The organism is Sphaerisporangium sp. NPDC088356, from assembly GCF_040685555.1.
Lineage (GTDB): Bacteria > Actinomycetota > Actinomycetes > Streptosporangiales > Streptosporangiaceae > Sphaerisporangium.
The window spans coordinates 1-113,069 of record NZ_JBFBIK010000005.1 but is presented as its reverse complement, the minus strand read 5'-3'; the positions used below and the strand labels follow the sequence as shown (position 1 = coordinate 113,069).

104 protein-coding genes and 6 pseudogenes (1 of these 110 running past the window's edge) are annotated in these 113,069 nt (G+C 70.6%); 47 read left to right on the top strand and 63 right to left on the bottom strand.

The window, feature by feature from the left end; all coding sequences use genetic code 11:
- Positions 1–824, top strand: partial view of a heterodisulfide reductase-related iron-sulfur binding cluster gene (locus AB0O34_RS04080; RefSeq protein WP_363912357.1) — the 3' portion only. Its footprint begins 472 nt before the window's first position; the window shows 824 of its 1,296 coding nt (coding positions 473–1,296); its start codon lies off the left edge, out of view; it ends in the stop codon at positions 822–824.
- Positions 821–1,561: an IclR family transcriptional regulator gene (locus AB0O34_RS04075; RefSeq protein ID WP_363912355.1), complete on the top strand. Its 741-nt coding sequence runs from the start codon at positions 821–823 to the stop codon at positions 1,559–1,561. The genes AB0O34_RS04080 and AB0O34_RS04075 overlap by 4 nt, the downstream gene beginning before the upstream one ends.
- A 160-nt stretch (positions 1,562–1,721) precedes the next feature.
- On the opposite strand, the gene AB0O34_RS04070 is transcribed toward AB0O34_RS04075, so the two are convergent.
- The 4 genes from AB0O34_RS04070 to AB0O34_RS04055 all read right to left on the bottom strand — a co-directional run bounded on the left by AB0O34_RS04070 (position 1,722) and on the right by AB0O34_RS04055 (position 5,811).
- A complete protein-coding gene (locus tag AB0O34_RS04070; RefSeq protein WP_363912353.1) occupies positions 1,722–2,510 on the bottom strand; it encodes a VOC family protein in 789 nt (262 codons plus the stop codon).
- Between the two features lie 133 nt (positions 2,511–2,643).
- The gene (locus tag AB0O34_RS04065) at positions 2,644–3,513 is read right to left on the bottom strand and encodes an SPFH domain-containing protein (RefSeq protein ID WP_363912351.1); all 870 of its coding nucleotides are present in this window, start codon (positions 3,511–3,513) and stop codon (positions 2,644–2,646) included.
- Between the two features lie 145 nt (positions 3,514–3,658).
- On the bottom strand, positions 3,659–4,579 hold the full coding sequence (ribD, locus tag AB0O34_RS04060; RefSeq protein WP_363912349.1) for a bifunctional diaminohydroxyphosphoribosylaminopyrimidine deaminase/5-amino-6-(5-phosphoribosylamino)uracil reductase RibD: 921 nt from the start codon (positions 4,577–4,579) through the stop codon (positions 3,659–3,661).
- A complete protein-coding gene (locus AB0O34_RS04055) occupies positions 4,579–5,811 on the bottom strand; it encodes a hypothetical protein (RefSeq protein ID WP_363912347.1) in 1,233 nt (410 codons plus the stop codon). The genes ribD and AB0O34_RS04055 overlap by 1 nt, the downstream gene beginning before the upstream one ends.
- 177 nt (positions 5,812–5,988) lie before the next feature.
- Here AB0O34_RS04055 and AB0O34_RS04050 point away from each other — a divergent pair, with 177 nt between their 5' ends.
- From AB0O34_RS04050 to AB0O34_RS04040, 3 genes are all read left to right on the top strand, one after another.
- Entirely contained in the window at positions 5,989–6,333 is a 345-nt protein-coding gene (locus AB0O34_RS04050; protein WP_363912346.1) for a hypothetical protein, read from the top strand.
- Positions 6,330–6,827, top strand: a complete 498-nt coding sequence (locus AB0O34_RS04045; protein ID WP_363912344.1) for a hypothetical protein — start codon at positions 6,330–6,332, stop codon at positions 6,825–6,827. Before AB0O34_RS04050 ends, AB0O34_RS04045 begins: the two co-directional genes overlap by 4 nt.
- Positions 6,828–7,105: 278 nt before the next feature.
- Positions 7,106–7,237, top strand: a complete 132-nt coding sequence (locus AB0O34_RS04040; protein ID WP_363912342.1) for a hypothetical protein — start codon at positions 7,106–7,108, stop codon at positions 7,235–7,237.
- A gap of 281 nt (positions 7,238–7,518) precedes the next feature.
- On the opposite strand, the gene AB0O34_RS04035 is transcribed toward AB0O34_RS04040, so the two are convergent.
- The gene (locus tag AB0O34_RS04035; RefSeq protein WP_363912341.1) at positions 7,519–8,157 is read right to left on the bottom strand and encodes a hypothetical protein; all 639 of its coding nucleotides are present in this window, start codon (positions 8,155–8,157) and stop codon (positions 7,519–7,521) included.
- Positions 8,158–8,486: 329 nt separating this feature from the next.
- Positions 8,487–9,056, bottom strand: coding sequence for a hypothetical protein (locus AB0O34_RS04030; RefSeq protein WP_363912340.1), 570 nt, complete (start codon positions 9,054–9,056; stop codon positions 8,487–8,489).
- Positions 9,057–9,150: 94 nt separating this feature from the next.
- Here AB0O34_RS04030 and AB0O34_RS04025 point away from each other — a divergent pair, with 94 nt between their 5' ends.
- From AB0O34_RS04025 to AB0O34_RS04015, 3 genes are read left to right on the top strand one after another with little or no spacing between them, the layout of a single operon-like run.
- A complete protein-coding gene (locus tag AB0O34_RS04025; protein ID WP_363912338.1) occupies positions 9,151–9,831 on the top strand; it encodes a response regulator transcription factor in 681 nt (226 codons plus the stop codon).
- Between the two features lie 58 nt (positions 9,832–9,889).
- On the top strand, positions 9,890–11,227 hold the full coding sequence (locus AB0O34_RS04020; RefSeq protein WP_363912336.1) for a HAMP domain-containing sensor histidine kinase: 1,338 nt from the start codon (positions 9,890–9,892) through the stop codon (positions 11,225–11,227).
- 46 nt (positions 11,228–11,273) lie between these two features.
- Complete coding sequence (locus tag AB0O34_RS04015) at positions 11,274–11,660, top strand: PepSY domain-containing protein (protein ID WP_363912334.1); 387 nt, start codon at positions 11,274–11,276, stop codon at positions 11,658–11,660.
- 162 nt (positions 11,661–11,822) lie between these two features.
- Here AB0O34_RS04015 and AB0O34_RS04010 read toward each other — a convergent pair whose 3' ends face one another.
- From AB0O34_RS04010 to AB0O34_RS03970, 9 genes are all read right to left on the bottom strand, one after another.
- Positions 11,823–12,569, bottom strand: a complete 747-nt coding sequence (locus AB0O34_RS04010; protein WP_363912332.1) for an HNH endonuclease family protein — start codon at positions 12,567–12,569, stop codon at positions 11,823–11,825.
- 266 nt (positions 12,570–12,835) lie between these two features.
- Entirely contained in the window at positions 12,836–13,198 is a 363-nt protein-coding gene (locus AB0O34_RS04005; RefSeq protein ID WP_363912330.1) for a phosphomannose isomerase type II C-terminal cupin domain, read from the bottom strand.
- Between the two features lie 136 nt (positions 13,199–13,334).
- Positions 13,335–14,111, bottom strand: a complete 777-nt coding sequence (locus AB0O34_RS04000; RefSeq protein ID WP_363912328.1) for an SDR family oxidoreductase — start codon at positions 14,109–14,111, stop codon at positions 13,335–13,337.
- Positions 14,112–14,117: 6 nt separating this feature from the next.
- Complete coding sequence (locus AB0O34_RS03995; protein WP_363912326.1) at positions 14,118–16,436, bottom strand: tetratricopeptide repeat protein; 2,319 nt, start codon at positions 16,434–16,436, stop codon at positions 14,118–14,120.
- 52 nt (positions 16,437–16,488) lie between these two features.
- Positions 16,489–17,334: a diaminopimelate epimerase gene (dapF, locus tag AB0O34_RS03990; protein WP_363912324.1), complete on the bottom strand. Its 846-nt coding sequence runs from the start codon at positions 17,332–17,334 to the stop codon at positions 16,489–16,491.
- 1 nt (position 17,335) lies between these two features.
- On the bottom strand, positions 17,336–18,262 hold the full coding sequence (gene miaA, locus AB0O34_RS03985; protein ID WP_363912322.1) for a tRNA (adenosine(37)-N6)-dimethylallyltransferase MiaA: 927 nt from the start codon (positions 18,260–18,262) through the stop codon (positions 17,336–17,338).
- Complete coding sequence (locus AB0O34_RS03980; RefSeq protein ID WP_363912320.1) at positions 18,262–18,789, bottom strand: methylated-DNA--[protein]-cysteine S-methyltransferase; 528 nt, start codon at positions 18,787–18,789, stop codon at positions 18,262–18,264. Before AB0O34_RS03980 ends, miaA begins: the two co-directional genes overlap by 1 nt.
- A gap of 111 nt (positions 18,790–18,900) precedes the next feature.
- Positions 18,901–19,623 carry a class III extradiol dioxygenase subunit B-like domain-containing protein gene (locus tag AB0O34_RS03975; RefSeq protein ID WP_363912318.1) on the bottom strand — a complete coding sequence of 241 codons (723 nt, stop codon included), beginning with the start codon at positions 19,621–19,623 and terminating at the stop codon, positions 18,901–18,903.
- An 86-nt stretch (positions 19,624–19,709) separates the two neighbouring features.
- The gene (locus tag AB0O34_RS03970) at positions 19,710–20,921 is read right to left on the bottom strand and encodes a CAP domain-containing protein (RefSeq protein WP_363912316.1); all 1,212 of its coding nucleotides are present in this window, start codon (positions 20,919–20,921) and stop codon (positions 19,710–19,712) included.
- Between the two features lie 146 nt (positions 20,922–21,067).
- Here AB0O34_RS03970 and AB0O34_RS03965 point away from each other — a divergent pair, with 146 nt between their 5' ends.
- Positions 21,068–21,793 carry a hypothetical protein gene (locus tag AB0O34_RS03965; protein WP_363912314.1) on the top strand — a complete coding sequence of 242 codons (726 nt, stop codon included), beginning with the start codon at positions 21,068–21,070 and terminating at the stop codon, positions 21,791–21,793.
- Between the two features lie 87 nt (positions 21,794–21,880).
- Here the strand turns inward: AB0O34_RS03965 and miaB are convergent, their stop codons facing one another.
- A complete protein-coding gene (gene miaB, locus AB0O34_RS03960) occupies positions 21,881–23,383 on the bottom strand; it encodes a tRNA (N6-isopentenyl adenosine(37)-C2)-methylthiotransferase MiaB (protein WP_363912312.1) in 1,503 nt (500 codons plus the stop codon).
- Positions 23,384–23,584: 201 nt separating this feature from the next.
- On the opposite strand from miaB, the gene AB0O34_RS03955 reads away from it, so the two are divergent.
- The 6 genes from AB0O34_RS03955 to AB0O34_RS03930 all read left to right on the top strand — a co-directional run bounded on the left by AB0O34_RS03955 (position 23,585) and on the right by AB0O34_RS03930 (position 29,861).
- Positions 23,585–24,340 carry an amino acid ABC transporter ATP-binding protein gene (locus AB0O34_RS03955; RefSeq protein WP_363912310.1) on the top strand — a complete coding sequence of 252 codons (756 nt, stop codon included), beginning with the start codon at positions 23,585–23,587 and terminating at the stop codon, positions 24,338–24,340.
- A gap of 136 nt (positions 24,341–24,476) precedes the next feature.
- Positions 24,477–25,334, top strand: a complete 858-nt coding sequence (locus AB0O34_RS03950) for a glutamate ABC transporter substrate-binding protein (protein WP_363912308.1) — start codon at positions 24,477–24,479, stop codon at positions 25,332–25,334.
- Between the two features lie 62 nt (positions 25,335–25,396).
- The gene (locus AB0O34_RS03945) at positions 25,397–26,080 is read left to right on the top strand and encodes an amino acid ABC transporter permease (RefSeq protein WP_363912306.1); all 684 of its coding nucleotides are present in this window, start codon (positions 25,397–25,399) and stop codon (positions 26,078–26,080) included.
- Between the two features lie 70 nt (positions 26,081–26,150).
- Positions 26,151–27,029, top strand: a complete 879-nt coding sequence (locus AB0O34_RS03940) for an amino acid ABC transporter permease (protein ID WP_363912304.1) — start codon at positions 26,151–26,153, stop codon at positions 27,027–27,029.
- A 52-nt stretch (positions 27,030–27,081) separates the two neighbouring features.
- A complete protein-coding gene (locus AB0O34_RS03935; protein WP_363912302.1) occupies positions 27,082–27,909 on the top strand; it encodes a transporter substrate-binding domain-containing protein in 828 nt (275 codons plus the stop codon).
- Positions 27,910–27,947: 38 nt separating this feature from the next.
- On the top strand, positions 27,948–29,861 hold the full coding sequence (locus AB0O34_RS03930; protein WP_363912300.1) for a prolyl oligopeptidase family serine peptidase: 1,914 nt from the start codon (positions 27,948–27,950) through the stop codon (positions 29,859–29,861).
- 16 nt (positions 29,862–29,877) lie between these two features.
- Here the strand turns inward: AB0O34_RS03930 and rny are convergent, their stop codons facing one another.
- Positions 29,878–31,497 carry a ribonuclease Y gene (rny, locus tag AB0O34_RS03925; protein WP_363912298.1) on the bottom strand — a complete coding sequence of 540 codons (1,620 nt, stop codon included), beginning with the start codon at positions 31,495–31,497 and terminating at the stop codon, positions 29,878–29,880.
- A gap of 466 nt (positions 31,498–31,963) precedes the next feature.
- On the opposite strand from rny, the gene AB0O34_RS03920 reads away from it, so the two are divergent.
- Positions 31,964–32,929, top strand: a complete 966-nt coding sequence (locus AB0O34_RS03920; RefSeq protein WP_363912296.1) for an LLM class F420-dependent oxidoreductase — start codon at positions 31,964–31,966, stop codon at positions 32,927–32,929.
- Between the two features lie 106 nt (positions 32,930–33,035).
- On the opposite strand, the gene AB0O34_RS03915 is transcribed toward AB0O34_RS03920, so the two are convergent.
- The 7 genes and pseudogenes from AB0O34_RS03915 to AB0O34_RS03885 all read right to left on the bottom strand — a co-directional run bounded on the left by AB0O34_RS03915 (position 33,036) and on the right by AB0O34_RS03885 (position 38,137).
- The gene (locus tag AB0O34_RS03915) at positions 33,036–33,653 is read right to left on the bottom strand and encodes a Uma2 family endonuclease (RefSeq protein ID WP_363912294.1); all 618 of its coding nucleotides are present in this window, start codon (positions 33,651–33,653) and stop codon (positions 33,036–33,038) included.
- Positions 33,654–33,828: 175 nt separating this feature from the next.
- Positions 33,829–34,830, bottom strand: coding sequence for a recombination regulator RecX (recX, locus tag AB0O34_RS03910; RefSeq protein WP_363912292.1), 1,002 nt, complete (start codon positions 34,828–34,830; stop codon positions 33,829–33,831).
- A gap of 16 nt (positions 34,831–34,846) precedes the next feature.
- Positions 34,847–35,329 (bottom strand): annotated as a pseudogene (locus AB0O34_RS03905) (DNA recombination/repair protein RecA); the annotation flags it as partial.
- Positions 35,330–36,430 (bottom strand): annotated as a pseudogene (locus tag AB0O34_RS03900) (recombinase RecA); the annotation flags it as partial. It lies immediately after the preceding pseudogene.
- A pseudogene (gene recA / locus AB0O34_RS03895) lies at positions 36,422–37,033 on the bottom strand (recombinase RecA); the annotation flags it as partial. The pseudogenes recA and AB0O34_RS03900, both read right to left, overlap by 9 nt.
- A 280-nt stretch (positions 37,034–37,313) precedes the next feature.
- Positions 37,314–37,508, bottom strand: a complete 195-nt coding sequence (locus AB0O34_RS03890) for a DUF3046 domain-containing protein (protein ID WP_363912290.1) — start codon at positions 37,506–37,508, stop codon at positions 37,314–37,316.
- A 140-nt stretch (positions 37,509–37,648) separates the two neighbouring features.
- On the bottom strand, positions 37,649–38,137 hold the full coding sequence (locus AB0O34_RS03885) for a VOC family protein (protein ID WP_363912288.1): 489 nt from the start codon (positions 38,135–38,137) through the stop codon (positions 37,649–37,651).
- A 146-nt stretch (positions 38,138–38,283) separates the two neighbouring features.
- Between AB0O34_RS03885 and AB0O34_RS03880 the strand changes: the two genes are divergently transcribed.
- Positions 38,284–43,053 carry an ATP-dependent helicase gene (locus AB0O34_RS03880; RefSeq protein WP_363912286.1) on the top strand — a complete coding sequence of 1,590 codons (4,770 nt, stop codon included), beginning with the start codon at positions 38,284–38,286 and terminating at the stop codon, positions 43,051–43,053.
- A 111-nt stretch (positions 43,054–43,164) separates the two neighbouring features.
- Here the strand turns inward: AB0O34_RS03880 and AB0O34_RS03875 are convergent, their stop codons facing one another.
- Complete coding sequence (locus tag AB0O34_RS03875; protein ID WP_363912284.1) at positions 43,165–43,839, bottom strand: M15 family metallopeptidase; 675 nt, start codon at positions 43,837–43,839, stop codon at positions 43,165–43,167.
- 26 nt (positions 43,840–43,865) lie between these two features.
- Positions 43,866–45,131, bottom strand: coding sequence for an ROK family transcriptional regulator (locus AB0O34_RS03870; protein WP_363912282.1), 1,266 nt, complete (start codon positions 45,129–45,131; stop codon positions 43,866–43,868).
- A gap of 214 nt (positions 45,132–45,345) precedes the next feature.
- Here AB0O34_RS03870 and AB0O34_RS03865 point away from each other — a divergent pair, with 214 nt between their 5' ends.
- From AB0O34_RS03865 to AB0O34_RS03850, 4 genes are read left to right on the top strand one after another with little or no spacing between them, the layout of a single operon-like run.
- On the top strand, positions 45,346–46,680 hold the full coding sequence (locus AB0O34_RS03865; RefSeq protein ID WP_363912280.1) for a sugar ABC transporter substrate-binding protein: 1,335 nt from the start codon (positions 45,346–45,348) through the stop codon (positions 46,678–46,680).
- A gap of 2 nt (positions 46,681–46,682) precedes the next feature.
- A complete protein-coding gene (locus AB0O34_RS03860; RefSeq protein WP_363912278.1) occupies positions 46,683–47,699 on the top strand; it encodes a sugar ABC transporter permease in 1,017 nt (338 codons plus the stop codon).
- The gene (locus tag AB0O34_RS03855; RefSeq protein WP_363912276.1) at positions 47,696–48,547 is read left to right on the top strand and encodes a carbohydrate ABC transporter permease; all 852 of its coding nucleotides are present in this window, start codon (positions 47,696–47,698) and stop codon (positions 48,545–48,547) included. Before AB0O34_RS03860 ends, AB0O34_RS03855 begins: the two co-directional genes overlap by 4 nt.
- A 45-nt stretch (positions 48,548–48,592) precedes the next feature.
- Positions 48,593–50,047 (top strand): glycoside hydrolase family 3 protein, encoded by a 1,455-nt coding sequence (locus tag AB0O34_RS03850; RefSeq protein ID WP_363912274.1) that lies wholly within the window; start codon positions 48,593–48,595, stop codon positions 50,045–50,047.
- A gap of 22 nt (positions 50,048–50,069) precedes the next feature.
- Here the strand turns inward: AB0O34_RS03850 and AB0O34_RS03845 are convergent, their stop codons facing one another.
- Positions 50,070–51,248, bottom strand: a complete 1,179-nt coding sequence (locus AB0O34_RS03845) for an ROK family transcriptional regulator (protein ID WP_363912272.1) — start codon at positions 51,246–51,248, stop codon at positions 50,070–50,072.
- Positions 51,249–51,459: 211 nt separating this feature from the next.
- Here AB0O34_RS03845 and AB0O34_RS03840 point away from each other — a divergent pair, with 211 nt between their 5' ends.
- The 3 genes from AB0O34_RS03840 to AB0O34_RS03830 are packed head-to-tail and all read left to right on the top strand — an operon-like array spanning position 51,460 to position 54,627.
- Positions 51,460–53,358: an endonuclease/exonuclease/phosphatase family protein gene (locus tag AB0O34_RS03840; RefSeq protein ID WP_363912270.1), complete on the top strand. Its 1,899-nt coding sequence runs from the start codon at positions 51,460–51,462 to the stop codon at positions 53,356–53,358.
- A gap of 20 nt (positions 53,359–53,378) precedes the next feature.
- Entirely contained in the window at positions 53,379–53,828 is a 450-nt protein-coding gene (locus AB0O34_RS03835) for an Rrf2 family transcriptional regulator (RefSeq protein ID WP_363912268.1), read from the top strand.
- Positions 53,829–53,835: 7 nt separating this feature from the next.
- Positions 53,836–54,627, top strand: coding sequence for a DNA-formamidopyrimidine glycosylase family protein (locus AB0O34_RS03830; RefSeq protein ID WP_363912266.1), 792 nt, complete (start codon positions 53,836–53,838; stop codon positions 54,625–54,627).
- A 98-nt stretch (positions 54,628–54,725) separates the two neighbouring features.
- Here AB0O34_RS03830 and AB0O34_RS03825 read toward each other — a convergent pair whose 3' ends face one another.
- From AB0O34_RS03825 to AB0O34_RS03800, 6 genes are all read right to left on the bottom strand, one after another.
- Positions 54,726–55,091, bottom strand: coding sequence for a helix-turn-helix transcriptional regulator (locus AB0O34_RS03825; protein WP_363912264.1), 366 nt, complete (start codon positions 55,089–55,091; stop codon positions 54,726–54,728).
- Between the two features lie 253 nt (positions 55,092–55,344).
- The gene (locus AB0O34_RS03820; protein WP_363912262.1) at positions 55,345–55,842 is read right to left on the bottom strand and encodes a nicotinamide-nucleotide amidohydrolase family protein; all 498 of its coding nucleotides are present in this window, start codon (positions 55,840–55,842) and stop codon (positions 55,345–55,347) included.
- A complete protein-coding gene (gene pgsA / locus AB0O34_RS03815) occupies positions 55,839–56,444 on the bottom strand; it encodes a CDP-diacylglycerol--glycerol-3-phosphate 3-phosphatidyltransferase (RefSeq protein WP_363912260.1) in 606 nt (201 codons plus the stop codon). The genes AB0O34_RS03820 and pgsA overlap by 4 nt, the downstream gene beginning before the upstream one ends.
- Complete coding sequence (gene rimO, locus AB0O34_RS03810; RefSeq protein WP_363912258.1) at positions 56,441–57,853, bottom strand: 30S ribosomal protein S12 methylthiotransferase RimO; 1,413 nt, start codon at positions 57,851–57,853, stop codon at positions 56,441–56,443. The genes pgsA and rimO overlap by 4 nt, the downstream gene beginning before the upstream one ends.
- A gap of 144 nt (positions 57,854–57,997) precedes the next feature.
- Entirely contained in the window at positions 57,998–58,741 is a 744-nt protein-coding gene (locus AB0O34_RS03805) for a helix-turn-helix domain-containing protein (protein ID WP_363912256.1), read from the bottom strand.
- A 97-nt stretch (positions 58,742–58,838) separates the two neighbouring features.
- The gene (locus AB0O34_RS03800) at positions 58,839–61,388 is read right to left on the bottom strand and encodes a DNA translocase FtsK 4TM domain-containing protein (RefSeq protein WP_363912399.1); all 2,550 of its coding nucleotides are present in this window, start codon (positions 61,386–61,388) and stop codon (positions 58,839–58,841) included.
- 387 nt (positions 61,389–61,775) lie between these two features.
- Here AB0O34_RS03800 and AB0O34_RS03795 point away from each other — a divergent pair, with 387 nt between their 5' ends.
- Entirely contained in the window at positions 61,776–62,726 is a 951-nt protein-coding gene (locus AB0O34_RS03795; RefSeq protein WP_363912397.1) for a sugar kinase, read from the top strand.
- 24 nt (positions 62,727–62,750) lie between these two features.
- On the opposite strand, the gene AB0O34_RS03790 is transcribed toward AB0O34_RS03795, so the two are convergent.
- The 7 genes and pseudogenes from AB0O34_RS03790 to dapA all read right to left on the bottom strand — a co-directional run bounded on the left by AB0O34_RS03790 (position 62,751) and on the right by dapA (position 68,282).
- A complete protein-coding gene (locus tag AB0O34_RS03790; protein ID WP_363912254.1) occupies positions 62,751–63,515 on the bottom strand; it encodes an IclR family transcriptional regulator in 765 nt (254 codons plus the stop codon).
- Positions 63,516–63,565: 50 nt separating this feature from the next.
- Positions 63,566–63,658 (bottom strand): annotated as a pseudogene (locus AB0O34_RS03785) (2-deoxy-D-gluconate 3-dehydrogenase); the annotation flags it as partial.
- Positions 63,659–63,860: 202 nt separating this feature from the next.
- Positions 63,861–63,941: pseudogene (locus AB0O34_RS03780) on the bottom strand (helix-turn-helix domain-containing protein); the annotation flags it as partial.
- The gene (locus AB0O34_RS03775; protein ID WP_363912252.1) at positions 63,938–64,705 is read right to left on the bottom strand and encodes an NAD(P)-dependent oxidoreductase; all 768 of its coding nucleotides are present in this window, start codon (positions 64,703–64,705) and stop codon (positions 63,938–63,940) included. The pseudogene AB0O34_RS03780 and the gene AB0O34_RS03775, both read right to left, overlap by 4 nt.
- A 143-nt stretch (positions 64,706–64,848) precedes the next feature.
- Positions 64,849–65,379 (bottom strand): DUF402 domain-containing protein, encoded by a 531-nt coding sequence (locus tag AB0O34_RS03770; protein WP_363912250.1) that lies wholly within the window; start codon positions 65,377–65,379, stop codon positions 64,849–64,851.
- Positions 65,380–65,457: 78 nt separating this feature from the next.
- On the bottom strand, positions 65,458–67,143 hold the full coding sequence (locus AB0O34_RS03765; protein ID WP_363912248.1) for a ribonuclease J: 1,686 nt from the start codon (positions 67,141–67,143) through the stop codon (positions 65,458–65,460).
- A gap of 224 nt (positions 67,144–67,367) precedes the next feature.
- Positions 67,368–68,282, bottom strand: coding sequence for a 4-hydroxy-tetrahydrodipicolinate synthase (gene dapA / locus AB0O34_RS03760; protein WP_363912246.1), 915 nt, complete (start codon positions 68,280–68,282; stop codon positions 67,368–67,370).
- Positions 68,283–68,762: 480 nt separating this feature from the next.
- Between dapA and AB0O34_RS03755 the strand changes: the two genes are divergently transcribed.
- The 5 genes from AB0O34_RS03755 to AB0O34_RS03735 all read left to right on the top strand — a co-directional run bounded on the left by AB0O34_RS03755 (position 68,763) and on the right by AB0O34_RS03735 (position 72,284).
- Positions 68,763–69,503, top strand: coding sequence for a GntR family transcriptional regulator (locus AB0O34_RS03755; protein ID WP_363912244.1), 741 nt, complete (start codon positions 68,763–68,765; stop codon positions 69,501–69,503).
- 111 nt (positions 69,504–69,614) lie between these two features.
- Complete coding sequence (locus tag AB0O34_RS03750) at positions 69,615–69,941, top strand: aminotransferase class I/II-fold pyridoxal phosphate-dependent enzyme (RefSeq protein WP_363912242.1); 327 nt, start codon at positions 69,615–69,617, stop codon at positions 69,939–69,941.
- A 69-nt stretch (positions 69,942–70,010) separates the two neighbouring features.
- Positions 70,011–70,559 carry a CGNR zinc finger domain-containing protein gene (locus AB0O34_RS03745; RefSeq protein WP_363912240.1) on the top strand — a complete coding sequence of 183 codons (549 nt, stop codon included), beginning with the start codon at positions 70,011–70,013 and terminating at the stop codon, positions 70,557–70,559.
- A gap of 104 nt (positions 70,560–70,663) precedes the next feature.
- Positions 70,664–71,248 (top strand): GNAT family N-acetyltransferase, encoded by a 585-nt coding sequence (locus tag AB0O34_RS03740; RefSeq protein WP_363912238.1) that lies wholly within the window; start codon positions 70,664–70,666, stop codon positions 71,246–71,248.
- Positions 71,249–71,414: 166 nt separating this feature from the next.
- Positions 71,415–72,284, top strand: a complete 870-nt coding sequence (locus tag AB0O34_RS03735) for a 1,4-dihydroxy-2-naphthoate polyprenyltransferase (RefSeq protein ID WP_363912236.1) — start codon at positions 71,415–71,417, stop codon at positions 72,282–72,284.
- An 85-nt stretch (positions 72,285–72,369) separates the two neighbouring features.
- Here the strand turns inward: AB0O34_RS03735 and dapB are convergent, their stop codons facing one another.
- The 14 genes from dapB to rimP form a co-directional block, all read right to left on the bottom strand.
- Positions 72,370–73,107 carry a 4-hydroxy-tetrahydrodipicolinate reductase gene (gene dapB / locus AB0O34_RS03730; protein ID WP_363912234.1) on the bottom strand — a complete coding sequence of 246 codons (738 nt, stop codon included), beginning with the start codon at positions 73,105–73,107 and terminating at the stop codon, positions 72,370–72,372.
- A 71-nt stretch (positions 73,108–73,178) separates the two neighbouring features.
- Positions 73,179–74,489: a pitrilysin family protein gene (locus AB0O34_RS03725; RefSeq protein ID WP_363912232.1), complete on the bottom strand. Its 1,311-nt coding sequence runs from the start codon at positions 74,487–74,489 to the stop codon at positions 73,179–73,181.
- Positions 74,486–76,813 (bottom strand): polyribonucleotide nucleotidyltransferase, encoded by a 2,328-nt coding sequence (locus AB0O34_RS03720; RefSeq protein WP_363912230.1) that lies wholly within the window; start codon positions 76,811–76,813, stop codon positions 74,486–74,488. Before AB0O34_RS03720 ends, AB0O34_RS03725 begins: the two co-directional genes overlap by 4 nt.
- A 413-nt stretch (positions 76,814–77,226) precedes the next feature.
- Positions 77,227–77,496, bottom strand: a complete 270-nt coding sequence (gene rpsO / locus AB0O34_RS03715; RefSeq protein WP_363912228.1) for a 30S ribosomal protein S15 — start codon at positions 77,494–77,496, stop codon at positions 77,227–77,229.
- A 197-nt stretch (positions 77,497–77,693) separates the two neighbouring features.
- Positions 77,694–78,644, bottom strand: coding sequence for a bifunctional riboflavin kinase/FAD synthetase (locus tag AB0O34_RS03710; protein WP_363912395.1), 951 nt, complete (start codon positions 78,642–78,644; stop codon positions 77,694–77,696).
- 118 nt (positions 78,645–78,762) lie between these two features.
- Complete coding sequence (locus tag AB0O34_RS03705) at positions 78,763–79,377, bottom strand: Chromate resistance protein ChrB (protein ID WP_363912226.1); 615 nt, start codon at positions 79,375–79,377, stop codon at positions 78,763–78,765.
- 211 nt (positions 79,378–79,588) lie between these two features.
- Positions 79,589–80,512 (bottom strand): tRNA pseudouridine(55) synthase TruB, encoded by a 924-nt coding sequence (gene truB, locus AB0O34_RS03700; protein WP_363912224.1) that lies wholly within the window; start codon positions 80,510–80,512, stop codon positions 79,589–79,591.
- A 32-nt stretch (positions 80,513–80,544) separates the two neighbouring features.
- Entirely contained in the window at positions 80,545–81,576 is a 1,032-nt protein-coding gene (locus tag AB0O34_RS03695) for a bifunctional oligoribonuclease/PAP phosphatase NrnA (protein ID WP_363912222.1), read from the bottom strand.
- Between the two features lie 8 nt (positions 81,577–81,584).
- The gene (rbfA, locus tag AB0O34_RS03690) at positions 81,585–82,085 is read right to left on the bottom strand and encodes a 30S ribosome-binding factor RbfA (protein ID WP_363912393.1); all 501 of its coding nucleotides are present in this window, start codon (positions 82,083–82,085) and stop codon (positions 81,585–81,587) included.
- Positions 82,086–82,152: 67 nt separating this feature from the next.
- Positions 82,153–82,452, bottom strand: coding sequence for a DUF503 domain-containing protein (locus tag AB0O34_RS03685; protein ID WP_363912220.1), 300 nt, complete (start codon positions 82,450–82,452; stop codon positions 82,153–82,155).
- An 87-nt stretch (positions 82,453–82,539) separates the two neighbouring features.
- Positions 82,540–85,833, bottom strand: coding sequence for a translation initiation factor IF-2 (infB, locus tag AB0O34_RS03680; protein WP_363912218.1), 3,294 nt, complete (start codon positions 85,831–85,833; stop codon positions 82,540–82,542).
- Positions 85,834–85,984: 151 nt separating this feature from the next.
- Positions 85,985–86,278, bottom strand: a complete 294-nt coding sequence (locus AB0O34_RS03675; protein ID WP_363912216.1) for a YlxR family protein — start codon at positions 86,276–86,278, stop codon at positions 85,985–85,987.
- Positions 86,262–87,263, bottom strand: a complete 1,002-nt coding sequence (gene nusA / locus AB0O34_RS03670) for a transcription termination factor NusA (protein WP_363912214.1) — start codon at positions 87,261–87,263, stop codon at positions 86,262–86,264. Before nusA ends, AB0O34_RS03675 begins: the two co-directional genes overlap by 17 nt.
- A gap of 23 nt (positions 87,264–87,286) precedes the next feature.
- A complete protein-coding gene (gene rimP / locus AB0O34_RS03665) occupies positions 87,287–87,811 on the bottom strand; it encodes a ribosome maturation factor RimP (RefSeq protein WP_363912212.1) in 525 nt (174 codons plus the stop codon).
- A gap of 185 nt (positions 87,812–87,996) precedes the next feature.
- Between rimP and AB0O34_RS03660 the strand changes: the two genes are divergently transcribed.
- The 3 genes from AB0O34_RS03660 (at position 87,997) to AB0O34_RS03650 (ending at position 89,250) form a co-directional block, all read left to right on the top strand.
- Positions 87,997–88,503, top strand: a complete 507-nt coding sequence (locus AB0O34_RS03660) for a hypothetical protein (protein WP_363912210.1) — start codon at positions 87,997–87,999, stop codon at positions 88,501–88,503.
- Entirely contained in the window at positions 88,500–88,976 is a 477-nt protein-coding gene (locus tag AB0O34_RS03655; RefSeq protein WP_363912208.1) for a ferritin-like domain-containing protein, read from the top strand. The genes AB0O34_RS03660 and AB0O34_RS03655 overlap by 4 nt, the downstream gene beginning before the upstream one ends.
- A 79-nt stretch (positions 88,977–89,055) precedes the next feature.
- A complete protein-coding gene (locus tag AB0O34_RS03650) occupies positions 89,056–89,250 on the top strand; it encodes a DUF4236 domain-containing protein (protein WP_363912206.1) in 195 nt (64 codons plus the stop codon).
- Between the two features lie 136 nt (positions 89,251–89,386).
- On the opposite strand, the gene AB0O34_RS03645 is transcribed toward AB0O34_RS03650, so the two are convergent.
- A complete protein-coding gene (locus AB0O34_RS03645; RefSeq protein ID WP_363912204.1) occupies positions 89,387–91,150 on the bottom strand; it encodes a proline--tRNA ligase in 1,764 nt (587 codons plus the stop codon).
- 128 nt (positions 91,151–91,278) lie between these two features.
- Here AB0O34_RS03645 and AB0O34_RS03640 point away from each other — a divergent pair, with 128 nt between their 5' ends.
- The 6 genes from AB0O34_RS03640 (at position 91,279) to AB0O34_RS03615 (ending at position 99,694) form a co-directional block, all read left to right on the top strand.
- The gene (locus AB0O34_RS03640; protein ID WP_363912202.1) at positions 91,279–92,352 is read left to right on the top strand and encodes an acyl-CoA dehydrogenase family protein; all 1,074 of its coding nucleotides are present in this window, start codon (positions 91,279–91,281) and stop codon (positions 92,350–92,352) included.
- A gap of 121 nt (positions 92,353–92,473) precedes the next feature.
- Positions 92,474–93,541, top strand: a complete 1,068-nt coding sequence (locus tag AB0O34_RS03635) for an LLM class flavin-dependent oxidoreductase (protein WP_363912200.1) — start codon at positions 92,474–92,476, stop codon at positions 93,539–93,541.
- Positions 93,538–94,608 (top strand): hypothetical protein, encoded by a 1,071-nt coding sequence (locus AB0O34_RS03630; RefSeq protein WP_363912198.1) that lies wholly within the window; start codon positions 93,538–93,540, stop codon positions 94,606–94,608. Before AB0O34_RS03635 ends, AB0O34_RS03630 begins: the two co-directional genes overlap by 4 nt.
- 43 nt (positions 94,609–94,651) lie before the next feature.
- On the top strand, positions 94,652–96,316 hold the full coding sequence (locus AB0O34_RS03625) for an AMP-binding protein (protein WP_363912196.1): 1,665 nt from the start codon (positions 94,652–94,654) through the stop codon (positions 96,314–96,316).
- 115 nt (positions 96,317–96,431) lie between these two features.
- Positions 96,432–97,751, top strand: a complete 1,320-nt coding sequence (locus tag AB0O34_RS03620) for an FAD-dependent oxidoreductase (RefSeq protein ID WP_363912194.1) — start codon at positions 96,432–96,434, stop codon at positions 97,749–97,751.
- A 206-nt stretch (positions 97,752–97,957) separates the two neighbouring features.
- Entirely contained in the window at positions 97,958–99,694 is a 1,737-nt protein-coding gene (locus AB0O34_RS03615; protein ID WP_363912192.1) for a pyruvate dehydrogenase, read from the top strand.
- Here the strand turns inward: AB0O34_RS03615 and AB0O34_RS03610 are convergent.
- From AB0O34_RS03610 to AB0O34_RS03595, 4 genes are all read right to left on the bottom strand, one after another.
- Positions 99,691–100,869, bottom strand: coding sequence for an aldolase (locus tag AB0O34_RS03610; protein ID WP_363912190.1), 1,179 nt, complete (start codon positions 100,867–100,869; stop codon positions 99,691–99,693). The two genes, AB0O34_RS03615 and AB0O34_RS03610, sit on opposite strands and share 4 nt — an antisense overlap.
- A gap of 1 nt (position 100,870) precedes the next feature.
- The gene (locus AB0O34_RS03605) at positions 100,871–101,551 is read right to left on the bottom strand and encodes a copper homeostasis protein CutC (RefSeq protein WP_363912188.1); all 681 of its coding nucleotides are present in this window, start codon (positions 101,549–101,551) and stop codon (positions 100,871–100,873) included.
- 141 nt (positions 101,552–101,692) lie between these two features.
- Positions 101,693–102,313 (bottom strand): GNAT family N-acetyltransferase, encoded by a 621-nt coding sequence (locus AB0O34_RS03600; RefSeq protein ID WP_363912186.1) that lies wholly within the window; start codon positions 102,311–102,313, stop codon positions 101,693–101,695.
- Between the two features lie 200 nt (positions 102,314–102,513).
- Positions 102,514–103,263 (bottom strand): GntR family transcriptional regulator, encoded by a 750-nt coding sequence (locus AB0O34_RS03595; protein ID WP_363912184.1) that lies wholly within the window; start codon positions 103,261–103,263, stop codon positions 102,514–102,516.
- A 149-nt stretch (positions 103,264–103,412) separates the two neighbouring features.
- Between AB0O34_RS03595 and AB0O34_RS03590 the strand changes: the two genes are divergently transcribed.
- The gene (locus tag AB0O34_RS03590; RefSeq protein ID WP_363912182.1) at positions 103,413–103,754 is read left to right on the top strand and encodes a hypothetical protein; all 342 of its coding nucleotides are present in this window, start codon (positions 103,413–103,415) and stop codon (positions 103,752–103,754) included.
- Between the two features lie 117 nt (positions 103,755–103,871).
- Here AB0O34_RS03590 and AB0O34_RS03585 read toward each other — a convergent pair whose 3' ends face one another.
- Together AB0O34_RS03585 and AB0O34_RS03580 are read right to left on the bottom strand one after the other, a co-directional pair.
- Positions 103,872–104,258, bottom strand: a complete 387-nt coding sequence (locus AB0O34_RS03585) for a zinc ribbon domain-containing protein (RefSeq protein ID WP_363912180.1) — start codon at positions 104,256–104,258, stop codon at positions 103,872–103,874.
- 1 nt (position 104,259) lies between these two features.
- Positions 104,260–105,423: an acetyl-CoA acetyltransferase gene (locus AB0O34_RS03580; RefSeq protein WP_363912178.1), complete on the bottom strand. Its 1,164-nt coding sequence runs from the start codon at positions 105,421–105,423 to the stop codon at positions 104,260–104,262.
- A 432-nt stretch (positions 105,424–105,855) separates the two neighbouring features.
- Between AB0O34_RS03580 and AB0O34_RS03575 the strand changes: the two genes are divergently transcribed.
- From AB0O34_RS03575 to AB0O34_RS03560, 4 genes are all read left to right on the top strand, one after another.
- The gene (locus AB0O34_RS03575; RefSeq protein WP_363912176.1) at positions 105,856–106,545 is read left to right on the top strand and encodes a flavin reductase family protein; all 690 of its coding nucleotides are present in this window, start codon (positions 105,856–105,858) and stop codon (positions 106,543–106,545) included.
- Complete coding sequence (locus tag AB0O34_RS03570; RefSeq protein ID WP_363912174.1) at positions 106,542–107,696, top strand: acyl-CoA dehydrogenase family protein; 1,155 nt, start codon at positions 106,542–106,544, stop codon at positions 107,694–107,696. The genes AB0O34_RS03575 and AB0O34_RS03570 overlap by 4 nt, the downstream gene beginning before the upstream one ends.
- Positions 107,697–107,729: 33 nt before the next feature.
- Positions 107,730–108,503 (top strand): SDR family oxidoreductase, encoded by a 774-nt coding sequence (locus tag AB0O34_RS03565; protein WP_363912172.1) that lies wholly within the window; start codon positions 107,730–107,732, stop codon positions 108,501–108,503.
- A gap of 71 nt (positions 108,504–108,574) precedes the next feature.
- Positions 108,575–109,333 (top strand): SDR family oxidoreductase, encoded by a 759-nt coding sequence (locus tag AB0O34_RS03560; protein WP_363912170.1) that lies wholly within the window; start codon positions 108,575–108,577, stop codon positions 109,331–109,333.
- A 182-nt stretch (positions 109,334–109,515) separates the two neighbouring features.
- Here AB0O34_RS03560 and AB0O34_RS03555 read toward each other — a convergent pair whose 3' ends face one another.
- Positions 109,516–110,346: a hypothetical protein gene (locus tag AB0O34_RS03555; RefSeq protein WP_363912168.1), complete on the bottom strand. Its 831-nt coding sequence runs from the start codon at positions 110,344–110,346 to the stop codon at positions 109,516–109,518.
- Positions 110,347–110,656: 310 nt separating this feature from the next.
- Between AB0O34_RS03555 and AB0O34_RS03550 the strand changes: the two genes are divergently transcribed.
- Positions 110,657–110,935, top strand: coding sequence for a hypothetical protein (locus AB0O34_RS03550; RefSeq protein ID WP_363912166.1), 279 nt, complete (start codon positions 110,657–110,659; stop codon positions 110,933–110,935).
- Positions 110,936–111,208: 273 nt separating this feature from the next.
- Here AB0O34_RS03550 and AB0O34_RS03545 read toward each other — a convergent pair whose 3' ends face one another.
- On the bottom strand, positions 111,209–111,532 hold the full coding sequence (locus tag AB0O34_RS03545) for a hypothetical protein (RefSeq protein WP_363912164.1): 324 nt from the start codon (positions 111,530–111,532) through the stop codon (positions 111,209–111,211).
- 141 nt (positions 111,533–111,673) lie between these two features.
- On the opposite strand from AB0O34_RS03545, the pseudogene AB0O34_RS03540 reads away from it, so the two are divergent.
- Together AB0O34_RS03540 and AB0O34_RS03535 are read left to right on the top strand one after the other, a co-directional pair.
- Positions 111,674–112,360 (top strand): annotated as a pseudogene (locus AB0O34_RS03540) (DUF222 domain-containing protein); the annotation flags it as partial.
- Between the two features lie 453 nt (positions 112,361–112,813).
- Positions 112,814–113,069 (top strand): DUF222 domain-containing protein (locus AB0O34_RS03535; protein WP_363912391.1); only part of this gene is annotated, 256 nt, incomplete at its 3' end.

Below are 113,069 nucleotides of genomic sequence, written 5' to 3'. Positions count from 1 at the left end.
CGCGCCGCGTGGAGGCCCGGGGCGAGCGGCGGGCGGTCGTCGGGATGCTGACCGGATGCGTGCAGGGCGAGTTCTTCCCCAAGGTCAACGCGGCCACGGCCCGCGTGCTTGCCATGGAGGGATGCGACGTGGTCATCCCTCCGGGCCAGGGCTGCTGCGGGGCGCTTTCGGTGCACTCGGGGCGGAAGGACGAGGCCGCGCGGTTCGCCCGCCGCACGATCGAGACGTTCGAGCGGGCGGGCGTCGACACGGTGGTCGTCAACGCGGCCGGATGCGGGTCGAGCACCAAGGAGTACGCCGAGCTGCTCGCCGGCGATCCCGCCTGGGCGGCCAGGGCGCGGGCGCTGCGCTTCGTCGATTTCGCCGAGTTCCTGGCCGAGCTGGGGCCCGCGGCCGAACGCCATCCCCTGCCGATCACGGTCGCCTACCACGACGCGTGCCACCTGGCCCACGCGCAGGGCATCCGTTCCCAGCCCAGGGCGCTGCTGGCGAGCGTCCCCGGCCTGCGGCTCAGGGAGGTGCCGGACGCGTCGATGTGCTGCGGCTCGGCGGGCACCTACAACCTGTTCCAGCCCGAGGCCGCCCGCGACCTCGGCGACCGCAAGGCCGGGCAGGTGCTGAGCGTCGGAGCCGACCTGCTGGTCTCCGCCAACCCCGGGTGCACGATGCAGATCGCCTCGGCCGCGCGGAGGCGGGGGGAGGACATCCGCGTCGCCCACACCGCCGAGGTGCTGGACGCCTCCCTGCGCGGCCTCTCCCCCGACGCCCTTGGCCGCCCACCTCGCCGTGCCGGCGCCGTGGTCGCCGGGGAGCGGGCTCGATGAGCACGGTCCAGAGCGTCGACCGGGCGCTGGACGTGCTGGAGGCGCTGGCCGACCAGGGCGGGGAGGCGGGCCTTTCCGAGATCGCCGCCCGCACCGGCCTGCCGTACGGCACGATTCACCGGCTCCTGAGATCCCTGCTGGCCCGGGGGTACGTCCGGCAGGAGTCCGACCGCCGCTACGCCCTGGGCAGCGCCCTGGTGCGGCTCGGCGGAGCCGCGGAGCGCATGGTGGGCGTGTGGGCGCAGCCGTACCTCGAGAAGATGGTCGCGCTGTCGGGAGAGACGGCGAACCTCGCCGTGCTGGAGGGCGACTTCGTGGTCTACGTCGCCCAGGCGGCGTCGCCGCGGCGGCTGCGGATGTTCGCCGAGGTGGGCCGCCGGGTGCTGCCGCACAGCACGGCGGTGGGCAAGGTCCTGCTCGCCGAGCGCGCCGACGCGGCGGCCATCCTGACGCGTACGGGGCTGCCGCGCCGCACCGAGCACACGATCACCTCGATCGAGGCGATGCTGGCCGAGCTGGACAGGGTGCGGGGACAGGGCTACGCGATGGACCTCGGCGAGGAGGAGCTGGGAGTCCACTGCCTGGCCGTGCCCGTGCGCGACGGCGGCAAGGTCATCGCCGGCATGTCGATCTCGGGCCCCGTGGACCGCATCGAGGCCCTCGACCGTGACGAGCTGGCCCAGGGCATGCGCGCGATCGCCGCCGACTTCGGCACCGACGTGGCACCACCCCGATGATCAGGATGCCCGTGGCCCCCTTCGGCGTGGCCGTGGCTCCGGTGATCGGGTCCCCTTGGCCGCCTTCGGCACGGACATGGCTCCGTCCGGTGATCGCAGTGCCCGTGGCCACCTTCGGCACCGACTGCGGTGACCCATATCGCCCGCGACCTTCCAAGGGCTAACAGATGAAGGACTCGTGGGTGTGCTCGCAGATCGCGAAAGCGGCGCCCGTGGGGTCGGCCAGGACCGCCACCCGGCCGTACGGCGTCTCATACGCACCGATCAGGACCGCGCCACCCTCAGGAACGACCGATGCCACGGTGGCGTCGATGTCGACCACGGTGAAATAGGTCTTCCAGTGGGGCTGGACGCGCTCGGCCTCATACGGCATCCGCAGCCGCCCGCAGACGGGCTCACCCGCGATCTTCCACAGGACGTAGTCGTAGTCGACGCCGTCGCCGATCTGCTCCTGCTCGTAGCCGAACAGCGCCTGGTAGAACGGGTCCTCCAGCTTGACGTTCCTGGCGTAGAGCTCGTTCCAGCACATCGCCCCCGGCTCGCCGTACAGGCGCGAGCCGAGGTGGGGACCGGCCTGCCAGAGCCCGAAGGTCGCCCCTTCGGGATCGACGGCCAGGGCGAAGCTCCCGTAGTCGGCCAGCGTCATCGGCAGAATGGCGAGCTTGCCGTTGTTGGCCTCGACCTGCACGGCGGAGGCCTTGGCGTCGGAGGTGGCGAGGTAGATGCGCCAGGCCGGCTCGGTGGACTCCAGGCCGACCGCCGGGGGCGTGATCGCGGCGACCGGCTGATCGTCCACCAGGCACATCGTGTAGTGCCAGAGTTTCGGGCCTAGATCCTTGCACGTCCAGCCGAAGATCTTCTCGTAGAACCGGACGGCGGTGGGGAGATCACTGGTGGTGAGCTCCGGCCAGGATGGGGCGCCGTCGAGGTAGTACGTACGCTCCGCCATCACTGATCTCCCCAGAAATTATGCGGTTCCCTCATAACTGCATACTTCCACCATCAAGTACTCGGGACTTCGGAAGTTCGCAAGCTTGCCGATATCTGGACTTAGCGCCTCATATCGCCCTCAAAGTTGAGGGTCAGCGTGACTGCGGGGTGATGTTGAGGGAACCGTTCTGCGGCACCGGGACAACCTGAACCCTGCCGTCCTGGATGGCCTTCCACAGGATGGCGCCCTGCGGCCCGAGCACCCCCACCAGGTCCTTGATGGACTCCAGCTCGGTCTTGACCTTTGTGTTGATCTGCTGCTGGGCGAGGTTCTGCTGCTTGGCGGCCTGCTCGGCGGCGAGCGCGTCGATCAGGCTGCGCGGCGGCTCGGGCTTCTGGATCGTGAGCGCGACATCACCGCACTCGCCGGTGCCCGCGTAGTTGGGCTGGCAGAAGTAGTCGGCGCCGGCGGTCTCCTTGATGAACTGCCGGGCCAGCTGGCCGACCCGCTGCTCCCACTGCTGCTTGGCGTTCGGGTCGTTGAATAGCTTCTTCCACTCGAACTCCTGCGAGGCCGCGTCCATGGCCCGGTCGAGCGGCTGCTTGAAGTAGAAGTTGAGCATGCGGCGCCAGCCCTCGGACTCCCTGGCGTCGAAGTAGGACCCGTACTTCAGCCCGATCTTCTCGTGGAACTGGCGAAGGGTCTCGCACGAGGTGTTGAGGGTGAACGTCGCGGAGCCCGCGACCTGCATCTCGACGTTGTCCTTGGAGACGATGCTGATGGGCTTGGACTCGGAGTCCTCGGTGCCGGAGAAGTCGAAGGTGCGCTGGCCGAAGGGATAGGCGTAGGAGGTGTCGCCCGGGCCGAGGTAGGTGGCCCCGCTGGAGGGGTTGATGCACTTCACGAACTTGATCGCCTCGAACGGGCCGCCCGCGTAGTGCAGCCTGACCTCGTCGGGCGCGGTGCTGACCTTGCTGCAGCCCGTGGCGAGGAACCCGAGGCCCACGATGGCGATGACCACCAGCAGCGCCCCCCTGAGCAGAAGCCGCCTCCCACGCCCCCCACCCGATGCCGGAGTGTCCGTGCTCTTACGTGCGCTCATCATCTACGGGCCGCCCTTTACTAACTCTTTATGGTCGGCCGATCCTAGAACACCCCACCCAAGATCATCCGTCCGTGACCGAGCCCCTGTGGATAACGGCGGTGGCGGCCTCCCGCCGGGCGTGCACGCAGACATGATCCGCCGCCCGGCTGATCTGCGTGATACGGAATCCGGCAGGGACGATCTTGTAGCCCAGTCCTGTGAACGAAGACGGACTCATGTGCGGGAGATAGGCGACGACGTAGTCGATCAGTCCCTCGGATAAGAAGGGCTCGGTAAGACCCGCGCCTCCATCGATGAGAAGCGATCGCACCCCGCCCGCGTACAGCGACCGAAGCGCCGTGTCGCCGTCGCCATGGATTCGGGAAGGAATATTGATCATGCCGGCCCCATGACCGCCGAGGACGCCCTCTTCAAGGCGACCGTCGGCGTGCAGCACGGCGTCGACGCCCTCTCGGAGCTCCATGACACCGGGCATCCGATCAAGCGCGGGCGTGGGTCCGGCGACATCTGCGATATATGACCAGGTGACGGTCGGCCTGCCCGTCCTGAGGGCGGAAAGCCACGGGCCGAGCACAAGCTCGGCCTCATCTGCCAGCACACCGACCTCGACCTCGACCCCGGCATTTCGCAGGGCCGCCACGCCACCCTCGCCGCGCGAGGTCGGATCGACAAGTGCGACGACGACACGGACGATTCCCGCGTCGATGAGCAACTGCCTGCATGCCGGGGCGCGGCCCACATGGTTGCAGGGCTCCAACGTGACGATCGCCGTAGCCCCGATGGCAGTGCCACCGGCCGCGCCAAGTGCGTTGCCTTCCGCGTGGGCCTCGCCTTTCCGGTGATGGTAGCCCTCTCCGAGGATGCGGCCCTGCCCGTCCAGGACGACGCAGCCCACCGGCGGATTGGGGCTGGTCGTACCGAGGCCGTGAGCTGACAGGGCGATAGCATGCCGCATCGCCTGAATCTCGACTTGGGAGGCCATCAGACGGCGGGAACGCCGGCCAGGGCCGTACGAAGGGCGGCGACGGCGGGAAGTGTCTCATGCGCATCCAGCGACGAGCCGACCGACTTGATCATGTTGAGGATCCTGGACGAACCCGCACCCAGAGCGATCTCCAAGGCCTCCCCGGCCACGGTCGCCGCCTGCACCGGCTCCCGCTCGGCGGCGTACGCGGCGGCCATTCCGGCCAGGGCCATGGCCCGGTCGCGGCGGTACACAGGCGACAGCACGGGCAGCGCGGCCTCGTAGGCGGAGAGTGAACGGGACGACTGATCAAGCATCAGCCAGCAGCGAGCGCGCTGGATCTCGACGTACGCGGTCGAACAGAAGGAGCCATGCCCGCCTCGCGCGTCGCCATCGTCGCGGACCGACGCCGCCCACATCTGCGCTTCATCCAGCAACGCGTGACACCGCCTCTCATCACGGTCCAGCGCATGGCCTTGGGCTTCCTGCTGAAGGATGGCCGCTCTCATCGGAGCGGGAAGGACGTCGGCTTTCCGACGTGCGGCGTTGGCCAGGCCGATCACCTCTCCTACGGCGCGTTCCGCCGTCGCCTGCTGGCTTCGGCGGAACATCGTCCATGCGAGCATCAACTGATCATCGCTTTCGTGCGCCCATGCCATCGCGCGGTCGGTCCAATATCTCGCCTGGGGCAGGTCCCCCGCGTCTTCATGAAGCCACGCCGCCGACTCTGCGTACTGAGCCGCCAGCCTGAGCACGTCTAGCCGACTGCCTTCACGAGCCGACCCCAAAAGCGCCTCCAGGAGCGCTATCTGCTCGCGCACAGCGGTCAGGGTGTGGCGTGGACCGAGGAGATTGTCCCTCTTCACCAAAAGGTGCCATTGGTCGCGTAGGTGCTCTAGAAGCTCCGCGACCTGCCCGCGAGAAAGCGTCTCCAGACGCTCGATGGCCGGGCTCGGTTGTTCCGCCTGAATCGGAGTGGCTTCCCGTGATGGATCACCACCGAACAGGTCGGTTTCCGAGGTAGCGAAGACCCGGGAGTAGAGCACGCGGTAGGGATCGCGGAGGAGGTGATCACCTCTTTCCCATCCCCGGATCATCCGTATCAGCGATTCCGGTGAGGCGAGATGAGCGCGAGTGCGGGGATCAGCCGCTTCACGCAACCGCCTGGCCATCTCCTTCTGGCTCCAGCACCTCTCGCGCCGCTCCGCTCTCAGCCGCGCGGCCCACGCGGGTGGTTCATCGGCGACCATCAGCGCACCTTTCGACCGGACAAGGGGACACCCTCGGATTGTTTCCCAGTGTCCTCCCGAACCCTCTGTCCGCACATGGTTTCGGAGCGTTGTGATGGGACCCGACGCCGCGAAAGGCGGGACCCGCAGGCGCTGACACGCCGTACGGGTCCCTTGATCAGGAAGCAGGTCCTGACCATGAGCAAGGGTAGAACCGTTGGCATCCGCTCGGAGGCTGATGTGGCCCATCCGTCCCTCGCCGGGAACCGTCCGGGGCGGCACAGGATCGGCGTGCGGCCCGGACGGGTCGACCCCCGGCGCTGGGACCTGGCGAAGCGGGCCGCCGCCGCCCAGCTCGACCAGATGGAGCCCGCCTGGCACGTCATGTACGGCCTTGGCAGCCGCAGGTTCGTCGCCATGGCGATCTGGCACGCTCCCCGGCCGCTCAGGGTCGACGCCACCACCCTGGACGAGCTGCGCGAGCTGATGCGCGAGGCCGAGCTTGAGGCCATGGCGTCGCCGGCCGGTCTGGGCGCCTCATGACCGGTCCGGGCAGGCACGCCCGCGAGCCCGGCCCACCCGATGCCGAGCTGCCCGACACCAAGCTGCCCCACGCGAAACTGCCCCACGCCGAGCCGGCCGACGCTGAGCCGGCCGATCCGTACGGCTTTCCGGCAACCGCAGGGATCGGCTGTGGACGATACATTCCGGCCAGTGGTCGCCCGGCGCCGCCGCCGCTGGTCCCCGAGGAGGTCACCACGCTGGTCGAACGGCAGGTCGCCGCGCTCAACCAGACCTACCCCGCGTGGCGGATCACGCGGGTGAAGCGTGCGGACGGCACCCCCGGCGGTTGGTGGGCCACCCGGCACGCCACCCTGACGGACGACCAGCGCGCGTCGGGCCTCGTGCCGAGCATCGCTAGAGGCGACGTCGTGGCGCTGGTGATGGAACTCGCCGTGCAAGACGAGATCGCCCACCAGAACGGCTACGCGACAGGTGGAACCCGGCGGGTCACCATCGTGGAGAGCCCCTCCTAGACGCGCGGCGGGCCTGAGCCAGGGGTGGCGGGGCCCGCCGCGTCCCCCCCCCAAGCAGGACAATCCGAACGACCAAGGAACCTCCGGGAGCCGCGATCTCGTTCATCCCACGCGGTCCCCCCATGACGGGTGAGGCGCTTGACGCCCATGCAGCACCATGACCTCTCAAGGCGGCACGTGGGGGCACAAACCTTCGAGGCACCACCTGACTTACGACCGCAAGCCACGCGTCATGTCGTCTCCCGCGAACCGGATCACGACCGGTAGGGTTCCTGCGCATGACGGAGATCGCACCCTGTGCCACCAGAGCCGGACGGGCCGCCTTCGTCGTGAACGTCGAGGTCTTCCTGCATCGAGACGGCCGCTGGTTGCTCATCAGGCGCGGCGACGGGAGGACGCGATACCTGTAGCCGTCTCGTCCGACGAGGTGGCCGCTGTCGCCTGGCTCACGGTCGCTGAGGCCGAAGCCGACCCGAACTGCCCACCCTGGACCCTACGAGGCCTCCGCCACGCCGCGTCAATATAGCCCTGAAGAACCTCCCCAGGGGCTTCGCTGTTTCTGCACGGCCCTGAGCTGCGCACCCGTAGTCCAAGGCCCGGGTGGGAAGCAACCCCTTGCCCCGTCACGTGGGTGCCGGGAGGGTCCCTCATGTACTTCCGGCCCCGGGCACGATGGCAACGACGCCGAGGGTCAGGGGCGCCGGCCGAGGACTTCGCCGACTCTGCTGTGCCGCTCGACCATGACGGCGAGCCCTGTGTCGATGTAGCGGAGGCTTTCCAGAATCGCTTCATGGTCTGCCACCAGATGACGATGGTGGATCGGGCAATGATGTGCGATCTTGTTGCGGAAGACGCGGAGGAAGTCGAACCTGCGATGGAGGTCACGGCGGCGACCGCGGTAGCCAGGGAAGGCCCGGTACAGCGCTGGACGCCATAGTCGCTGGTCGTAGTTGTTGCCGGGACCGAGCAGGGACACGTAGAAGCCGAAGGGCAGTTCGTCGGTGATCTGCTGCGGGTCTGCGGGAAGCCCTGAGCGCCGGAGTTGATCCGTCGCCTCCGCGATCTTCCGGCGGGCACCGTAGTGCAGATCCGCCTGCGGGCTGGCCCACCAGTCCCGCTGCCCGAACAGCGTGACGAGTTCCTTGGTCATGACGCTGCGCATCGAGACCTCCAGGTACTGCAACGGCCCGTAGAAGGCTTCGGAGATCTCGGTGTTCCAGCAATGCAGACGCAGCGCCGCGACCGGGTCGCCGGCGCATCGAAGCTCGTACTCGGCCAGGCGTGACGGTGAGAGGAAGTCGCGCAGCCGCCTGGCTTCGGCTTCCCGCATCCTGACCGCCTTCCGATGTGCCGTGGTACGCTCGCGTCATAAGCCCCGGTGATGCCTCTGCTCAGCACGCAGCCGGGGCACAGCCTTTTCTTGGCGTTGTCCGATCTCACCATGCGCTTGACCGGTCGCGTGGGCCGATCCAGATATGCGCCTGCTCAGGTTGATGCCGGTCGCCGCGGGCGGGGCCATGCCTTCACATCCACGGGCGCGCCGACGCCGTCTGGCCCCTGCGGCCTCGGCAGGTCGGATCGAGTCCGGACCACCATCGTCACGACCCTGGACAACAGGTCCCATCGTGTCGAGCGTTATTGATCGTACTGAGAGGACGCTCAGTCGTTCTTGATCGTGGCTGCGGGGTGGTCGGCCGAGCAGTGGATCTCGATTTCGGTCCGGGCGTCGCCGTTCTCGAACCTCACGCGTACCTTGTCGCGGGGGCCCCGCTCCGCGTCCTTCACCTCGTACCCCTGGGCCGGGGTCCAGGACCGCAGTGTCACCAGGCCGCCCGCGCACCGGGCCACCACGGCCCCGCCTCGCGCCGAGAACACCCTGGTCTGGCCAGCGGCGCTGGCGGGCGGGGTCGCGACCGGTGGGGCCGAAGGGGATGCGGAAGGGCTCGCGGCGGCCGATCCCGTACCTGAGGGCGACGCCGTCCGTGCTCCAGAGCCGTCCCCAGAGTCATCCACTGGGCCGTCCCCCGAGGCGGACGGCGCGCCGTTGCCCGCGGCGAGTGGCGACGGTGAGGCGTCGAGGGAGCGGCGGATCTCGGCGGGGGAGAGGGCGCGGGAGGCGGAGCCGGTGATCGACTCGCCGAGGAAGGCGGTCACCACGATGCCGGCGCCGGTGGCCACTAGCCCGACGACCAGCCATCCGGTCAGGACGAGTAGCAGGCTCCGGTTCATGCCCCCGATCCTCCCTGGCCGTCTCCTAAGACCGGGTTAAGCGCACCATAACGGACTTATGCCAATGGCCCCGGAGCCGTTAGCGTAACCGCCCATGGCCAATGTCCTGCTCGTCGAGGATGACGCGACGATCCGTACCGCCCTCATGCGAGGGCTGCGTGAGCGCGGTCACGCCGTGTCCTCCGCCCCGACCGCGCTCGACGGCCTGCGGCAGGCCGTCTCGGAACGTCCCGACCTCGTCGTGCTGGACCTCGGCCTGCCCGACCTGGACGGTACCGAGATGCTGCGGATGCTCAGGGCCGTCAGCCGCGTACCGGTGATCGTGGCGACCGCGCGGGACGGCGACACCGAGATGGTCCGCCTGCTGGACGCGGGGGCCGACGACTACGTGGTCAAGCCCTTCAGCGCCGCCCAGCTGGACGCCCGCGTCCGCGCCGTGCTGCGCCGCACCGCCGACAGCCGTACGGACACCTCGGTGACCGTGGGAGGCCTGCGGCTGGACCCCCGCAGCCGCGAGGCGGTCCTGGACGGCACCCCGCTGGACCTCACGCCACGCGAGTTCGACCTGCTGCACTTCCTGGCCACCCGTTCCGGCGAGGTGGTCACCAAGCGCGAGCTGCTCACCGAGGTCTGGCAGGTGCCGTACGGCGGGGCCGACAAGACCGTGGACGTCCACCTGTCATGGCTGCGCCGCAAGCTGGGCGAGACCGCGCAGGAGCCCCGCTACCTGCAGACCGTGCGCGGCGTCGGCGTCAAGCTGGTCAACCCGTCATGAGGCGATGGCTCGCGCCGCTCACGGCGACCACCACCTCACCGATGCCGGTCGATCCGTCATGAGGCGATGGCTCGCGTTGCTCGTGGCGGCCACCACGTCTCTGGTGCTAATCGCCCTGCTCGTCCCGCTCGGCCTGCTGGTACGCGCGCTGGCCGAGAGCAGCGCGGTCACGCAGGCGAGCTCCGAGGCGCAGTCCGTCGCGGCGTCGGTGGGCACGGCGGATCCCGACGGCCTCGCGCTGACCGCCGAGCGCACCTCGGCGTCGAGCGGCCACGCCATCACCGTGTTCCTCCCCGGCGGCCCCGTCGTCGGCTCCCCCGTACCGCGGTCGCCGGCCGTGGAGCTGGCCGCGCGCGGGCAGAGCCTGACGGCGCAGACCCCCTCGGGCCTTGAGGTCCTCGCCGCCGTGCAGGGCCTGCCCGGCGGTACGGCCGTGGTCCGCGTCGCCCTCAGCGAGGAGGACCTCCGCCACGGGGTCAGTGAAGTGTGGTTCGGCATGCTCGTCCTCGGGCTCGCCCTGATCGGTGTCGGCATCTTCGTCGCCGACCGCCTGGCGCTCGCCCTGACCCGGCCCATGACCGGGCTCGCCCGCGTGTCCCACCGGCTCGCCGCCGGAGACCTGGCCGCCCGGACCACGCCTGGCGGCCCCGTGGAGGTGCGGGACGTGGGGCTCGCGCTCAACCACCTGGCCGGACGGATCAGCGACCTGCTGGCCGAGGAGCGGGAGACGGCCGCCGACATCTCCCACCGGCTCCGCACGCCGCTGACCGGGTTGCGGCTGGAGGCCGAGTCGCTGGCCGACCAGGAGGAGGCCGCTCGGCTCGGGAGCCGCGTCGACGCGCTGGAACGCGCCGTGAGCTCGGTGATCACGGACGTACGCCGGCGGTCGCAGGAGCACGCGAGCTGCGACGCGGTGGCGGTCGTGGCCGAGCGGGTCACCTTCTGGTCGGTGCTGGCCGAGGACCAGGGCCGGCCGGTGGAGCTGGACCTTCCCCAGGGGCCGCTCCCCGTGGCCGTGAGCGCGGCCGAGCTGTCAGCCTGCGTCGACGCGCTGCTCGGCAACGTGTTCGCCCACACCCCCGAGGGTGCCTCCTTCACCGTACGGCTGGCGCCCGCCGCGTCCGGGGGTGTACGTCCGGCGACACCCCCAGGCGACGTACGAGCAGCGCCCGCCGCGTCCGGGGGGGTACGGATCGAGATCGCCGACTCGGGGCCGGGCTTCGGGCTCCGGCCGGAGGCGGCGAACCCCCTCGAACGGGGGCTCAGCGGCGCGGGGTCCACCGGGCTCGGCCTGGACATCGCCCGGCGGACGGCCGAGGCTTCAGGTGGTTCCCTGTCGCTCGGCACCGCGCCGGGCGGGGGCGCCATGGTCATTCTCACCTTAGGGACGCCTTAACTTTGCCGAAGCGCGGGCTTAGGGCTTCCCCGGCGAATGTGGGGACATGACGAACACACGAAGCATCGGCAAGGCGGCCAGGCTCACCATCGCGGGCGTCGGAGCGATCGCCGTCCTCACCACCGGAGCCGTGGCGGCCTCGGCCGCGACCGCGCTCTCCACCCCCGCCGCCGCGACGTCGACGACCGCGTCGCCGGCGACTGTGACCACCGGGACGGTCACCTCGGCCACCGCGGGGGTCACCTACCGGCAGGCGATCAGGATCGCCAAGAAGCGGGTCCCGGGCGCCCGGGTCACCGAGGTCGAGCGCGAGTGGGAGCACGGCTACCGCGTCTGGAAGGTGGAGCTGAAGAAGCACCACGCCGAGTACCGCGTCTACATCTCCGTGAAGACCGGCAAGATCACCAAGTTCCGCCAGAAGCACGACGACTAGCAGGACTCGCCGTGCCGTGGAGGGCAGAGGGGGCTCTCCACGGCACGGCTCGCACCGTCACAACCGCACCATGACCACTCGTACTGCCACCGCTCGTGGATGTCACCGCTCGCAGGTGTCACCGCTCGCAGGTGCCACGGCTCCCACTCCCGGCGGGTGTCGTCAGGCGCACTGGGCGAGCATGGCGTCCTTGTCGGGGGCGGTGACCGGGAGTTCGTACTTCAGCGCGACCTGTGCGAAGCGCACGGCGTAGGAGCAGCGGATGACCTTGGACGGGGGAAGCCAGGTCGCCGGCCCCGAGTCGCCCTTGGAGGAGTTGGCCGAGCCGTCGACGGGCATGAGGTTCAGCGGGTCGTTGGCGATCTGGACCCGCTTGGCCTTGCTCCACCGCGACGCGCCCATCTGCCAGTCGTAGGACAGCGGCATGACATGGTCGATCTGGACGTCGGAGGCGTTCTGCTTGGTCCAGTCGATGGTCTTGTCGGTGTAGGGGTCGTGGAGCGTCATCGAGATGAGGACGCATTTCGAGCCCGACCGGTACTTCAGGGCGTCACCGTCGCGTGCCAGGACGTCGTTCCTGGTGTCGCAGCCGTTGTGCGCGAACGGGATGTCGTCGGCGTTGTCCGCCCACGCGTACCCGAACTCGTCCCGGTCGTAGCCGGTCTTGGGGCCACGCCCCTTGGTCGGCACCTTCTCGATCAGCTTGACCGCCGCGGCACGGTCCTTGGCGGACTTGATCGCGGCGAGGCCTCGCTCGGTGCCCTTGGGATTGTCCAGGGGGACGACACCGGTGGAGTCGCCGCCTCCACCGCCGTCCCCGGATCCCATGTCACCGCCGCCGCCACCGGCGCCGTTGGCGTCGATGGGACCACACCCCGCCAGCATGACGGCCGCCGCTACTCCGGCCACGATCGCGCGAGATCCACGCAGGCGCACTGCCACCCCCAGGTAAAGAAAAAGTAATACCTAGGTATAGCAACTACCCCCGAAAGCCGCGATTACGGCAGATCCCAGGAGAAAGCGGCCTAGCCCAGGTAGATCGGACGAGTCCTCGGGGGGAGGCATGCGGACAGCGGTCATGACCGGCGAAACAACCGGCCGGACCCGCGAGAAACAGACATCCCATCGCGATCAGGGCGACGGCCTCGCGGGCCCAAGGAGGAAAGCCAGGCCCGTCAGACCCGGCCGTAGGCGTCGTCGAGGCGCTCGATGTCGTCCTCGTCGAAGTGGCCGAAGGCGACCTCGAGGACGCGCGTCGCCGGGCCGGAGGAACCGAGCCGGTGGGTCTGCCCCGCGTGGATCAGCACCCGGTCGCCCACCGACGGCTCGATGCGCTCCCCGTCGATCTCGAAGACCGCGCCGGGGTCGAGCGCCACCCACAGCTCGTCACGGTGCTTGTGCCGCTGGAGGCTGAGCCGTTGCCCGGGCGCGACCTGGATGATCTTGACGGTGGACGTCTCGTTGTGGGTGTACCGCTCGAAGCCACCCCACGGACGCTCGTCTCTGACCACTGCGGCAAGCCGGTCGATCTCCAGCACGCTGCCCTCCAAACACCGGGTAAATGTGGGTGCGACTCTTCCACAAACGGATGAAGCATGTGTGACCTGCACGAAACCACCCCGCCACAACCGTGAAACACCCGGGCGACCCATGGCCGGGCGGCGAACGCCGGGATCATGTTGCCAGGAAGCCGCCGTCCACGGGCAGGACCACGCCGGTGACATACGAGCCGGCGTCCGAGGCGAGGAAGATGGCGGCGGCCACCAGCTCGGCCGGGTCACCCGCCCGGCCCATCAGCACGCGCCGCTCCAGCTGCCGGTCGAGGTAGCCGGGAAGGTAGGTGGCGGTCATCTCGGACTCGAAGAACCCCGGCTCCAGGCAGTTCACCCGGATGCCGCGCCGCCCGGTCCACTGCTGGGCCAGATCTCTGGTCAGACCGGCCACGGCCGCCTTCGACGCGCTGTACGCCGCCTGCGGCAGCCCGGCCGTGGTCTCGCCGAGCACGCTCCCGACGTTGACGATCGACGACCCGGGACGCATGACCTTGGCGCAGGCCTGGGCCATCCAGTACGAGCCGTGCAGGTTGACGTCGACGACCTGGCGGAACTCCTCGGGGGTCTCCCGCAGCGCGGGCACCGCCGTGCCGACCCCGGCGTTGTTGACCAGGATGTCGACGCCTCCGAACTCGGCCACCGCGGCGTCCACGAGGGCCTGGCAGTCGCCTGGGCGGGTGACGTCGGTGACCACCGCGACGCAACGGCGCCCGGTCTCCTCGACCAGACGCCGCGTCTCCTCCAGCCGGTTCTCGCGACGGGCGCCGATCGCGATGTCGGCGCCCGCCTCGGCCAGGCCGCGGGCGAAGGCCACGCCCAGCCCCGAGGACGCCCCGGTGACGATGGCGACCTTGCCGTCGAGCCTGAACCGCTCAAGCACCATGGCTCCCGAGGACACCGGATCCTAGAGGCCGTACTCCTTGGTGATGCGCTCGTGCCGCTCCACCTCGATGCCGGCGCTGCGCGCCAGGTCGAGCCAGGCCAGCGGGTGGCTCCACCGCTCGGTCGCGTCGTCGAGCAGGGCGTCGACCTCGACCGGCTCGACCCCCGGCGGCACGGCGATCCAGCCGTAGACGCCCTGGAGCCGCTCGCCGGTGGTGGGGTGGGAGACCGAGTAGTTCTCGTCGCTGTAGACCCACATGGGCCAGCCGCGCTCGGCCATCACCTCGTTGAACTCGGTCCAGTCTTCCTCGCTGGGAGCCGCGCCGTCGAAGAACCAGCTGGTGTAACCGCCCGGGCGCAGCAGTGCCACACCGGCGAACGGGATGACGTAGCTCTCCTGCTCCTCGGCGCCCTCGGGCACCGGCTCCAGCGGGCGGGGGTCGATGACGACGATGTCACCGGCGTTGTAGTCCATGCCGCGGGGCTGGGGGATGAGCAGCCGGGCGGTGGCGGGACCGGTGCGCACGGCGAGGACCTCGCGCTGGCTGCCGTCGGAGACCGGCAGCACGACCCGGACGAGGTGCCACTCCTCCTCGATGGGGCCTTCTGTGGTGTCGAGCTGCATGCCGAGCTTGGTGGCGCCCTCGCGGACGAGCGGCCAGTCCTCGGAGGCGGTGGCCATGACGATCATGCGCCAGATGTCCTCCTCCTCGCCCTGGCCCGACTCGACCAGGTCGCGCAGGATGGCCGCGCCCTTGGCGTTGTCGCCGAGCTGCTGGGCGGCGCCCGCGAGCAGGCGCCGGGCCTCCAGCGCGACGATGCCCTGGGCGCCGGCGGCGAGCGACTGCTCGGCCTCGGAGGTGGTCTCGGCCCACCGCTCGCGTGCGCGGTGCAGCCTGGCCAGCGCGAGGTGCGAGGTCGGCGCGGGCAGCATGGCCGCGAACCGCTCCACCCGCTCGTCCTGGCCCGCTTCGACCAGCACGCCGGTGAGGTAGGCGATGTCCTCCTCCTCGGCAGTGGCCGGGTCGGCGTCATCGACGATCGTCTTCCACAGGATGTCGGCGCCCAGCGGCGCGTACCCGAGGAAGCCCAGCGTCGTGGTGTGGCGGCGCGTGGCCTCGATGTCGGTGCCCGACAGCGGCCAGAGCCAGCCCACCCAGCGCTCGGGGTCGGCGTTGTGGCCGTCGGCGGCGTCGAAGTAGGCGACGAGCTCGTCCTGCGGGCCGGGAGCCGGGGGCGGCGTGGCAGCGTCGGCGGCGCCGCGCAGCGCGGTCACCCGCTCGGACAGCCCCTCGGACGTGCGCAGCTCGCCCAGCCAGGACTCGGCGAGGTCGGCCAGCGCGCGGGCCTGCCACACGCCCTGCCGCGCCACGGCGAGCTCACCGGCGATGAGGGCCAGCTCGACCCGCCCGCGGTTGACGCCCATGGTCTCGAAGTAGGCCATCCACTGGCGAAGGACCCGGCCGAGCTGCCAGGTGTTGCTGATGACGTCGCCGAGCTGCCGCACGGCGCGCGCCCACTCGACCCAGTCGCGAGGGTGGTCGCCGACGATGTCGAGGTCGGGGAGCGCCTCCAGCCCCTGGGCAGGACGCCCCGCCGTGGCGAGCACCAGTGCGCGCAGCACCCCCTCACGGTGCTCCTTGGCGACCGGGTCGTCCGCCGGGAACTCCTTGGCGGAGTCGAGCTCGGTGAGCGCCTCCTGCGTGCGGCCGGCGGCGAGCAGCGCCCGCACGCCCGCGGCGGCCAGCTCCCAGCTGACCTGCCCCTCGGCGCCCCTGCGGCCCGCGACCGCGGACTCGTAGTAGGTGACGGCCTGCTCGGCCTCGCCCGCGTCGGACAGCGCCGCGACGTACTGCGTGACGAGCCCGCAGAAGGCCGGCGAGCCGGGCTGCACGGCCTCGAGCGCGGCGCCGAGAGCGGCGAGGCGCTCGGCGGCGTACCCGGGGCCGTCGATGTTGGCCTGGCAGACGGTCAGCGCCTCCACGGCGGCGGCGGCGGAGGGGCACTCCTTGGTGTCCTCGCGCCGGGCGAACTCAAGCAGGGCCTCGGCGTCGCCGAGCGCCACCGTGCCCTGCGCGCGGTCGCCGATGCGGCTGACCAGATGCCAGTGCCGGGCGAAGAGCTCAAGCCACGGCAGCTCCAGCGCCTCGGCCTGCTGGGCGACCGCCGGCGCCATCACGTCCAGCTGGGCATACCGGCCCTCGAAAGCCTGCGCCGGCAGGTCACCCAGCGCGATGGCCAGACCGGTGTTCCCCGCTTCGTGCAGTTGCCGTTGGGTGTCTGCGACCCAGGCCCAGATGTCCACGTCCATGGCACGCCAGTCTGCCAGTTCACAGAGCATGCCCCAAACATGCGGGCGGTGCGGTGAACAAGCGGGCGACCGGAAGCACCCGTCAGTTGAGCGCGATGGCGGGGAGGTCTCCGGAGGCGACGAGGACCGCCGGGCCGGTCAGATGGCTCGTGCGCCCGTCGAGGGTGACCGAGAGGATGCCTCCGGGCACCTCGACGGTCCAGGTGCCCGTGGACTCTCCCGCGAAATGCGCCGCCGCCACCGCCGCCGCCGCCGTGCCCGTGCCGCAGGACCGGGTCTCGCCGCAACCGCGCTCGTACACGCGCATCACGACCCGGCGCTCCCCCACGAGGTTGAGCAGCTCGATGTTGACGCCGTGGGGGAACACGGCGGGGTCGAAGCCGGGCTGCGCGGTCAGGTCGAGCTGGGTCACCGGGTCGCCGGTCACGCAGGCCAGGTGGGGGTTGCCCATGTCGACGACGAGCCCGGCGTACTCGGCGGCGCCGACGGTGGCGAGGCTCTCGCCGAGGACCTCCGGAGCGCCCATGTCGACGGTGACGTCCCCGGTGCGCGCCAGCCGCACGCGGCGGACTCCGGCGCGGGTGACGACGTCGAACTCTCCAGGGTCGGCCAGCCCGGCGTCCACGAGATAGCGGGCGAAGACCCGCAGGCCGTTGCCGCACATCTCGGCCACGCCGCCGTCGGCGTTGCGGTAGTCCATGAACCAGTCGGCGGCGTGCGCACGGCCGGCCTCGCGGGCGCGGCCGGCGATCTCGGTGGCCTCGGCGCTCAGCTCGGCGGGCACGACGTGCAGCACCCCGTCGGCCCCGATGCCGGAGCGGCGGTCGCACAGCGCCGTCACCAGCGACGCGGGCAGATCGAGGCTCCCGTCATGGTCGGGAAGGATGACGAAGTCGTTCTCTGTGCCGTGGCCCTTTAGGAAACGCATGTCACCGAATCTTACCCGCGACCAGCGCCAAGGCCTGTTCGAGCAGGTCGGGGGCGTCGAAGGACAGCCACCTCACCCTGGGGTCGCGCCGGAACCACGACTCCTGGCGCCGGGCGAACCGGCGGGTCGCCCTGACGGTCTCCTCCCGGGCCTGGTGCTCGGTCCACTCCCCCGCGAGGAAGCGCAGCACCTGGGCGTAGCCGAGCGCCCTGCCCGCCGTGCGGCCGCTCGCGAGCCCGCGACCGGCGAGGACCCTCACCTCCTCGACGAACCCGGCCTCCCACATGCGGTCGACCCGGATGGCGATGCGCTCGTCGAGCAGGGGCCTCGGCACCTGGACGCCGATCTGCACGCTGTCGTAGACGGCGTCGTAGGACGGCATCGTGGCCGAGAACGGCCGCCCGGAGAGCTCGATCACCTCCAGGGCACGCACGATGCGGCGGCCGTTGCTCGCCAGAACGGCCTCTGCCGCCACCGGATCGAGCTCCTTGAGGCGCTGGTGGAGCGCCTCGGGACCGGCGGTGTCCAGCTCGGCCTCCAGCCTGGCCCGGATCGCCGGGTCCGTCCCGGGGAACTCCAGGTTGTCCAGGGCCGCGCGGATGTAGAGGCCGGAACCGCCCACCAGGATCGGCACCGCTCCCCTGGCGCGCATGTCGTCGATCAGGGGGCGGGCCATCCGCTGGTACTCGGCCACGCTCGCCGTCTCGGTCATGTCCCAGACGTCCAGCAGGTGGTGGGGGACGCCACGGCGCTCGGCGGGCGAGAGCTTGGCCGTGCCGATGTCCATGCCCCGGTAGAGCTGCATGGAGTCGGCGTTGACGGCCTCGCCTCCGAGGCGGAGCGCGAGGTCCACGGCGAGATCTGACTTGCCCGCGGCGGTCGGCCCGACGACGGCGACGACCGGCGGCCGGCCGTCGGTGCGCTCCACTACAGCTCCCAGTCGAGGGTCGGCGGCAGGTAGCCCTCAAGGGTGAGCAGCCAGCGCTTGGAGTCGACCCCGTCGCCGCCGCTGAACCCGCCGAGCCCGTTCCCCGCGACGACGCGATGGCACGGGACGATGATCGGAACGGGGTTGCTGCCCATGATCGACCCGATGGCACGGGCGGGGACGCCTGAGCCGCTGCTCTCGGCCAGCTCGCCGTAGGTCGTCACCCTGCCGTACGGGATCTTCTCGTACAGCGTGCCGAGCACCCGCCGTTGCAGCGTGGACGCCAGGCGCCAGTCGACCGGCACCGTGAACTCGCGCAGCTCGCCGGCGAAGTAGGCGGCCAGCTCATCCCGGGCGTGAGCCGTACGGGCGGGATCGTCCACGCCGGGCACGCCGAGACGGCCGAGCAGCTTTCGCCGGGCGGCGTCGCCGTCCCGGAATCCCGTGGCCACCACCCCATCCGGGGTGACGGCCGCCAGCACGTCGCCGAGCGGTGTCGGCACGCTGCCGAAGGCGACGTCTACCATCCGATCATGTCCATCCGCGCGCTAGTCGTCGGTGCGGCGAGCGCCGCACCCGTCCTCCCACCGTAACCACAGCCGGGCGTGCTCCCATCCCGATCCCCCAAGGCCGTCCGCTCACGGCTGGGAGCGCGGGCCGCGCGGGGTCCACCGGGCCACGAGGTAGCCGACGCCGTAGGGGGCGTCGTCGTAGAGCAGCTCACCGCGGAAGCCGCTCCCGCCCTCCGAATCCGCTCCGGCCGCGCCCGCGAGAACCTGGAAGGCCGCCCGGCCCGCCACCCACAGCTCCGCGGCCTCCCCGGGGTCGAGGGCTGCAAGCGACGGCACGTCCGCGCCGCCGAGCGCCCGCGCGAGCGCCTCGTTGTACGGAAGGGCTCCGGGCTCGAAGTAGCCGGGCGAGCGCACCGTGAGCCTGGCGGAGCCGTCGCCCATGACCAGCAGCGCGACCCGCCGCCCTCGATCCGCCAGCGCCACGCCGAGCCGCCGGCACGCCTCGGCCGGGGCGTCGGAGGCGATCGCCTCGTACCCGGAAACCGGCCCGGACCCGGCGAGATCAAGGAGCAGGCGGCCGATGGTCAGGGAGAGCGGGAGTACCGGGCCGCCCGAGCCCACGCGGACGCCGGCGCCCCACGGGGCGAGGCTCCCGCCGGCGCCGGGCTCGTACGAGCGTGTGGTGCCCGCGTCGCCGACCACGATCAGCGTGTCCGGCCGGGACGCGGCCAGCGACCGGATCGCGGACGCGCAGGCGTCGCGAAGGTCGTCGAGCTCCGGTGCCGCCGCTCCCGCGATCTCGGGGACGATCAGCGGAGGATGCGGGCAGACGGCCGCGGCGACGAGCACAAGATCAGGCTAACCCCACCCGCCCGCCACCCGGACCAGGCCGCCCTCCCCGAGGGGAGGGCGGCCTGTCGGCAGAATCGTCCGGATCAGTCGGAACCGAAGTCCTGGGTCCACCAGGGGCCGCCGCTACCGAAGTGGACGCCGACACCGATGGCCTTGAGCTTGCAGTTCATGATGTTCGCGCGGTGCCCGGGGCTGTTCAGCCAGCCCTTCACGACCGCGTCCGGGGTGGCCTGGCCGCGTGCGATGTTCTCGGCGAACATCGACGAGTTGTAGCCGGCGGCCTTGATCCGGTCCCACGGGGAACGGCCGTCGGCCGAGGTGTGGTCGAAGTACCCCTTGGCCGCCATGTCGTCGGAGTGGCCGCGAGCGGCCTTGCGTAGGCGCTCGTCGATGCGCAGCGGGCCGCAGCCCTGCTCCTGCCTGGCGACGTTGGTCAGGCGCGCCACCTCGTCCTCGGCGGCGACGACGGTCGACGCCTTGCCGGTCGAGGAGGGGCTCGGCGCCGGCTTCGACGGTTTGGGCGTCGGCTTGGCGCTCGGCTTCGCCGTCGGCGTGGCCGACGGCTTGGCGCTCGGCGTGGCCGACGGCTTCGTGCTCGGCGTGGCCGACGGCTTCGTGCTCGGCTTCGCCGTGGGCGTCGCCGACGGCTTGGCCGTGGGCGTGTACGACGGCATGGTGATCGGGCCGAGGTCCTTGAAGAAGTCGGGGCCGAGGCCGGAGAACCTGCCCGGCTGCTGGGGGTACGGCTCGACGTAGCCGGCCGGGCCGTCGGGACCCACGCCCTGGCCCTCGGTGCCGGTGGTGTCCGTTGCGGTGTTCTTCTTGTTCTTCGCGCTCTGGTCGTTGGTGATGGGCGCCGCGGTCTGCCCGACCGGGGAGCCGGGGTCATCGGCCTGCTGACCAGAGGAGCCTGAAGAACCGGAGGACCCGGTCGATCCGCCGGACCCGTGGGAGCCCGGCGAACCCGCGCTCCCGCCGGAGGCGTCGTTGGGGTCGGAGGAGACGTCGCCCGGGTCGGACGCGGCGTCCTCCGCCGCCTGGTTTGAGCTCGTCCCGTTCTCGGACGACTGCCGGCTCACGTTGCCGGCATCGCTGGTGGAGGCGGTGCGGTTCGTGAGGGTGATGACCCCTCCGGCGGTGACGGCTGCCGCCAGCACGGCGGCGGCCGTGCTGATCACGAGGGTCCGTTTGCGCGAGCCCGAGGGGGAGGGCGGCTCGGATGCGAGGTATTCGGTGGGGAGATGAGAGCTGGACTCGTCGTAGCGGCCCGGCGACGGACGGTCGTGCCGATCCATATTAGGTGACTCCTGCGGCCTATCGGGGGGAAAGCGCTCCGGCTTCCGCGGGCGGTGGTCACACTAGCCCCATAGAACGAATTACCGCACCTCAATCACGGAAGAATCACGACTTGTCATCACTTGGACCGATCTCAATTCGAACAGTGGCCACCGTCAGCGGCGTGACCGCGGTCTTCGCCATCGTGGGGCTGGGGATCACCCTTGGTACCGCTCCAACGACACCCGGATCGACGCCGTCCACGACGGATCCGGCGTCCGCGATCTCGCCTCCCACCGGCCCGTCGGCCGCCCGCCCTGCGGCCGTGCCCGGCCCCGGAGCAAGCCAAGTATTCGAACACACAAAAAATTCGACTCTTGCCACTATTTCCGGGCGAATCGGATCACCCGAGCGCCTGTGGACGGGGCTCGTCCCCGCTCCCCCGGGCGGCGGCTCCCCCGGCGAGCGGTCGGAGGCGCCCGACGGCTCGTACGCGGCGAGCGCGCCGTCCAAGGCCGCGCGGAAAGGACGCGAGGCCGGACTGGGAGGCCACGAGGCCGGGTGGGGTGACGCCTACGGGCGCGGCCGGTCACCGGGCGAGACCGGCGGGAACCGGCCGATCGCCCCTCCGGCCCCTGACCGGCGGGAAGGCCCCCCGGCCGGGATGGAAACGCCGCCGGACCGGCCGGAGCCGCCCGCGACGACCCCCGAGCCCCGTCCCCGCCGGTCACCGCCCCAGCCCCAGCCGCCCCAGCCGCCACGGCCGTCCGAGTCGCCGCGGCGGACCGAGGCCGAACGGCCGCGCCAGGTGCCGAACCCCTGCGCGACGTTCACGGACTTCCGCCGCGACTACTGCGACCGGTTGCTCAGCGGGCACACCGGTACGAAGTGAACCGGCGAGCCCCTGCGGCCGTACACCCAGGCGGACAGGCAGGACCGGCATGACGTGGCCGGGGAAGGCCGGAGGAGCGGACGTGGATCAGGAACGCCGGAGGGCCGGCATGCCGAGCGACACCGCGCCCGGCTTGCCGGAGGCCGCGCTCGTCCCGGTGCCGCAGGCGGCGCTCTCCCGAGCCTCCCACGCGTCACCCGCGCGGGTGCGGCGCAGCGCCAGAGCGGGGCCGTCGGCGACGAGATGGTGCGGAGCGGCGTAGGTGACCTCGACGGTCACCATGTCGCCCGACCTCGGCACGTCACCACCAGGGAGGTCATCGCGCAGTGCCGGAACGAAATGGACCAGGCGGTTGTCGGGGGCGCGGCCGGACATGCGATGGGTCGCCCCGTCCTTGCGCCCTTCACCCTCGGCGACCAGGACTTCGAGCCTGCGGCCCACCTGTGCCTTGTTCTCGGCCCAGGAGATGCCGGTCTGCAGGTCGACCAGGCGCTCGTAACGCTCCTGGACGACCTCCTTGGGCACCTGGTCGTCCATGGTCGCGGCCGGGGTGCCCGGACGGATGGAGTACTGGAAGGTGAAGGCGTTGGCGAAGCGGGACTCCCGGACGACGTCGAGCGTGGCCTGGAAGTCCTCCTCGGTCTCGCCGGGGAAGCCGACGATGATGTCGGTGGAGATGGCGGCGTCGGGCATGGCGGCGCGCACCCGCTCGATGATGCCGAGGTAGCGCTCGGCCCGGTAGGAGCGGCGCATGGCCTTCAGCACACGGTCGGAGCCCGACTGCAGGGGCATGTGAAGCTGGTGCATGACGTTCGGCGTCTCGGCCATGGCGGCGATGACGTCGTCGGTGAAGGCCGCCGGGTGCGGCGAGGTGAAGCGCACCCGCTCAAGCCCGGAGATATCGCCACAGGCGCGCAGCAGCTTGCCGAACGCCAACCGGTCGCCGAACTCCACGCCGTAGGTGTTGACGTTCTGCCCGAGGAGCGTGACCTCAAGGACGCCGAGGTCGACCAGCGAGCGGACCTCGCTCAGCACGTCGCCGGGACGGCGGTCCTTCTCCTTGCCGCGCAGCGCCGGGACGATGCAGAACGTGCAGGTGTTGTTGCACCCGACCGAGACCGACACCCACGCCGCGTACGGCGACTCGCGCTTGGTCGGCAGCGTGCTCGGGAAGACCTCCAGCGACTCCTTGATCTCGACCTGGGCCTCCTGCGCGATGCGCGCGCGCTCAAGGAGGACGGGGAGCGAGCCGATGTTGTGCGTGCCGAAGACCACGTCGACCCAGGGGGCCTTGCGGACGATCTCGCCCTGGTCCTTCTGCGCGAGGCAGCCGCCCACGGCGATCTGCATGCCGGGGTTGCTCATCTTCGCCGGGCGCAGGTGGCCGAGGTTGCCGTACAACCTGTTGTCGGCGTTCTCCCTGACGGCACAGGTGTTGAACACGACCACGTCGGCCGTGTCGCCGTCGTCCGCCCGGACGTACCCAGCGCCTTCCAGCAGGCCCGAGAGCCGCTCGGAATCGTGGACGTTCATCTGGCACCCGTACGTGCGGACTTCGTAGGTGCGGGCGCGCTCCTCGGTGACAGTCATCTCAACCAACAAGGGTAGGTGCTCCGGCGGGGTCGTCGCACGCCGCGTTCCGCACGGGCCTCCTGCAACGTTCCAGGGGTGATCACGGTGCGTCACGACCACACTCAGCCGCCCACACGGCTCCGCTCCGTGACCAGGCCGTGATGCGATCGGTACCACCTGGTTAGTGACCGGTGGCCTTGACCACCTACGTTGTGCAACATGACGGAGAACGGGGACGCGACTCCTCTCGTCAGGGTCGAGAACGTCAACAAGAACTTCGGTGCCCTTCATGTACTGAAGGACATCAATCTGACGGTCTCCCGGGGCGAGGTCGTCGTGGTGATCGGCCCTTCCGGGGGCGGTAAGTCGACGCTGTGCCGTGCCATCAACCGGCTGGAGACCATCGACTCCGGCACGATCACCTTCGACGGGAAGCCGCTTCCCGCCGAGGGGAAGGCACTGGCCAGGCTCAGGTCGGACGTGGGGATGGTGTTCCAGTCCTTCAACCTCTTCGCCCACAAGACGATCCTTGAGAACGTCACGCTGGGGCCGGTGAAGGTACGGGGCATCCCTCGCGAGCAGGCCGAGAAACGGGGCATGGAGCTGCTCGAACGCGTGGGCATCGACAGCCAGGCGGGGAAGTATCCCGCCCAGCTGTCCGGAGGCCAGCAGCAACGCACGGCCATCGCCCGCGCCCTGGCGATGGACCCGAAGATGATCCTCTTTGACGAGCCGACCTCGGCGCTGGACCCCGAGATGGTCCAGGAGGTGCTCGACGTCATGATCGGTCTCGCGCGAGACGGCATGACCATGGTGGTCGTCACCCACGAGATGGGCTTCGCCCGCCGGGCGGCCAACCGTGTCGTGTTCATGTCCGAGGGCCAGATCGTCGAGGAGAACACCCCCGACGAGTTCTTCACCAACGCCCGCACCGACAGGGCGAAGGACTTCCTGTCCAAGATCCTCACGCACTGATCAGCATGCCCGGGTACGCACCCGTGCGTCGCCTGTACTTCGCGATCCGGACGTACAGGGTAGAACGGCGTTTTCGCCGCCCTGAGCACTCCATGCCGACAACCGCTCGTCACGAAGAAAGCTGAGGTACACGCGTATGCGTTCACGACAGATCGGGGCCATCCTCCTATCTGCCGCGGCACTGGCCGGCAGCCTCTCCGCCTGCGGCAGCAGCGGACCCACGACGGCGCTCCAGAAGGCCAAGGACGACAAGAAGCTCACGATCGGTGTCAAGTACGACCAGCCCGGTCTGGGCCTCAAGAAGCCCGACGGCACGGTCGAGGGCTTCGACGTCGACGTGGCGAAGTACATCGCCAAGGAGCTCGGCGTCCCCGAGAGCGGCATCACCTGGAAGGAAGCGCGCTCGGCCAACCGCGAGACCTTCCTCCAGCAGGGTCAGGTCGACATGATCGTCGCGACCTACTCGATCACCGACGCGCGCAAGCCCAAGGTGACCTTCGGCGGGCCCCTCTACATCGCCCACCAGGACACGCTCGTGCGGGCCGACGACACCTCCATCACCTCCCTTGACAGCCTCAAGGGCAAGCGCATCTGCCAGGTGACCGGCTCCAACTCCTGGAAGAACATCGCCGAGGGCACCAACAAGGAGAACAAGAAGGTCGACGTCCAGCTCGTGCCGGCCGGCGCCTACGAGGAGTGCGTCACCAAGCTCAAGGGCAACGCCATCGACGCGGTGACCACCGACGACACCATCCTCGCCGGGTTCGCCAAGCGTGAGGGCGGAGCGCTGAAGGTCACCGGCGCCCCCTTCACCGACGAGAGGTACGGCGTCGGCCTGAAGAAGGGCGACAAGGAGACCTGCGAGGCCGTCAACAAGGCCATCGTCAAGATGTACCAGGACGGGACGATGCAGAAGATCTTCGACACTCACTTCAGCGGCACCGGTCTGAAGTTCACGGCGACGGGCGCGCCGCCCGCCGAGGGTTGCAGCTGATCCCCTTCCCCCAGCGCCGGTGAGGTCACCTCACCGGCGCTCCCCGTCTCCGGTGGAGCCCGATGGAATCGCTCTTCGACATCAGTCCCCTCGTACATGAATTCGGTACGATCCTCACAGGCTTCTGGTCGACGATCCGCCTGACCCTCATGAGCGGGCTGCTTGCGCTGATCCTCGGCACGGTCCTGGTCGCCATGCGGGTGTCCCCCACCCCCGTGCTGCGTGCCGCCGGCACCGTTTACGTCAACACCCTGCGCAACACCCCGCTCACCCTCGTCCTGCTGCTGTGCGCGCTCGGGTTGAGCGACACCCTGCAGCTGACCCTCTCCAGCGACTCGCCCACGAACTACTACTGGTGGGCGGTGCTCGGGCTGTCGGCGTATACGGCGTCCTTCGTGTGCGAGGCGCTGCGGGCCGGCATGAACACCGTGCCGGCCGGCCAGGCCGAGGCGGCCCGCGCCATCGGGCTCACCTTCCTGCAGTCCCTGCGGCTGGTGGTGCTCCCCCAGGCGTTCCGCTCGGTCATCGCCCCGCTGGGCAGCATCCTGATCGCGCTCACCAAGAACACGACCATCGTGATCGTCGCCGGCTACATCGAGGCGTCGGCGGTGATGAAGCAGATGTTCGACGACTACGGCGGCACGCTCCCGATCTTCCTTGGGTTCGCGGTCGGCTACATGGTCCTCACCCTGCCCACCGGCTTCTTCTTCGGCTGGCTCGCCAAGCGGATGGCGGTGAGCCGATGACCGGCCTCGCGCCAGAGACACCCGTACGGGAGACGCCCGCCCGGGAGCCCGTACGAGAGGAGGAGGACGCGTGAGCGCCAACGTCCTTTTCGACGTGCCGGGTCCCCGCGCACGTCTGCGCAACAACATCCTGACCCTGATCTCCGCCGTCGTGCTCCTCGGCATCGCCTATCTGCTGATCAAGGCACTGGCGGACAAGGGGCAGTTCGCCGGCAAGCTGTGGGAGCCGTTCCTGCGAGGGGACGTCTGGACCGGCCAGATCATTCCCGGCTTGATCGCCACGCTGGAGGCCGCGGTCGTCTCGGCCGTGCTCGCGCTGGTCTTCGGCGTCGTGTTCGGGCTGGGCAGGCTCTCGGAGCATTCCTGGATCCGCGTGCCGTCTGGCGCGGTGGTGGAGTTCTTCCGCGCGATCCCACTGCTTCTGCTTATCTTCTTCGCGCAGGCCGGTCCGGCGACGATCAGCGGCTACACCGTCAGCGTTCCGGCCTTCGCCGCCGTGGTCGTCGGCCTGACGCTCTACAACGGCTCGGTGCTCGCCGAGGTGTTCCGCGCGGGCATCCTGTCGGTGCCGCGAGGGCAGTCGGAAGCGGGCTACTCGCTCGGGCTGCGCAAGGGCGGGGTCATGCGGCTCATCCTGCTGCCGCAGGCCACCACGGCCATGATGCCCGCGATCGTGAGCCAGATGGTCGTCCTCCTCAAGGACACGGCGCTCGGATGGGTCATCGCCTACGAGGAGCTGCTGAACTACGGGCTCAAGCAGATCCCGTCCAACTTCGGCAACCTCATCCCGAGCGCGATCGTCATCTCGGTGGTCTACATCGCGATCAACCTGGTGCTCAGCTACATCGCCACCCGGCTCGAACGGCGGAGCAGGGGCAGCCGCCGCACGACGGCGACCGTGGTCCTGACACCGGCCGCCGTGGGCGTCGGCCCCGGTGGCGTCGAGTAAAGGTTTGACCTGATCGCGGGCGGGGGCCCGGCGAGGCGGCTCTAATACTGCGATGAGCAGGACGCCGCCCGCCGCACCCCCGCCCGCGCCCATTCGCGGGCGCCCGCTCGCGATGGCGCTGCTCACCCTCGCGACGGTCCTCACCGGCTGCGGGGGTGGCCACGGCACCCTGGTCGTCGGGGTGCGCCCCGAACGGCCGGGACTCGCCGTCCGCCTGCCGGCCGGCGGCTACGCCGGGTTCGAGATCGACGTCGCCGGATACGTCGCCAGGCGGCTCGGCTACCGCGACGACCAGGTCAGCTACGTCGAGCTCGGGCCCGATCCCGCCGGCGCGCGGGTCGACCTGACCATGGGCGTGCCGCCGGCGAAGAACCGGGCCGCCGGGGGGCCGCTTTCCGGGCCGTACCTGGTCTCGGGGCAGGACATCCTGACCGCCGCGAACGACCTGTCCATCCGGCGGCTCAAGGACCTGACGCAGAAGAGGGTCTGTACCGGCTCCCCCGTCCCTCTGGTGGCGCGGTTCGGCGTGGCGTGGCAGCGGGCGTTCCTCATCACCTCGACCGTGGAGGACTGCGTACGGATGCTCGCCGCCCACCGGGTGCAGGCGGTCACCGACGACGCGGTGGTGCTCGCCGGTCTCGCCGACGCCTCGCCGGGGGCCTTCCGGCTCGTCGGCCACACCTTCTCGCGGGACAAGTACGGCATAGCCCTGCGCGAGGACAGCGGAGATCTGCACACGCAGGTCGACGACGCCCTGCGGAGCATGTTCGACGACGGCACGTGGCGGCGTGCGGTGATCGAGCACCTCGGCCTGCTGGCCGCGAAATATACGACTCCGCCCGCTTTGGAGAAGTACTCGAGAACACGATCAGCGCCGTAGCGGTCACACGCCGGGGTGTTTTCCGGCAGGATTCGGCTATGCCCCCCGAGCGCACGTCCGGGCACCCGGCCTTGCCGTTTGGTGCCTGGCCCTCGCCGATCTCCACCTCAGATGTCGTCCGTGCCGGGCTGCGGCCCGGGTACCCGGCCGTCCTGGGCGAGGAGGTCTGGTGGGAGGAGGATCGCCCCGCAGAAGGCGGACGGCGCACCATCGTTCACCGTGCCGCCGACGGCACGCGCCGCGAGCTGCTTCCCGCCCCGTGGGACGCCCGCACCCGCGTCCATGAGTACGGCGGCCGGTCGTACGCCGTCGCGCCGGGGGTGGGGGTGGTGTTCGCCAACCATTCCGACCAGCGGCTCTACATCATGCCCACCGGCGACGTCACCGACGGCTCCCCTCCCGTGCCGCGGGCCCTCACGCCCGAGCCAGAGCTCGCCTCCGGCCTGCGCTACGCCGACCTGACGATCCACCGGGACGAGGTGTGGTGCGTCCAGGAACGCCACACCGGCGGCAAGGTGGTCCGGTCGATCGTGTCGATCCCGCTGCGCGGCGGCGGGGAGCCCACGCGGCGGGTGGCAGGGAGCGACTTCTACGCCTCCCCCACCCTCTCCCCCGACGGTGAGCATCTGGCCTACATCTGCTGGGACCATCCGCGGATGCCGTGGGTCGGCACCGAGCTCCACGTCACCAGGCTCGCCGACGGCGGCTCGTGGCGCGTCAAAGGCGGCCCATCGGAGTCGGTTCTCGCTCCCCAGTGGAGGGACGACCGCGCCCTCTATCTGATCTCCGACGAGTCCGGCTGGTGGAACATCCACCAGGCCGAGATCGACGGCGCCTCGTCGCGGGCGCTGTGCCCCGCCGAGGAGGAGTTCGCCTGGGCGCTCACCGAGCTCGGCGGCGCGCCGTACGCCGTCCTCGGCGACGGCAGGCTCGCGGTCCTGCACGGCCGGGGAGACATGCGGCTCGCGATCCTCGATCCGGAAACCGGGGTCCTCACCGACCCTGACCTGCCCTACGACGGCTGGCTGCCCTGTCTCAGCGCCGACGGCACCACCGTGTGCGGCATCGCCTACGGGCCCGCGATCCCCCGGTCGGTGGTCCGGCTGGACACCCTCACCGGGCTGGCCGAAGGGCTGCGACGCGACATCGGCGCGCTGCCCGATGTCGCCTACCTTCCGGTCCCCCGGTCAGTGGAGATCCACAGCCGGTTCGGGCGGCGCGTGCACGCGTACGTCTACCCGCCCGCCAATCCGGCCGTGCCGGCCGGCGAAGCCGCCCCGCCGTACGTCGTCTTCGTGCACGGCGGCCCCACGGCGCACACCATCACCGCGCTCGACCTGCAGAAGGCGTTCCTCACCAGCCGCGGCATCGGCATCATCGACGTGAACTACGGCGGCTCCACCGGGTACGGCCGCGCCTACCGTGACCGTCTGAAGGGTCACTGGGGCGTCATCGACGTGGAGGACACGATCGCCGCCGCCGAGTGGCTGCTCTCCGACGGTCACGCCGACCCGGCGCGCATCGCCATCCGGGGCTCCAGCGCCGGCGGCTGGACCACCATGGCCTCCTGCTGCGCCTCCGGGCTGTTCTGCGGCGGCGTCTCGATCGCAGGCATAAGCGCGCTCGCGCCCCTCGCCGCCGCGACGCACGACTTCGAGTCGCGGTACGTCGAGTGGCTGGTGGGCCCGGAAGACCCGCTCTTATACGCCTCGCGGGAGCCGCTGGCGAAGGCCGGCCAGGTCGACTGCCCGATGCTGCTGATGCAGGGGCAGGACGACCCGGTCGTGCCGCCGTCGCAGTCGGAGGCGTTCGTGGCGGCCCTCACCGAGCGCGGCGTGCCCTGCACCTACCTCGCCTTCGAGGGGGAGGCACACGGCTTCCGCAGGGCCGAGACCAAGAGCGCCGCCCTCGCCGCCGAGCTGGCCTTCTACCAGCAACTCTTCCGCCTGTGATCGGAGAGCCGGAGGCTCAGCGGGCGAACTCGGTGGCGCGGGACTCACGTACGACGGTGATGCGGATCTGGCCCGGGTAGGTCAGCTCCTCCTCGACCTGCTTGGCCACGTCACGGGCGATCACCTGGGCCTGGATGTCGTCGATCGCCTCCGGCTTGACCATGACCCTGATCTCCCGGCCCGCCTGCATGGCGAAGACCTTCTCCACGCCGTCGTACGACTGCGCGATCTCCTCCAGCCGCTCCAGCCGCTTGACGTACGCCTCCAGCGATTCCCTGCGCGCCCCCGGACGGCTGCCGCTGATCGCGTCGGCGGCCTGCGTCAGCACCGCCTCGACGGTGCGGACCTCGACCTCGTTGTGGTGGGCCTCGATGGCGTGCACGACGTCCTCGTGCTCGCCGTACCGCCGGGCGATCTCGGCGCCGATCAGGGCGTGGCTGCCCTCGACCTCGTGGGTGAGCGCCTTGCCGATGTCGTGCAGGACCGTGCAGCGCTTGAGCAGCATGGAGTCCAGGCGCAGCTCGGATGCCATGATGCCCGCGATGTGCGCCGACTCGATGAGGTGCTTGAGCACGTTCTGCCCGTAGGAGGTGCGGTAGCGGAGCTGGCCGAGCAGGGTGACCAGCTCGGGGTGCATGTCGGTGATGCCCAGTTCGACCAGGGCGTCCTCGCCGGCCCGCACGCACAGGTCCTTGACCTCGTCCTTGCTGCGCTCGTAGGCCTCCTCGATGCGCTGCGGGTGGATGCGCCCGTCGAGGACGAGCTTCTCCAGGGTCAGCCTGGCGGTCTCCCGGCGCACCGGGTCGAAGCACGACAGCAGGACGGCTTCCGGAGTGTCGTCGATGATCAGGTTGACGCCCGTGGTCGACTCGAAGGCCCGGATGTTGCGGCCCTCGCGGCCGATGATGCGGCCCTTCATCTCGTCGCCGGGCAGGTGCAGGACGCTGACCACCGACTCGGCCGTCTGCTCGGTGGCCACCCGCTGCACGGCCAGCGTGACGATCTTGCAGGCGCGCTTCTCGCCCTCCTTGCGGGCCTCGCTCTCGATCTCCCGGATGATCAGCGCCGCCTCGCGCTTCGCCTGGTTCTCGATGGTCATCACGAGCTCGGACTTCGCCTGCTCGGCCGTCAGCCCGGCGACCCGCTCCAGCACCTCGCGGCGCTTCTCCTCGACCTGGTCTAGCTCCGCGCGCCGGTCGGCGAGCTCTCTCTCGGTCTCGGCGAGCTTCCTGCCCCGCTCGGCCTGCCCCCGGGCGTCGTCGTCGAGCCGCTGCTCCCGCTCGGCCAGGCGGTTCTCCCTGCGTTCGAGGTCGGCCCTGAGCTCCTTCAGCTCGTTCTTGAGCGAGCGGGTCTCCTCTTCGACCTCCCTGCGCGTCCGCGAGGCGGCCTCGGCGGCGAGCTCCGCCTTCCGGAGCACCTCGCCGGCGTCCGACTCGGCCTTGACGCGGATCTCCACGCCCTCACGGCGGGCCGTCTCCAGCTCGGCGTTGACGTCGGCGACCTCCTCCGGCGTCGGCCCACGCTTGGCGGCCCGGTCCCCGCCAGTGCGGCGTATCAGCACAGCGAGCGCGACAATCGCGACAAGTGCCAGCAGGACAACGGCTATCGCCAGCATGATCACAACTGTCGAATCCATGCGCGCCCACCCCTCCTCGCGTCGCGAGCCTCAGCACGCGAGGTGTCACACGCACAGCACGGACCGGTCCGACCGGGCGATTGTGGTCAGACAAATATGTCCAACGTCCAGGTGCCGGGGCATCTGTCCGCTGCGAGAGATCAGTCTTGATCGTCCGTCGTTCACCGTTATGGCAATCCGCACTGCGCGGAGTAACTCCTCACTGTGGTCGAGATTAAGCGTCAGAGAGGTAACGAGCAAGCAAAGTCCGCCCGTCAAGCTACTTTTGCCCTCTCTCCCCAGCTAGCTCGCGCTTGCCACGAACGACCTCGTGCCCGATTGATCCCGATATATAGCCCAAAGCGCGAAATATGATCACAAGTGGGACGGTGGGGTCGCTATGGTCCGGTCGTCTGGTCCCCGGCCGGATTCAGAAGATTTTCCGGGCAGGCGGCACGATCCCCGGACAGGCGGGTATGTCGCCGCCATGGCACAGATCGGTTACACGCTTATGTGCGAGCAGACCCCGCCCAGGCAGCTCGTCGACGACGCCGTGAGCGCCGAACGCGCGGGGTTCGACTACGAGACCATCTCCGACCACTACTTTCCCTGGCTGGAGGAGATGGGGCACTCGCCGTACGCCTGGTCGGTGCTCGGCGCCGTCGCCCAGGCTACCGAGCGCATCCCGCTGATGACCTACGTCACCTGCCCGATCATGCGCTACCACCCCGCGGTGGTGGCGCAGAAGGCGGCGACCATGGGCGCGCTGTCGGACGGGCGCTTCACGCTCGGGCTCGGTGCGGGAGAGAACCTCAACGAGCACGTGGTCGGGAACGGCTGGCCCCCGGTGAACATCCGCCACGAGATGTTCGGCGAGGCCATCGAGATCATCCAGGCCCTGTTCGGCGGCGAGTACATCAGCTATCGCGGCGATCACTTCACCGTCGACTCGGCCAAGCTCTACGACCTGCCGGACGAGCCGGTGCCGGTCGGCATCGCCGCCTCCGGACGGCAGTCGGTGGACCTCGCGGCCGAGTACGGCGACGCCCTGATCGCCACCGAGCCCGACGCGGAGCTCGTGGAGCGTTTCCGCGCGTCGGGCGGCGCGGGCAAGCCGATCTACGGCCAGCTCGTGGTGTCCTACGACACCGACGCCAAGGCCGCCAGAGAACGGGCCCATCGCCTGTGGAAGTGGTTCCCGGCCGGGTGGAAGGTGCTCGCCGAGCTGCCGGGCCCGGTGAACTTCGCGGCCTACGCGCAGTTCGTACGGCCTGAGGACGTGGCCGAGCACGTGCCCTGCGGCTCCGACGTCGACGCGGTGGTGCGGGCGGTCAAAGAGTTCACCGACGCGGGGTTCACGCACGTGGCCCTGGTTCAGGCGGGCGCGGACCACCAGCGCGAGTTCCTCGGCTGGGCCGAAAAGGAACTCCTCCCCGCCCTCCGCAACCTCTGATCCTTCACCACCTCTGATCCACCGCGACCCGCGATCCTTCGCCGCCTCTGGCCGTCCGACGTCCTGCGACGGACGGCACCGCGCCTATCGCAGACGGACAGAGTGATCAGCGGATGAACCTGCCAAGGTCGAGATCGATGTCAACATCGAACCCGACCACGGTCTTGAGCCGCTCGCGATGGATGCCGGTCGGCACATACGCCTTCACACTCGGCTCCAGCTCGAAGGTGTAGACGACCGGCGCCTCGCCCTCCTGCTCGACACGCCAGAGATACCGGATACCGGCATTGGAGTACTTGATCGGTTTGGTGGTCCGGTCTCTCTCCACCGACTCAGGCGACACCACCTCGATCACCAGGTGCACGTCCTCAGGCGCGAACGAGGTCGTCCTCAGATTCGCCATCGCGGCGCGCTTCACGACCAGGATGTCCGGCTCGGGGCGTTGCCGTACTCCCAGTGTCACGCTCATCTCCCGGACCACGAAAAGATCATCAGGAGGTGTGAGCTCACGCTCGAAGAGCCGGAGCATGAGCATATGGAAGGCGCTCTGCGGCGACATCATGATGAGTGACCCATCGATCAGCTCGACGTGCCTGGGCGCGTCGGGGGGAAGATGATCGAGCATGTCCGCGGTCCAGCCGCCGGGAGGTCCTGGGTAGAACCAATCAGGAAGCGCCGTGCTCATATGGCTTCCTCCTCCCTCGAAATCACCCGACAGCGCCATCTTGCCACGCACGGTGACAACAGCACGATGAGTGATCTCATGCGGGAGTCGTCTTGAGAATTTGTGCCCGCCCGGCACCCGATTGACGGGTGATCCGTGTGCTGCCCACCCACACCGTGGGCGCCCCCCCTGCGCGGCGAACGGGAGACGCCCCTCGTGGCTTGGTGGGGTTGGGTTACTCGAAGCCGTCGGGGATGTCGTCGGTGGGCTGGCCCTCGTTTTCCAGGGCCTCCCGTACGACGCGGTAGGCGAGGCTGCCGGAGTAGCCCTTACGAGCCAGCATGCCCGCCAGCCGGCGTACCCGGGCGGCGGGCTCGAGGCCACGGGTGCCCGGGAGCTTGCGCTCGACGAGCCGCCGGGCGGTCTCCAGCTCCTGGTCGGGGTCGAGCCGGTCGACCGCGTCGCGCACGGTGTCCTCGTCGACGCCCCGCTTGCGAAGCTCGGACGCGAGTGCCCGCCGGGCCAGGCCACGCCCGGCGTGACGAGAGCTCACCCATGCCTCGGCGAACGCCTCGTCGTCGATGAGCCCTACGTCGGAGAAGCGGGCGAGCACGGACTCCGCCGCGTCGTCGGGGATGTTCCTCTTGCGGAGCGCCTCGGCGAGCTGGGCCCTCGTACGCGGAGCCATGGTGAGCAGTCGCAGGCAGACGGCCCGTGCCACCGCCTCAGGATTCGCCGGAGGGCCCTCGGCGGCCGACGACCCCTCGACCGGCCCATAGAACCCCCCCGACCGGCGTGACCCACCTGACCGAGTGGAACCGCCCGAGCCATCCGATCCGCCGGACCAAGCTGATCCACCTGACCCGGTTGATCCACGGGGGCGTCCGCCGCCATGGGAGCCGCCAGATCGCCGCTTGCCCCGGGAGCGCTGCCGGGAACCCTCTTCGGCTCCGTCCTGAGACAGCGCCGCGTCGTGCCCCTGGGAGCCTGACCGGGAAGCGAACTCGTCCCAAGCCCGTGCACGGCGGCCAGTCTCGAAGTCGTCCGGCGGTTCGGACGAATGCCCAGAGGCGGGTTCACCCTCTGGTGGATGGCCGGAGGTGCGGGGGCGTTTACGGCCGGACCGGCCGCCGCCGGAGCCGGGGGTGCCGCTTCGCCCCTCTTCGGGACCCTCCTCGATCCAGGCGCCCCAGTCCCCTGGCCGCAGGCGGCCAGGGGTGTCGTCGCTCGCAGGCATGTGAGATCAGCTCAGATCAGACGTCACCCGGCTTGGGCGCCTTGCTGCCACGACCGGAGGGAGCAGGCGCGGGCGCGGCGGGAACGGTGGCCAGAGCCTCGACGGGGCTGTCGAGGCGAGGCCCGACGCCGAGCTTCTCCTTGATCTTCTTCTCGATCTCGTTGGCGATGTCGGGGTTGTTCTTCAGGAAGTTACGGGCGTTCTCCTTGCCCTGCCCGAGCTGGTCGCCCTCGTAGGTGTACCAGGCGCCGGCCTTGCGGACGAAGCCGTGCTCGACGCCCATGTCGATCAGGCCGCCCTCGCGGGAGATGCCGAAGCCGTAGAGGATGTCGAAGTCGGCCACCCGGAAGGGCGGGGCCATCTTGTTCTTCACGACCTTGACGCGGGTGCGGTTGCCGACCGCCTCGGTGCCGTCCTTGAGCGTCTCGATGCGGCGCACGTCGAGACGCACCGACGCGTAGAACTTGAGCGCCTTGCCACCCGTCGTCGTCTCAGGGCTGTTGTGCACCATGATGTCGTCGACGAAGTAGTTGTGCGTGCCTTCGATCTCGATGTCGAACTTTCTCATCGACCGCGTCTTGGGCTTGACGTGCACGTCAAGGACCTGCGAGGGCACCAGTCGAACTTCCGCGTCCGAGAACTCCGGCTCCACGGCGAACTGACCCTGGAACCTTGGAAGGAGCTTGTACGCCATGGAGGGGTGAACGTAGGGCGCGACAAGCTTCTGGAACTTCGTCGTCGCATCCGTAGTGAACTGAAGGACCGACACTCCCTGCGCACCCCGGGACCGAAGCTTTACATCCAGGCCGTGAGTGTCAGAGAGGTAGTCACGCAGCCGTTCCCGCGATCCGGGGCTCATCGCTTCCACACAGATCTCGATGCGGCCCGTGCCTCCCTCGGTGCGCTCCTGGGCTCCCTTGGAGCGCAACGTGAAGCCGCCGTCGTCCATGTACCAAACCGCCAGGGAGAGCGGCGTCATCGCCTTGAGGTACTCATCGGTGATGTGCTTCTTTCCGTCACCGAAGTAGACCACCTGGCGCAGCTCGTCGAGCTCCGGAAGAGGGGTGAAGTCCGCGAAGACCGCTCCCTTGGCGTTGGTCGTCCTGCTATGGGTGATGTTGCCGAGCAGGGAGCACTTCCAGTCGAGGTATGCCTTCTGCTGGACTCCCTGACCCATGCGGAACCGGACGCCGGTCCGCCCACGCCGATTGGGGGAGAGGCTCCCGTCGCCGAGCAGGGAACCGAGAATCATCTGCCACTGCTGGCCATTGAGACGATGCGTTTCAGCGAGCATGACCCTGTCTCCAGGGATGAGCTCACCCGCCTCGCGCCAGCCGCCCGGTGTGCGGACGAGATGGTTCTCTGTGGCAGCGAACTGCGCACGGCCGTTGCCCCCGGACTTGGCGACGGTGAACTGCAGGAACCGCTCGGCGTTTCCGTTGTCGAACCAGTTGGTGATCCTGCGCGGGACCACGCGGTCGGACTCTGGGTCGTAGGAAAGGACCTCGACGTCCAGGCGCTGATTGACGATCTTACCGATCTTCTCTTTTGTCCCATTTGCAAGAGTTACGCGCGTATTGTACGAAAAGCAGCCGAACATGACGCCGATCTTCTCGCGGAGCTGGTTGATGAAGATCGCGGTCGTGCCGGTGTTGCTGAGGGCGCCGGCCACCTTGCGGAGGGCCTGGGACATCAGGCGGGCCTGGAGGCCCACGTGGCTGTCGCCCATCTCGCCCTCGATCTCGGCCTTCGGCACGAGGGCCGCGACCGAGTCGATGACCACGAGGTCGATCGCGCCGGAGCGGATCAGCATGTCGGCGATCTCGAGCGCCTGCTCACCGGTGTCGGGCTGGGAGACCAGGAGCGCGTCGGTGTCGACACCGAGCTTCGCGGCGTACTCGGGGTCGAGGGCGTGCTCCGCGTCGATGAACGCGGCGATGCCGCCGCCGCGCTGGGCGTTGGCGACGGCGTGGAGCGCCACGGTCGTCTTACCGCTGGACTCGGGGCCGTAGATCTCGACGATGCGCCCACGGGGGAACCCGCCGATGCCGAGCGCGACGTCGAGCGCGATGGCCCCGGTAGGAATGATTTCGATGGGGGCTCGCGCGTCATCGCCGAGGCGCATGACAGAGCCCTTGCCGAACTGCCGCTCGATCTGAGCGAGAGCAGTCTCAAGGGCCTTCTCGCGGTCGTTGGCTGCCATGGAGTGCTCCCCTGGAGGGTGTGTCGAAGTCGTTTCCGTCGCTTGCAAGCTACGGGCTGCCACCGACATTTTCCCGGAGTGGGCCCAGGGCCGTCGGCAAGTTCAATATAGCCGAACGGTTGTTCGATCACAGCTCGACGCCATCGAAGACCCGAACGCTTTCGAATGGGCGGAGCAGCGACGATACCGAGAAGATCGTTCCGAACGTATGGAGGGCGGCGCCATGAGTCCGGGCTCTGAGCCCGCGAGCAGGCCGGGCGGGCGTAGGAGCGAGGAGGGGTCAGCGTAGGCGGGAGTCCACGTCGGTTACGCCGCACACGGCGCGCCAGACCTCTTTGGCCGACACCCCGTCGGCCAGAGCCTGTGAAACGGTGCGGCCGCCCAGCTCGGCGATCACGTAGTCACGCGCCCAGGACTCGGCGTACCGCTCACCGAAGTGGCGGTTCATCCGGTTCCAGAAGTCCGTCAGGCGCATCCCCCCAGTATGGCGCTGCGGGCCAGGTGGACAGACCGCAGCCCCGTTCCCGCCGCCCGAAGCACCTCCCCCGATGGCGGTTCGCGTGCGTGGCCACGTGATTGGTCCGCGGTGCTCCGGCCTTCGGGCGGGGGAGCGCGTCAAAGGACGCGGGTGCCGTACATCTCTCCGAGAGGGTCGGCGAGGAGTTCCAGGCGGGCGCCGTCGGGGTCGCGGAAGTAGATCGAGGCGTCGCTCTCCAGCTGATAGGCCACGCCCGCGTCGTCCAGCTTGCCCCGGAGCATCTCCCACTTCCCCCTCTCGACGGAGATCGCGATGTGGTGCAGCCCGCCGAGCACCTCCTGGTACGGCCCGAGGTCCAGCCCCGGAAGGTCGAAGAACGCCAGCAGGTTGCCGTTGCCGATGTCGAAGAAGAAGTGGCTGGATCCCTTGTAGTCGCGGTTCTCGAAGATCTCCGTCAGCGGGAACTCCAGGATCCCCTGGTAGAAGTCGATGGTCCGTTCAACGTCCGAGCAGATCAGTGCGAAGTGGTGAAGGCCGCGCGCGCTGCTCTGGGGGCGCTGAGCGCGGAGGTGCCGGTCCCGGATCCGGTCTCGGTTCGCCTCGATGGCCGCGTAGTCGATGTCCATAGTTCAGAGTGACGTTCCAGCCGGGCCCCATGTCAAGACTTGGGCGTTTCGCCCAGGGGGCTGCACTGTCGAGAATTTTGTCCTTTCGGGCACATCAGGCATGGGCGGTGACGTGTTTTGTCGGTGGCGAGTTGCATGATGAAGTCGTGACCGGATCCGCGCTCGACCATTTCACCTCGGTGACCAGGCAATGGTTCGCCGGTGCCTTCGCCGCGCCGACGTCCGCGCAGGAGGGGGCATGGCGGTCGATCGCGCGCGGTGACAACACCCTCGTGGTCGCGCCGACCGGGTCCGGCAAGACCCTCGCCGCCTTCCTGTGGTCCCTCGACCGCCTCGCCGCCGAGCGGATGACCGAGCGGGCGACCACCCCAGAGTCACCAGAGACCAGATCTACGCAGGCACAGCCAGGGCAGACAGAGCGGGCAGAGGCTGCGACGCCTCAAGGTGGGCCGGGAAAGGCGGAGCCGGGGCAGGCGGGGGCGCGGGGGCGGTCGTCCAAGGGCCGGTCGCGAGAGGAGCGTCCGGCGCGGCAGTGCCGTGTCGTCTATGTCTCGCCGCTGAAGGCGCTCGCGGTCGACATCGAGCGCAACCTGCGGGCCCCGCTGGCCGGCCTCAAGCAGACCGCCCGCCGCATGGGCCTGCCCGTCCCGGAGATCTCCGTGGCCATCCGGTCCGGCGACACCGCCGCTGAGGACCGCCGCCGCTTCGCCGCCAATCCGGCCGACATCCTGATCACCACCCCCGAGTCGCTCTATCTGCTGCTCACGAGCAGGGCGCGAGAGGCTCTGCGCGGGGTCGAGACGGTCATCGTCGACGAGGTGCACGCCGTCGCCGCCACCAAGCGAGGGGTCCACCTCGCGCTGACCCTTGAGCGGCTCGACGCCCTGCTGGCCCGGCCGGCGCAGCGCATCGGCCTTTCCGCCACGGTCCGCCCCGTGAGCGAGGTGGCGACGTTCCTGGGCGGCGCCCGTCCGACGACGGTCGTGCAGCCGCCCTCGGAGAAGGTCATCGAGGTACGGGTGATCGTCCCCGTCGAGGACATGACCGAGCTCGACGGTGCCCCCCGGCAGCCCACCCCGTCCAGCGGCGGTGACGGCGAGACCCCGTGGTCGATGGAGCCCCCGGCGCGGCGTTCCATCTGGCCGCACGTGGAGGAGCATCTCCTCGACCTGATCGAGTCCCACCGCTCCACGATCGTGTTCGCCAACTCGCGGCGCCTCGCCGAGCGCCTGTGCGCGCGGCTCAACGAGCTCGCCTTCGAGCGCATGGCCGCGGCGGCCGAGCGCACGGCCCTCCCGGCCGACGGCCCCGTCACCGGTGACGGGCTCTCGCCGGGCGAGTGCTCGCCGCCCGTGCTGCCTCCGCCCGCGATGGTCATGGCCCAGGCCGGTTCCACGAAGGGCGCGGTGCCCGAGATCGTGCGCGCCCACCACGGGTCGGTCTCCAAGGAGGAGCGGGCGCAGATCGAGGAGGCGCTGAAGTCCGGCCGCCTGCCCGCCGTGGTCGCCACCTCCAGCCTGGAGCTGGGCATCGACATGGGCTCGGTCGATCTGGTGGCCTGTGTGGAGGCGCCGCCCAGCGTCGCCAGCGGGTTGCAGCGCATCGGCCGGGCCGGTCACCAGGTCGGCGCGGTCTCCAAGGGCGTGATCTTCCCGAAGTACCGCGGAGACCTCGTCCAGACGGCCGTCGTGTCCGAGCGCATGAAGTCCGGCGAGATCGAGGAGATGCGCTATCCGCGCAACCCCCTCGACGTGCTGGCCCAGCAGATCGTGGCGATGTGCGCGCTCGACGAGTGGACCGTCGACGAGCTGGAGACGCTGGTCAGGCGGGCCGCCCCGTATGCCACGCTGCCCCGGAGCGCGCTTGAGGCCACGCTCGACATGCTCGCCGGGCGCTATCCCAGCGAGGAGTTCGCCGAGCTTCGGCCGCGCATCGTGTGGGACCGCGTGACCGGCCGCATCACGGGCCGTCCCGGAGCCCAGCGCCTCGCGGTCACCAACGCGGGCACCATTCCCGACCGCGGCATGTTCGGCGTCTTCCTGGTCGGAGGCGACACCGGGCGCGGTGGCAGGAGGGTCGGCGAGCTCGACGAGGAGATGGTCTACGAGTCCCGGGTGGGAGACGTCTTCGTGCTGGGCGCCACCTCCTGGCGCATCGAGGACATCACGGCCGACCGGGTGCTGGTCTCCCCCGCGCCCGGCCAGCCGGGCAAGCTGCCGTTCTGGCACGGCGACGCGCCGGGCCGTCCCGCCGAGCTGGGCCGGGCGCTCGGGGCGTTCCTGCGCGAGCTGTCCGGGGGGAAGACCGACCGCCTCGCCGAAGCGGGGCTCGACGCGTTCGCCACCGGCAACCTCCTCGCCTACCTCTCCGAGCAGCGTGCGGCCACCGGTTACGTCCCCGACGACCGCACCCTGCTCGTCGAGCGCTTCCACGACGAGCTCGGCGACTGGCGCGTCGTGATCCACACGCCGTACGGGGCCCGCGTCCACGCGCCGTGGGCGCTCGCCATCGGGCGGCGGCTGCGTGAGCGGTACGACGTCGACGTGCAGACCATGCACTCCGACGACGGCATCGTGCTGCGCATCCCCGACACGCTCGAAGGGGCGCCCACCGACGTGGCCGTCTTCGACGCCGACGAGATCGAGCAGATCGTCACCGAGGAGCTCGGCGGGTCGGCGCTGTTCGCGTCACGGTTCCGCGAGTGCGCGGGCCGCGCGCTCCTGCTGCCCCGGCGCAACCCTGGCAGGCGATCTCCCCTGTGGCAGCAGCGGCAGCGTGCGGCCAACCTGCTGAAGGTCGCGAGCAAGTACGGCTCGTTCCCCGTCGTGCTCGAGACCATGCGCGAGTGCCTCCAGGATGTGTTCGACGTTCCGGGGCTGGTCCGGCTCATGCGTGACATCGCCGCCCGGCGCGTGCGGGTGGTGGAGGTCGAGACCGATCAGGCCTCGCCCTTCGCGGCGTCCCTGCTCTTCGCCTACGTCGGCGCCTTCATGTACGAAGGGGACGCGCCGCTGGCGGAGCGGCGGGCCCAGGCGCTCGCCCTGGACACCCACCTGCTGGCCGAGCTGCTCGGCGAGGCCGACCTGCGCGAACTGCTCGACCCCGATGTGGTGGCCGACACCGAGCGCGAGCTGGCCAGGCTCGACCGCCCACTGCGCGACGCCGAGGACCTCGCCGACCTGCTGCGGACCCACGGCCCGTTGCAGGCGGAGGACGTCACCGTGCGCGACGGCGATCCGACGTGGCTGGCCGATCTCGAGTCCGCCCGGCGCGCCATCCGGATCCGGGTGGCCGGGGTCGAGCAGTGGGCGGCGATCGAGGACGCCGCCAGGCTGCGCGACGCCCTCGGGGTCCCTCTGCCGATGGGCCTGCCGCACGCCTTCCTGGAGCCGGTGGCCGATCCGCTCGGCGATCTCCTCGCCCGGCATGCCCGCACGCGCGGCCCGTTCCCCGCCACCACGGCCGCGGTCCGGTTCGGCCTCGGCGTCGCGGTCGTGGTCGACGCGCTACGACGGCTGGCCGCCTCGGGCAGGGTCGTGTCCGGCGAGTTCCGGCCCGGCGGCTGGGGTGAGGAGTGGTGCGACGCCGGCGTGCTCCGGCTGCTGCGGCGCAGATCGCTGGCCCGGCTCCGCAAGGAGGTCGAGCCGGTGCCGCCGGAGGCCCTGGGCGCGTTCTCCCCGGCGTGGCACGGCATCACCGAAGGCCGCTCGGCCAGGGGGATGGATGCCCTGGTGCACGCCATCGAGCAGTTGCAGGGCGCGGCCGTGCCGGCGTCCGCGCTGGAGACGCTGGTGCTGCCGAGCAGGGTTCCCGGGTACGAGCCCGCCCTGCTCGACGAGCTGACCGCCTCCGGCGAGGTCGTGTGGGCCGGTCAGGGTTCGCTGCCCGGCGGTGACGGCTGGGTGGCGCTGTTCTTCGCCGACACCGCTCCGTTGCTGCTGCCTCCACCGGCGGAGATCACGATGACCCCGCTGCACGAGAAGGTCCTCGCGGCGCTGAGCGGCGGCGGGGCGCTGTTCTTCCGCGACCTCGGCAGCCGGGTCGGCTCGCTGGACGACACCGCGCTCGCCGGCGCGCTCTGGGATCTCGTATGGGCGGGCAGGGTGTCCGGCGACACGCTCGCGCCCCTGCGGGCGGCGCTCGGCTCCGGGCGGCCCGCGCATCGCGCTACGACGGCCCGCAGGCGCAGGGCCGTGCTGCCGACCCGGTCAGGTCCCCCGACGGTCAGCGGCCGCTGGTGGCTGCTTCCCGAGCCCTCCACCGACGCCACCCAGCGCGCCCACGCCCAGGCGGAGGTGCTGCTCGAACGGCACGGCGTCGTGACCAAGGGCGCGGTGGCGGCGGAGCGTCTCACCGGCGGCTTCGCCACCGTCTACCCGGTGCTGCGGGCGTTCGAGGAGACCGGGCGGTGCCGTCGCGGCTACTTCGTCGAGGGCCTGGGAGGCGCCCAGTTCGCGCTCCCCGGCGCCGTCGACCGCATGCGTGCCATCGCGTCGGCCATGTTCTCCGAGGCCGGCGGTTCCCGCCCGCCGGGCGGCGCCGCGAGCGAGCGGCGCGCGGTGGTCCTCGCGGCGACCGACCCCGCGAACCCGTACGGCGCGGCCCTGCCGTGGCCGGCCCATCCGGGAGAGATCACGCACAAGCCCGGGCGCAAGGCGGGCGCGCTGGTGGTGCTGGTCGACGGCCGTCTGGTGGTCTATGTGGAGCGAGGTGGCAAGACGCTGCTGTCCTTCGCCGACGACGACCGGCTGCAGCCGGCGGTCGACGCGCTGGCCCTGGCCGTGCGCGACGGAGCCCTGGGCAAGCTGACCGTCGAGAAGGCCGACGGCACGGCGATCGTCAACTCTCCCCTCGCCGCCGCCCTGGAGGCCGCCGGCTTCCATCCCACCCCCCGCGGCCTGCGCCTGCGCGCCTGAGTCATCCGCCTCTCGGCCGCCGCGCAGACCGGACCACCTGCCCGGCTCCGGCCGCGCGCCCCACCTCCGGCCTCGGAACAGGCCCGGTTCGTGCCTGGCGAGGTGGGCGGGTCAGGGTAGGGGGCGGGGGCCGTAGATGGCGGTTCTGGCGCCGGTGGTCATGGCCCAGTAGCGGTCGCCGTAGGACCAGTGCCACCATTCGGTCGGGTAGTTGACCAGTCCCGCCGCCTCCAGGGCGCCGCCGAGGATCTTCCGGTGCTCGCGCGCTTCGGCGGTGATGTTGAGCGCGGCGGTGTAGCAGGCGCCGTCGCTCTCCTCCGGGTTGGCGTTGACCGGGGTCCCCATGTCGAGCTCGGCGCCGTCCTCGCCGGCCAGGGTCAGGTCGACCGCCGCGCCCGCCGTGTGCGGCGCGACCTCGATCGGGGAGACGTACCGGCTGGCCGCCGTATGCAACTCCTCGGGCGACATTTCCGGAAAAGTTATCTTCAGCTCGTCCTTGTACTCCTCGAAGTACTTCCGCTGAAGCGCCGGAGGCCGGTACCCCTCGACCACCAGAAGCCGGTAGCCGTATGGAAGCCGCCGCTGCGCGTCCTTCAGCCGGGCGAGCAGGCCGTCACGCAGGTGAGCGTAGGCGCCCTCGGGGTCCGCCAGCCTGCCGTCGACGGCCAGGACGCCGCGCACATCGGCCAGCGCCTCTCCGCTCTCCTCCACCGGGATCGAGGTCACCCGAGGGTCAGAAATCAGGACGATATTGTGCATGACCAGGAAGTCTTGCACAAAAGACACCCTCGAGAACCCCGGGAAAGATCTGCTCAGCCGTCCACCGTGCTCGCGAAGACCTCCTCACGCGCCGGGCCCAGAGCGGCCATCACGGCCCCCCGCAGCACCGGGTTTCCCTCGACCCCGGTCACGGTCACTCTGGGGCGGCTCGGGCAGATCTGGGCCACCGCCTCCTCGACCCGCCGCGCGAGCGCGAGGCCACCGGCCCGCCCCACGTCCCCGCTCAGGACGATCAGCCCCGGGTCCAGCACGACCGTCACCGCGGCGACCCCGATGGCCAGGCGCCGGGCCAGCTCGTCGAGGAACCCGTCCCGTCCGGTCTCGACGGCCGTACGGACGATCTCGGCCGCCGTGCCCGGGGGTCCCGCGGGGCCGGACGAGGAATACGGGGCATGCCCGTTCGAGGAGCCCTTCACCACGGACGCCACGGAGAGCAGCGCGTCCTGCGACGACACCGGGATGCCGTGCGCGGCGGCGAGGCCGGTAACGGCCGCGGTGCCGACCAGGCGCTGGAAGGACCCGGACTGCGGCTCGGTGACGTCGATGGGAAGCGGCTCACCGGGCACGGGAAGCCAGCCGATCTCCCCCGCTCCCCCGGTGAATCCCCGGTGCAGGCGGGAGCCGAGCATGACGCCGAGCCCTTGCCCGACCCCCGCCCACACCAGGACGAAGTCGTCGACCCCCCGCGCGGCCCCGTACGAGTGCTCGGCCAGCGCGGCCAGGTTCACGTCGTTCTCTATCATGACGGAGGAGCCGAGCGTGGCGCGGAGGTCGGCGAGCACCCCGGCGTGCCAGGACGGCAGGTCGAAGGAGAAGCGCACGTCGCCGGTCCGCGGATCGACCACGCCTCGGGTTCCGATGACCATCGCGCGCAGCCGCGACAGGCTCACGTTGGCCGAGTCGCAGGCCCGCCGTACCGCGCTGTGCACGGTCTTCACGGGTTCGCCGGTCTCGCAGGGGTCAACGGTCACCTCGGCGATCATCTCCCCGGTGATGTCCGCGACGCCGGCGGTGACGCTGTCGGGCAGCACCTCCAGGCCGGCGACGTAGGCGCTTCCGGGAACGACCGCGTAGAGCGCGGCGTTGGGGCCCCGGCCTCCCGGGCGCTCCCCGGAGACGGCCACGAGCCCGCGCTCCTCCAGGCGGGCCAGCAGCTGGCCGGAGGTCACCTTGGACAGTCCTGTGTGTTCTCCCAGCTCGGCCCGGGTCAACGGCCCTTCTGAGAGCAGGAGCTCCAGCGCCGCGCGGTCGTTGAGCTGACGCAGCAGCCGGGGTGTCCCGGGATGTCGTCTGGGCATTGGGGCGGGCCCCTCTCGTCACGATCCGCTAACGGGCGTTTCTTTTAAGAAAGTTTCTTGTTAGTTTAGCGGCAGTCAGCCCGCAGGCAAGCGATCAGGCCTCGGGATGTCGCAGCGCAGAGCACGAGGATGGCGCCTTCGCAGGTGCACGGCCCCTAAATGCACTCTTCGAAGGCGCGAGCCCGTCGCGAAGCCGGGAAGGGAGAACCCAAACGTGAAGTTCGGAAAGATCGCCGCCGCGACGGCCACGACCACCGCTCTTGCCATTGGTGTCGCCGCGTGCGGAAGTGGCGAGCCCGCCAAGACGGCGGACCCGCAGGCGTCAGCAGCCGCCTCGGGTCCCAAGTACGCTGGTCAGACGCTGAACGTGTGGCGGCTCGGTGCCCCCAACGACGTGCAGAACAAGTACATGGCCGACCTTGACGCCAAGTTCAAGGAGCAGACCGGCGCCGAGGTCAACGTCCAGTGGATCCCGTGGCCGGACGCCCAGAAGAAGTGGACCGCCGCGCTCGCGGGCGGCGAGGGCCCGGACGTCACCGAGTTCGGTAACGACCAGGTGGCCGCGTGGGTGTCCCAGGACGCCCTGACCGACATCAGCGATCTGGTCAAGTCCAGCCCCGACTTCCAGCAGATCCCGCAGAACCTGTGGGGCTACGAGACCATCGACAGCAAGGTCTACGCGGCGCCGTGGGGCGGCGGCACCCGCGCCGTCCTGTACCGCAAGGACTGGTTCAAGAGCCTCGGCATCGAGGTGCCCAAGACCTGGGAAGAGCTCGTCGCCGCGGGCAAGAAGATCGTCGAGAAGAAGGGCAAGGACGTCGACGGCTTCGCCTTCAACGGCGGCTCCGACGCCAACATGTCGCTCTCGCCGTTCGTCTGGTCGGCGGGTGGCGACTTCGCCGCCTTCGAAGGAGGCAAGTGGGTCGGCAAGCTGACCGACCCGGCCTTCAAGGAGGGCTTCCAGTTCTACACCGACCTGGTGGCCAAGAGCGGCGTCTCGGGCAAGTCCCGCCTCAGCCAGAACTCGGTGGACATCAGCCAGCGCTTCGCCGCCGGCAAGGTCGGCATGTACGTCACCGGCGGCTGGGACATCGCCACGATCAAGGAACAGAGCAAGGGCAAGGTCAGCGAGGACCAGATGGCCTTCTTCTCGCTCCCGAACAAGGAGGGCAGCGGCCCGGCCCCGGCCTTCCAGGGTGGCAACGACATCGCCATCTGGAAGGACGCCAAGAGCCCCGAGCTCGCCGCCGAGTACCTCAAGCTCGCCGCGGGTAAGGAGTACGGCACCCGGTACGCCAAGGAGGGCGGCCTGCTCCCGCTGTACCCGGACGCCCTGGCCGAGTTCGCCAGTGACCCGGTGCAGGCGCCGTTCGCCGAGACGTTCAAGGTCGCCAAGGGCTTCCCCGCCAGCCCGAACTGGGCCGAGGCGAATGACACCAAGGCCGTGCTGCAGAACGCGGCCCGTTCCGTCATCGAGGGCAAGAAGGACGCGGACACGGCCCTCGCGGACGCGAACAAGGAGCTCGAGACCATCCTGAACCAGCAGTAACGATGGCGCAGACGTCAACTGTCGCCCGGGGCGGAGGCGACTCCTCCGCTCCGGCGCGGCGCCGGTCCCACCGGCCTCCGCGCCGGTCCAGCGGACTTCCCGCCTGGGTCGTCCCCTACGCGCTGCTCCTGCCGGGCCTTCTGGTCATCGCGGTCCTGCTGCTCTACCCGCTGTACCAGATGGTCGACATGTCTTTCCACAAGGTGGGACTGCGCCAGATCAGGCCGAACCCGCAGCCCGCCGAGTTCCTCGGGCTGGACAACTACACACAGGTCTTCCAGTCGGACCTGTTCTGGACGTCGCTGCGCAACACCGTGACGTTCGCCGTGATCACCGTCGCCCTGACGCTCGTCGGAGGCACGCTGGTCGGGCTCCTGCTCCACAAGCTGGGCAAGAAGATGTCGACCTTCGTCATCGTCGGCATCATGGCCGCCTGGGCCACACCGCCCACCGCCACGGCGATCATCTGGAAGTGGCTGTTCGACGCCGACGCCGGCGTGGTCAACTGGGCGCTCAACCTGCTGCCCGACTGGCTCTCCAGCCTGGTCTTCGGACGGTCGGACTGGTCCGGCCAACCCTGGCTCAACGATCCCACCACCATCTACCTGGTGCTGATCGTCGCGGTGGTCTGGGCGTCGTTCCCGTTCATCGCGGTGTCGGTGCTGGCGGGTCTCAAGAGCATCCCGTCCGAGCTGTACGAGGCGGCCAGGGTCGACGGCTCGACGCCCACCAGAACCTTCAGGAAGATCACCTTCCCGCTACTGAAGCCGGTGTTCTCCGTCCTGCTGGTGCTCTCCGTCATCTGGGACTTCAAGGTCTTCACCCAGCTGTACGTGCTGGCCGGCGGAACCACCAACCGTGACTCGTTCAACCTGTCGCTCTGGGCGTACACCGAGGCGTTCAGCGCTCCGCCCAAGATGGGCTTCGGCGCCGCGATCGCCGTCATCCTCACGGTGATCATGCTCATCATCACCGCCGTATATGTCCGGCAAATCGTGAGAACGGAGGACGTGCGATGAATCCGCGATCCGTCAAGCAGCTCAAGCAGTACGGGCTGAACGCGGCCGGCGTCGTCGTGTTCCTGTTCGCCGTGTTCCCCGTCTACTGGATGGTCGCGACCGCGTTCAAGCCCAACGACGAGATCTTCACCACGCGGTTCATCCCGTTCCCGCTGTCGCCGACCTTCGACCACGTGTCGCGGGTCCTCACCAAGGGCGTCGCCGGGCACTCCATCTGGCAGTACCTGATGAACAGCGCGATCGTCGCCGTCGGCACCGTGCTCATCGGCTCGGTGTTCGCGCTGCTCGCCGCCACCGCGGTGGCACGGTTCAAGTTCCGGTTCCGTACGAGCTTCCTCATCCTGCTCCTCATCGTGCAGATGGTGCCCGCCGAGGCGCTGCTGATCCCGCTGTTCCTCATGGTGAAGCGGCTCGGCCTGTACGACCAGCTCCTCGGCCTGATCATCGTCAACGTGGGGTTCACGCTGCCCTTCGCGATCTGGATGCTTCGGACCTTCGTGGCCGCCGTGCCCAAGGAGCTGGAGGAGGCCGCCGCCATCGACGGCGCCAGCCGGTTCGTCACCTTCTGGAAGGTACTGTTTCCCCTGGTGGCACCGGGGCTGGTGGCGACGAGCATCTTCTCGTTCATCACCGCGTGGAACGAGTTCGTCTTCGCGCTGACGCTGATCAACGACCAGGGCTCCTACACGATGCCCGTGGCGTTGCAGTTCTTCACCGGACAGCGGTCGACGGACTGGGGCGGCATCATGGCCGCCTCGACGCTGATGACCATCCCGGTCATCGCGTTCTTCCTGCTGGTGCAGCGGCGCATGGTCTCGGGCCTGGTCGCCGGCGCCGTGAAAGGCTGAACACCCCAGCCTTCCCAACTCTGAGCTAAGGAGTCGAGTACAGCCATGTCTGAGTTCTCCGTGGGCGATGGCGATCGGGGGCTGCATCGTCTCGCGGCCGGCACGCTGCTCGTGGCATTCCCTGGCACCACCGCTCCCGACTGGATCCTCCACGACCTGGAGGACGGCCTGGGCGGGGTCACGCTCTTCGGCTTCAACGTCGCCGGGGCCGAGCAGCTGGCGGCTCTCACCGCGCGGCTGCGCGGCGCCGGTGACCCGGTCATCAGCCTTGACGAGGAGGGCGGGGACGTCACCCGGCTCGCCTATCACGTCGGCAGCCCGTACCCGGGCAACGCGGCCCTCGGGGCCGTGGACGACGTCGAGCTGACCCGCCGGGTCTACCGGTCGATCGGCGACGACCTGGCCCGCTGCGGCGTCAACCTCGACATGGCGCCCGACGCGGACGTCAACACCGCCGACGACAACCCCGTCATCGGCACCCGGTCGTTCGGCTCGGACACGGCCCTGGTGGCCCGGCACACCGTGGCGGCCGTCTCGGGGCTGCAGGCCGCCGGAGTGGCCGCCTGCGTCAAGCACTTCCCCGGGCACGGCGCCACCCGGCAGGACTCCCACCTGGAGATCCCCGTGGTCGACGTCACCCGCGAGGTGCTGAGGGACCGCGAGCTCGTCCCCTTCCGCGCCGCCATCGAGGCGGGCACCAAGTCGATCATGACGGCGCACGTCCGGGTCCCCTTCCTGACCGGTACGGCTCCCGCCACCCTGTCGGCCGCGGCGCTGACCGAGCTGCTCAGGGGTGAGCTCGGTTACGACGGCGTGGTGATCTCCGACGCCCTCGACATGCACGCGATCACCGAGAGCGTGGGGCTCGGCGGGGGCGCGGTGCTCTCGCTGGCCGCCGGGTCCGACCTGCTCTGCCTCGGGCCGCTGCCCACGCGGGAGCAGATCCAGAAGATCAAGACCGAGATCGTGGCGGCGGTGCGCGAGGGGCGGCTGCCGCTCGCCCGCCTGGAGGAGGCCGCCGAGCGCGTGGCACGGCTGCGCGGATGGTTCGGCTCGCCCCGCGAAGAGGCCAGGGACGGCAACGTGATCGGCCTCACCGCCGCGCGCCGCGCCGTCAGCCTGTCCGGCACGGCGGCCCCGCTGGTCAACCCGTTCGTCGTCGAGGTGGACACCCCGCCAACGATCGCGGTCGGGGACGTGCCGTGGGGGTTCGCCCCCTGGCTGCCCGACGCGGAGATCGCCCGGGTCAAGCCCGACACCGCCGACGCGGCCGGGCTGCTGGAGCGTGCCCTCGGCCGCTCGCTGGTGATCGTCGTGAAGGACGCCCACCGCCACCGCGCGAGCCAGGACATCGTGTCGGCGCTGCTGGCCGGGCGTCCGGACGCGACGGTGGTCGAGATGGGCCTGCCCATCTGGCGCCCCTCAGCGGGCGCCTACATCGCCACCTACGGCGCCGCCCGCGCCAACGCCCAGGCGGCGGCGGAGCTCCTCACCGCCTGAATACCGGCCAAGGCCGGGCCCGTCAGGAGGCGAAGATCTCCTCGCGGGCCTGGTCGAGGGCCGCCAGGATGGCGCCGCGCAGGACCGGGCGGCCCTTGACGTCGCTGACGACGACCTCCGGCCTGATCGGGCAGATGGCGGCCACGGCCTCCTCCACCCGGTGGGTCAGCGCGCCGCCGCCCGCCCTGCCGACCTCGCCGTTGAGCACGACCAGCGTCGGGTCGAGGACGACGCACACCGACGCGACGCCCAGGGCGAGCCGGTGGGCCAGCTCGTCGAGGAACGCCGACCCTCCGTCGCCGCTCTCGACGGCCGCGCGCACGGCGTCGGCGGCGGACCCGCCCGCGAAGCCGTACGGCTCGGCCAGCTCGGCCACCGCCTCAGCGCTGATCAAGGACTGCAGGCCGCCTGCCAGCGCCGGCAGCCGCCCCGGCACGGCCTTGACGTCCGCCGCCAGGGGCACCCCGGGCACCGGCAGGTAGCCGATCTCACCCGCGCTGCCCGAGCGCCCGCGGTGCAGCCTGCCGCCGAGGACGACGGCGAGGCCGACGCCGCGCTCGACCCAGAGCAGGACGAAGTCGTCGACGCCCCTGGCCGCGCCCTCGGAGTGCTCGGCGATGGCCGCGAGGTTCACGTCGTTCTCTATGGTGACGGGTCGTCGCAGGTCATGGGCCAGAGCCTGGTGGCTGCCCTCGTGCCAGCCCGGCAGGTCGAAGGAGAACTTCACGTCGCCGCTGCGGGGGTCGACCACGCCGGGGGTGCCGATCACGATGCCTTTGAGACGCGACAGGGCGACCTTGCCCGAGCGGCACGCCTTCACCACCGCGTTGTGCACCAGCGTGACCGGGTCGCCGTGCCCATTGGTGGAAACCGTCACCTCTGCCACGATTTCACCGTTGATATCTGCGATGGCGGTGGTCACCGATTCCGGACCGACATCGAGCCCCGCCACATAGGCGGACGATGGAATCACCCCGTAAAGGGCCGCATTGGGCCCCCGGTTCCCCGCCTGTTCTCCGACCACCTCGACCAGGCCTCGCTCCTCGAGTCTGGACAGCGTCTGGGACGCGGTGACCTTGGAAAGACCGGTCATCTCACCGATCTGTCCCCTGGTCAGCGGGCCCGAGGCCAGCAGCAGCTCCAGCGCGGCCCGGTCGTTGATCTCCCGTAGCAACCTGGGCACGCCAGGACGTCGCTCCATTGCATGCTTTCTTGTCGTCGGTCCCCGTTGGGTTCATCACAAAGCGCGGCGCGGTGTGACACAACCATTCATCAGTAAAGCTTCCTGCTAGTTTACCGGCATCGCCTCCCGGGTATCGTCGCGCGCCCGGCCGCCTTCTTCATTCCGGGGTCTTGCCTTCGCCCGGCGATGACACGAGGATCACTCATGTCTTTGTCGAGGAGAGGCCCTCATGGGTGAGCCCACCGTCGAGTCCACCGCCCGCGCCGAGCGCGCCGCCGCCCTGTCACGGCTGAGCCGTGGCACGTTCACCGGCCACCAGGCCGCGGTGATCGCCCTGGCCCTGGGCGTCGTGCTGTTCACCGACGTGCTGAAGGTGTTCCTGCCGTCGCTCATCACGCTCTTCGGCCGCGCCGGGGACACCCCGCCCGAGCAGATGGGGCTGTACGCGGCCCTGTGGTTCGTGCTGCCGTTCGCCGCCGCTCCCCTCTCCCGCGCGGCCGGCCCGAGGCGCATCATGCTCGGCGGCGCGATCCTGCTGGTCGCCGGCCGCTTGGTGCTCCAGGCCACCGACGGCGGCTCGGCCCAGCTCTACGTCGCGAGCGCGGGCGTCTCGTTCGGCCTGGTCTTCCTGTACGGCTGCGCGCTCACGGCGTCCCGGAGGGCCGTTCCCGCAGGACTGGCCGCCGGTCTGGCGGCCTCGGCGGTCGGCCACCTCGCGCTCGGCCAGATGGACCTGGTGTGGCGCGACGGCCCGCTCCCCTGGCTCGCCGTCGCGGCCGTATGCGCCGCCTTCGCCTGGTCCATACGGCTCGCGCCCGCCGCCGAGGACATGGCGCCCGCGGGGGTGTGGTTCGCCTTCGGCCCATTCATCGCGTTGCACGGGATGTTCCTCACGACGATCGGGCTGGCGGACTATCCCGGAGGAAACGGGCGGAACCCGTGGGAGATGGCCTGCATCGTCGCCGCGCTGGTGTGCGCCCAGTTCCTGATGGCCTGGTTCGCCGCGCGACCCCCACAGCAGCGCTGGACCATGATCGCCATGCTGCCGGTGACCTCGGTCGTTCTCGTCCTGTCGTCCGCGCTGCCCCTGGCCGTTCTCATGGCGCCCGCCCTCGGCGCCTGCGTGGGGATGGCCGGGCTGCCTTCGGCCCGGTCGCCCCGGCGGGGTGGGCTGGCCCTGCTGGGCGGAATGCTGGTGTTCCTGGTCTCGGTCTTCCTCTACTACGCCGCCTACGACACCGACCTGGGCTTCCCCAACAGCGCGGTGCCCGTGCTGCTGTCGGGTCTGCTCACCGTGGTGGCGATCCTGGCGGTGAGGGGAGGGAAGATCGACCTCGCCGGGCGGCCCCGCGCGGCCCGGTTCGCGGTCACGGCACTGTCCACGGCCGTCGTCGCCGCCGCCCTCGCCTGGCAGCCGCTGCCGGACGTGCGGGCCAGAGCGGGGAACGAGTTCACGCTCGTCGCCTACAACATCCGGATGGGGTTCGGCCTGAAGGGCACCCTCGACCTCGACCGGATCGCCGCCTGGGCGAAGAGCGAACGTCCCGACGTGGTGCTGCTGAGCGAGGTCGACCGGGGCTGGCTCCTCAACGGCGGCCACGACGACCTGGCGCGCATCGCGAGAGGACTCGGCATGCGGTACCACTTCGCCCCCGCCGCCGACAGCCTGTGGGGTGACGCGATCATCACCAACCTGCCGGTCAGGCAGATCGCCTCACACCCGCTGGGCAGGCATGACTACCCCACCGGGGCGCAGGCCCAGGCGGCCGTCGTCGAGGTCGGCGGGCAGGAGGTCGGTATCGTCAACACCCACCTGCAGGCGCCGCCCGGCCAGGCACCCGAGGTCGCGGCCATCGCGAAGAGTCTCGCGCCCCGGCCGGTGCTGCTGGCGGGTGACCTGAACACCACGCCCGCCGACCCCGAGATGCGCGTGCTGGAAGCCGCGGGGCTCTCGGATCCCCTGACGGCATTGGGAAATCCTTCTACGTCCCCCGCCGACGCCCCCGTCAAACGCATAGATCACGTCCTGGTGAGCCGGGGTCTGACGGCGGTCGAGGCCCGGGTGCCGCGCGTGGGTTTCTCAGATCACCTGCCTGTTGTGGTCCGGTTGCGCGTAACCAGGGTTTAACAGGCGGGATAATCGACAACATGCGTCTTTCCGCCCGTGTCGACTACGCCCTTCGAGCCGCCGCTGAGCTGGCCGCCTCCGGCAGCGGCCCCACCACCGTGGGCGAGCTGGCCAAGGAGCAGGGAATGCCCCCCAAATACCTGGAGAACATCTTGCTCCAGATGCGCCGGGCAGGTCTGGTCCGCGGCCAGCGCGGCCCCGAGGGTGGTTACGTCCTCGCCAGGCCGGCGGCGGAGATCTCTCTCGCCGATGTGATCCGAGCCGTGGACGGGCCGCTGGCCAACGTCCGCGGCGAGCGACCCGAGCACGTCGGCTACCGGGGAGCGGCCCGTTCCCTGCAGCAGGTGTGGATCGCCCTGCGCGCCAGCGAGCGCGCGATCCTGGAGGAGGTCACCCTGGACCAGATCGCCGCCGACACTCTGCCCGACCGCGTGATGGAACTCGCGGCCGATCCGGCCGCCTGGGACTGACCGCGTCATGCCCGAGGGCGATGCCGTCTACCGCGCGGCCGCCGGCCTGCGGGCCGCCCTCGACGGACGGGTGCTCACCCGGTCCGACTTCAGGGTGCCCCGGTACGCCACGGCCGACCTCACGGGCCGCGCGGTGCTCACGACCGTGTCACGGGGAAAACACCTGCTCACCAGGGTCGACGGCGGGCTGACCCTCCACACGCACCTTCGCATGGACGGAAGCTGGCGAATCCGCCCCGTGGGCGCGCACGTCCGCGGGGGCGACGTCGTGCGGGTGATCCTCGCCAACGAGCAGTGGCAGGCCGTCGGCATCAAGCTCGGCATGGTCGACCTGTTGCGCACCGACCAGGAGAACCAGGTCGTCGGCCATCTCGGGCCCGATCTGCTGGACCCCGCCTGGGACGCCGGGCACGCGGAGCTGGCCGCGCGCAACCTCGCGCGCCATCCGGACGAGACGATCGGGGAGGCCCTGCTCGACCAGCGCAACGTGGCGGGGATAGGCACGATCTGGCGGGCCGAGACGCTGTTCCTGTCGGGGGTGTCGCCGTTCAGGCGCGTCGAAGAGGTCGGGAACCTCGAGAAGATGATGTCGCTCGCCCACAGGCTGCTGGACGCGAGCAAGAGCAACGCGGGTGGTCCGCTGACCACGGGCGACCAGCGCCCCGGAAGGCGCCTCTGGGCGTACGGCCGGGCCGGGCGGCCCTGTCTTCGCTGCGGGAACAAGATGGTCGGCGGTGAGCTCGGGGCGCAGCCATACGAAAGAGTGGTCTTCTACTGCCCCGCCTGCCAGCCCCGTTGACGGGCCCGGTCACCGGACAGCGTGCGAAACACAGACCATCACGAGCCGAACACCCGTGACAGTCCGACTCATCAGGACGGAAAGCCGGTGACCGCGAACTATGCGGCGACCATGTCCTTGACTTCGGGGAAACCGTCGAACTCGGGGCCCGAGATCGTGCTGGACACGGTCTCGGAAACAGGCAGGCGCTCGTGCTCGGGCGCATCGGCCAGAACGGGTGCGTGTTGAAGCTCGGCCAGCGCGAACTGGTCGGAAACCTCGCGGAGCACCTGTGACAGCGGCACGCCGAGGGCACCGCAAATCGAGGCGAGCAGCTCCGAGGACGCCTCCTTCTGGCCACGCTCCACCTCGGACAGGTAGCCAAGGGAGACACGTGCCAGGGTGGAAACCTCACGCAGGGTGCGTGCCTGCCGCACCCGCAGCCGCCGCAGCACGTCACCGAGCAGCTGACGCAGCAGGACCATCTGTCGCTCCCTCCCGGGCGCAGGCGTCTTCACGACGCTCCGCGCGGTCGGTTCGTATCGCCCGTTTTTCGAATGCCCTTCGTACATGCTCCTCGCCGTCATCATTGGTTCGCTCGGCCCCTTTGCCGGGCGTACGCCGGACCTGCTCCTCACCGATGGGTCACGAACCTCACTCACAGCTCCACCGTACCCGCATCGACCAACAGGGCGGCAGACCGTGGGGAGCATGTTCGCTGGTGACGTAACGCGGTAATCATCCGGAATGTTCCCCCATTTGCGCCTCCAGCACACCTCTCAGGAGATCCAAACCCTCCCGCACCGTACTTTCACGGATGTTTTCGCGAGATCCCGGGAAAACCCCGTCTCGCCGCCAGATGGCGCCCTCAGGGCCGCTCACGGCGATGTGGACCGTGCCGACCGCCTTGCCGTCCTGCTCGTCGGGCCCGGCCACGCCGGTCACCGCCAGCCCGTACGTGGAGCCGGTGAGCGCCCGCACGCCGGCCGCCATCGCCGCCGCGACGTCCGGATGGACCGCGCCCTCCCGATCTAGTAGATCTTTTGGGACGCCGAGGATCGCGGCCTTCAGATCGGTGGCGTAGGCGATCACCCCGCCCCGGAAGGCGGCGGAGGCCCCGCTCGGCATGGTCAGCATGGCGCCGATCAGGCCGCCCGTGAGCGACTCGGCCACCGCGACCGTGGCCTTCCGGCGCACCAGGAGGGACAGCACGTCGGCGGCGGCGGCCGAGGTCATCCGCCGCGTGCCTTCTGGGCCACCTTGCGCAGCCGCAGGGCGCGGACGACGTAGTCGACCCCGGTGACCACGGTGACGGCCAGGGCGAGCCCCATGGCCACCCACCTGAGCGGCCCGGGGACGCCGGGGAAGATGTAGAGCGCGATCGCCACGATCTGCAGCACGGTCTTGACCTTGCCGCCGTAGCTGGCGGGGATGATGCCGTGGCGGATCACCGCGAAGCGCAGGGCGGTGACGCCGATCTCCCTGGCGATGATCACGACGGTGATCCACCAGGGGAGCTCGCCGAGCACCGAGAGCGTGACGAGTGCCGCGCCGATCAGCGCCTTGTCGGCGATGGGATCGGCGATCTTGCCGAAATCGGTGATCAGCCCGTACCGCCGGGCCAGCCAGCCGTCGAGCTGGTCGGTCAGGGAGGCGAGCAGGAAGACGACGAGAGCCGCGGTGCGCCAGCCGGAGCCCTCGACGAACAAACAGGCGACGAAGAACGGGACGACCACCAGCCGGAGGACGGTCAGCACGTTGGCGATGTTCCACGGGCTGACCTGCCGAGCCACGGACTCCACTACGGGCTCGGTGCCGATCTCCGGCGGGTTGGTCATGGCCCGGCCTTGATTCGGGCGATCAGGTCGACCCCCTCGGCGTCGACGACCGTGGCCCGCACGATCTGGCCGGGCACGAGGCCGATGCCCTGGACGGTCACCGAGCCGTCGACCTCGGGGCCCTGGTGTGCGGCACGGCCTTCGTAGCCGCCGTCACCCAGGTCTTCCTCGACGAGCACCTCGATCTCGGTGCCGATGCGCTCCTCGGCGCGCTGGGCCGTCAGCTCCTCGGCGAGCTCGGTCAGCGCCGCCACCCGCTCGTCGATCGTGTCCTGGTCGAGCTTGGCGCCGAAGCCCGCGGCCTCGGTGCCGTCCTCGTCGGAGTAGCCGAAGACGCCGATGACGTCGAGGCGGGCCTCTTCGAGGAACCCGACCAGCTCGGCGAACTCGGCCTCGGTCTCCCCCGGGAAGCCGACGATGAAGTTGGAGCGCACGCCGACCTCGGGAGCGCGGTCGCGGACCGTCTCCAGCAGGTCGAGGAACCGGCGCGGGTCGCCGAAGCGGCGCATGCGGCGCAGCACCGGCCCGCTGGCGTGCTGGAAGGACAGGTCGAAGTAGGGCGCGACGCCCTCGGTGCCGGCGATCACGTCGATGAGGCCGGGGCGCAGCTCGGCCGGCTGAAGATAGCTGACGCGGACCCGCTCGATGCCCTCGGTGGCCGCGAGCTCGGGCAGCAGCTTCTCCAGGGCGCGAAGGTCGCCGAGGTCCTTGCCGTAGGAGGTGGAGTTCTCGCTGACGAGCACCAGCTCCTTGACGCCCTGCCCGGCGAGCCACGCGGCCTCGGCCAGCAGCTCGTCGGGACGGCGCGAGACGTACGCGCCGCGGAACGCGGGGATGGCGCAGAAGGTGCAGCGGCGGTCGCACCCGGAGGCGAGCTTCAGCGAGGCCACGGGGCCCCCGGACAGCCGCTTGCGCAGGGTGCGCGGGCCGCTGGCGGGCGCGATGCCCTCGGGCAGCTCGCCGTGGCCGGGGATGTGGGCGTGGGCCCCGCCGGTAGAGCGCTCGACGGGGCTGATGGGCAGCAGCGTGCGGCGGTCACGCGGGCTGTGGGGCTTGAGCGGACGGCCGTCGAGGACGTCATCGAGACGCGCGCCGATGTCGGTGTAGTCGTCGAAGGAGATGACGGCGGAGGCCTCGGGAAGCGCCTCCGCCAGCTCCTTGCCGTAGCGCTCGGCCATGCAGCCGGCGGCGACCACCTTGGCGCCGGAATCCGACGCGGCGAGCAGCGTGTCGATGGAGTCCTTCTTCGCCGAGTCGATGAAGCCACAGGTGTTGACGACGACGACATCGGGGTTGTCGTCGTCGAGCTGCCACCCGGCGGCCTCCATGCGCGCGGCGAGCTCCTCGGAGTCGACTTCGTTGCGCGCGCAGCCCAGTGTGATCAGCGATGCGGTTCGGCGGGAAGACATGATGGCTCTACGGTATCGGGAGTTGGCCACCGCCTGACGCACTCCCCCCGTTCTTCCGCCACCCGCCGCCCTGAGCCGCGCCTATGGATCACGTCGGGCGGCGCCGCCGGGAGCGACCGGGGTCAGGTCCGATCGCGACCGGGATCATCTGGAGCCGGGCTCTTCCGGGCCGAAGGATCTGCGGACGAGCTGCCCGACCTTCCCCGGCACGCCGACGTGCTTGCCGTTCACCTGAAGATCGACTCCTCCGGCGTTGCCGATGGTGACCCGCATCTCCTTGTGCGTCTTCCAGGTGGCGGTCTGCCCCGCGGGCATCGTGCCGCGGAACATCTGCTTGCCCTTGCTGTCGCTGACCTCCACCCACGACGGCTTGTTGGCCTTGACCTGGAGTGTCACCAGGTCGCTCGCCGGCTTGGCCGCCTTCGGGTTGGTGGAGGGCCTGGTCGTGGTGGACCCCTTGGGGGTGGGCGTGGGCTTCAGATCGGCACCCGTGGCGAGAGTGTCGCCGGAGCCGCTCATCACCCGGGTCACGCCGAAGACCGCGACGATGGCCAGGGCTATCGCCATCGCGGTGGACCAGTTGGGGCTGCGGCGGTCGCGAAGTTTGATCGTGCTCTCGGCCTGGAAGACCGCCGCGGCGCGCACGGGAAGCGGCACACCACCGTGTTCCTCGTCGTACTGGTGCACGATGACGTCGGGATCGAGCCCGAGCGTCCTGGCGATGTTGCGGACGTGACCTCTCGCGTAGAAGTCGCCCCCGCAGAGCGAGAAATCGTCCCGCTCTATGGCGTAGATGACCGTTTCTCTGACCCGCGTGCGGCCGCTCAGCTGAGCGACCGTCATGCCTGCCGCGTTGCGTGCCGCGGCCAGCGTCACTCCAATGCTCATACGTCCCCCTCGCCGTGCACCTGCGCTGCGCCCGTATTCCGACGATGCGTAGTCATTCACATTCAACCAGTTATCGAGGGGGACGGTGGCGGAGGGGTCACTCTCCCCGCAAGTCGGCGAGCAGGCCGGGCAACTCATCGGGTTTCACCATGACCTCGCGAGCCTTGGAGCCCTCGCTCGGGCCGACGACGTTCCTGCTCTCCAGCAGGTCCATCAGGCGGCCGGCCTTGGCGAACCCGACGCGCAGCTTGCGCTGCAGCATCGAGGTGGAGCCGAACTGCGTGGACACGATCAGCTCGGCCGCCTGGACCAGCAGGTCGAGGTCGTCGCCGATGTCCTCGTCGATCTCGCGCTTGGCCGTCGCGACCGCGGCGACGTCGTCGCGGTACTCCACCTGCATCTGCGCCTTGCAGTGGCCGACGACGTCGTTGATCTCCTTCTCGGACAGGAAGGCGTTCTGCAGCCGCATGGGCTTGCTCGCGCCCATCGGCAGGAAGAGCGCGTCGCCCTGCCCGACGAGCTTCTCGGCGCCCGGCTGGTCGAGGATGACCCGGGAGTCGGCGAGCGAGGAGGTCGCGAACGCCAGCCTGGACGGCACGTTCGCCTTGATGAGGCCGGTCACGACGTCGACCGACGGGCGCTGGGTGGCGATGACCAGGTGGATGCCCGCGGCGCGCGCGAGCTGGGTGATGCGGACGATGGAGTCCTCGACGTCCCGGGGGGCGACCATCATGAGGTCGGCCAGCTCGTCGATGATGACGAGCAGGTAGGGATAGGGCTGGTAGACCCGCTCGCTCCCGGGCGGGGGCACCAGCTTGCCCGCCCGCACCGCCTTGTTGAACTCGTCCACGTGCCGGAAGCCGCTGGCGGCTAGGTCGTCGTAGCGGCGGTCCATCTCGCCGACGACCCATTCGAGGGCCTCTGCGGCCTTCTTCGGGTTGGTGATGATGGGCGTGATCAGGTGGGGGATGCCCTCATAGGTGTTCAGCTCCACCCGCTTGGGGTCGACGAGCACCATGCGCACCTCGTCGGGCGTGGCCCGCATCAGGATCGAGGTGATGAGCCCGTTGACGCACACCGACTTGCCGGCGCCGGTGGCGCCCGCGATGAGCAGGTGGGGCATCTTGGCCAGGTTGGCCACTATGGTGCGGCCCTCGACGTCCTTGCCGAGCCCCACGATCATCGGGTGGTGGTCGGCCATGGCCACCTGCGAGCGGAGCACGTCGCCGAGGCTGACCAGGTCCTTGTCGGTATTGGGGATCTCGACCCCGATCGCCGACTTGCCGGGAATCGGGGACAAGATCCGGACATCTGCCGATTTAACGGCATAGGCGATGTTCTTGGTGAGGGCGGTGACCTTCTCCACCTTCACCGCCGGCCCCAGCTCGATCTCGTACCGCGTGACCGTCGGGCCCCGGGTGAACCCGATCACCTGGGCGTCGATGGCGAACTGCTCCAGGACGCTGCTGAGCGCGTTGACCACAATGGTGTTCGCCTTGGTCTGCGGCTTCGGGGCGCTGCCAGGGCGCAGCACCTGCACATCCGGCAGGGCGTACGGGCCCGCCTGCGGCGAGAGCACGAGCTGCTCGACCTTGCGCGGCGGCGGCGAGGGATGGGGAGGCTCGGGCACGCCCGGCGGCTCCGGCGGCTCGTCCTCGTCCACCAGGCCGGGCACGATCTCCGGGGAGTGGTCGGAGACCTTGCCGGGGGCGTCGGCGATGAGCGGGGTGTCGTAGGGCTTGATGTGCTCGCCGAGCTCCTGCTCGCCACCCTTGCCGGCGCCGGAGGACGTGCCGCGGGGCTTGCGGGGGCGCCTGACGCGCTCGCCCGTCTTGCCCGGGGCCGCCTCTCCCCCGCTCTTCTGGAAGAGCATGTGCTGGATCTCGGCCAGGCGCTCGGGCACCCGGTGGACCGGCGTCGCGGTGATCACGAGCACCCCGAACCCCGAGAGCAGCAGGAGCAGCGGGATCGTGATGAACGCCGGCAGGATGCTGGCCGGCGGCGCGGAGACGATGAACCCGATCATGCCGCCGGCCGCCGAGACCTTGTCCATGCCGTCGGTCTTGGCCGGGCCCGAGGGGTACGGCGTGGCGTGCGCGACGTGGATGATGCCGAGCAGGCCGGCCAGCAGGGCGGTCCAGCCGATCATCATGCGGCCGGTGTCGGCGTTCTGGTCGGGATGCCTGAGCAGGCGCCACGCGATCAGCGCGAGCAGGATGGGCACGGACCAGGCCAGCGACCCCAGGGCGCCGCGCATGACGGCGTCGACCACCGTCGCGACCGTCCCGTGGGTGGTGCGCCAGGTCATCGCGGCGAGGACGATCGCCCCTCCCAGCACCGCCAGGCCGAGGCCGTCGCGGCGGTGGGCCGGGTCGAGCTCGCGGGCCTGCTGCCCGAAGGCGCGCGCGGCGGTGCCGATGCCGTTCGCGAAGAGCAGCCACACGCCGATGAACAGCTTGCCGATCGCCAGGAAGACCCAGCTGATCGGGTCGGGGGGTGCGGATGCCGGACGGCGGGCGGGCGGTCGGCCCCCCGACCGCGCGCCCGTGGCCCGCGTGCCGGTCGGCCGCTTGGCGGGGGACGTTCGCGACGACGTGGACCGCTTCGCCGACCCCTTTGGGGTGGTTTTCGACGTACGGGTGGCCATGGTACCGAGGGTACGCATGAGGCGGGCTTGGCGCTCGGACGGCGCGCCGGGCCTTCACGCGAATGTGTTCTATGTATTGACATCACGTTTCATGTAATGGAATCTCCATCCAATGGCAAGTTGGAAGGAGGACTGATGTCCGCACCGTTGGCCACGTCGGACTTCTCGATCTGCCAGAAGACGATGCGGACGGCCCCCTTGCGCGCCTTGAGAATGTCGACGGCACTTCTGTCACGGCGGCCACGAAGTCACGGCGCTGGCCCATGGTCCGCCCCGACAGCATTTCCACGGTGATGTTTGGCATGTTGTCCTCCGATTTGGCATCTGTTGCATGACATAAAATCAAATTCCACTACATGAACCAAGAAGGAGTTCGCCGTGGACGTGATGGTGATCGGGGAGCCGCTGGTCGAGTTCTCGGCGTCCGCTCCCCTGACCGAGGCGGACACCTTTCACCTGTCCTTCTCCGGTGACGCGCTGAACGCCGCCGTGGCGGCCGCCGCGACCGGCGCGCACGTCGCCCTGGTGACGCTGGTGGGCGAGGACGAGTTCGGGGAGCGGCTGATCCGCTTCGCCGCCGCCCACGGCGTCGACACCCGCTGGATGCGCCAGGGCCCGGGCTCCACCGGCGCCTACGCCGTGGGCGCCGACCCGAGCGGGGAGCGCGCCTTCGGCTACATGCGGGCGGGCAGCGCGGCCTCCAGGATGGGCCCGTCGGACGTCTCGGCGGCCCCTCTCGCGCAGACGTCCGTCCTGCTCGTCAGCGGCGTCACCGCCGCGCTGTCGGCCTCCTGCGCCCACGCGGTGCGCCACGCCGCCGAGATCGTGCACGAGGCCGGGGGCAAGGTCGTCTACGACCCGAACTACCGCTCGCGGCTCACCGGCGCCGAGGCGGCGGCCGGCGCGCTCGCGGAGCTCGCCCCGTACGCCGCCCTGGTGACCCCCTCGTGCCCCGGCGACAGCCTGCCGCTCCTCAATACCGCAGACCCCGCCGAGGCCGTACGGGCGTGCCTGGGGCTCGGCGCGCGGGCCGTGGCCATCACCCGGGGTGCCGACGGGGTGCTTCTCGGCGAGCGGGACGGCGGGCCGCCCGTGGAGATCCCCGCCGTCCCCGCGGGGACGATCGTGGACCAGACCGGGGCGGGCGACGCCTTCGCCGGGACGGTCGCGGCCAGGCTCTCCGCCGGAGACCCGCTCCGCGAGGCCGTACGGGCCGGCACGGCCGCCGCGGCCGTCAGCCTGGAGGGCCAGGGAGGCACCGGGCGGGTGGCAACGCCCGAGGACATCCAGCGGCTGCTCGGGGAGCTTTCAGGAACGTCCGACACGACCTTGGCGTGACGGCCGGACGGCCGCTCTGACGGGTCAGCGCGCGACGGCCGCGGTCGGGGCGCCGAGGGCGAGCGAGACGTCGCGGGCGGCGGCGGTGACCACGGGGGCGAGCTCCTCCAGCACCTCGCTCTCCATGTCCATGGCGAGCGAGGAGATCGAGATGCCGCCCAGCACCCGGCCGGTGTGGTCGAAGACCGCCGCGCCGACGCAGCGGATGCCGGGCTCGTTCTCCTCCTCGTCCATGGCGTAGCCGCGCGCCCGCACCTTGCCGAGGTGCGCCAGCAGGTCGTCCACGCCGGTCAGGGTCGCGGGGGTCAGCCGCGGCAGGCCGGTGCGCCCGGCGACGGCGCGGACCTCGTCGTCGGTCAGTTCGGCGAGGATCGCCTTGCCGATGGCGGTGCTGTGCAGGCGCAGGCTCATGCCGACCCGGGAGGGCATCTGGTAGGGCCTGCGGCCCTCCAGCTTGTCGACGTAGACCGCCTCGTCGCCGCTGCGGATGCCGAAGTGGGTGGTGTAGCCCGTGCTCTCGCGCAGGGCACGAAGGGCGGCGGACGCCTGCCGCGAGGGGTCGAAGCGGCTCATGACCTTGCCCGCCAGGGTGAGGATGCGCGGCCCCGGCTCGTACCCCCCGGCGCCGTCGGGGCGGGCGAACCCCCACTCGACGAGCGACTGCAGGATGCGGTGAACGGTCGACTTGGAGACGCCGGTCGCCGCGGCGATGTCGGTCACGCGGTGGTGCTCGGCGATCGCCTCGAGCACCGCCAGCGCCTTGTCGATGGAGCTGCCTTGCCTGACCACGTCCTGAGCCTACTAACAGGCATCCCGTAGTACGGTCCGCGCCGGCGGCGTCACCGGGCGAGCCAGCCCCCGTCGACGGCCAGCACGTGCCCGTTGACGTAGCCGGAGGCGCGCGAGGCCAGGAAGACGGAGGCGCCGACCAGGGTGGCGGGAGGCCCGGGTGGCGAGGTAGACGACGTCGAAGTGGTCGAGCCGGGCGAGGTGGACGGTCTCACCGGTGACCTCGGCGAGCCAGTCGAGGGCGTCGCGCGCGAGCCGCACCACCGGGTCGCCGTCGATGTAGGTCGCGCCGACCAGCAGGGCGCGCATGCCGATGCGGTAGAGCGTGCCGGTGACGTCGGTCTCGATCCAGCCGAGGCCCACCAGCGTGCGGAGCAGCGCGTGGAGGCTGCTCTTGGGATAGCCGAGCTTGCCCTCGCCGGTCATGACCCGATGACGCGACCGCCCAGCCAGGCGTACTCCGGATCGGCATGGTCGAGCTCGGGGAACTCCGCCGCGTACGCCTCGGCGTCGTCCCTCGGCTCGTAGCCGAGCGCCGCCCCGGCGGCCGGGTCCCACCAGTTGCGGGCGTTGGCCGAGACGCCCCAGACCGTGGCGTACGTCAGGTCCGGCGCCGTCAGGCACGCGTGGACCAGCCGCACCATGTCACCCGGGCTGATCCAGGTGGACAGCGCGCGGGCGTTGGGCGGTCGCCGGTCGAACGTGCCGATGCGCAGGGCGGCCACCCGCATGCCGTACCTGTCGGAGTAGTAGCGGCCGAGGGCCTCGCCGTAGGCCTTGGAGACGCCGTAGTGCGAGTCGGGGGCCACGGGGGTGTCCGCCGGCACGAGTTCCCCGCGCGGCGTGAAGCCCACTGAGTGGTTGCTGCTGGCGTAGACGACGCGCTCGACCCCGGCCTGCCGGGCGGCCTCGAAGACGCGGTAGGTGCCCTCGATGTTCGCCGTGAGCAGGTCCTCGAACGTCGCGGAGGTCGAGGGGATGCCGGCCAGGTGGACGACGGCCGTGACCCCCTTCATGGCCTGTTCCAGCACCGCTGCGTCCGAAATATCCCCACAAATCACTTCATAGGTGGTGTCGTGGATGGGAGTCCTGTCCAGGAGCCTCAGCGTGTGGCCGTACCCGGGAAGCCCGCCGGCCAGGCACGCGCCGATGCGACCCGCGGCACCCGTCACCAGAACGTTTTTCACCATGTCGCAACCGTATGGGCGGCGACGTGGTCGAAGTCAAGATCGTCGCCCAGTCCCGGCCGCGTGGGCAGCGCGACGTTCCCCGACGCGTCCAGCGGGTCGACGATCGAGCGGAGGTGCGGCGGAGGGGCGTCGTAGCCCCTGTGTCAGCCGACCTCGGCAAGCCAGCGCTCGTGGGCCCCCGAGAACGGGGGCACGCGATCCTGCACGGCGGTCATCAGCCAGGCGGCCGACCGCTCCGCCTGGGTGATCACCTCTTCGGGGTAGGAGTAGCGGACCTGGTGCTCGGCGAACTCGTCCTCGTCGTCGAGCAGGACACGCCCGTCGCGCATCCTGATCACGTCGAGATCGAGGTCGACCATGGTCACCTGACCGTCCCGCCACCGCGGGACGGTCGTGATGTCGCAGTAGATCGACGCCTTGCTCGGCATGCCGTTGAAGGTGGCGGTCCACCAGAGGTCACGCGGGAACAGCATGACGAACGGCTGCCGCCAGACGATCGGCGGCTCGCTCCCCCTGCTGCCGCTGGTGCCGGCCGGGCAGCCGGTCCAGACGCCGTGCTCGTCCTCCCCCAGCAGCCGTGCCCCGTGGTGCCAGTGGAGTGAACCGTCGAACTTGGTGTAGACGATGTCGACCGCTGTGCCGGTGATGTCCGCCCCGTGGGCCTGGACGCTCACCGGCGATCAGCTCGTTTCGCGCGCATGCGGCTCCTCGTGCGTGGCCGAAGTCCTCCAGCACGGAAAACCTACGCCCGCTCAGACCTCCACGACCACCGGAATAATCATGGGCCGGCGACGGTAGGTGTCGCTCACCCAGCGCCCGACGATGCGGCGCGTCAGCCGGCGCATCTGCTGGAGGTCGGCGACCCCGTCGGCCCCGGCCTCCTGAAGCGCCTTCTCGATCAGCGGGATGACCGCGTCGAACGCCTCGATCTCGATGCCGGACCCGCGAGCGTAGACCTCGGGCCCGCCGCTCACCTTGCCCGTCGTCGAGTCGACCACGACGACGACGGAGATGAACCCCTCGTCGCCGAGGATGCGCCGGTCCTTCAGCGCGACGTCGGTGACCGCCCCCACCGAGGAGCCGTCGACGTAGACGTAGCCGCACGGCACCGCGCCCACGATCTTCGCCCGGCCGTCGACCAGGTCGACCACCACGCCGTCCTCGGCGATGACGATGTGGTCGTCGGGCACGCCGGTCAGCGCCGCGAGCTTGGCGTGGGCACGCATGTGGCGCCACTCGCCGTGCACGGGCATGAAGTTGGACGGCTTGGTGAGGTTCAGGACGTACAGGAGCTCGCCCGCGGCCGCGTGGCCGGAGACGTGCACCAGCGCGTTGCCCTTGTGGATCACTCGGGCGCCCCAGCGGGTGAGCCCGTTGATGACCTTGTTGACGGCCGTCTCGTTGCCGGGCACCAGCGAGGACGCCAGCAGGACGGTGTCCCCCTCGGCGACGCGGATCGGGTGGTCGCGGTTGGCCATGCGCGACAGCGCCGCCATGGGCTCGCCCTGCGACCCCGTGCAGATCAGCACGACGTCCTCCGGCGGCCACTCCTCGATCTCGCGGGAGTCGACGAGGATCCCTGGCGGCACCCTGAGGTAGCCGAGGTCCCTCGCGACGCCCATGTTGCGGACCATCGAGCGCCCGATGAGCGCGACCTTGCGGCCGTTCTCCTCGGCGGCGTCGAAGATCTGCTGCACGCGGTGCACGTGAGAGGCGAAGCAGGCCACGATGATGCGCTTGGTCGCGCTGCGGAAGACCTCGTCGATCACCGGGCTGATGGTGCGCTCGCTCGGCACGAAGCCGGGCACCTCGGAGTTGGTCGAGTCGGACATCAGCAGGTCGACGCCCTCGGAGCCGAGCCTGGCGAAGCCGCCGAGGTCGGTGAGACGGCCGTCGAGCGGCAGCTGGTCCATCTTGAAGTCGCCGGTGTGCAGCACGATGCCGGCCGGAGTCCTGATCGCGACGGCCAGGGCGTCCGGGATGGAGTGGTTGACCGCGAAGAACTCGCACTCGAACGGCCCGAACCGCTGCCGCTGCCCCTCGGCCACCTCCACCTTGACCGGCTGGATGCGGTGCTCGGTGAGCTTGCTCTCGATCAGCCCCAGCGTCAGCCGCGACCCCACCAGCGGGATGTTGGCCCGCTCGCGCAGCAAGTACGGCACGGCGCCGATGTGGTCCTCGTGGGCGTGCGTCAGCACGACCGCCTCGATGTCGTCGAGACGGTCCCTGATGTAGTCGAAGTCGGGCAGGATCAGGTCCACGCCCGGCTGGTCGGGCTCTGGGAACAGCACGCCGCAGTCGACGACCAGCAGGCGGCCGTCGAACTCGAAGACCGCCATGTTGCGGCCGATCTCACCGAGCCCGCCCAGTGCGACGATGCGCAGGCCGTTCTCCGGCAGGACCGGAGGAGGTCCGAGCTCGGGATGCGGATGACTCATGCTCTACCCCCGTGTATTCCGGCCCGCCGCTCGCGCACGGCTCCCTCGCCGAACCGTGCGGCACGTCGCGGGCCGAGATCGCTGTGTCTCTCTCTCAAACTCTCTGTTCCTCTCCGCCGCGTTCAGCCCGCGGCGACTCATTCGGATCGTTCTCCGCCGTTCACGTCACGGACGGCGGGCAAGCCAGACAATTTTCGCGCGCCGTACGGACGACGCGCGGCACGTCAGTCGGACAACTTCACGCCGCCCGCGACCAGGTCCTCTCTCAGGACCGCGATCTGGTCGCGGGTCGCGTCCACCAGGGGAAGGCGCACGGGGCCCGCGGACCTGCCGAGCAGGCCGAGGGCCGCCTTCGCCATGATCGCACCCTGCGCGCGGGTCATGATGCCGGTGACCACGGGAAGCAGGCGCTGATTGACCGCGCGTGCCTCCTCGACATGGCCCGACGTGTACATATGGATCATGGTGGCGAGGTCGGCGCCGACCACGTGGCTCACCACGCTCACGAACCCGGCGGCGCCGGACGCGAGCCAGGGCAGGTTGACGGCGTCGTCCCCGGAGTAGAAGGCCAGGCCGGTGGAGGCCATCACCTGGGAGCTGGCGAACAGGTCGCCCTTGGCGTCCTTCACCGCCACGATGCGCGGGTGGGCGCCGAGGCGCAGCAGTGTCTCCGTCTTGATCGCCATACCGGTGCGCGCGGGGATGTCGTACAGCATCACCGGGAGGCCGGTCGCATCGGCCACCGCCGTGAAGTGGCGGTAAAGGCCTTCCTGCGGAGGCTTGTTGTAGTAGGGCGTGACCACCAGCAGGCCATGGGCCCCGGCGCTCTCGGCGGCCTTGGCCAGCTCTACCGAGTGGCGGGTGTCGTTGGTGCCCGCTCCGGCCACCACGGTGGCCCTGTCGCCGACGGCTTCCACCACGGCGCGGAGGATCTCGTTCTTCTCGGCGTCGGTGGTGGTGGGGGCCTCTCCTGTCGTGCCGCTCACGACCAGCCCGTCGTTCTGTTGCTCGTCCACGAGGTAGGTGGCCAGGCGCTGGACACCCTCGAGGTCGACGGCACCGTCGGCCGTGAACGGCGTGACCATCGCGGTCAGCATGCGACCGAAGGGCGCGTCGGAGGTTCCTGTTGGCGATGCCATAGACCGAACGGTACCTGGATCCAAGGAGACGGCGGACCCCGCCACCCCGGTTCGCCGCACGAGGGGACGTAATTAGGGCATGTACCGCTTGCACCGAAGATGGTCGGATATGGATAGAGGCCGCCGATATGTGCTCGGGGGTACACACATCGACGACCTCTACCCATGCAATCGGAGCCGCTTACGGGGGCGTTACACGCTTCTGAGGAGAATTTTCCGATCGTTCACGCCCAGCCGTTCGGCGAGGTTCCCCGGGATGGCCCGACGGGTGGGGAACCGGCCCTCCGGCGGCGCTCACGCGCAGGTGGAAAGCCCGCCGCCCACGGGAGTTGCGAGCCTTGCCACCCCCTCCCGCACGAGATGTAGTCACAGAATCGCGTTTGGTAAAGTTGGGACTCCAACTGCCGCTCATTACTCCCCGCTGTCCTTTGATTACGGCAAGATAGGGAAACGATCTCGAACGCCGTGAGGGATGGACGGATGACTGGTAACGACCCGGTGTACCTCCGCGTGGTCGAAGAGTTGCGGGCGCAGATAGTCGACGGCACGCTGCCGCCGGGCGCGCCCATTCCGTCTCGGGCGCAGCTCACCCAGCGCTTCAGAGTCGGCGAGACCGCCGCCAGGCACGCGCTGCGCGTCCTGGCCGCCGAAGGCCTGATCATCGGCAGGGTCGGCTCCGGGCACTACGTCCGCGAGAAGTCCGTGCTCTACCCCCTGCAGCGATGCCGCTACATCGACCACGACGCCCCGTTCGCCGCCGACATGCAGGCAGGCGGCCACCGCGCCACCTGGGACTGGCGCAGCGAGGCGATCAAGGCCGGGCGCGACACCGCCCGGCGGCTGCGCGTCGAGGAGGGCGACCCCGTCATCCGCACCCGTTACGTCTTCCGCACCGAGGGCAAGCCCATGCAGCTCGCCACCTCCTACGAGCCGGCCGATCTCGGCAGGGCGCAGTCCTTCCCCGAGGAGGGCACCAACGGCCGCAAGAGCCTCGTGGCCCGCATGTCCGCCGCGGGCATCAAGATCACCGATATCCGCGAGAGCGTCCACACCCGCGTACCCCAGCCGACCGAGAGCGACCTGCTCGACCTGCCCACCGGGGTGCACGTCCTCCATGTCGAGCGCACCCACTGGTCGGGCGACCGTCCGGTGGAGACCAGCGACATCGTCGTCCCCGGCGACCGCTTCCGCCTCGTCTACTCCGTCCCGCTCGGCGCCTGACCCGGCCTCCACACCACCCGGTCCCGTCCGGCCCACGTCGGCCCGCGTACGTGGCCGTCGACCGCGCTGGAGTTCCTCGGCTCCCCCGCCTGGCGGCGCCACCGCGCGTCGGTGACGGCGGAGCTCACCGTGCGGCGCGACGCGCTGGCGGCGGCCCTCGCCCGCCACCTTCCGTCCGCGCAGGTCCGGCTCCTCCCCGAGGGCGGCCTGCACCTGTGGGTACGGCTGCCGCGCGAGGTGGACGAGACCGCCCTGGTCGAGAGCGCCCAGCGTGCGGGGGTCCTGGTGAGCCCCGGCACGATCTACCACTCCGCCGAGCCCTCCTCGCCCCACATCCGGGTGACGCACATCGCGGCGGCCCACGTCGCCGAGCTGGCGGAGGGAGTGCGCCGTCTCGGCTCGGCCCTGGACACCCAGCTCGCGGCGAGGGGCCGCTGACCCGCACTCCCGCGCGAAACCGGTGGTCGTTGATTCTTGAGCAACCCTCAACTGTCCTAAAGTGGTGAGATGAACGGGCCGGCGGAGTTGCTCCGCGACTTCGTGAACACCTACGACGTCGAGGGCGACACCGACGAGCTGGCCTCCCCCGCCGAGCTCGCCGTCTGGCTGCGGGAACGCGGGCTGATCTCCGCGACCGACCGGGCCGTGGACGACGACTGGGCGCTCGCCATCGGCCTGCGCGAGGGGCTCCGGTCCGCGCTGCGCCACAACCACTCCCGGGACGCCGCGCCGCATCCAATGACGAGCGGGCTGGACGCCGCGCTGGCGGCGCTCCCGATGCGGGTCACGCTCGCGGGCGGGGCACCCGGGTCCGAGCCGCTGAGCACCGGCGCCACGAGAGGCCTCGGGCTCCTGGCGGCGGCCGTCCTCGACGCGCACGCCCGGGGCGACTGGCCCCGCCTCAAGGTTTGCGCGGAAGACGGCTGCCAGTGGGCGTTCATCGACTCGTCCAAGAACCGCTCGCGCTCGTGGTGCTCGATGCGCATCTGCGGCAACCGCACCAAGACCCGCGCCTACCGGGCCAGGCGCCAGCAGGACACGCCGCGCCCCTCCTGAGAGACGGCAGCATGGGGTCACAGCTCGCCACCGCGGAGGCTCCGTGTCCTCGGAGCCGGCGAACCCCGATACGGTGTGGGACAGACGAAAGGGGGCCGGCCGACATGGCAGACGTGGGGGTGCGCGCCGCGCGCCGCGAGGACGTCCCAGCGGTGACGGCCACCCAGATCCGGGCCTGGAAGAGCGGATACCGCCATCTCCTGCCCGAGGGGCCTCTGGAGCAGATGACCGGCCCGTCGGCCGAGGAGCTGTGGAACCGCCAGTGGGAGGAGGCCGTCACGACGCCGCCCACGCCGCGGCACCGCCTCCTGGTCGCCGTCGAGACCGAGGACGCCCTGAGCTCCCTGGCGAGCGGCCACGGCGAGCCCGGCGGCCAGCGGGTGGTCGGGATGGCCTCGCACGCTCCCGCCGAGGACGCCGACCTCGACCCCTCGACCACGGCCGAGCTGCTCACCATCCTGATCGACCCCGACCACGTGCGGCGGGGGCACGGCAGCCGCCTGCTCAACGCGACCGTCGACCACCTCCGCGACGACGGCTTCGCCACCGTGGTCACCTGGGTCTTCGCCGACGACGAGGCGATGGTGGGGTTCCTGACCTCCGCCGGGTGGGGGCCCGATGAGGCCGAGCGCATCCTCGACATGGGCCGCCCGATCCGCATGATCCGCCTCACGACCGACATCAGCTGACTTCCCACCCCGGCCGGACGGCTCCACGCCGACGACCGGGAGCCTTGGCATGCCCCGGGCACAGGCCACGGGCGTGCCATGAAATACCCTGCATACGCAAATTCCCGCCCCCCCAGGGAGCGAACGCTCCTGGGGCGGGAACCGGATCCTTCGAAGAGGGGCGACGTTGGCGACACCCGCTCAGTGGCTCGCCGGGGCACGGCCCCGCACCCTTCCCGCGGCGGTGGTCCCCGTCGCCGTGGGCACGGGCGTGGCCGTCTGGTACGGCGGAGCGGTCTGGTGGCGAGCCCTCCTGGCCCTGTTCGTGGCGCTGATCCTGCAGGTGGGCGTGAACTACGCCAACGACTACAGCGACGGCGTGCGCGGCACCGACGAGGACCGCGTGGGCCCGCTCCGGCTCGTCGGCTCCCGGGTGGCGGCTCCCCGGTCGGTGCTGGCCGCCGCGCTCGGGTGCTTCCTCGCGGCGGCGGTCGCGGGCCTGGTCCTGGTCGTGGTGACCGGGGCCTGGTGGCTGCTGCTCGTAGGCGCGCTGGCGATCGCCGCCGCCTGGTTCTACACCGGAGGCTCCCGCCCGTACGGCTACCGCGCGCTCGGCGAGATCTCGGTGTTCGTGTTCTTCGGCCTGGTGGCCGTGGCCGGCACGACGTACGTGCAGATGGAGCGCCTCCCGTGGCCGGCCGTGGCGGCCGCCGTGCCGGTCGGGCTGCTGGCCTGCGCGCTGCTCGTCGTGAACAACCTGCGCGACGTCGTGACCGACGGCCCGGCGGGCAAGCGCACGCTCGCGGTCGTGCTGGGCGACGCCCGCACCCGCGTGCTCTACAGCGCCTGCCTGCTGCTGCCGTTCGCCATCGCGCTGGCCCTGGCGTTCGTACGGCCGTTCACCCTGCTGACCGTGCTCGCACTACCGCTCGCCCTCGGGCCGGTGAAGGCCGTGCGGGGCGGGGGGAACGGGCGCGCCCTGATCGCCACGCTTCAGCAGACGGGGCGTCTCCAGCTCGTCTTCGGCCTGCTCTTCACGATCGGCCTGGCCCTATGAAAGCCTCTCCCCGCCCGGTGAGGCTTCCGCCTCGCCAGGACCTTCCCCGGCCCTAGAGGGCCCCTCCAGGGCCTGCGCAGGGGGCTCAGAGGTCGAGAAGGTTCTCAAGGCCGACGGTGAGGCCCGGAAGCTCACGGACGCGGCGGACGCCGAGGAGCACGCCGGGGGTGAACGACGAGCGGTTCATCGTGTCGTGACGGATCGTCAGGATCTCGCCGTCGCCGCCCAGCAGCACCTCCTGGTGGGCGATCAGGCCCGCCAGGCGCACGCCGTGAACCCGCACACCGTCGACGTCGGCCCCGCGGGCACCGTCGAGCTCGGAGGTCGTCGCGTCCGGCATGGGGCCGAGGCCCGCCTTGCGCCGCGCCTCGGCGACCAGCTCGGCCGTGCGGCGCGCCGTGCCCGAAGGGGCGTCGGCCTTGTTGGGGTGGTGGAGCTCGACGATCTCGACGGACTCGAAGTAGCGCGCGGCCTGCTGGGCGAAGTGCATCATCAGCACGGCGGCGATGCCGAAGTTGGGGGCGATCAGGGCGTTGACGCCCGGATGCTCGCCGAGCCAGCCCCGCACGGTCGCGAGGCGGGCGGCGTCGAACCCGGTCGTGCCCACCACCGGGTGGATGCCGTGCTCGACACACCACTTGAGGTTGTCCATGACCACGTCGGGGTGGGTGAAGTCGACCACCACCTCGGCGGGGGTCAGCGACTCGATGGGATCGCCGGCGTCGACCGCCGCCACCAGCTCCATGTCGTCCGCCGCGTGGACGGCCTTGCACACCTCGACACCGACGCGCCCGCGGGCGCCCAGAACTCCAACCCTGATCACGACGCCCAAGCGTAGCGCGAAGAGAAGGCCCGGACCCCTCGCGGGGCCCGGGCCTGGTCACGTCGCGGCCGTCACTCGACGGAGGCGCTGAAGTCCTTGTCGCCGTACGGCCCGATGACGGCCAGCGTCATCGGCTGGGAAAGGATCTCCCTGGCCACGGAGTCGACCTCCTCCGGGGTGACGGCGTCGATGCGCGCCAGCACCTCGTCGACCGACATCAGCGTGTCGTACACCAGCTCGCTCTTGCCGATGCGCGACATGCGCGAGCCGGTGTCCTCCAGGCCGAGCACGAGACCGCCGCGCATCTGGCCCTTGCCGCGCCCGATCTCGTCCTCGGTGATGCTGTCGGCGACGACCCGGGTGATCTCCTCGCGGCAGATCTTCAGCACGTCGTCGATCTTGGCGGGAAGGCACCCCACGTAGATCCCGAACTGGCCGGTGTCCGCGTACTGGGCCGTGAAGCTGTACGCCGAGTACGCGAGGCCGCGCTTCTCACGGATCTCCTGGAAGAGCCGGGACGACATGCCCCCGCCCAGGGCGGCGTTGAGCACGCCCAGGGCGAAGCGCCGGTCGTCCGTACGAGAGAACGCGGTCGTGCCGAGGACCAGGTTGGCCTGCTCGGTCGGCCGGTCGACCACGCGCACGCCGGAGCGCGGTGAGGCGCCCTCGCCGGACAGGCGCGGCGGGACGGGCGTCCCGGAACCGCCGAGCGCGCCCGCCCGCTGGTAGGCCGAGGCCACCAGCTCCACCACCCGCTCGTGGGTGACGTTGCCGCACACCGAGACCACGGTGTGCGGGGGCTGGTAGTAGCTCTGGTAGTACTCGGCGATGCGGTCACGCGACAGCTCGTTGATCGACTCGACCGACCCGAGGATGGGCCGCCCGATGGGCGTGTCGCCGTACAGCTCCGCCGAGAACTGCTCGTGCACGACGTCCGACGGGTCGTCGTCGTGCATGGCGATCTCCTCCAGGATCACGCCGCGCTCGGACTCGACGTCCTCGGCGGTGATCAGGGAGGAGGTCACGACGTCGGCCAGCACGTCGATGGCCAGCGGCAGATCCTCGTCGAGCACCCGCGCGTAGTAGCAGGTGTACTCCTTGGCGGTGAAGGCGTTGATCTCGCCGCCGATGCCCTCGATCGCCGCGGAGATCTCCAGGGCGTCGCGGGTGGGAGTGCCCTTGAACAGCAGGTGTTCGAGGAAGTGGGTGGCCCCCGTGTGCTCGGAGGCCTCGTCACGCGATCCGATGCCGACCCACATGCCGACCGCGACGGAACGCACGGTCGGCATGGTCTCGGTCACCACCCGGAGACCACCGGGAAGGACGGTGCGCTGTACGACCCCGGCACCGTCCCTGCCGGGGTGCAGAGTGGTGGTGGTCACGAGTTGCGGTCGTCCCGTCCGCCGCGGGTGCGCGACCGGCGCGGCCGGTCGCCGTTGCGCTCGCCACGGTCGCCGCGCTCGTCACGCGGCTCGGCGGAGTCGGCCTGGCTCGGGCCCTCGTCGGTCGAACCGCCCTCGGCCTTGGCCGCGGCCTCCTTCTCGATGACCTCGACGGGGACCAGGGACAGCTTGCCGCGCGAGTCGATCTCGGCGATCTCCACCTGGATCTTGTCGCCGACGTTCATGACGTCCTCGACGTTCTCGATGCGCTTGCCGCCGTGCAGCTTGCGGATCTGCGAAACGTGCAGCAGGCCGTCCTTGCCGGGGAGCAGGCTGACGAACGCGCCGAAGGCCGCGATCTTGACGACCGTGCCCAGGTAGCGCTCGCCGATCTCCGGCATGTGCGGGTTCGCGATCGAGTTGATCGTGGTCCGCGCGGCCTCGGCCGACGGGCCGTCGGTCGCGCCGATGTAGATCGTGCCGTCGTCCTCGATCGTGATCTCGGCGCCGGTGTCGTCCTGGATCTGGTTGATCATCTTGCCCTTCGGGCCGATGACCTCTCCGATCTTGTCGACCGGGACCTTGATCGTGATGATGCGCGGCGCGGTCGGGTTCATCTCCGCCGGGGAGTCGATCGCCTCCTGCATCACGTCGAGGATCGCGAGACGGGCGGCCTTGGCCTGCTTGAGCGCGCCCGCCAGGACCGACGCCGGGATGCCGTCGAGCTTGGTGTCGAGCTGCAGCGCCGTGATGACGTCACGGGTGCCGGCGACCTTGAAGTCCATGTCGCCCATGGCGTCCTCGGCACCGAGGATGTCGGTGAGCGTGACGAACTGGCCGCCCTCGCCGATGAGGCCCATCGCGATGCCCGCGACCATCTCCTTGAGCGGGACACCCGCGTCCAGGAGCGCCATGGTCGAGGCGCAGACCGAGCCCATGCTGGTCGAGCCGTTGGAGCTCAGCGCCTCCGACACCTGGCGGATGGCGTACGGGAACTCCTCGCGGCTCGGGAGCACCGGCACGAGCGCCCGCTCGGCGAGCGCGCCGTGGCCGATCTCGCGGCGCTTGGGCGAGCCCACGCGGCCGGTCTCACCGGTGGAGTAAGGCGGGAAGTTGTAGTTGTGCATGTAGCGCTTGGTGCGCTCGGGGTTGAGCGTGTCGATCATCTGCTCCATGCGGAGCATGTTCAGCGTGGTGATGCCCAGGATCTGGGTCTCGCCGCGCTCGAACAGGGCCGACCCGTGGACCCTCGGGACCACCTGGACCTCGGCGCTGAGCTGCCGGATGTCCTTGGTGCCGCGGCCGTCGATGCGGACGCCCTCGCTGATCACGCGCTCGCGCATGAGCTTCTTGGTCAGCGAGCGGAAGGCGGCGGAGATCTCCTTCTCGCGGCCCTCGAAGTCGGGGCCCAGCTTCTCCAGGGCGAGAGCCTTGACCCGGTCGAGCTCGGCCTCGCGCTCCTTCTTGCCGGCGATCGTCAGCGCGGAGGCCAGCTCGCTGCGCACCGCGCCCGCGACGGCCTCGTACACGTCCTCCTGGTAGTCGAGGAAGACGGGGAACTGCGCGGTCTCCTTGGCGGCGACCTGAGCGATCTTGTTCTGCGCCTCGACGAGCACCTTGATGAACGGCTTCGCCGCCTCCAGGCCCTCGGCGACGGTCTCCTCGGTCGGGGCGACCGCGCCCTCGTTGACCAGCTTGAGCGTGTCGCGGGTCGACTCGGCCTCGACCATCATGATCGCGACGTCGCCGTCCTCCAGGACCCGGCCGGCGACGACCATGTCGAAGGTCGCGCCCTCCAGCTCCGAGTGGGTCGGGAACGCCACCCACTGGCCGCTGATCAGCGCGACGCGGACGCCGCCGATCGGGCCGGAGAAGGGCAAGCCGGCCAGCTGCGTCGACAGGCTCGCGGCGTTGATGGCCACGACGTCGTACAGGTGGTCGGGGTTGAGCGCCATGATCGTCGCCACGACCTGGACCTCGTTGCGCAGGCCCTTGACGAAGGACGGGCGCAGCGGGCGGTCGATCAGGCGGCAGGTGAGGATGGCGTCCTCGGACGGCCGGCCCTCACGGCGGAAGAACGAACCGGGGATCCGGCCCGCGGCGTACATCCGCTCCTCGACATCCACGGTGAGCGGGAAGAAGTCCAGGCTCTCCTTGGGATGCTTGGACGCGGTGGTGGCGGACAGGACCATCGTCTCGTCGTCCAGGTAGACGACGGAGCTTCCCGCCGCCTGGCGCGCGAGCCGCCCGGTCTCGAACCGGATGGTACGCGTACCGAATGAGCCGTTGTCGATCACGGCTTCCGTGCTGTGGACACCCTCCACGGGGGACCTCCTTGGGTCGTCGCCCGCGTCCGTGCTGTGGTCGCACACGCTCAGGCACTCGCCGGCCGACCGGTATCGTCGCGGTCGGCTCGCTCGTGCCCGGCTCCGTTATGCCGGCTCCCCGTCATGTGCAGCGCCGGTCTTCGATCGAAGCACCCGGGCTGTACGGCGTTCGCGCCGTCGACATCCGGAAGCCACTACCGAGGACCGGCCCGCAGGCGTCACGGGAACGCGCGTTTGTGCTGTGCGGGACGCGGGGCACTTTCTCGGCTCTTCAGTTGTCTTTCTAGAGGCAAGTTAGCTCGGAAGCGGCCGCGCGCCGCGCTGCGACGCGCCGACCGGATTTCTCCATATCAGGGATGCCTTTGCCCTGATATGAGAGAGGGAGCGACACTATGCCGCTCCCCTCTACACTATCGGCGCAGACCGAGCCGCTCGATCAGGGTGCGGTAGCGCGCGATGTCCTTGCTGGAGAGGTACTTCAGCAGGCGGCGGCGACGGCCGACCAGCAGCAGCAGCCCACGGCGGCTGTGGTGGTCGTGCTTGTGGGTCTTGAGGTGCTCGGTGAGCTCGCTGATGCGCTTGCTCAGCAGCGCGATCTGCACCTCGGGGGACCCGGTGTCACCGTCTCCGGTGCCGTACTCACTGATGATCGTCTTCTTGGCGGCGGTGTCGAGCGACACGGCTCTCCTTCAACTGTCTACGGGCACACGTCAGATGATTGCCAACGAGCGACCGTGTGTGCCTACAGTCGCCGTAACCGGTCGACGGGCAGCGCGGAGCGCGCCGAAACCGAGCCGACACGTCAGGCTACCATCGCCGTGCCATCACCGTGGACGGCTCCGCGCTCCTGGCGCCACCGGGCGATCGCCGGGGAAGATCAGCCTCCGACGAGGCGGCGGGCCTCGTCGACGTCGCGGCGCATCTGCTCGATGAGCGCGTCGATGGAGTCGAACTTCAGCGTGTCGCGGAGCCGCACGGCGAAGTCGACGACGACGTGGGCCCCGTAGAGGTCGAGATCGTCGCGGTCGAGGGCGTAGGCCTCCACCGTGCGCTCGACACCCTCGAACGTCGGGTTGGTGCCGATGGAGATCGCCGCCGGCCACCGCTTGCCCTCATGCGGCGAGGGGGACTGCGTGCACTCGAGCCAGCCCGCGTAGACGCCGTCGGCCGGGATGGCGGTGAACGCCGGGGACTCCACGTTCGCCGTGGGGAAGCCGAGCAGCGCCCGGCCCCGCTGGTGGCCCCGGACGACCACGCCCTCGACGCGGTGCGGGCGGCCGAGCGCCTCGGCCGCCGCGGCGACGTCGCCCGCCGCCAGGCTCTCTCTGACCAGGCTGGAGGAGATCGCCTCGCCGCTGCTGACCAGGGGGACCGCCTCCGCCACGAAGTCGTACTTCTCGCCGAGCTCACGGAGCGTCTCGACGTCGCCGGCCGCCTTGTGACCGAAGCGGAAGTTCTCCCCGACCACCACCCCCGCGGCGTGCAGCCGGTCGACGAGGACCGCCTGGACGAACTCGTCGGGGGTCATGCGGGAGAACTCCAGCGTGAACGGCAGGACGCACACCGCGTCGACGCCGAGGGCGCCGAGCAGCTCGGTGCGGTGCCGCGCCGTGGTCAGCCGGGGCGGGTGGCTGCCTGGCCGCACCACCTCGTCGGGGTGGGGGTCGAAGGTGATCACCACGGAGGGAAGGCCGAGGCCCGCCGCCATGGCGACGGCACGTTCGACCATGCGCTGATGACCTTGGTGCACACCGTCGAACACCCCGATCGTGATGACAGACCTGCCCCAGTCTCCGGGCACGTCGTCGAGTCCGTGCCAGCCCTGCACCTCGACCTCGTTCCTGTGCTGATGGTCACGCTCACCCAAGCCTGCCATGCGGATCGGTTTTCACCGCACGGGGACGAGGGTAGCCCAGCGGGACGGGGCGTCGGGCGACGCCCCCGCCTCACTCCCCCGCCCGGCCCGTGCCGCCCGTGCGCTCGTAGACATCCTGCTCGAAGTCTTCCAGGAGGCTCTCGCAGGTGGCCAGCCACTGCTCGCACTCCTCACGGCCCTGGCCGCCGAACCAGTCTCTAGTCACGACCTTGTCGAACCATCGCCGGATCTTGTCGAGATCCTGCCGGATCTCCTCCGACTCCTCGAAGGTGTAGTTCTCGCGGAAGCGCTCGAACTCGATCTCCTTGACGAACTTGGTCTGGCACTCCTCGATGATCTCGGCGTACTCCTTGGCCGCCATGTCGCGGAAGTTCTGGACCAGCGTGGTGTCCTGGTCGCGGTCACCCGTCGCGATCGGGAAATAATACGAAATGCCGCCCAGCGACTCGATCCGTTGCCTGATCTGCCGCAGGTCCTCCTCGATCGTCCCCATGCGCGGGAAGACGCAGACCGCCTGCTGCAGGTAGAGGCCGCCGAGCCGCTTCAGCTCGCGCCAGACGGCCACACGGACCCGCGAGGGCTCCGAGGGCACCTTGTAGATCAGCAGGAGCCACGCCTCGGGCACCATCGCCGGCAGGTCGTCGGCCGCCGCCTCCCCGGGCGTGCGGCGGACCGGTGGACTCATTGGAACTCCTAGTAGCGGGCTTCGCCCGGCCGGCGACGGCGCTTCCCAACCCTATCGCCGGCGCCTGTGGATCCCCGATTCCCGGCGTGCGCCCCGTACGGCCTCGCGCGCTCCCCCGGCCGTACGGTCACATGGACGACGTGAGCCCGGAGCCGCACAGCGGGAACACGAATACTGATCATCACTTCACCCAGGCGACAGCCCTCCGGGCCTAGGGGACGAAGACGGCGAGGGGTTTGGCGGTCTTGCCGTGCTCTTCCACCAAGGCGAGGAGGGTGCCGTCGGGGGCGAAGACGCCGATGGGGCCGGAGCCGAGCCCCGCCGAGGGCAGGCGGCCGCCGTGGGCGACCAGGTTGGCCTGCTCCTCCGTGACGTCCATGCGCGGGAAGGCCGCCGCCACGGCGTCGGCGATCGGCAGGATCACGCAGTTCTCCGTGAGCTGCTCGATCGTCCGGGCCGCCGCCAGGTCGTACGGCCCGACGCGCGTGCGGCGCAGCCGGGTCAGATGGCCGCCGACGCCGAGGGCCGCCCCGAGATCGCGTGCCAGCGAGCGGATGTAGGTGCCGCTGGAGCAGCTCACCGAGGCGTCCACCTCGACCACGTCCCCGTGGCGGCGGATGCCGGTGATCTCGAACGCGTGGACGGTGACCGGGCGCGCCTGAAGCTGGACCTCCTCGCCCGCCCTCGCCCGCTTGTACGCGCGCTCGCCGTTCACCTTGATGGCGCTGACCTGGGGCGGGACCTGCTGGATCGGGCCGGTGAGCGCGGCCACCCCCGCGTGGACGGCCTCGTCGGCCACGTGGCCGGCGGGGGTCTCTGTGAGGATTTCGCCCTCGGCGTCGTCGGTGTTGGTGGTCATGCCGAGCCGGATCGTGGCGTCGTAGCCCTTCTCCGTGAGCGCCAGGTGGCCGAGCAGCCGGGTGGCCTTCTCGACGCCGATCACCAGCACCCCGGTGGCCATGGGGTCCAGAGTGCCCGCGTGGCCGACCCGGCGCGTGCCGGCCAGGCGCCGCATCTTGCCGACGACGTCGTGGGAGGTCCAGTCGGCGGGCTTGTCCACGATGACCAGCCCGCTGGGCGGCACCGGCCGCTTCGCCCGAACGGTGCCGTCGGTCTTGCCGCCCGCCATGGTCATCGGAACATCCTCGGAAAGCTCATCGGGAGAGGTCAGGTGGAGGGCCCGGCGGTGGGACCGATGAGCGAGCGGAACCTCGCCATGGTCTCCTCGGGCGAGTCGTGCGAGGTGAAGCCCGCCGCGCGGATGTGGCCGCCGCCACCCAGGGCCGTGCAGGCCCGGCCGACGTCCACTCGGCCCTTGGAGCGCGTGGAGACCTGCCAGGCCCCCTCGTCGTCCTCCTTGAGCACCACGGCGACATCTGGCTCGTCGGTGCGGCGGATCACGTCGATGATGCCCTCGCACTCGTCGTACGGCAGGCAGTGGGCGGCCCGGTCGCCCCGGGTCACGAACGTCCACACCATGCCGAGCCCACCGGCGGCCCGCTCGTCAAGCGTGACGCGGTCGAGCGCCGCCGCGAGGACCTTGAGATAGGCGAACGGGGAACGGTCCCACAGCTCGCGGGCGATCTCGTCGGTGCGCAGGCCCTTCGCGACCAGCCGCGCCGCCATCTCGTGCACGGCGGGCGTGGTGGAGGAGTGCTTGAACGACCCTGTGTCGGTCACCAGGCCGGTGTAGAGGCAGGTCGCGATGTCCTGGTCGACGTCGAGGCCGAGCCGCGCCATCAGCTCCTCCACCAGCACGGAGGTGGAGGCGGCCGAGGGGTCGACGAGCTGGACGCTGCCGAACCCGGTGTTGGAGGGGTGGTGGTCGACCACGACCAGCTCGCGGGCCTTGCCGGCGTTCGGGGCGAGCAGGCCGAGGCGGTCGACCGTGGGGGCGTCGAAGCTGATCATCAGCTCCGGCTCGGCGGGGAAGGCCGCCGGCTCGACCAGCAGCTCCTGGCCGGGCAGGAAGCGCAGCAGGCGGGGCACCGCGAACCGGCGGTCACCGAAGGACGCCGTCACCCGCTTGCCCGCCCGGCGGAGCGCCATGCCGAGCCCGAGCATCGAGCCGAGCGCGTCGCCGTCGGGGGCCACGTGGCAGACCAGCGCCACCTCGCCGGCGTCGCGCACCAGCTCGACGGCCCGCCGCCAGTCGGCCTCCCGTACCGCTTGGGCGGGGGGCCGTTCAGGAGGTCGCATGCCGGACATCACAGTGCGGAACGCCCCGCGCGGTCGGACGGCTCGGCGCCGAACTCCCCTCGCGGGTCGTAGTCGCCCTCGTCGTCCTCGTCGCCGGGCTTGCGGTACGGGTCGGGCTCGCCGGCGTGCACGGCGCCCTCGGCCTTCTTGGCGATCTCCTCGTCACGGGCCTTGGCCTCGGCGAGCAGCTCGTCCAGGTGCCTGGCGCTGTCGGGCAGGGGGTCGTGGCTGAAGGTCAGGGTCGGCGTGTGCCGTACGCCGGTCTGGCGTCCCACCTCCGAGCGGATGATCCCCTTGGCGCTTTCAAGGGCCGCGGCGGTGTCGGCCCGCTCGGCCTCGGAGCCGAAGACGGTGTAGAAGACCGTCGCGTCACGGAGGTCACCGGTGATCTTGGTGTCGGTCACCGTCACGAAACCGAGGCGTGGATCCTTGATCCGGCGCTCCAGCATCTCGGCGACAATCTGCTGAATGCGGTCCGCAAGTTTACGGGCGCGTGCTGCGTCCACGATCGCGCTCCCCCTCTTTGTTCGCTTTACTCGCTTAACGGCCCACGGGATGGGTGGCTTCCCGCGGGCCCTAGTCCTCGTCCTCGTTGATCAGGCGCTGCCGCGCGGACAGCACCTCGATCTCGGGGTGAAAGGCGACCAATCGCTCGCAGGCCTCGAGCACCTCGCCGCAGTTCGCGGCCGTGGCGGACACCACGGCGACGCCGATCTCGCTGCGGCGGTGCAGGTCGAGATGGCCCGTCTCTGCCACCGCGACCGCCGGGAACCGGCGTCGCACCTCGGCGATGAGAGGACGCACCACTGAGCGCTTCTGCTTCAGCGAATGAACGTCGCCGAGCAGGATGTCCAGAGTCAGAGCACCTATGTACATGGCTGTCGCCGCGATCTGGTGACGAAGGAAGACGGGGGGTGTCCGCGGGCGAACCCACGGACACCCACCGTCAGGCTTCCTCGACTATCAGGCGCGCGGCTTCTCCCGCATCTCGAACGTCTCGATGACGTCGTCGATCTTGATGTCGTTGTACCCGACACCGATACCGCACTCGAAGCCCTCGCGGACCTCGGTCGCGTCGTCCTTGAAGCGGCGCAGCGACGAAACGGTGAGGTTGTCGGCCACGACGACACCGTCGCGGATGATCCGGGCCTTGCTGTTGCGGGTGATCGTGCCCGAGCGGACCAGACAGCCCGCCACGTTGCCGATCTTCGGAACCTTGAAGACGTCCCGGACTTCCGCGGTGCCCGTCTGGGCCTCCTCGAACTCCGGCTTCAGCATGCCCTTGAGGGCCGCCTCGATCTCCTCGATCGCCTGGTAGATGACCGAGTAGTAGCGGATGTCGACGCCCTCGCGCTCGGCCAGGTCGCGCGCCCGGACCTCGGGACGCACGTTGAAGCCGATGATGACGGCGTTGTCGTCCGCGATCGCCAGGTTGACGTCGTACTCGGTGATCGCACCGACGGCACGGTGGAGCACCCGGAGGCGCACCTCCTCGCCGACGTCGATCTTGAGCAGAGCGTCTTCCAGGGCCTCGACGGAACCGGAGACGTCACCCTTGATGATGAGCTTGAGCTCGTCGACCTTGCCCTTCTCCATGTCGCTGAAGAGCTCTTCGAGCGTGCGCCTGCGGCTGGACCTCGCCATGTCGGCGATGCGCTGCCTGGCCGCCCGCTGCTGGGCGATCTGGCGGGCCATGCGGTCGTCGGTGACGACGATGAAGTTGTCACCGGCGCTCGGAACGGCCGTGAGGCCGAGCACCAGGACCGGACGCGACGGGTCGGCCTCGGTGACCTGCTCGCCGCTGTCGTCCAGCATCGCCCGGACGCGGCCGAAGGCCTCGCCACAGACGATCGAGTCGCCGACCCGCAGGGTGCCGCGCTGCACGAGCACGGTCGCCACGGGGCCGCGGCCCTTGTCGAGGTGAGCCTCGATGGCGATGCCCTGGGCGTCCATCGTCGGGTTCGCCCGGAGGTCGAGCTCGGCGTCGGCCGTCAGCAGGATCGCCTCGAGCAGGTCGTCGATGCCGAGACCCTCCTTGGCGGAGATGTCGACGAACATCGTCGAGCCGCCGTACTCCTCGGCGACCAGACCGTACTCGGTGAGCTGGGCTCGCACCTTCGTCGGGTCCGCGCCCTCCTTGTCGATCTTGTTGACCGCGACGACCACGGGGACCTCCGCCGCGTGGGCGTGGTTGAGGGCCTCGATGGTCTGCGGCTTCACACCGTCGTCGGCGGCGACCACCAGCACGGCGATGTCGGTCGCCTGCGCACCACGGGCACGCATGGCGGTGAACGCCTCGTGACCCGGGGTGTCGATGAAGGTGATCTTGCGGTCCTGACCCTCGTGCTCGGTCGCGACCTGGTAGGCACCGATGTGCTGGGTGATGCCACCGGCCTCACGGGCCACCACGTTGGTGTTGCGGATGGCGTCGAGCAGCTTGGTCTTACCGTGGTCGACGTGACCCATGACCGTCACGACCGGCGGGCGCGCCGCGAGGTCGGTCTCGTCGCCCTCGTCCTCGCCGAACTCGATGTCGAAGGCCTCGAGAAGCTCGCGGTCCTCCTCCTCCGGGCTGACGACCTGGATGGCGTAGTTGAGCTCGGCGCCGAGAAGCTGCAGAGTCTCCTCGTTCACCGACTGCGTGGCGGTCACCATCTCGCCGAGGTGCAGCATGATCTGCACCAGCGACGCGGGGTTCGCACCGATCTTATCGGCGAAGTCGGACAGCGAGGCTCCACGGGGAAGGCGCAGGGTCTGGCCCGTGCCACGGGGAACCTGCACGCCGCCGATCGACGGCGCCTGCATGTTGTCGAACTCTTGACGCCTCTGGCGCTTGGACTTGCGGCCACGCGTCGGACGGCCGCCGGGACGCCCGAAGGCACCCGCCGTGCCGCCGCGGCCACGGCCACCGCCGCCACCGGGACGACCGGCGAAACCGCCGCCACCACCTGCACCGGCGCCGGCACCGCCGCCGGGACGGCCACCGGTGCCCGTGCGGGGACCGCTGAAGCCGCCACCGCCACCGGGACGACCAGCGCCACCGCCGCCGCCACCGGGACGACCGCCACCGCCGCCGCCACCGGGACGGCCACCGCCGCCACCGGGACGACCGCCGCCGCCACCGCCGCCACCCTGACCGGGACCGGACGGGCGCGAGGGCATCATCATCGGGTTGGGACGCGGACCACCGGGACGGGGGCCTCCCGCACCGGGGCCGGGACGCGGGCCGGCCGAACCGGGACCCGGGCGCGGACCCGCCGCTCCGGGAGGACCGGAACGAGCGCCCGGAGGACGCGGCATCGCGCCGTCGCGGGGACCGCCGCCCTCACGGCGGGGCTCACGAGGACCGGCGCCTTCACGGCGCGGCTCGCGGGGACCGCCTTCACGAGGAGCTCCGTCACGGGTGGGAGGAGCCCCACCGTCACGGGGCGGACGCGCCGGGCGCTGGCCCATGCCGCTCGCGTTGGAGGAGAAGGGATTGTTGCCGGGACGCGGACCGCGCGGACCCGGCTTCGGGCCTCCGGGGCGAGGAGCGCCACCGGACGCCGGAGCGCCGGAACGCGGACCCGCCGGAGCGCCACCCGGCGCGCCCGCGCCAGGGGCGGAGGACGCCGCGGGACGCTGCGCCGGACCGGGCCTTGGACCCGGCCTCACGTTCGGACCGGGCCGCGAACCGGGCGCGGCCGAGCGCGGCGCGTCGGAACGGGGAGCCTCGGAACGAGGAGCGTCCGAACGAGGGGCCTCGGTGCGAGGAGCCTCGAAACGGGGCGCCTCGGAACGCGGGACCTCGGGACGCGCGGGGGCCGGACGATCGGCCTCGGGACGGGCCACCTCAGGGGCGGCCTCGGCGCGAGCGGCCTCGGGACGCGGCGCCGCCGGGCGAGGAGCCTCCTGCGGAGGCTGGTTGACATGGGGCATCGGAACGGGCGGACGGGGCGCGACATTCGCGGGACCCGGTCGCGGACCCGGCCTCGGGCCGGGGCCCGGCCTCGGGGCCGACTGACCCGGTGCCGACGCACCGTTGCCGTTGCCGGCCGGGCTCTGTGCCGGCCGGGGAGACGCCTTCGACGGCGCCCTGGAGGCGCCCCTGGAATCGGAGGAACCCTTGAGGGCCTCCGTGAGCTTACGGACCACCGGCGCTTCTATCGTTGAAGACGCCGATCGAACGAACTCGCCCATTTCTTGGAGCTTGGCCATCACGACCTTGCTCTCGACTCCGAACTCCTTGGCGAGCTCGTAGACTCGGACCTTCGCCACTGCACTCCCTAACTCGGCCCGGGAGGCTGTGCCGCCGGACCGTCGCTACCTAGACGTACTCATCGCCGCATGCTCATCAGGCGCTCATCGCTATCTGACCCGCCCATCGACTCGGCGTCCTACATGACAGTTGGTAACCATTCACCCGGTCCTACTCGACGTCAAGCCCCGCAAGAGAAGCTCGCAGGCACGCCATGTCAAGCGGCCCCGCGACGCGAAACGAGCGCGGGAACACTCGGCGACGTTCGGCGAGCTCCAGGCAGCTCAGAGCCGGATGCACATATGCACCGCGGCCCTGCAGCCGTCCTCGCTGGTCGGGAACGATCTCGCCCTCGACCACCACCAGGCGGAGCAGCTCGGACTTTACCGTGCGAACCCGGCAGCCCACACACGTTCTCAGCGGGGCCGCCCGGCCACCGTATTCAAGCTTACCTTGTGGAGGCATCGGCGGGACCGACCGCATCCCCCGTCGCTGTCGCCTGGGTATCGGGACGGATGTCGATGCGCCATCCGGTGAGGCGAGCGGCGAGACGGGCGTTCTGCCCTTCTTTGCCGATCGCGAGCGAGAGCTGGTAGTCAGGCACGGTCACCCGCGCCACGCGACCCTCGAGGTCGATGACCTCCACATGGGAAACCCGCGCGGGAGACAGGGCATTCCCGACGAAATCGGCTGGATGGTCGGACCAGTCGATGATGTCGATCTTCTCGCCGTGCAGTTCGGTCATCACGTTGCGCACTCGCGACCCCATCGGGCCGATGCAGGCGCCCTTGGCGTTGACGCCGCCCCGGCGGGACCGCACCGCGATCTTGGTGCGGTGACCGGCCTCGCGGGCGATCGCGGCGATCTCCACCGTGCCGTCGGCGATCTCGGGGACCTCCAGGGCGAAGAGCTTCTTCACGAGGTTCGGGTGGGTGCGGGACAAAGTGACCGACGGCCCCTTGTGCCCCTTCTTCACCTGAACGACGTAGCAGCGAACGCGCTCGCCGTGGATGTACTCCTCACCGGGGACCTGCTCGTTGTGCGGCAGGATCGCCTCGATCTTGCCGAGGTCGACCAGCACCACCCGAGGGTCCTTGCCCTGCTGGATGACGCCGGCCACCAGCTCGCCCTCGCGGCTGGCGAACTCGCCGAAGTTGATCTCGTCTTCCGCGTCCCTCAGCTGCTGGAGGATCACCTGCTTCGCCGTGGTCGCGGCGATGCGGCTGAAGTTGCCGGGGGTGTCGTCGTACTCCCTGATGACCTGGCCCTCGTCGTCGAGCTCCGCGGCGTAGATCATCACGTGCCCGGAGACCCTGTCGAGCTCGGCACGCGCCTTGGAGGACGCCCCCTCGGTGCGGAAGTACGCGATCAGCAATGCATCCTCGATGGCCTTGACGACCAGGTCGAAGGAGATGTCCTTCTCCCGCTCCAGGCTGCGCAGGACGCTCATGTCAATGTCCACAAGGCTCCCCCCTAGCCCTCGTCGCCGTCGTCGGCGTCTTCTTCGTCTTCTTCATGGTCAAGCACGTCTTCGTCGCCGAGCCGGCGGAACTCCACCTGCACCCGGCCCTTGCCCAGCTCTTCCCAGGCCAGCAGGCGTGGCTCGGGCGCGGCCGAAAGCTCGACGCCGGCGTCGCCGACGGCCAGGATGCGGCCCTCCAGCGAGCTGCCGTCGCGCAGGTCGGCCTTCACCAGGCGCCCCTTGGCGCGCCGCCAGTGCCGGGGCTCGGTCAGCGGGCGGTCGACGCCGGGGGAGGTCACCTCCAGGACGTACGGGCTGCCGCCCATGGCGTCGCTGTCGTCGAGCGCCTGCGACACCGCCTGGCTGATGTCGGCGACCTTGTCGAGGCTCACCCCGTCGTCACCGTCGACGATGACGCGCAGGAGCCGCCGCTTGCCCGCGGGGGTGATCGTGACATCCTCGAGGTCGAGACCCTCCGCCGCGGCGACGGGCTCCAGAAGCTTTATCAGGCGGTCACGTCGAGCGTCGGCGCCCATGTTGACCTCCCAGTTGAATTATCGGCCATCTCGCAAGAGGGCCGAAGGCGTACCTCGCCCAACGGTTCACCAGCCTATCGACACCGGGGCACGGAAAGAGCGTCACTCGGTTACCCACCCGGCGACGCGCCGTACGATGCTATGTGCCAAGCCAGGAAAAGCCGTCATCCACGGGAGGCCACACCGTGCGTCAGCGTGCCCTGACCCGGCGCGCGGTGCTGCGTGGCACCGCCGCCGGTGCGATCGGCGTGGCCGTCGCCGGTTGTTCGGCGCCGGAGGCCGCGCCGCCCGCGCCCAAGCCGCCCGACCCCGAGACCGTGCTGCTCACCGGCGTCATCGCCGACAAGGAGCACATGGTGGCGCTCTACCGGCAGGCCGTGCTGTCGGGGGGCAAGCTGGCCGCCGCGCTCGGGCCCTTCCAGCAGCGCCACGAGGCCCACCTGGCGGAGCTGCGGCGCCGACTGCCCCCGAGCCCGGCGCCCACCGCCGCCTCGCCGACGCCGTCGGTGCCGGCGGGCTCGCCGCCGGCCGCCGCCAGGGTCTCGGTGGGCGCGCTGCGCGAGCTGGAGCGCAGGGCGGCGGCCACCCGGCCCCGCCAGATCGGGAGCGTCTCCCCTTCGCTGGCGCAGCTGCTCGCCTGCATCGGCGCCTGCGAGGCCGCGCACGCCGTGGCACTGGCGAGGGCATCGTGACCGACGCGCTCCAGGGTCTCAACAAGGTGCTCGACGCCGAGCACGCCGCCGTGTACGCCTACGGCGTCGTCGGCGCACGCACCAGCGGCGGCCAGCGGTCCTCGGCGTCCGCCGGCTTCAACGCCCACCGCGCCAGGCGCGACCAGATCCGCCGGCTGATCACCGCCAGGGGCGGCACGCCGTCGGAGTCCGGCGCGGCGTACGAGCTGCCCTTCCCCGTCACCGCGGCCACCGACGCGGCCCGGCTCGCCGCGCTGGTGGAGGACCGCGTCACCGCCGCCTATCTCGAACTGACCGCCGTGAACGACTCCTCGCTGCGGCGGCTCGCCGCGATGGCCATGCAGGAGTGCGCGGTCAGGGGGTACGGCTGGCGCCCGACGATCGCCGCGCTGCCCGGCTGGCCGGCGCCCGCCCCCGGCCCGTCGCCGAAGGGGAGGCCGGGCACCTCGCCGCCGGTTTCCCTTGACCAGTAGGCGATTTCGCCCATACGACTGCGTTTGCGAGTGGTGTCCGGGGTAGTTGCTCGTCCATCGGAAGAGCACGGAGGGACACATGGGCTGGAGTTACCGTAAGTCGATCAAGATGGGCCCGTTCAGGCTCAACCTCTCGCGGAGCGGTGTCGGGCACAGCTACGGCGGACGTGGCTTCCGTGTCACAAAGGGCGCCGACGGGCGGCGCACCGTCACCGTCAACCTGCCGGGCGGATTCCACTGGCGCAAGACGGTGGGCAGCGGCAAGCGCGACTAGACCGATAACGCGAACACTCGGAAACGAGAGCGCGTGCCGTACAGCCTGAGCCTGGAACGGCACGTGATAGGGGGGCTCGCCACCCCGGGCCGAGCGGTGGCGAGCCCCCCTCACCATGCGTGGGGGACACGGCGGGTCAGAGGCGGTCGGGCAGCGGCTCGGCGCTCACGGCGGCGAGCACGCTGTCGGCGGCCTCGGCGAGCGGGACCTCCTCCTTGACACCGGTCCTGCGGTCGCGCAGCTCCACGACACCCTGGGCGAGCCCGCGGCCGACGATCAGGATCGTCGGGACGCCCAGCAGCTCGGCGTCCTTGAACTTCACACCCGGCGACACCCCGGCGCGGTCGTCGACGAGCACGCGCAGGCCCTTGGCCTCCAGCTCCTCGGCGAGCCGCAGCGCCACCTCGACCTGGTTGTCCTTGCCTGTGCCGACGACGTGCACGTCGGCGGGCGCCACCTCGCGGGGCCAGACCAGGCCCAGCTCGTCGTGCTTCTGCTCGGCGAGCACGGCCACGGCGCGCGAGACGCCCACGCCGTACGAGCCCATGGTGATGCGGATGGGCTTGCCGTCGGGGCCGAGCGCGTCGAGGCCCGCCACGTCGGCGTACTTGCGGCCGAGCTGGAAGATGTGGCCGATCTCGATGCCCCGGTCGTTGGACAGCGGGTGGGCGCACCGGGGGCAGGAGTCGCCCGCGCGCACCTCGGCGGCCTCGATCGTGCCGTCGGGCTCGAAGTCGCGGCCCGCGACGACGTGCGCGGCGTGCCGGCCCTGCTCGTTGGCTCCGGTGACCCAGGCCGAGCCCGCCACGACGCGGGGATCCACGAGGTAGCGGATGCCCAGCTCCTTGAGGACCTGGGGGCCGATGTAGCCGCGGACCAGCCCGGGGTGCTTGGCGAAGTCGCCGGCCTCGAAGATCTCGGGGACGCCCGGGGCGAGCGCGGCCTCCAGGCGCTTGAAGTCGACCTCGCGGTCGCCGGGCACGCCGACGATCAGCGTCTCGAACTCGGCCGAGCCGGGGGTGCGCACCTTGACCACGACGTTCTTGAGGGTGTCGGCGGCGCTCACTCCGAGGCCGTACCGCTCGTTGACCAGGGAGACCAGCGAGTCGATGGTCGGGGTGTCTGGGGTGTCGAGCACCTCCAGCGCGGGGTGCTCGGCGGTCACGGCCGGGGGCGCGGGCGTGACGACGGCCTCGACGTTGGCGGCGTAACCGCAGTTGTGGCAGGCCACGAAGGTGTCCTCGCCGGTGGCGCAGGGGGCGAGGAACTCCTCGGAGGCCGAGCCGCCCATGGCGCCCGACACGGCGAAGGCGATCTTGTAGTCGATGCCCAGCCGGTCGAACAGCTTGATGTAGGCCTCGCGGTGCATCTCGTACGAGCGCTTGAGGCCGTCGTCGTCGAGGTCGAAGGAGTAGGAGTCCTTCATGATGAACTCGCGGCCGCGCAGGATGCCGGCGCGAGGACGGGCCTCGTCGCGGTACTTGGTCTGGATTTGATAGAGGATTACCGGATAGTCCTTATAGGAGGAGTACTCCCCCTTGACCATGTCGGTGAACATCTCCTCGTGGGTGGGCCCGAGAAGGTAGTCGCCGCCCTTGCGGTCCTTCAGGCGGAACAGCGAGTCGCCGTACTCGGTCCAGCGGCCGGTCGCCTCGTAGTAGTCGCGGGGGAGCAGCGCGGGGAACAGGACCTCCTGGCCGCCCATGGCGTTCATCTCCTCGCGCACGACGCGGGCGACGTTCTCCATGACGATCTTGCCGAGGGGCAGCCACGAGTAGATGCCCGGGGCCACACGGCGGACATAGCCGGCGCGGACGAGCAGCTTGTGGCTCGGCACTTCCGCGTCCGCCGGATCCTCACGCAGGGTGCGCAGGAACAGGGTGGACATACGCAGCGGCACGGCTACTCCTCGGTCGCGGGGATTGGCAGATATACAGGCTATCGAGTCTCGCGCGGATGTCGTCCGGTTTACCCGCGCCGCCTGTCCGGCGGCCCGTTCGCCAAGCAATCGCTTGTTAAGCTGACTGGGTGGACCCCACGGAGGAGCAGCGCGAGCTACGCGTCACGGTACGCGACTTCCTGCGCGACGCGTGCCCGCCCGCCCTGGCCTTCACCGGCGCCCCGGAAACGGGCGCCGGGGACCCACGCGAGCTGTGGAGCAGGTTCGCGGGCGAACTCGGGGTGGCCGGGCTCGCGATCCCGGAGCGGTACGGCGGGGCCGGGTGCGGCATGGCGGAGGTCGCGGTCGTCTGCGAGGAGCTCGGCCGGTCCCTGTCGCCGCTCCCCTATCTGTCCACCGCCGTGCTCGCGGCCGAGGCGGTCAAGGCGTGCGGGGACGAGGAGGCGAAGCGCCGCCTGCTGCCGCGGATCGCCGAGGGGTCGGTGACCGCGACGGTGGTGCTGCCCGGCGAGGCCGGGCTTCGGCTCGACGGGCGACGCCTGCACGGCACCGTCCCGTACGCGCTCGACGGGGAGATCGTCCTGGCCTACGTGGACGGCTCGCTCGTCGAGGCGCGTCCGACGGCCCGCATCCCGCACGTGACCCTGGACCGCACCCGCCCGCTCGCCGAGCTGGTCTTCGACGGCGCCCCGGTACGGCGGCTCGGGGACGCCGGCGCCTTCGCGCGGGTGCGCGACCTCGGTGTGGCCGCGCTCGCCGCCGAGCAGGTGGGCGGAGCGTCACGCTGCCTCGCCGCCGCCGTGGCCTATGCCGGCAGGCGTCACCAGTTCGGCCGCCCGATCGGCTCCTTCCAGGCGATCAAGCACAAGCTGGCCGACATGCTGCTCTCCGTGGAGTCCGCGCGGTCCGCCGCGTACGCCGCGGCCCGCGCGACCGAGGAGGAGCTGCCCGTGCGCGCGGCCATCGCGGGGTCTTACTGCACCGAGGCCTACCTGGCGGCGGCGGGCGAGAACATCCAGATCCACGGCGGGCTCGGCGTCACCTGGGAGCACGACGCGCATCTGTCCTTCAAAAGGGCCACCTCCGACGCCCAGCTCTTCGGGCCGCCGCAGGCCCACCGCGCCCGCCTCGCCGCGTCGGTCTTCCCCGCGCCGCCGGTCGCCGCGCGGCGGGTCGCGACACGGGTCCCCCGCACCCACTAGCTCCTCCGGCACGCTCTTCGCGCAGGCGGCGCCGCTTGTTGCGGCTCGTCGCGGCTGGTAATCTCGCCAAGCGAGCGCTTGGTTGAATTGGCTGGATCGAGCAGGTGGAACGGAGGCGCGGATGACGTCCCTACGGATCAGCCTGGGATACGAACTGGAGGTCCGCGGGCGCACCCGCGAGGTGGAACGGCAGACGTTCGAGAACGTGATCGACCAGGTCGTGCTCGGGGACCGCCTGGGATGCGACACCGCATGGTTCGTGGAGCACCACTTCACCCGGGGCTTCTCCCACTCCTCGGCCCCCGATCTGGTGCTCGCCGCCATCTCCCAGCGCACCGAGCGGATCCACCTCGGCCTCGGCGTGGTGCTGCTGCCCTTCCAGTCCCCCATCCGCACGGCGGAGCGGGTCGCCACCCTGGACATCCTCAGCAACGGGCGCGTCGAGTTCGGCACGGGCCGGGGCGCGTCGCCGCTCGAATACCAGGCCTTCCAGCGGCCGTTCGAGCAGTCCCGCAAGATCTGGGAGGACTCCCTGGAGGCGGTGCTCGCGATCTGGAAGGCCGACGGCGAGCCGATCAGCCGCTCCAACGAGTTCTTCGAGATCCCCGACGTCGCGGTCTACCCCAGGCCGGCCCAGCTGCCGCATCCCCCGGTCTGGGTCGCCTCCACGTCCCTGGAGGGCTACCTCGCGGCGGCCAAGCACGGGTACAACCTGCTCGGCATGACCATGCTCAAGGGCATCGACGACGTGGCCGCGGACATCGCGAGGTACAAGGAATGCCTGGCCGAGAACGGCTTCGACCCCGCCACCCGCAGGATCGCGCTGATGATCCCGTGGCATGTGGCGCCGACGCGCGAGGAGGCCATCGAGACCGCCTCCGACCCGGTCCTGTGGTACATCCGGCGGCAGGTCAACCTGGTGACGCCGCCCGACTACTACGACGCCCGGCACGCCACCCACAAGGTCCTCGGGCAGCTGGCCGCGGGGCTGCCGCCGGACGAGGCGATGGCGACGCTGCGCGAGCACCTCATGGTGGTCGTGGACGACGTCGAGGGCTCGCGCAAGGCCGTCGCGAGGATCGCCGAGGCCGGGGCCACCGACCTGATCCTGCAGGCCCAGGTGGGCGGCCTCGCCCACGACCGCGTGCGCGACTCGATAGAGCTGTTCATGGGGGAGGTCATGCTTTGACGACGACCCGCTGGCTGACCAGGGACGACCTGGGTACGGCCGCCCGCGGCGCCACCGGCCTGCTGCACGTCGCGCCCGACGCGTCGAGCGCCTGGCCGCTGGACCCCGGTGACCGCGCGGCCGACGCCCTCACGGCGCGGGCGCTGCGGGCCGCGGGGGTAGGCGACCGCGACCGGGTCGTCGTCGCGCTGGCCGAGCCCGCCGGAGCGCTGTGGGCCGCCGCGGGCGCCGAGGTCGCGGCGGCGTCCGCCTCGGTCGGCCCGCGCGGCCGGATGCGCCTGCACCACGCGCTGAAGTCGCTCGGGGCGACCACGCTGGTGATCACTCCCACTGGGGCCATGGACCTCCTCGCCAGGCTGCACCTGGAGTTCCTGCTCGACCCCCTCGACCTCGGGCTGCGGCATCTCGTGCTCACCGGCGAGATCGGCTCACGGCGCACCCTCGGCCACCTGGCCGGCGAGTTCGAGGCGTCCGTGACCGAGGTCTACGCGAACCCCTACAGCGGCGGCGCGCTGGCGTGGCGCGGCTCGGACGCCGCGCCGCTCACCCCGCTGGCCGGCGGGCTGCTCGGCCTCGCCTCGCTGGACAAGGACTCGCCCTTCGAGGGGTCGGACGGGCTGGCCGAGCTGGTCGTCACGCCGTCGGGCCACCCTGCGCTGGACGGGGCGGTCATGCGCACCGGGCAGGTCGCCCGGGTCTGCGACGCGGGAGAGATCCCCGCGCCGTCCCACACGGTCGGCGACCACGTGCTGGTCAGAGGCGTGTGGCTGTCGCTTCCCCGCATCGAGAGTGCCCTTTCGCGGATCGACGGGGTGTCGACATGGGAGCTCGCGATCTCCCGCCAGGGCACGCTCGACTCGGCGACACTGAAGGTGACCTTCGGACGCGCGAGCCTGGTCGGGAATCCGATGTGGAGAGCCCGGATCGAGCAGTCGCTTTCGGCGCTCACTCCGATCAAACTGGGCGTGGAGGTCGCAGGCGAGATCGCCGAAACCGCCCGCCCGGGCACGGTCGCCGACGCCCGGGGCCACCACCTCGGCAGGGACCGCACCGCCATAGCCCACTAGCGGCGGGCGGTGAGGCAGGCTCACGAATCCTGGAGGCGCGACCATGGTTCCAGACGGCGACGGCAGCGTGCCGGGGTGGGGGACGATCCCGCGCATGCTGCGCGACCGGGCGGCCCGCCACCCGGACCTCACGGTGATCGCCGACGGCGACGTGCGGCTGTCGCTCGCCGAGCTGCGCGCCCGCGCCGCCATGGTCGCCAAGGGCCTCATCGCACTCGGCGTCGAGCTGGGCGACCGGGTCGCCATCTGGGGGCTCAACGACGTGCACTGGGCGGCCGGCGCGTTCGGCATCTGGGACGCGGGCGCGGTCATCGTGCCGCTGTCCTCGCGCTACAAGGGCATCGAGGCGGCCGAGGTGCTCCGCAGGACGGGCGCCAGCGTGCTGATCGTGGGCGAGAACCTCGACGGCGCTCCCGCGTTCGCCGACCTTCTCGCCTCGGCCGCCGGGCCGCCCAGGCAGGCCGGGCGCGAGGAGAACGGCGATGACGCCGAGACCGGCGCCGGGCGGCCCTTCGCCGGGCTTCCCGACCTGCTCCACGCGATCACCCCGGAGGGTGTGGCCCGTCCCGGCATGCTGCTGCCCTCCCGGGTGCTCGCAGCCGGAGGGTGGATCTCCGACGACACCGCCGAGGAAAGAGCCCTCGCCGTACGGCCGGAGGACCTCTGCGAGATCATGTCCACGTCGGGCACCACGGGGACGCCGAAGGGCGTGATGCTCGACCACGGCCAGATCGTGCGCGGCTACTGGGACTGGGCCGAGATCGTCACGCTGCGGGAGGGCGACCGCTACCCGGTCATCGCGCCGTTCGCGCACGGCTTCGGCCTGAACGCGGGCCTGCTCGCCGGGGTGATGCGGGGCGCCACCCTCATGCCGGTCAAGGCGTTCACCCCCGCCGTGCTCCGGGATCTCGTCCAGGACGGGCGGATCACGATCCTGGCCGGGGCTCCCACGCTGTTCCACCGCCTCCTGGACGAGGTGGACATCGCCGGGCACTCCGTCCGCGTGGCGATCTGCGGCGCCGCCGCGGTACCGGCCGAGCTGATCCGCCGGCTGCTCAGGGAGGCGGGCCTCGAACGCGTGATCAACGCGTACGGCCTCATGGAGGGCACGGTCGTCTCGATGACCAGGGCCGGCGACCCGGTAGAGGTGATCGCCGCCTCCACCGGCAGGCCGGTGCCGGGCATCGAGGTCAAGATCGTGGACGACGACGGCAAGCAGGTGGCGGCGGGCGAGCGCGGAGAGATCCTCCAGCGCGGCTACGGCGTGATGCGCGGCTACTGGGGCGAGCCCGGCAAGACCGCGGAGGTCATCGAGGACGGCTGGCTGCGCACCGGCGACATAGGCACGATGGACGCCGACGGGAACGTCGCGGTGGTCGACCGCAAGAAGGAGCTGTTCATCGTCAACGGCTTCAACGTCTCACCGGCCGAGGTCGAGAGCCTGCTGCTGCACCACGCCGGCCTGGCCCAGGCCGCCGTCGTCGGCGTGCCGGACGGGCGCTCGGGCGAGGCGGGCCTCGCCTACGTGGTCGCCCGGCCGGGCAGCGCCATCGACCCCGCCGAGATCATAGGCTGGGCACGAGGGAACATGTCGAACTACAAGGTGCCCCGCCAGGTGATCGTCGTGGACGCCCTTCCCGTCAACGCGAACGGGAAGATCGACAAGCGACGGCTCCGAGCCAGGGCGTCCGAGGAGGGCCGGGGGTAGCCGAACCGGATTATCTCGATGACCTCCGGCGCGCGACTCTGGCCGGGAGGGCCGCGTTCCGCGAGAATCTGCTCCATGACGATGTGGGGCCGTCGAGTCCCGCTAAGGAGGCCACATGTCGCTCCGCGTGGCGATCGTGGGATCTGGTCCCGCCGGGATCTACACGGCCGAGGCACTGACGAAGCAGGCGGGCGAGCCCGTCGAGATCGACGTGCTCGACCGGCTGCCCACGCCGTACGGCCTGGTCAGATACGGCGTCGCGCCTGATCACACCTCCATCAAGTCGATCGCCGGCTACCTGCGGCGCGTGCTGGAGCTGCCCTCGGTGCGCTTCCTCGGCGGCGTCGAGCTCGGATCCGACATCTCCGCCGGTGACCTGGCCGCGAGCTACGACGCGGTGGTCTACTGCACGGGCGCGATGGTCGACCGGCACCTCGGCATCCCCGGCGAGAACCTGCCCGGCAGCGTGGCGGCGACCGACTTCGTCAACTGGTACTGCGGCCACCCCGACATGCCGCCGGACGCCTTCTCGCTCGACAGCACCGAGGTGGCCGTGATCGGCGTCGGCAACGTCGCCGTCGACGTGGTCAGGATCCTCGCCAAGACCGCCGACGAGCTGCGCTCCACCGACGTGCCCCAGGAGGTGCTCGACCGCCTGGCCAAGAGCCAGGTGACGGGCATCCACATGATCGGCAGGCGCGGCCCCGAGCACGCCAAGTTCACCCTCAAGGAGCTCAGGGAGCTGGGCGAGCTTCCGAGCTGCGACGTCCTGGTCCGCCCAGAAGAGGGCGGCACCAACGACGTGAGCGAGCTGTCGCGGCAGGTCAGGGGCAACGTCGAGGTCCTGCGCTCCTGGAGCGCCCACGCGGCCACGGGGCGCCCGCGCCGGCTCGACGTGCGGTTCTGGCTGCGGCCGGTCGAGATCCTCGGGTCCTCCCGGGTCGAGGCGCTCCGGCTGGAGCGCACGGCGCTGGTCGACGGGCGGGTCACCGGCACCGGGCAGTTCGAGACCATCCCGGTCGGCATGGTGCTGCGGTCGGTCGGCTACCAGAGCGTCCCCCTGCCGGGCGTGCCGTTCGACGCCGCGACGATGACCGTGCCGAACGTCGCCGGTCGCGTGTCCGAGGGGCAGTACGTCGCGGGGTGGCTCAAGCGCGGGCCGACCGGCGTCATCGGCACCAACAAGTCCGACGCTGCGGAGACCGTGCGCACGCTGCTCGCCGACCTGGCCTCGCGCCCCGGCCGCGCCGCCCCGGCCTCCAGGCTCGACGACCTGCTCGCGGCGCGCGGCGTGAGCCCCGTGACGTACGGCCAGTGGCTCGCCATCGAGGCCGCGGAGGCGTCGCTCGCCACGTCCCTCGGCCGGGGCGAGCACGTCAAGCTCGTCGGCCGTCCCGCGATGTTCGCCGCCTGCGGGCGTACGCTCTCCGGCTGACCCTACGGCCGTACGCTCTCCGGCCCACCTCCTGCGGTTCGCGAGCCTGCGGTCGCCGGTGACGTTTGCGCAGCGTGTGGCGCGGAAGAAGTACCCGAGATGGCGACTCCGTGCCACGGCCCGGACCGCTGACCGGACCGGGGGGACCGCTTGATGACCACTCAGACGCATCCGCATGCCCGCAGTGCCGCCGCCGGGGCGCGGTCGTGAGCGACACGGTCGCCGAGCAGTTCGTCAAGGTGCTCAGGCAGGGCGGCGTGCAGCGCGTCTACGGCGTCGTCGGCGACAGCCTCAACCCGATCGTGGACGCGATCCGCCGGGCCGACGGCATCGACTGGGTGCACGTGCGCAACGAGGAGGCCGGGGCGTTCGCCGCCGCGGCCGAGGCCCAGCTCACCGGGAGGATCACGGTCTGCGCGGGCAGCCAAGGGCCCGGGAACACCCACCTGATCCAGGGCTTGTACGACGCCCACCGCTCCCGGGCGCCCGTGGTGGCCCTCGCCTCGCACATCCCGTCGACCGAGATCGGCACCGGGTTCTTCCAGGAGACCCATCCCGAGCGGGTGTTCGCCGACTGCAGCCACTACTGCGAGATGATCAGCAGGCCCGACCAGATGCCGAGGGTGCTGCGCATCGCCATGCAGTACGCCGAGGGGCTGGGCGGGGTGTCGGTGGTGGTGCTTCCCGGCGACATCGCCGCGCTGCCCACCGCGAAGCCGACGGGCACGAGCACGCTGGTCACGGAGAGGGGCGTCGTGGCGCCGCCGGCCTCGCACGTGCGGGCGCTGGCCTTCGCCCTGAACGCCGCGCAGCGGGTCGCCCTGTTCTGCGGCGCCGGGTGCCGGAACGCCCACGAGGAGGTCATGGAACTGGCCGCCAGGCTGTGCTCCCCCGTCGGGCACAGCCTGCGCGGCAAGGAATGGATCCAGTACGACAACCCCTTCGACGTCGGCATGAACGGCCTGCTCGGGTACGGCGCCTGCTACGACGCGCTGAACGAGGCCGACCTGCTCGTGCTGCTGGGCACGGACTTCCCCTACGACAACTTCCTGCCCCAGGGGCACACCGCGCAGGTGGACCACGACCCCACCAAGCTGGGCCGCCGCACGCCCCTCGACGTAGCCGTGCACGGCGACGTCGGCGAGACGCTGCGCACCGTGCTCCCGTTGCTGAACCAGAAGGCCGACAGGAGCTTCCTGGACCGCATGCTGCGCGAGCACGCCCGCAGCCTCGAACGCGTCGTCGACGCCTACACCAAGGACGTCGACCACCACGTGCCGATCCACCCCGAGTACGCCACGGCCATCCTGGACGACCTGGCGGCCGACGACGCGGTGTTCACCGTGGACACCGGCATGTGCAACGTGTGGGCCGCGCGCTACCTCACGCCGAACGGCAGGCGGCGGGTCATCGGCTCCTTCCTGCACGGCAGCATGGCGAACGCGCTGCCCCACGCCATCGGCGCGCAGTTCGCCTACCCGGACCGCCAGGTGATCTCGATGTCGGGGGACGGCGGCCTCGGCATGCTGATGGGCGAGTTGCTCACCGTGCGCCTGCACGACCTGCCCGTGAAGATCGTCGTGTACAACAACTCGTCGCTCGGCATGGTGAAGCTGGAGATGCTGGTGGAGGGGTTCCCCGACTACCAGACCGACCACGAGCCCGTGGACTACGCGGCGATCGCGGCGGCGGCGGGCATCCCGTCGGTGCGCATCGAGAAGCCCTCTGAGGTCCGCGACGGCCTCGCGCACGCCCTGTCGTCCGCGGGGCCGTACCTGGTGGACCTGGTCACCGACCCCAACGTCATCGCCGTGCCGCCGCGCATCACGCCCGCGCAGATCAAGGGCTTCGCGCTCGCGGCTGGCAAGATCGTCGTCAGCGGCGGGGTGGGCAAGATGGTCGAGATGGCCCGCGCGAACCTGCGCAGTATCCCGCGTCCCTAGTCCCCGAGGGCGACGGCGGCGCGGTGGAGGGCGGTGGAGAGGGTCTTGATCGTGGCGGGCTCGTCCATCACGCCGCCGCCCGCGTCCCTGCGCGCCTCCCAGGCCTGTACGCGCTCCGCGTAGGCGTCCCGGTTGGCCAGGTGGAAGGCGTAGACGGTGGCGTACCGGCTGACCAGGTGGGAGGGATGCATGTCCCAGCCCTGGTAGAACCCGTGGCGCAGCGAGTGGCGGACCATCCCGGCGTGGGCGCGCCACAGCGCGTGCACGTCCGGCGTCGAGTCCGAGGCGGGCGAGGCGGCCAGCGAGCCGTCCGACAGCTCGACCCCCGTGCCCGCCAGCGCGGTGCGCATGACCTCGCGGGCGTGGTCGCACACCGGATGGTCCAGGCGCTGCTCGGCCGGTGGGAGCCCGCAGGCGGCGGTGTAGTCGAACACCCCGAAGTGCGCCGCCGCGAGCCGCCCGCGCAGCGAGGGCACGAGGTCGGGCGAGCGCATGAGGAACATCACCGTCTGCGGCGCCTCCACCTGCATCTCGAACCGCAGCGTCCCCGTGGCCAGCCCCAGTCCCTGCTCCAGGAGGGGAAGGCGGGCGGCGAACTGCGCGAGATAGGCCTCCATCAGCACCTTCGGGAAGGTGACCGTGAAGCCCTCGGGGAGAGAGCCCGCGCGCTCGACCACCCCGGTGAGGAACCCGTCCAGCGTGCGGAGGGCGCGGGCGGGGTCTCCGTCGGCGAACGACTTCACCCGGATGCCCCAGCGCCGCGGCAGCGTGCCGGACGCCCGCATCGCCGCGACCGCCTCGGCCGCGGCCTCGGCGTGGGCGTCCTCCTCCGCGCCGGGGCGAACGCCGTAACCGTCCTCGAAGTCGATCCTCAGGTCCTCGACGGGCTCGGCGGCCAGCTTGCGCGCGACCCGGCGGCGCACGTCCGAGGCGAGGCCGCCGGGCAGCGGCCCGAACACCGGCGACAGCTCGGCGTCCCCCGGCAGGTGGCTCGCGAGGAGCCCCAGGGCCGCCTCTCCCCACGCCGCGACCGTGTCCCGGTCGAACCGGTCGGCCGGCACGTACACGGTGTGCACGGGCTGCCAGGCGCCCGTGGGGCCGGGGTACCGCTCCGCCTGCTCGCCGAGCGCGGCTCCGGAGCCGGGGACGTCATGGCCGCCGAGGGTGAGGCGCATGTCAGATCGTGTCCACCAGGTCGCGCCACCGGCGGACCAGCTGCGGGTCGACGGGGTCGGACCACGACGCCCGTACGGCGCTGCCGACGTGGAAGGCGCGCACGCCGTAGTCGAGTAACGGGGGGACGAGATGCGGCTTGAGCCCGCCTCCGGCGAGGATCAGGGGCGCGTCGCCCGCCTCCGCCCGCGACCGCAGGATCGGCAGCCCCGCCGCGATTCCGGACACCTCGCCGGAGGTGAGCACGGTGGCGAGGTTGGGCAGCAGCCGAACGGCCCGCCAGCCCGCCTGCACGTCGGCGGCGTTGTCCACGGCGCGGTGGAAGGTCCAGGGCAGGGGGGTGACGGCGTGGATGAGCGCCTCGGTGGCCGCCAGGTCGACGGCGCCCTGCTCGTCGAGGAATCCGAAGACGAACCCCGCCGCGCCGGCGTCCGCCAGGATGCGGGCGTCCCGCTCCAGACCTTCGAGCTCCTCGGCTGTCGCGGTGAAGCCCGCGTTGGGGCGGAGCATCACCATTTGGGGCAGCGCGGACTGCTTGGCGATCGCCGCGACGATCTCCGGTGCGGGGGTCAGCCCGCCGACGGAAATGTCGGCCACGATCTCCAGGCGGTCCGCGCCGCCCTCCTCTGCGGCCACGGCGTCGCGCACGTCCAGCGCGATCACCTCGAGCAGCGATCCGGTCATGGGTCCTGAGGTTATCGGACCCTCCTGTCCCGAGTTGGACCACTACCACCCACAGGCCCTCACCTGTCCGGGGTTGGACGGCTAGTTCATGATCTCTCCCGGCAAGTGAGGACGTCTGTCATGACCTGACATCACCTGTCATCACCTGGAATGCGCATGCGAAGGCTTCCGCCTGCGCGCACGCGGAAGCGAAGGAGATCCCAGGTCGGCGGCCCTCTGGAACAGCGCGCCCGAGGCACGGTGCGGCAGGTCCACCGTGCGGACATGCCGGAATCCGAGCTTCTGGTAGTAGCCCTGGAGTCCCGGGTTGTCCTTGGAGCAGTCCAGCCGCAGCCAGCGGCGCCCGGCCGCCGCCACGCGCAGGGCCGCCCAGTCGAGCAGGGTCTCGCCGAGGCCCTGCCCGGAGAAGGCCCGCCCGACGGCCAGCTTGTGGACGTACAGGGCGGTCTCCGGGTGGTCGCCGCGCCTCCAGAACTCCGGGTCGGCGTGCTCGTCGAGGGCGAGGGTGGCCGCCGGAGCGGAAAGCGTTTCCCCTCCCGGCCCCCGGCGGTTCTCCTCGTCGTCCAGCACCCACAGGGTGCCCTCGGCGATCAGCGGCTCGATCCGGGCGGCGGGGAAGCCCGCGGCCGGCCACTGGCGGATGCCCCGGCCGTGGAGCCAGCCCGCCGTCTCGGCCAGGAGCGCGAGGACTCCCGGGAGATCGTCGGGGGTGGCGTTGCGGAGGGTGAGTGAGGCTCCGAGGTGGAGGGTGTCGGAGTACATGGATCATCCTTTCGTCGCCTTCGGTAGCGCCCTGAACACGGAGAGTGCTCGACGGGGAGCGCGCGGCTTTATCAGTGAAGGCCGGTATGCACGGCATTCGCCGTCTGGCCGGCGGGCGTGGTCGGCCGCGGAGGCGGCCCCGGCCCGCGCCGAAGGCGGAACGTCGCGATCGCGCCGCCACTCGGGCGGCGCGCGCGAGATCAGCTCAGTTCTAGCTCGTACCTGATCAGATGCTTGTCGGCGGGCAGGACCGACACGGCGACTCGGACCGGGGTGTCCTCACGGTCATAACCAACTCGGACATATACGACAACAGGGGTACCAGGTTCGAGTTGCAGACGGGAGGATTCCTCAGGAGTCGGCATGCGTGCGGATATGTCATCCACAACCCGGACCTGCCGGTGACCGAGCTCCTCCAGCACGCGGTTGGCTCCGCGCGTGATGTCCGATGGACGGGCGATCTCGGAGTCGCTGACCAGCGCGTGCGGGAAGTAGGAGTCGTTGGTGTTGTACGGCTGGTCGTCCACGTAGCGGAGCCGTCGCCGCACCACGGCGACGGAATGCTCGTCGAGCTCCAGCCTGGCCGCGATCTCCTCGGGAGGTTCCACGATGGAGACCTCGATCTCCTGCCCCGGCTTGCGGCCCTCCTTGGTGACGGCCTCGGCGAAGGCTTCCCTGCGCAGCACCCCTGGTGAGGCGCCCAGCTCGTCCTGAGGGCGCATGAGCAGCGCCCTGCGGTCGCGGACGAAGCTGCCGCGGCGGCGCATCCGGGTGATCAGGCCTTCGTTCTCGAGCTCGGCCAGAGCGAGCCGTACCGTGTTTCGGCTGACCTCATGGCTGTCCATGAGGTCCATCTCCGTCGGCAGCTGGGCTCCGGGCCCGAGCTCGCCGGAATAGATGGCCCTGCGCAGCTCGCCGGCCACCTGCTGGTACAGCGTCGACCGTGCCAAATCTCACCTACGGTTGCGTCCTTTTGTACCTACGAATCTAGACGATCTCGATCTGACAGCAAACAACCCCTTGACCCAAGCGTCTCCACACCGCATTATCCAAACGTTGGTACAAATCCATCAAAGGGTCGGCGAGGGAGTGAGGGCCTGTGCTGGCGGTAAGAGCGGGCACGCCGTATCTGCCTTGGCACGATCCCCGCGAGGCGACGCGTCTACTGCGCTACGCGCTGCATCGCGAGGGATTCACCCACACCTACCAGAGCAGCGGAAAAGGGATGTCCGTGCTCTCGGTCACAACAGAGCTGACGGTCTGGTGCAGGAAGGGCTCGTTCGTCTGGAACGAGGACGGCCTCACCCTGACCCACCCGGCGGCCGATCCCATCGGCGCGGCTCAGCTCCTCAAACGCCACCTCAGAAGGCCGGGCGACGAAGCGCCACACGACTGGGACGACCAGTCCGGCGACCGGCCTCCCACAGACTCCGTGCGATGAACGACCTCCAGGACCCCAACCCTCGCCGGGGTCCTGGAAGTCGCGCCGGGGCGGAACGTGTCCTGGCGGGTCCCCCACGCCCGCCAGGACACGCTTCCGTTACCACGGACGTTCACGTCACAGCGGTCCCCAGTTGATCAGGGAGAGCCGCTCGTCCACGTAGGTGTAGAACGCCCGCACGGGCTGGTCCGCCACCGGCTCCTCGCTCTGGCGCCAGTTGCCGACCATCACGCAGCCTGGGGCGTCGGCGAGGCGGACCATGACCACCGTGTACGGCGTGGGCGCGTCGGGCAGGAACGGCTGGTGGTTGACGATCCAGCTCAGGATCCGGCCGGTGGGGCTGACCTGCCGCCAGCTCCAGTCGCGACCCCGGCAACGGGGGCAGTACGCGCGGGCGGGGAAGCGGAGCGTGCCGCAGCCCTCGCAGGACTGGATCACGAACTCGTGCCTGGCGACGCGCTCCCACCACTCGGCGGAGTCCCGGTCGGGGACGGGCTTGATCATGTCATCCCTTCCGCAGGATCAGCGCGGAGGTCACCGGCAGGATGTAGCCGGGCTGGGCCGTGGACAGCGCCACCTCGGCCCCCGGCACCTGGCGGTCCCCGGCGTCGCCCCTGAGCTGCGAGACGGCTTCCGCGATGTGGTTCATCCCGTGCACGTAGCCTTCCGACAAAAATCCTCCGTGGGTGTTCACCGGAAGCGAGCCGTCGAGCGCGGTCGCCCCGGAGGCGACGAACGGCCCGCCCTCCCCCTTGGCGCAGAATCCGTAGTCCTCCAACTGGACGATCACCGAGTAGGTGAAGCAGTCGTACAGCTCGGCGACGTCGACGTCCCCGGGGCCCACGCCCGCCATCGCGTACAGGCGGGGGGCAAGCTCGGCTGCGCTGGTGACGGTCGGGTCGGCGGGGGTCTCGCCGCCGGACAGGAAGGAGTCGCCGCCTCCCCACGCCGCGGCCGATATCAGGACCGGCGGGCGGCGCAGGTCCCTGGCGCGCCCGGCCGTGGTGACGACGACGGCGCACGCCCCGTCGGTCTCCAGGCAGCAGTCCAGGAGCCGGAACGGCTCGGCGATCCAGCGGCTGGCGAGGTAGTCGTCCATGGTGATGGGCGTGCGCATCAGGGCACGCGGGTTCTTGGCCGCGTTCGCCCTCTGAGTGACCGCCAGCTGCCCGAAATGCTCAGCTTTTGTGCCATATTTCAGCATGTGGGCGCGGGCGTACATCGCGTATTGCTGCGGCGGCGCGGTGTACCCGTAGGGCACCTGGTACTGCGCCTCCAGGCCGACCGGCGCCGCCCGGCCCGTACCGCCCATGCGGAACTCCGACCGGGCGTTGATGGCGCGGTAGCAGACCACGGTCTCCGCGACGCCCGCCGCGACGGCGAGGGCCGCCTGGCCGACCACGCTGTGGGAGACGCTGCCCCCGCCGAACTGGTCGAGATACCACGCCGGCGCGCCGATGCCGAGCGCCGGGCCGACGAGCGACGGCGCGGCGGAGTCCCCGACACGGTGGGTGGCGATGCCGTCCACGTCGTCGGCGGTGAGCCCGGCGTCGTCCAGCGCGGCGAGGACGGCCTCGCAGGCCAGCGTCAGCGTACTGACCCAGGAGTTCTTCGAGAACGCGGTGTATCCGACCCCCGCGATGGCGGTGCGGTCGCGCGGCCCGCTCATCGCCCGGCCTCCCGTGCGGGGCGCGCCGCCCACCCCTCCCGGCCCGGCTTCCCCAGGTGCTTGGCCGTTGTGAGCACGCCGCCTCCCGGCCGTCCGCAGTCAAGCAAGCGCTTGTACGGCTTCGAGGCTAGGTGGGCTCCATCGGGGATGTCAATGATCTCCCTGGCGGGACGGCCTTGACTTCAACCGCGGTTGAGGTTGCACTCTGATCACGCCACCGCCCACGACGAGACCGGGGGCCACGAGGTCGAGGAGGCCGACTGACATGCGTGAAGACGCGGCCCGCTTGACATTCGCGGCACCCCTCTCCTATCGTCCAAGCAAGCGCTTGGTAAGGTAAGGGATACGATGGAGGAGACAGTCCCCCTCACATTCTCGCCGTCGAGCACTTCCTGGGAGAGCCAGGCGCCACCCAAGGAGGCGAGTACGACGATGAGCACCCACGCGGCCCGGCTGATCGCGCCGCACGGCGCCGCCGGGCACACCTCCACGGTGCGTGACGGCACGCCCGCTCCCCCGCCTCCCCTGCCGCCCCTCCCGCCCGTACGTCCCGGCTCCCCGCCCGTCGCGGCGCCCGCCTCCAACGGGCGAACCGCCCCCGCGGCCAACGGACGGCCCGTGGCCAACGGAGACCACGCTTCCGGGCCCACCGGACAGCACTTCAGGAACGTGCTCGGACGGTTCGCCACCGGTGTGGTGGCGATCACGGCGCTCGACCCGGTGACCGGCGAGCCGTGCGGCCTCGTCGCCAACTCCTTCACCTCTGTGTCGCTCGACCCCCCGCTGGTGGCCTTCTGCGTGGCGCACACCAGCACGAGCTGGCCGAGGCTCAGGTCGGCGGGACGGCTCTGCGTGAACGTCCTCGCCGAGCACCACGAGCAGGTCAGCAGGCAGCTCGCCGCCAGGGGCGATGACAAGTTCGCCGGCCTCACGTGGACCTCCTCCCCCGGCGGGAGCCCCGTCCTCGACGGCGCGCTGGCCTGGATCGACTGCTCGGTGGAGGCGGAGCATCCCGCGGGCGACCACGTGATCGTGGTGGCCCGCGTCCACGACCTGGACACGCACACCGACCGAGGTCCCCTGGTGTTCTTCCGCGGAGGCTACGGCCGGTTCGGCGCATGAGCGACGGCTTCCGCGAGGAGGTCCGTTCCTGGCTGGAGGAGAACCTGACCGGCCAGTTCGCCGGCGCGAGGGGGCTCGGCGGGCCCGGCAGGGAGCACGAGGGTCACGAGCTGCGCATGGCCTGGGAGCGCCACCTCGGCGCCGCCCGGTGGACCTGCCTCGGCTGGCCCGAGGAGTACGGCGGGCGGGACGCGCCCCTGGACCAGCAGGTGATCTTCCACGAGGAGTACGCCCGGGCGGACGCGCCCGCCCGGGTGGGGCACATCGGCGAGGGCCTGATCGGGCCGACCATCCTGGACTTCGGCACCGAGGAGCAGAAGCGCCGGTTCCTGCCGCGCATCCAGTCGGGCGAGGAGCTGTGGTGTCAGGGGTACTCCGAGCCGGACGCGGGTTCCGACCTGGCGGGCGTGCGCACGCGTGCCACCCTGGAGGGCGGCGAATGGGTCGTCACCGGCCAGAAGGTGTGGACCTCGCTCGCGCATGTGGCCGGCTGGTGCTTCGTCCTGGCGAGGACCGAGCCGGGCTCGCGGCGGCACCGCGGCCTGTCGTACCTGCTGGTGCCCATGGACCAGCCCGGCGTGCGGGTGCGTCCCATCGTCCAGCTGACGGGCACGAGCGAGTTCAACGAGGTCTTCTTCGACGGCGCCCGTACGGACGCCGCCAACATCCTCGGCGCGCCCGGGGAGGGCTGGCGGGTGGCCATGGCCACGCTGGGGTACGAGCGCGGCGCCTCGACGCTCGGCCAGCAGATCGGCTTCAGGCGCGAGCTTGAGGCGGTGATCGCGACCGCCGGGCGCACCGGCGCGGCGGAGGACCCGGTGCTGCGCGACCGGCTCGTCCAGTCGTGGCTGGAGCTGGAGATCATGCGGTTCAACGCCCTGCGCACGATGACGTCCCTGTCGGCGGGCGAGCCGGGGCCGGAGGTCTCGATCGCCAAGCTCTACTGGTCGGAGTGGCACCGCAGGCTGGGCGAGCTGGCGCAGGCCGTGCAGGGGCGGGAAGGCCTGGTGGCGAGTGGCGGGCCGTACGACCTCAACGATCTGCAGCGGCTCTACCTCTTCAGCCGGGCCGACACCATTTATGCCGGTTCGAGCGAGATCCAGCGCGACATCATCGCCGAACGTACGCTCGGCCTGCCCAGGGACCGCTGAGCCGAGCTGGCGCCATCCCGACAGGAGCTCGCCATGACCCTCGCCTACCCACGCGCGCACGGCCTGCTCGACGGGAAGGTCACGCTGGTGACGGCCGCCGCCGGGGCGGGCATCGGGTACGCCACCGCCAGGCGCTGCGCGGAGGAGGGGGCCACGATCGTCATCTCCGACCGGCACGAGCGCCGGCTCGCCGAGGCCGCCGCGTCGCTGACCGGCCTGACCGGGGTGAGACCACTGGCCGTGCCCTGCGACGTCACCTCAGAGGCCCAGGTCCTCGCGCTGTTCGACGCGGCCATGGACGCGCACGGGCGGATCGACGTCGTGGTCAACAACGCCGGCCTCGGCGGCACGGCCGACCTCGTGGACATGACGGACGAGCAGTGGGACACGGTGGTCGGCGTCACGCTCACCGGCACCATGCGCTGCACCCGTGCCGCCCTCAGGCACATGATCCCGCAGGGCCACGGCGTGATCGTCAACAACGCCTCGGTCATCGGGTGGCGGGCGCAGAAGGGGCAGTCGCACTACGCCGCGGCCAAGGCGGGGGTGATGGCCCTGACCAGGTGCGCGGCGCTGGAGGCGGCCGAGCACGGCATCCGGATCAACGCGGTGGCGCCGTCGCTGGCCATGCATCCGTTCCTCGCCAAGGTGACCAGCGACGACCTGCTCGCCGACCTGACGGCGAAGGAGGCGTTCGGCAGGTCGGCGGAGCCGTGGGAGGTCGCCAACGTCATCGTCTTCCTGGCCGGCGACTACTCCTCCTACATGACCGGCGAGGTCGTCTCGGTCTCCAGCCAGCACCCCTGACAGCTGGGCCGATCCGCGAACCGACCGGTCGGTATGGACGGCGTGAGCGCCGTACGGCATCATCGGATGGCATGACTCTTTTCTCGGTGGAAGGCAAGACGGTCGTCGTCACGGGGGGCTCCCGGGGCATCGGGAAGATGATCGCCTCAGGTTTCGTGGCGGCCGGGGCCACGGTGTACATCTCCTCGCGCAAGGCCGCCGAGGTGGAGAAGACGGCCGCCGAGCTGGGCTGCGTGGCCGTGCCCGCCGACCTTTCGACCCCCGAGGGCATCGAGACGCTGGTGTCGGCCGTGACCGCGCGCGAGGACCGGCTGGACGTGCTGGTGAACAACGCCGGAGCGACCTGGGGCGCGCCGCTGGAGGAGTACCCCGAGCACGCCTTCGACAAGCTGTGGGGCATCAACGTCAAGGGGGTCTTCTACCTGACCCAGCGGTTCCTGCCGCTGCTACGCGCGGCGGCCTCCGCCGACGACCCGGCGCGGGTGATCAACATCGGGTCGATCGACGGCCTGCGGGTGCCCGTCGTGGAGAACTACGCCTACTCGGCCGCCAAGGCGGGCGTGCACATGCTGACCCGCCACCTGGCCCACACGCTGGCCTCCGAGTTCATCACGGTCAACGCCATCGCCCCCGGCCCCTTCGAGTCCAAGATGATGGCCTACGCGCTGGACGACCCCCAGATGCGCGCGACGATCGAGACCCACGTACCCCTCGGCCGCATCGGACGGCCCGACGACATGGCGGGCGCGGCCATCTACCTGTCGTCCCGCGCCGGCGCGTACCTCACCGGAGCCGTCATCCCCGTCGACGGCGGCATCTCCACCAGCTGACACCGCTGGGCTCTACCCCTCCGCCCGCACCCTCACCACCCCGGACGCCGCCACTGCCGCCCCCAGCGGCGCCGGAGTGACCCCCTCGCGGTGGTCCTCCCGTAACCCACACCACCCCGCGTGCGTGGCGGCGGCAGGTGAGACGGGTCGCGCCTCTTCGATGGGGCGCGAGCCGTTGTCGTTCAAAGGAGGTCGCGGAGCGCGGCGGTGAAGCGGTCGGAGGCGCCGGGGGCGGAGGCGAGGTAGAAGTACGGCTCGGTGAGTTCCAGCTCGATGAGGGCGGGGGTTCCGTCGGGCAGGCGGACGAGGTCGACCCGGGCGTACAGCAGCTTCTCGGGGATCGCGCCCAGCACCCGCTCGGCGAGCTGCAGCTGGTCGGGGGCTGGGTCGCGAAGGTCCGCGCCGACGTGGTTGGCGCGGGGGGCGTTGGTGCCGTTGGCCAGCATGGCGTCGCGGCGTACGGCATGGCTCAGCTTGCCACCGAAGAAGAGCAGGGAGGTCTCGCCCTCGCTCTCCACCATGTCGAGATACGGCTGCACCATCGCGACCTTGCCACCCGCGACGACGCGCTCGGCGTGCGCCTTGGCCTCGGCGACGTCGGCCGTACGGATGGTGTCGCGCGCCCCCGCGGAGACGGCGGGCTTGACGACGTAGTCCTCCCACGCGGGAAGGTCCGCCGCGTCATCCGTGCTCACCCAGTGCGTCGGCACGATCGGGATCCCGAGTTGCTGGAAGTCCCGCAGGTACGTCTTGTCGGTGTTGCGCTCCAGCACGGCCGCCGGGTTCAGCAACCGGGTCGCGCTCTCGACCTTGTACGCCCAGTCCACGAACTCCTGGCGGCGGTCGACGTAGTTCCACGTCGAGCGGACCACGGCGGCGTCGAAGGCGGCCCAGTCGGCGTCCGGGTCGTCCCAGCGCACCGCCGAGCCGTCGATACCGGCCTGCTTCCACGTGGCGAGCAGCACCTCCCGGTCGTCGTCCGGACCGTCGTAGGTGACATACGCAATATTCACGGCACTCCATCACATACTCGACAAGTCAGTACCGTGAGCATCGTACGGACATGGCGAGCACGGGATGGATCAGGGCCTCGGCTCGGCCCGGGACCCGGCCGGTTCCTGTTCTGCCGGATCGGCATTTCTCATCAGGCCGTCGCCGGCGGGATCCGGCAGCTGGAACCTCACGGCGAACCAGACGAGCCGGCCCGAGGTGTGGCCGCTCCGCCGTAGGGTTTCGATGGCCAGCGCGCGAAGCGAGGTCACGGCGCGGGGTCTACCGGTACAGGGTGAGCGGCGCGCTTGATAGAGGGTTATGTCGTAATAGGTGCCTTTTCTGTTTGCATTTGCCAGTGAAGAAGCGGGCATGCGACTTGTTCGGGTCTGGCGATGCCGCGAGCGGTCGGTGATGGCCAACCGGGCTTTTCGTCCGATAGATCTGCTGTTCAGCGGGGCCAGGCGACGCGGTATCCGGAATCCGTGGGCGGTGTGGACGGGGGCGGCGCTGTTCGCGGTCGTGATGCGGGCGGCGCCCGGTTCGGTGCGGCCCTCACCTGAGGGCTACCGCGCCGATCCGGGGTCAGATGCCATCATTTCCGACAATTGATTTTCTTGTGACATTGGGCGTTTATTTGCCATTTCGCTCATTTATCCAGGCCGGGAATCCGAGTTGCGATTGGCCCTGGAATATGGAAACATTCGTACAGGCTTTCGAATTCACTGGAGGTGATCGGGCGTGGCGGATGTCTCCAGGCTCGGCCGATCACACCTGCGACCGGGCTCGGCGGGTGGGGGTGTGCTTGGCCCTGAGTGGTGGGCGGCGGTGGTGGCACGCTCCTCCGGTTGGTCCAGCGACGGTTCCGCCGCACACGACTTTCGCCTACTGGAGGCCCCGGGCGACCCCAGCCTCAGCGACCGGAACAAGCACGTCCCAGGCCAGCACGACTCGACCCCACGTTCCCCGTCCGCACGTGACTACGACCCACGTCACGGAAACCCACGTCACGGAGACCCACGTGACAGCGACCCACGTGACAGCGACCCACGTGACGGCGAGCTCGGTGACGGCGAGCTCGGTGACGGCGAGCTCGGTGACGGCGAGCTCGGTGACGAGGGCCGATACAACGGCGGCACGCATCACCGTGACCCGCACGACGAAGACCGGCACGACCGAGACCGGCCCGCTGACGATCGTGACCCGCACAACAGCGCCCGTGAGCCGTATGACCGGGACCTAGGGGATCCAGCGCCGAGTGATCCAGAGCCGGGTGGCGTTGGTCCTGGGGTCGCTTCCACCAGTAATGACGATCAGCCCGATGAGCGCGATGGCGGCCCGGCGTCATGGGTGTTGGTGAGGTGTGTGCGGGACGCTGCGGAGGCGCTCGCGGTGGCACCTGTCCCCGAGTCACCGGCGATCTGCCTGGCCGAGGTGGAGGATCTGGTGTTCGCGCGTGATCGATTGATCTCGGCAATAGCGGGCCGGGTGGGGCGGGTGCACGCGGCAGGTGAAGCCCGTAGCCAGGGGCATGCCTCGACCAAGACCTGGTTGCGGTCGGGCTGTGGGATGAGCATGGCCGGCGCCGGGCGTCTGGTCGGGCTGGCGGTGGAGCTCGCGCGCCTGCCGGTGGTGCGCGACCGGTTCGCCTCGGGGACGTTGGGCGAGGGGATGGTGTCGGCGATCTGCGTGGCCACCGCGCACCTGACCGATGAGCAGGCGCAAGTGGCCGAGCCGATCCAGCTCGGCCTGGCCGATGAGGCGACCCCGGGCGAGGTGGCCAAGGCGGGCCGTTACCTGCGCGAGGTGCTCACTCCCGGCCGAACCGCCGACGAAGCCGAGGCTGATCACGCCGCCAGGTTTCTGATCGTGCGCCCAAGCGCTTCGGGCGGGATGGAAGGGGAGTTCCGGCTGCCGCGTGAATCCGCCGCCCGGCTCAAGAACCTGCTGGACGCCTACGCCAAACCCCGGGCCGAAGGCGATGATCGCCCGCTCCGCGTGCGTAACGCCGACGCGTTCATCGCCTTACTGGAACAGCAGATCACCACCGAGCTACTGGTGCTGGTCAACGCCGGCTCTCTGCCCGATGACCATCCCCACCTGGCGTCGGAAGCTGACGGCACCCGAGCCGGGAGTAGCGCCCAGGCAGGGCATGATGCCATCCGGTATCCGCAGACCTGGCACGCCAAGGTTGGACCTGGACCTGGACCTGCGTCTGCGTCTGGGTCTGGACCTGGACCTGGGTCTGGGCCTGTTGAGCCTGCGCCTGTCGGGCCTGCGCCTGTCGGGCCTGGGTCTGCTGGGCCTGGGTCTGTTGAGCCTGGGTCTGTTGAGCCTGCGCCTGTTGAGCCTGCGCCTGTTGAGCCTGGGTCTGCTGGGCCTGGGTCTGCTCGGTACATTGAGCCCGCTGGGTCGGAGCGGCGCTCTGCTGGAGCGCCGGACGATGCGTGCAGGACATGCGGGTATCAGACGGATCGGGGAATTCCCGCCTTGCTGCCGGCCACCGGGCAGTTGCTGCCGGTGGGCGATGTGCACCGGCTGGCCCGCACCTCCACCCTGGTGCGGATCGTGATGGACGCCGAGGGCCAGGTGCTGGACATGGGCCGCAAGGTACGGCTGGCCACCCCCGCCCAACGACGGGCGGTGATCGCCCGGTACACGACCTGCTGGGTGGACGGATGCCCCCTACCGGCCACCATGTGCCAGATCGACCACGCCGACGCCTGGGCCCACGGCGGACCCACCG

Bases quoted from the DNA above. Each gene is read 5' to 3' on its own strand.
- AB0O34_RS04075 (WP_363912355.1), top strand. From the start codon at position 821: ATGAGCACGGTCCAGAGCGTCGACCGGGCGCTGGACGTGCTGGAGGCG.
- AB0O34_RS04070 (WP_363912353.1), bottom strand. From the start codon at position 2,510: ATGGCGGAGCGTACGTACTACCTCGACGGCGCCCCATCCTGGCCGGAG.
- ribD (WP_363912349.1), bottom strand. From the start codon at position 4,579: ATGGCCTCCCAAGTCGAGATTCAGGCGATGCGGCATGCTATCGCCCTG.
- AB0O34_RS04055 (WP_363912347.1), bottom strand. From the start codon at position 5,811: ATGGTCGCCGATGAACCACCCGCGTGGGCCGCGCGGCTGAGAGCGGAG.
- AB0O34_RS04050 (WP_363912346.1), top strand. From the start codon at position 5,989: ATGAGCAAGGGTAGAACCGTTGGCATCCGCTCGGAGGCTGATGTGGCC.
- AB0O34_RS04045 (WP_363912344.1), top strand. From the start codon at position 6,330: ATGACCGGTCCGGGCAGGCACGCCCGCGAGCCCGGCCCACCCGATGCC.
- AB0O34_RS04040 (WP_363912342.1), top strand. From the start codon at position 7,106: ATGACGGAGATCGCACCCTGTGCCACCAGAGCCGGACGGGCCGCCTTC.
- AB0O34_RS04035 (WP_363912341.1), bottom strand. From the start codon at position 8,157: ATGCGGGAAGCCGAAGCCAGGCGGCTGCGCGACTTCCTCTCACCGTCA.
- AB0O34_RS04030 (WP_363912340.1), bottom strand. From the start codon at position 9,056: ATGAACCGGAGCCTGCTACTCGTCCTGACCGGATGGCTGGTCGTCGGG.
- AB0O34_RS04025 (WP_363912338.1), top strand. From the start codon at position 9,151: ATGGCCAATGTCCTGCTCGTCGAGGATGACGCGACGATCCGTACCGCC.
- AB0O34_RS04020 (WP_363912336.1), top strand. From the start codon at position 9,890: ATGAGGCGATGGCTCGCGTTGCTCGTGGCGGCCACCACGTCTCTGGTG.
- AB0O34_RS04015 (WP_363912334.1), top strand. From the start codon at position 11,274: ATGACGAACACACGAAGCATCGGCAAGGCGGCCAGGCTCACCATCGCG.
- AB0O34_RS03995 (WP_363912326.1), bottom strand. From the start codon at position 16,436: ATGCTCTGTGAACTGGCAGACTGGCGTGCCATGGACGTGGACATCTGG.
- dapF (WP_363912324.1), bottom strand. From the start codon at position 17,334: ATGCGTTTCCTAAAGGGCCACGGCACAGAGAACGACTTCGTCATCCTT.
- AB0O34_RS03980 (WP_363912320.1), bottom strand. From the start codon at position 18,789: ATGGTAGACGTCGCCTTCGGCAGCGTGCCGACACCGCTCGGCGACGTG.
- AB0O34_RS03970 (WP_363912316.1), bottom strand. From the start codon at position 20,921: ATGGATCGGCACGACCGTCCGTCGCCGGGCCGCTACGACGAGTCCAGC.
- miaB (WP_363912312.1), bottom strand. From the start codon at position 23,383: ATGACTGTCACCGAGGAGCGCGCCCGCACCTACGAAGTCCGCACGTAC.
- AB0O34_RS03955 (WP_363912310.1), top strand. From the start codon at position 23,585: ATGACGGAGAACGGGGACGCGACTCCTCTCGTCAGGGTCGAGAACGTC.
- AB0O34_RS03950 (WP_363912308.1), top strand. From the start codon at position 24,477: ATGCGTTCACGACAGATCGGGGCCATCCTCCTATCTGCCGCGGCACTG.
- AB0O34_RS03945 (WP_363912306.1), top strand. From the start codon at position 25,397: ATGGAATCGCTCTTCGACATCAGTCCCCTCGTACATGAATTCGGTACG.
- AB0O34_RS03935 (WP_363912302.1), top strand. From the start codon at position 27,082: ATGAGCAGGACGCCGCCCGCCGCACCCCCGCCCGCGCCCATTCGCGGG.
- AB0O34_RS03930 (WP_363912300.1), top strand. From the start codon at position 27,948: ATGCCCCCCGAGCGCACGTCCGGGCACCCGGCCTTGCCGTTTGGTGCC.
- rny (WP_363912298.1), bottom strand. From the start codon at position 31,497: ATGGATTCGACAGTTGTGATCATGCTGGCGATAGCCGTTGTCCTGCTG.
- AB0O34_RS03920 (WP_363912296.1), top strand. From the start codon at position 31,964: ATGGCACAGATCGGTTACACGCTTATGTGCGAGCAGACCCCGCCCAGG.
- AB0O34_RS03915 (WP_363912294.1), bottom strand. From the start codon at position 33,653: ATGGCGCTGTCGGGTGATTTCGAGGGAGGAGGAAGCCATATGAGCACG.
- recX (WP_363912292.1), bottom strand. From the start codon at position 34,830: ATGCCTGCGAGCGACGACACCCCTGGCCGCCTGCGGCCAGGGGACTGG.
- AB0O34_RS03890 (WP_363912290.1), bottom strand. From the start codon at position 37,508: ATGCGCCTGACGGACTTCTGGAACCGGATGAACCGCCACTTCGGTGAG.
- AB0O34_RS03885 (WP_363912288.1), bottom strand. From the start codon at position 38,137: ATGGACATCGACTACGCGGCCATCGAGGCGAACCGAGACCGGATCCGG.
- AB0O34_RS03870 (WP_363912282.1), bottom strand. From the start codon at position 45,131: ATGCCCAGACGACATCCCGGGACACCCCGGCTGCTGCGTCAGCTCAAC.
- AB0O34_RS03860 (WP_363912278.1), top strand. From the start codon at position 46,683: ATGGCGCAGACGTCAACTGTCGCCCGGGGCGGAGGCGACTCCTCCGCT.
- AB0O34_RS03855 (WP_363912276.1), top strand. From the start codon at position 47,696: ATGAATCCGCGATCCGTCAAGCAGCTCAAGCAGTACGGGCTGAACGCG.
- AB0O34_RS03850 (WP_363912274.1), top strand. From the start codon at position 48,593: ATGTCTGAGTTCTCCGTGGGCGATGGCGATCGGGGGCTGCATCGTCTC.
- AB0O34_RS03845 (WP_363912272.1), bottom strand. From the start codon at position 51,248: ATGGAGCGACGTCCTGGCGTGCCCAGGTTGCTACGGGAGATCAACGAC.
- AB0O34_RS03840 (WP_363912270.1), top strand. From the start codon at position 51,460: ATGGGTGAGCCCACCGTCGAGTCCACCGCCCGCGCCGAGCGCGCCGCC.
- AB0O34_RS03835 (WP_363912268.1), top strand. From the start codon at position 53,379: ATGCGTCTTTCCGCCCGTGTCGACTACGCCCTTCGAGCCGCCGCTGAG.
- AB0O34_RS03830 (WP_363912266.1), top strand. From the start codon at position 53,836: ATGCCCGAGGGCGATGCCGTCTACCGCGCGGCCGCCGGCCTGCGGGCC.
- AB0O34_RS03825 (WP_363912264.1), bottom strand. From the start codon at position 55,091: ATGGTCCTGCTGCGTCAGCTGCTCGGTGACGTGCTGCGGCGGCTGCGG.
- AB0O34_RS03820 (WP_363912262.1), bottom strand. From the start codon at position 55,842: ATGACCTCGGCCGCCGCCGCCGACGTGCTGTCCCTCCTGGTGCGCCGG.
- pgsA (WP_363912260.1), bottom strand. From the start codon at position 56,444: ATGACCAACCCGCCGGAGATCGGCACCGAGCCCGTAGTGGAGTCCGTG.
- rimO (WP_363912258.1), bottom strand. From the start codon at position 57,853: ATGTCTTCCCGCCGAACCGCATCGCTGATCACACTGGGCTGCGCGCGC.
- AB0O34_RS03805 (WP_363912256.1), bottom strand. From the start codon at position 58,741: ATGAGCATTGGAGTGACGCTGGCCGCGGCACGCAACGCGGCAGGCATG.
- AB0O34_RS03800 (WP_363912399.1), bottom strand. From the start codon at position 61,388: ATGGCCACCCGTACGTCGAAAACCACCCCAAAGGGGTCGGCGAAGCGG.
- AB0O34_RS03795 (WP_363912397.1), top strand. From the start codon at position 61,776: ATGGTGATCGGGGAGCCGCTGGTCGAGTTCTCGGCGTCCGCTCCCCTG.
- AB0O34_RS03775 (WP_363912252.1), bottom strand. From the start codon at position 64,705: ATGGTGAAAAACGTTCTGGTGACGGGTGCCGCGGGTCGCATCGGCGCG.
- AB0O34_RS03765 (WP_363912248.1), bottom strand. From the start codon at position 67,143: ATGAGTCATCCGCATCCCGAGCTCGGACCTCCTCCGGTCCTGCCGGAG.
- dapA (WP_363912246.1), bottom strand. From the start codon at position 68,282: ATGGCATCGCCAACAGGAACCTCCGACGCGCCCTTCGGTCGCATGCTG.
- AB0O34_RS03755 (WP_363912244.1), top strand. From the start codon at position 68,763: ATGACTGGTAACGACCCGGTGTACCTCCGCGTGGTCGAAGAGTTGCGG.
- AB0O34_RS03745 (WP_363912240.1), top strand. From the start codon at position 70,011: ATGAACGGGCCGGCGGAGTTGCTCCGCGACTTCGTGAACACCTACGAC.
- AB0O34_RS03740 (WP_363912238.1), top strand. From the start codon at position 70,664: ATGGCAGACGTGGGGGTGCGCGCCGCGCGCCGCGAGGACGTCCCAGCG.
- AB0O34_RS03705 (WP_363912226.1), bottom strand. From the start codon at position 79,377: ATGAGTCCACCGGTCCGCCGCACGCCCGGGGAGGCGGCGGCCGACGAC.
- truB (WP_363912224.1), bottom strand. From the start codon at position 80,512: ATGACCATGGCGGGCGGCAAGACCGACGGCACCGTTCGGGCGAAGCGG.
- AB0O34_RS03695 (WP_363912222.1), bottom strand. From the start codon at position 81,576: ATGCGACCTCCTGAACGGCCCCCCGCCCAAGCGGTACGGGAGGCCGAC.
- AB0O34_RS03685 (WP_363912220.1), bottom strand. From the start codon at position 82,452: ATGTACATAGGTGCTCTGACTCTGGACATCCTGCTCGGCGACGTTCAT.
- AB0O34_RS03675 (WP_363912216.1), bottom strand. From the start codon at position 86,278: ATGCCTCCACAAGGTAAGCTTGAATACGGTGGCCGGGCGGCCCCGCTG.
- nusA (WP_363912214.1), bottom strand. From the start codon at position 87,263: ATGAGCGTCCTGCGCAGCCTGGAGCGGGAGAAGGACATCTCCTTCGAC.
- rimP (WP_363912212.1), bottom strand. From the start codon at position 87,811: ATGGGCGCCGACGCTCGACGTGACCGCCTGATAAAGCTTCTGGAGCCC.
- AB0O34_RS03650 (WP_363912206.1), top strand. From the start codon at position 89,056: ATGGGCTGGAGTTACCGTAAGTCGATCAAGATGGGCCCGTTCAGGCTC.
- AB0O34_RS03635 (WP_363912200.1), top strand. From the start codon at position 92,474: ATGACGTCCCTACGGATCAGCCTGGGATACGAACTGGAGGTCCGCGGG.
- AB0O34_RS03625 (WP_363912196.1), top strand. From the start codon at position 94,652: ATGGTTCCAGACGGCGACGGCAGCGTGCCGGGGTGGGGGACGATCCCG.
- AB0O34_RS03620 (WP_363912194.1), top strand. From the start codon at position 96,432: ATGTCGCTCCGCGTGGCGATCGTGGGATCTGGTCCCGCCGGGATCTAC.
- AB0O34_RS03610 (WP_363912190.1), bottom strand. From the start codon at position 100,869: ATGCGCCTCACCCTCGGCGGCCATGACGTCCCCGGCTCCGGAGCCGCG.
- AB0O34_RS03605 (WP_363912188.1), bottom strand. From the start codon at position 101,551: ATGACCGGATCGCTGCTCGAGGTGATCGCGCTGGACGTGCGCGACGCC.
- AB0O34_RS03600 (WP_363912186.1), bottom strand. From the start codon at position 102,313: ATGTACTCCGACACCCTCCACCTCGGAGCCTCACTCACCCTCCGCAAC.
- AB0O34_RS03585 (WP_363912180.1), bottom strand. From the start codon at position 104,258: ATGATCAAGCCCGTCCCCGACCGGGACTCCGCCGAGTGGTGGGAGCGC.
- AB0O34_RS03580 (WP_363912178.1), bottom strand. From the start codon at position 105,423: ATGAGCGGGCCGCGCGACCGCACCGCCATCGCGGGGGTCGGATACACC.
- AB0O34_RS03575 (WP_363912176.1), top strand. From the start codon at position 105,856: ATGAGCACCCACGCGGCCCGGCTGATCGCGCCGCACGGCGCCGCCGGG.
- AB0O34_RS03570 (WP_363912174.1), top strand. From the start codon at position 106,542: ATGAGCGACGGCTTCCGCGAGGAGGTCCGTTCCTGGCTGGAGGAGAAC.
- AB0O34_RS03565 (WP_363912172.1), top strand. From the start codon at position 107,730: ATGACCCTCGCCTACCCACGCGCGCACGGCCTGCTCGACGGGAAGGTC.
- AB0O34_RS03560 (WP_363912170.1), top strand. From the start codon at position 108,575: ATGACTCTTTTCTCGGTGGAAGGCAAGACGGTCGTCGTCACGGGGGGC.